106 protein-coding genes and 1 pseudogene (2 of these 107 only partly in view) are annotated in these 114,467 nt (G+C 60.1%); 45 read left to right on the forward strand and 62 right to left on the reverse strand.

Annotated features, from left to right (window positions below; all coding sequences use genetic code 11):
• Together AC07XZ_RS02100 and AC07XZ_RS02105 are read right to left on the reverse strand one after the other, a co-directional pair.
• Positions 1-193, reverse strand: the beginning of a protein-coding gene (locus tag AC07XZ_RS02100) for an MFS transporter (protein ID WP_007954456.1). Its footprint begins 953 nt before the window's first position; the window shows 193 of its 1,146 coding nt (coding positions 1-193); its start codon is at positions 191-193; its stop codon lies beyond the left edge, outside the window.
• Between the two features lie 184 nt (positions 194-377).
• Complete coding sequence (locus tag AC07XZ_RS02105; protein WP_102685870.1) at positions 378-1,871, reverse strand: aldehyde dehydrogenase; 1,494 nt, start codon at positions 1,869-1,871, stop codon at positions 378-380.
• A 235-nt stretch (positions 1,872-2,106) separates the two neighbouring features.
• Between AC07XZ_RS02105 and AC07XZ_RS02110 the strand changes: the two genes are divergently transcribed.
• Both AC07XZ_RS02110 and AC07XZ_RS02115 read left to right on the forward strand, forming a co-directional pair.
• Positions 2,107-2,466 carry a cupin domain-containing protein gene (locus AC07XZ_RS02110; protein WP_085746800.1) on the forward strand — a complete coding sequence of 120 codons (360 nt, stop codon included), beginning with the start codon at positions 2,107-2,109 and terminating at the stop codon, positions 2,464-2,466.
• Positions 2,467-2,550: 84 nt separating this feature from the next.
• On the forward strand, positions 2,551-2,757 hold the full coding sequence (locus tag AC07XZ_RS02115; RefSeq protein WP_085746801.1) for a hypothetical protein: 207 nt from the start codon (positions 2,551-2,553) through the stop codon (positions 2,755-2,757).
• Between the two features lie 152 nt (positions 2,758-2,909).
• Here the strand turns inward: AC07XZ_RS02115 and rpmG are convergent, their stop codons facing one another.
• Together rpmG and rpmB are read right to left on the reverse strand one after the other, a co-directional pair.
• On the reverse strand, positions 2,910-3,065 hold the full coding sequence (rpmG, locus tag AC07XZ_RS02120) for a 50S ribosomal protein L33 (RefSeq protein ID WP_003177274.1): 156 nt from the start codon (positions 3,063-3,065) through the stop codon (positions 2,910-2,912).
• 11 nt (positions 3,066-3,076) lie between these two features.
• Positions 3,077-3,310 (reverse strand): 50S ribosomal protein L28, encoded by a 234-nt coding sequence (gene rpmB, locus AC07XZ_RS02125; RefSeq protein WP_003177273.1) that lies wholly within the window; start codon positions 3,308-3,310, stop codon positions 3,077-3,079.
• Between the two features lie 446 nt (positions 3,311-3,756).
• On the opposite strand from rpmB, the gene AC07XZ_RS02130 reads away from it, so the two are divergent.
• Positions 3,757-5,343: an ABC transporter substrate-binding protein gene (locus AC07XZ_RS02130; protein WP_102685871.1), complete on the forward strand. Its 1,587-nt coding sequence runs from the start codon at positions 3,757-3,759 to the stop codon at positions 5,341-5,343.
• Between the two features lie 132 nt (positions 5,344-5,475).
• Here AC07XZ_RS02130 and radC read toward each other — a convergent pair whose 3' ends face one another.
• The gene (radC, locus tag AC07XZ_RS02135; RefSeq protein WP_085746803.1) at positions 5,476-6,150 is read right to left on the reverse strand and encodes a RadC family protein; all 675 of its coding nucleotides are present in this window, start codon (positions 6,148-6,150) and stop codon (positions 5,476-5,478) included.
• Positions 6,151-6,285: 135 nt separating this feature from the next.
• Here radC and coaBC point away from each other — a divergent pair, with 135 nt between their 5' ends.
• The 4 genes and pseudogenes from coaBC to argB all read left to right on the forward strand — a co-directional run bounded on the left by coaBC (position 6,286) and on the right by argB (position 10,524).
• Complete coding sequence (coaBC, locus tag AC07XZ_RS02140) at positions 6,286-7,494, forward strand: bifunctional phosphopantothenoylcysteine decarboxylase/phosphopantothenate--cysteine ligase CoaBC (RefSeq protein ID WP_085606127.1); 1,209 nt, start codon at positions 6,286-6,288, stop codon at positions 7,492-7,494.
• 5 nt (positions 7,495-7,499) lie between these two features.
• Positions 7,500-7,955, forward strand: coding sequence for a dUTP diphosphatase (gene dut, locus AC07XZ_RS02145; protein ID WP_102685872.1), 456 nt, complete (start codon positions 7,500-7,502; stop codon positions 7,953-7,955).
• 262 nt (positions 7,956-8,217) lie between these two features.
• Positions 8,218-9,594 (forward strand): annotated as a pseudogene (locus AC07XZ_RS02150) (phosphomannomutase/phosphoglucomutase); the annotation flags it as partial.
• 24 nt (positions 9,595-9,618) lie between these two features.
• On the forward strand, positions 9,619-10,524 hold the full coding sequence (gene argB / locus AC07XZ_RS02155; protein WP_007954443.1) for an acetylglutamate kinase: 906 nt from the start codon (positions 9,619-9,621) through the stop codon (positions 10,522-10,524).
• A 69-nt stretch (positions 10,525-10,593) separates the two neighbouring features.
• Here the strand turns inward: argB and pyrE are convergent, their stop codons facing one another.
• Positions 10,594-11,238, reverse strand: coding sequence for an orotate phosphoribosyltransferase (gene pyrE, locus AC07XZ_RS02160; protein ID WP_007954442.1), 645 nt, complete (start codon positions 11,236-11,238; stop codon positions 10,594-10,596).
• Positions 11,239-11,320: 82 nt separating this feature from the next.
• Between pyrE and crc the strand changes: the two genes are divergently transcribed.
• On the forward strand, positions 11,321-12,100 hold the full coding sequence (gene crc, locus AC07XZ_RS02165) for a catabolite repression control protein Crc (RefSeq protein WP_007920349.1): 780 nt from the start codon (positions 11,321-11,323) through the stop codon (positions 12,098-12,100).
• A 63-nt stretch (positions 12,101-12,163) separates the two neighbouring features.
• On the opposite strand, the gene AC07XZ_RS02170 is transcribed toward crc, so the two are convergent.
• Positions 12,164-12,532 carry a DUF4870 domain-containing protein gene (locus AC07XZ_RS02170; RefSeq protein ID WP_007954441.1) on the reverse strand — a complete coding sequence of 123 codons (369 nt, stop codon included), beginning with the start codon at positions 12,530-12,532 and terminating at the stop codon, positions 12,164-12,166.
• 29 nt (positions 12,533-12,561) lie between these two features.
• Positions 12,562-13,284 carry a ribonuclease PH gene (rph, locus tag AC07XZ_RS02175; protein ID WP_003229494.1) on the reverse strand — a complete coding sequence of 241 codons (723 nt, stop codon included), beginning with the start codon at positions 13,282-13,284 and terminating at the stop codon, positions 12,562-12,564.
• 267 nt (positions 13,285-13,551) lie between these two features.
• On the opposite strand from rph, the gene AC07XZ_RS02180 reads away from it, so the two are divergent.
• The 6 genes from AC07XZ_RS02180 (at position 13,552) to AC07XZ_RS02205 (ending at position 18,862) form a co-directional block, all read left to right on the forward strand.
• Complete coding sequence (locus AC07XZ_RS02180) at positions 13,552-14,415, forward strand: YicC/YloC family endoribonuclease (protein WP_007954440.1); 864 nt, start codon at positions 13,552-13,554, stop codon at positions 14,413-14,415.
• Between the two features lie 13 nt (positions 14,416-14,428).
• Positions 14,429-15,049: a guanylate kinase gene (gene gmk / locus AC07XZ_RS02185; RefSeq protein ID WP_003229498.1), complete on the forward strand. Its 621-nt coding sequence runs from the start codon at positions 14,429-14,431 to the stop codon at positions 15,047-15,049.
• Between the two features lie 168 nt (positions 15,050-15,217).
• Positions 15,218-15,481: a DNA-directed RNA polymerase subunit omega gene (gene rpoZ, locus AC07XZ_RS02190; protein WP_003229503.1), complete on the forward strand. Its 264-nt coding sequence runs from the start codon at positions 15,218-15,220 to the stop codon at positions 15,479-15,481.
• 57 nt (positions 15,482-15,538) lie between these two features.
• Positions 15,539-17,644, forward strand: a complete 2,106-nt coding sequence (spoT, locus tag AC07XZ_RS02195; protein ID WP_007954439.1) for a bifunctional GTP diphosphokinase/guanosine-3',5'-bis pyrophosphate 3'-pyrophosphohydrolase — start codon at positions 15,539-15,541, stop codon at positions 17,642-17,644.
• A gap of 24 nt (positions 17,645-17,668) precedes the next feature.
• On the forward strand, positions 17,669-18,049 hold the full coding sequence (locus AC07XZ_RS02200) for a RidA family protein (RefSeq protein ID WP_003229509.1): 381 nt from the start codon (positions 17,669-17,671) through the stop codon (positions 18,047-18,049).
• 72 nt (positions 18,050-18,121) lie between these two features.
• Positions 18,122-18,862 carry a putative periplasmic lipoprotein gene (locus AC07XZ_RS02205; protein ID WP_102685873.1) on the forward strand — a complete coding sequence of 247 codons (741 nt, stop codon included), beginning with the start codon at positions 18,122-18,124 and terminating at the stop codon, positions 18,860-18,862.
• Positions 18,863-18,926: 64 nt separating this feature from the next.
• Here AC07XZ_RS02205 and AC07XZ_RS02210 read toward each other — a convergent pair whose 3' ends face one another.
• Entirely contained in the window at positions 18,927-19,784 is an 858-nt protein-coding gene (locus AC07XZ_RS02210; protein ID WP_102685874.1) for an SDR family oxidoreductase, read from the reverse strand.
• A gap of 188 nt (positions 19,785-19,972) precedes the next feature.
• Here AC07XZ_RS02210 and exbB point away from each other — a divergent pair, with 188 nt between their 5' ends.
• From exbB to AC07XZ_RS02250, 8 genes are all read left to right on the forward strand, one after another.
• Positions 19,973-20,926, forward strand: coding sequence for a tonB-system energizer ExbB (exbB, locus tag AC07XZ_RS02215; RefSeq protein WP_007954433.1), 954 nt, complete (start codon positions 19,973-19,975; stop codon positions 20,924-20,926).
• A 6-nt stretch (positions 20,927-20,932) separates the two neighbouring features.
• On the forward strand, positions 20,933-21,361 hold the full coding sequence (gene exbD / locus AC07XZ_RS02220) for a TonB system transport protein ExbD (protein WP_011336565.1): 429 nt from the start codon (positions 20,933-20,935) through the stop codon (positions 21,359-21,361).
• Positions 21,358-22,104, forward strand: coding sequence for a TonB family protein (locus AC07XZ_RS02225; protein ID WP_102685875.1), 747 nt, complete (start codon positions 21,358-21,360; stop codon positions 22,102-22,104). The genes exbD and AC07XZ_RS02225 overlap by 4 nt, the downstream gene beginning before the upstream one ends.
• 175 nt (positions 22,105-22,279) lie before the next feature.
• Complete coding sequence (locus AC07XZ_RS02230) at positions 22,280-23,209, forward strand: hydrogen peroxide-inducible genes activator (protein ID WP_007954418.1); 930 nt, start codon at positions 22,280-22,282, stop codon at positions 23,207-23,209.
• A 9-nt stretch (positions 23,210-23,218) separates the two neighbouring features.
• Positions 23,219-25,294 carry an ATP-dependent DNA helicase RecG gene (recG, locus tag AC07XZ_RS02235; RefSeq protein ID WP_102685876.1) on the forward strand — a complete coding sequence of 692 codons (2,076 nt, stop codon included), beginning with the start codon at positions 23,219-23,221 and terminating at the stop codon, positions 25,292-25,294.
• A 79-nt stretch (positions 25,295-25,373) separates the two neighbouring features.
• Positions 25,374-26,774, forward strand: coding sequence for an aminoacyl-tRNA deacylase and HDOD domain-containing protein (locus tag AC07XZ_RS02240; protein WP_039765182.1), 1,401 nt, complete (start codon positions 25,374-25,376; stop codon positions 26,772-26,774).
• 137 nt (positions 26,775-26,911) lie between these two features.
• Positions 26,912-27,169 carry a hypothetical protein gene (locus tag AC07XZ_RS02245; protein ID WP_039765180.1) on the forward strand — a complete coding sequence of 86 codons (258 nt, stop codon included), beginning with the start codon at positions 26,912-26,914 and terminating at the stop codon, positions 27,167-27,169.
• Positions 27,166-27,927: a Fic family protein gene (locus AC07XZ_RS02250; RefSeq protein ID WP_102685877.1), complete on the forward strand. Its 762-nt coding sequence runs from the start codon at positions 27,166-27,168 to the stop codon at positions 27,925-27,927. Before AC07XZ_RS02245 ends, AC07XZ_RS02250 begins: the two co-directional genes overlap by 4 nt.
• Positions 27,928-27,963: 36 nt before the next feature.
• Here AC07XZ_RS02250 and AC07XZ_RS02255 read toward each other — a convergent pair whose 3' ends face one another.
• A complete protein-coding gene (locus AC07XZ_RS02255) occupies positions 27,964-28,347 on the reverse strand; it encodes an SCP2 sterol-binding domain-containing protein (protein ID WP_039765176.1) in 384 nt (127 codons plus the stop codon).
• 436 nt (positions 28,348-28,783) lie between these two features.
• Between AC07XZ_RS02255 and AC07XZ_RS02260 the strand changes: the two genes are divergently transcribed.
• On the forward strand, positions 28,784-29,143 hold the full coding sequence (locus AC07XZ_RS02260) for a DUF6124 family protein (protein ID WP_102685878.1): 360 nt from the start codon (positions 28,784-28,786) through the stop codon (positions 29,141-29,143).
• 62 nt (positions 29,144-29,205) lie between these two features.
• Here AC07XZ_RS02260 and AC07XZ_RS02265 read toward each other — a convergent pair whose 3' ends face one another.
• The 35 genes from AC07XZ_RS02265 to tssA all read right to left on the reverse strand — a co-directional run bounded on the left by AC07XZ_RS02265 (position 29,206) and on the right by tssA (position 69,483).
• Positions 29,206-30,294: a hypothetical protein gene (locus tag AC07XZ_RS02265; protein WP_236192134.1), complete on the reverse strand. Its 1,089-nt coding sequence runs from the start codon at positions 30,292-30,294 to the stop codon at positions 29,206-29,208.
• Between the two features lie 28 nt (positions 30,295-30,322).
• On the reverse strand, positions 30,323-31,315 hold the full coding sequence (locus tag AC07XZ_RS02270; protein ID WP_219733710.1) for a hypothetical protein: 993 nt from the start codon (positions 31,313-31,315) through the stop codon (positions 30,323-30,325).
• A 48-nt stretch (positions 31,316-31,363) separates the two neighbouring features.
• A complete protein-coding gene (locus tag AC07XZ_RS02275) occupies positions 31,364-32,119 on the reverse strand; it encodes a lysozyme inhibitor LprI family protein (RefSeq protein ID WP_102685880.1) in 756 nt (251 codons plus the stop codon).
• 2 nt (positions 32,120-32,121) lie between these two features.
• Complete coding sequence (locus AC07XZ_RS02280; RefSeq protein WP_102685881.1) at positions 32,122-32,970, reverse strand: tetratricopeptide repeat protein; 849 nt, start codon at positions 32,968-32,970, stop codon at positions 32,122-32,124.
• Complete coding sequence (locus AC07XZ_RS02285) at positions 32,957-33,502, reverse strand: hypothetical protein (RefSeq protein ID WP_102685882.1); 546 nt, start codon at positions 33,500-33,502, stop codon at positions 32,957-32,959. The genes AC07XZ_RS02280 and AC07XZ_RS02285 overlap by 14 nt, the downstream gene beginning before the upstream one ends.
• 28 nt (positions 33,503-33,530) lie before the next feature.
• A complete protein-coding gene (locus AC07XZ_RS02290) occupies positions 33,531-33,980 on the reverse strand; it encodes a hypothetical protein (protein ID WP_219733709.1) in 450 nt (149 codons plus the stop codon).
• A gap of 55 nt (positions 33,981-34,035) precedes the next feature.
• The gene (locus tag AC07XZ_RS02295) at positions 34,036-34,521 is read right to left on the reverse strand and encodes a hypothetical protein (protein ID WP_085746830.1); all 486 of its coding nucleotides are present in this window, start codon (positions 34,519-34,521) and stop codon (positions 34,036-34,038) included.
• Positions 34,522-34,541: 20 nt separating this feature from the next.
• Complete coding sequence (locus tag AC07XZ_RS02300) at positions 34,542-36,992, reverse strand: PEP-utilizing enzyme (protein WP_102685883.1); 2,451 nt, start codon at positions 36,990-36,992, stop codon at positions 34,542-34,544.
• A 9-nt stretch (positions 36,993-37,001) separates the two neighbouring features.
• Positions 37,002-38,396: a TIGR01777 family oxidoreductase gene (locus AC07XZ_RS02305; protein WP_102685884.1), complete on the reverse strand. Its 1,395-nt coding sequence runs from the start codon at positions 38,394-38,396 to the stop codon at positions 37,002-37,004.
• A 140-nt stretch (positions 38,397-38,536) separates the two neighbouring features.
• Positions 38,537-39,901 carry a lysozyme inhibitor LprI family protein gene (locus AC07XZ_RS02310; RefSeq protein ID WP_102685885.1) on the reverse strand — a complete coding sequence of 455 codons (1,365 nt, stop codon included), beginning with the start codon at positions 39,899-39,901 and terminating at the stop codon, positions 38,537-38,539.
• Between the two features lie 20 nt (positions 39,902-39,921).
• Positions 39,922-40,383: an XAC2610-related protein gene (locus tag AC07XZ_RS02315; RefSeq protein ID WP_102685886.1), complete on the reverse strand. Its 462-nt coding sequence runs from the start codon at positions 40,381-40,383 to the stop codon at positions 39,922-39,924.
• Positions 40,384-40,392: 9 nt separating this feature from the next.
• Complete coding sequence (locus AC07XZ_RS02320) at positions 40,393-41,061, reverse strand: hypothetical protein (protein ID WP_256590493.1); 669 nt, start codon at positions 41,059-41,061, stop codon at positions 40,393-40,395.
• Positions 41,022-41,612 (reverse strand): lysozyme inhibitor LprI family protein, encoded by a 591-nt coding sequence (locus AC07XZ_RS02325; RefSeq protein ID WP_102685887.1) that lies wholly within the window; start codon positions 41,610-41,612, stop codon positions 41,022-41,024. The genes AC07XZ_RS02320 and AC07XZ_RS02325 overlap by 40 nt, the downstream gene beginning before the upstream one ends.
• A complete protein-coding gene (locus tag AC07XZ_RS02330; RefSeq protein ID WP_102685888.1) occupies positions 41,594-44,245 on the reverse strand; it encodes a pesticin C-terminus-like muramidase in 2,652 nt (883 codons plus the stop codon). Before AC07XZ_RS02330 ends, AC07XZ_RS02325 begins: the two co-directional genes overlap by 19 nt.
• 51 nt (positions 44,246-44,296) lie before the next feature.
• Positions 44,297-46,351: a type VI secretion system Vgr family protein gene (locus AC07XZ_RS02335; protein WP_102719538.1), complete on the reverse strand. Its 2,055-nt coding sequence runs from the start codon at positions 46,349-46,351 to the stop codon at positions 44,297-44,299.
• A 28-nt stretch (positions 46,352-46,379) separates the two neighbouring features.
• Entirely contained in the window at positions 46,380-47,381 is a 1,002-nt protein-coding gene (locus AC07XZ_RS02340) for a serine/threonine-protein kinase (RefSeq protein ID WP_102688419.1), read from the reverse strand.
• Positions 47,378-48,106 (reverse strand): PP2C family protein-serine/threonine phosphatase, encoded by a 729-nt coding sequence (locus AC07XZ_RS02345; RefSeq protein ID WP_102688420.1) that lies wholly within the window; start codon positions 48,104-48,106, stop codon positions 47,378-47,380. The genes AC07XZ_RS02340 and AC07XZ_RS02345 overlap by 4 nt, the downstream gene beginning before the upstream one ends.
• On the reverse strand, positions 48,106-51,645 hold the full coding sequence (tssM, locus tag AC07XZ_RS02350; RefSeq protein WP_102688421.1) for a type VI secretion system membrane subunit TssM: 3,540 nt from the start codon (positions 51,643-51,645) through the stop codon (positions 48,106-48,108). The genes AC07XZ_RS02345 and tssM overlap by 1 nt, the downstream gene beginning before the upstream one ends.
• A 13-nt stretch (positions 51,646-51,658) precedes the next feature.
• Entirely contained in the window at positions 51,659-52,534 is an 876-nt protein-coding gene (gene icmH / locus AC07XZ_RS02355) for a type IVB secretion system protein IcmH/DotU (RefSeq protein WP_064600459.1), read from the reverse strand.
• A gap of 5 nt (positions 52,535-52,539) precedes the next feature.
• Complete coding sequence (tssK, locus tag AC07XZ_RS02360) at positions 52,540-53,871, reverse strand: type VI secretion system baseplate subunit TssK (protein WP_039765155.1); 1,332 nt, start codon at positions 53,869-53,871, stop codon at positions 52,540-52,542.
• 2 nt (positions 53,872-53,873) lie between these two features.
• Positions 53,874-54,374 carry a type VI secretion system lipoprotein TssJ gene (gene tssJ, locus AC07XZ_RS02365; RefSeq protein ID WP_011336587.1) on the reverse strand — a complete coding sequence of 167 codons (501 nt, stop codon included), beginning with the start codon at positions 54,372-54,374 and terminating at the stop codon, positions 53,874-53,876.
• 5 nt (positions 54,375-54,379) lie between these two features.
• Positions 54,380-55,573 carry a type VI secretion system-associated FHA domain protein TagH gene (gene tagH / locus AC07XZ_RS02370; RefSeq protein ID WP_085747928.1) on the reverse strand — a complete coding sequence of 398 codons (1,194 nt, stop codon included), beginning with the start codon at positions 55,571-55,573 and terminating at the stop codon, positions 54,380-54,382.
• 18 nt (positions 55,574-55,591) lie between these two features.
• The gene (locus AC07XZ_RS02375) at positions 55,592-55,732 is read right to left on the reverse strand and encodes a hypothetical protein (RefSeq protein WP_003229566.1); all 141 of its coding nucleotides are present in this window, start codon (positions 55,730-55,732) and stop codon (positions 55,592-55,594) included.
• 93 nt (positions 55,733-55,825) lie between these two features.
• Entirely contained in the window at positions 55,826-57,352 is a 1,527-nt protein-coding gene (locus AC07XZ_RS02380; protein WP_102688422.1) for a sigma-54 interaction domain-containing protein, read from the reverse strand.
• A 10-nt stretch (positions 57,353-57,362) separates the two neighbouring features.
• A complete protein-coding gene (gene tssH, locus AC07XZ_RS02385) occupies positions 57,363-60,020 on the reverse strand; it encodes a type VI secretion system ATPase TssH (RefSeq protein WP_102688423.1) in 2,658 nt (885 codons plus the stop codon).
• A gap of 11 nt (positions 60,021-60,031) precedes the next feature.
• Positions 60,032-61,039 (reverse strand): type VI secretion system baseplate subunit TssG, encoded by a 1,008-nt coding sequence (tssG, locus tag AC07XZ_RS02390; protein ID WP_039765146.1) that lies wholly within the window; start codon positions 61,037-61,039, stop codon positions 60,032-60,034.
• Positions 61,003-62,790, reverse strand: a complete 1,788-nt coding sequence (gene tssF, locus AC07XZ_RS02395; RefSeq protein WP_011336593.1) for a type VI secretion system baseplate subunit TssF — start codon at positions 62,788-62,790, stop codon at positions 61,003-61,005. Before tssF ends, tssG begins: the two co-directional genes overlap by 37 nt.
• A 69-nt stretch (positions 62,791-62,859) precedes the next feature.
• On the reverse strand, positions 62,860-63,282 hold the full coding sequence (locus AC07XZ_RS02400) for a hypothetical protein (RefSeq protein WP_102688424.1): 423 nt from the start codon (positions 63,280-63,282) through the stop codon (positions 62,860-62,862).
• Positions 63,283-63,546: 264 nt separating this feature from the next.
• Entirely contained in the window at positions 63,547-63,933 is a 387-nt protein-coding gene (locus tag AC07XZ_RS02405) for a hypothetical protein (protein ID WP_134021359.1), read from the reverse strand.
• Positions 63,930-64,916, reverse strand: coding sequence for a DUF6402 family protein (locus AC07XZ_RS02410; RefSeq protein WP_085747933.1), 987 nt, complete (start codon positions 64,914-64,916; stop codon positions 63,930-63,932). The genes AC07XZ_RS02405 and AC07XZ_RS02410 overlap by 4 nt, the downstream gene beginning before the upstream one ends.
• 11 nt (positions 64,917-64,927) lie before the next feature.
• On the reverse strand, positions 64,928-65,452 hold the full coding sequence (locus tag AC07XZ_RS02415; protein WP_102688425.1) for a PAAR domain-containing protein: 525 nt from the start codon (positions 65,450-65,452) through the stop codon (positions 64,928-64,930).
• 11 nt (positions 65,453-65,463) lie between these two features.
• Entirely contained in the window at positions 65,464-65,871 is a 408-nt protein-coding gene (tssE, locus tag AC07XZ_RS02420; protein ID WP_102688426.1) for a type VI secretion system baseplate subunit TssE, read from the reverse strand.
• 9 nt (positions 65,872-65,880) lie between these two features.
• Positions 65,881-67,356 carry a type VI secretion system contractile sheath large subunit gene (tssC, locus tag AC07XZ_RS02425; RefSeq protein ID WP_011336600.1) on the reverse strand — a complete coding sequence of 492 codons (1,476 nt, stop codon included), beginning with the start codon at positions 67,354-67,356 and terminating at the stop codon, positions 65,881-65,883.
• A 28-nt stretch (positions 67,357-67,384) separates the two neighbouring features.
• Positions 67,385-67,888, reverse strand: coding sequence for a type VI secretion system contractile sheath small subunit (gene tssB / locus AC07XZ_RS02430; RefSeq protein WP_003229587.1), 504 nt, complete (start codon positions 67,886-67,888; stop codon positions 67,385-67,387).
• A 32-nt stretch (positions 67,889-67,920) separates the two neighbouring features.
• Positions 67,921-69,483, reverse strand: coding sequence for a type VI secretion system protein TssA (tssA, locus tag AC07XZ_RS02435; RefSeq protein ID WP_102688427.1), 1,563 nt, complete (start codon positions 69,481-69,483; stop codon positions 67,921-67,923).
• A gap of 715 nt (positions 69,484-70,198) precedes the next feature.
• On the opposite strand from tssA, the gene tssI reads away from it, so the two are divergent.
• From tssI to AC07XZ_RS02460, 5 genes are all read left to right on the forward strand, one after another.
• Entirely contained in the window at positions 70,199-73,540 is a 3,342-nt protein-coding gene (gene tssI, locus AC07XZ_RS02440) for a type VI secretion system tip protein TssI/VgrG (protein ID WP_102688428.1), read from the forward strand.
• Positions 73,541-73,550: 10 nt separating this feature from the next.
• Positions 73,551-74,222, forward strand: coding sequence for a DUF2931 family protein (locus AC07XZ_RS02445; protein WP_236190448.1), 672 nt, complete (start codon positions 73,551-73,553; stop codon positions 74,220-74,222).
• Between the two features lie 82 nt (positions 74,223-74,304).
• Complete coding sequence (locus tag AC07XZ_RS02450; RefSeq protein ID WP_085747937.1) at positions 74,305-74,937, forward strand: CDP-alcohol phosphatidyltransferase family protein; 633 nt, start codon at positions 74,305-74,307, stop codon at positions 74,935-74,937.
• Entirely contained in the window at positions 74,924-75,523 is a 600-nt protein-coding gene (locus AC07XZ_RS02455) for a lysophospholipid acyltransferase family protein (RefSeq protein ID WP_085747938.1), read from the forward strand. The genes AC07XZ_RS02450 and AC07XZ_RS02455 overlap by 14 nt, the downstream gene beginning before the upstream one ends.
• Complete coding sequence (locus tag AC07XZ_RS02460; RefSeq protein WP_102688429.1) at positions 75,520-76,464, forward strand: phosphatidate cytidylyltransferase; 945 nt, start codon at positions 75,520-75,522, stop codon at positions 76,462-76,464. The genes AC07XZ_RS02455 and AC07XZ_RS02460 overlap by 4 nt, the downstream gene beginning before the upstream one ends.
• A 99-nt stretch (positions 76,465-76,563) precedes the next feature.
• Here AC07XZ_RS02460 and AC07XZ_RS02465 read toward each other — a convergent pair whose 3' ends face one another.
• From AC07XZ_RS02465 to AC07XZ_RS02475, 3 genes are all read right to left on the reverse strand, one after another.
• Positions 76,564-76,839 (reverse strand): HU family DNA-binding protein, encoded by a 276-nt coding sequence (locus AC07XZ_RS02465; RefSeq protein ID WP_003213368.1) that lies wholly within the window; start codon positions 76,837-76,839, stop codon positions 76,564-76,566.
• 190 nt (positions 76,840-77,029) lie between these two features.
• On the reverse strand, positions 77,030-78,178 hold the full coding sequence (locus tag AC07XZ_RS02470; protein WP_102688430.1) for an NAD(P)/FAD-dependent oxidoreductase: 1,149 nt from the start codon (positions 78,176-78,178) through the stop codon (positions 77,030-77,032).
• A gap of 21 nt (positions 78,179-78,199) precedes the next feature.
• Positions 78,200-78,367, reverse strand: coding sequence for a rubredoxin (locus AC07XZ_RS02475; RefSeq protein ID WP_007954349.1), 168 nt, complete (start codon positions 78,365-78,367; stop codon positions 78,200-78,202).
• 199 nt (positions 78,368-78,566) lie between these two features.
• On the opposite strand from AC07XZ_RS02475, the gene AC07XZ_RS02480 reads away from it, so the two are divergent.
• Positions 78,567-79,118, forward strand: coding sequence for a chorismate--pyruvate lyase family protein (locus AC07XZ_RS02480; RefSeq protein WP_085747941.1), 552 nt, complete (start codon positions 78,567-78,569; stop codon positions 79,116-79,118).
• The gene (ubiA, locus tag AC07XZ_RS02485; RefSeq protein ID WP_102688431.1) at positions 79,118-80,008 is read left to right on the forward strand and encodes a 4-hydroxybenzoate octaprenyltransferase; all 891 of its coding nucleotides are present in this window, start codon (positions 79,118-79,120) and stop codon (positions 80,006-80,008) included. The genes AC07XZ_RS02480 and ubiA overlap by 1 nt, the downstream gene beginning before the upstream one ends.
• Before the next feature lie 63 nt (positions 80,009-80,071).
• Here ubiA and AC07XZ_RS02490 read toward each other — a convergent pair whose 3' ends face one another.
• On the reverse strand, positions 80,072-80,455 hold the full coding sequence (locus AC07XZ_RS02490; protein WP_007954346.1) for a COG4315 family predicted lipoprotein: 384 nt from the start codon (positions 80,453-80,455) through the stop codon (positions 80,072-80,074).
• 151 nt (positions 80,456-80,606) lie between these two features.
• On the opposite strand from AC07XZ_RS02490, the gene phoB reads away from it, so the two are divergent.
• The 3 genes from phoB to AC07XZ_RS02505 all read left to right on the forward strand — a co-directional run bounded on the left by phoB (position 80,607) and on the right by AC07XZ_RS02505 (position 84,109).
• Entirely contained in the window at positions 80,607-81,296 is a 690-nt protein-coding gene (gene phoB, locus AC07XZ_RS02495; RefSeq protein ID WP_007896474.1) for a phosphate regulon transcriptional regulator PhoB, read from the forward strand.
• Between the two features lie 74 nt (positions 81,297-81,370).
• Positions 81,371-82,657: a phosphate regulon sensor histidine kinase PhoR gene (gene phoR, locus AC07XZ_RS02500; protein ID WP_219733684.1), complete on the forward strand. Its 1,287-nt coding sequence runs from the start codon at positions 81,371-81,373 to the stop codon at positions 82,655-82,657.
• A 111-nt stretch (positions 82,658-82,768) separates the two neighbouring features.
• On the forward strand, positions 82,769-84,109 hold the full coding sequence (locus AC07XZ_RS02505; protein WP_007954342.1) for a hemolysin family protein: 1,341 nt from the start codon (positions 82,769-82,771) through the stop codon (positions 84,107-84,109).
• A gap of 6 nt (positions 84,110-84,115) precedes the next feature.
• Here the strand turns inward: AC07XZ_RS02505 and AC07XZ_RS02510 are convergent, their stop codons facing one another.
• From AC07XZ_RS02510 to AC07XZ_RS02545, 8 genes are all read right to left on the reverse strand, one after another.
• On the reverse strand, positions 84,116-85,012 hold the full coding sequence (locus AC07XZ_RS02510; RefSeq protein WP_085747943.1) for a peptidoglycan DD-metalloendopeptidase family protein: 897 nt from the start codon (positions 85,010-85,012) through the stop codon (positions 84,116-84,118).
• 140 nt (positions 85,013-85,152) lie between these two features.
• Positions 85,153-86,109 (reverse strand): response regulator, encoded by a 957-nt coding sequence (locus AC07XZ_RS02515; protein ID WP_064379783.1) that lies wholly within the window; start codon positions 86,107-86,109, stop codon positions 85,153-85,155.
• Between the two features lie 177 nt (positions 86,110-86,286).
• The gene (phoU, locus tag AC07XZ_RS02520) at positions 86,287-87,048 is read right to left on the reverse strand and encodes a phosphate signaling complex protein PhoU (protein ID WP_007954334.1); all 762 of its coding nucleotides are present in this window, start codon (positions 87,046-87,048) and stop codon (positions 86,287-86,289) included.
• Between the two features lie 124 nt (positions 87,049-87,172).
• Positions 87,173-88,006 (reverse strand): phosphate ABC transporter ATP-binding protein PstB, encoded by an 834-nt coding sequence (pstB, locus tag AC07XZ_RS02525; RefSeq protein WP_065258233.1) that lies wholly within the window; start codon positions 88,004-88,006, stop codon positions 87,173-87,175.
• A gap of 82 nt (positions 88,007-88,088) precedes the next feature.
• Positions 88,089-89,759, reverse strand: coding sequence for a phosphate ABC transporter permease PstA (gene pstA, locus AC07XZ_RS02530; protein ID WP_085747944.1), 1,671 nt, complete (start codon positions 89,757-89,759; stop codon positions 88,089-88,091).
• Positions 89,760-89,775: 16 nt separating this feature from the next.
• Positions 89,776-91,809: an ABC transporter permease subunit gene (locus AC07XZ_RS02535; RefSeq protein WP_170844920.1), complete on the reverse strand. Its 2,034-nt coding sequence runs from the start codon at positions 91,807-91,809 to the stop codon at positions 89,776-89,778.
• Positions 91,810-92,233: 424 nt separating this feature from the next.
• Positions 92,234-93,235 (reverse strand): phosphate ABC transporter substrate-binding protein PstS, encoded by a 1,002-nt coding sequence (locus AC07XZ_RS02540; protein ID WP_007954316.1) that lies wholly within the window; start codon positions 93,233-93,235, stop codon positions 92,234-92,236.
• A gap of 238 nt (positions 93,236-93,473) precedes the next feature.
• Positions 93,474-94,772, reverse strand: a complete 1,299-nt coding sequence (locus AC07XZ_RS02545) for an MFS transporter (protein ID WP_102688434.1) — start codon at positions 94,770-94,772, stop codon at positions 93,474-93,476.
• 378 nt (positions 94,773-95,150) lie between these two features.
• On the opposite strand from AC07XZ_RS02545, the gene AC07XZ_RS02550 reads away from it, so the two are divergent.
• Positions 95,151-95,555: an acyl-CoA thioesterase gene (locus tag AC07XZ_RS02550; protein ID WP_003229628.1), complete on the forward strand. Its 405-nt coding sequence runs from the start codon at positions 95,151-95,153 to the stop codon at positions 95,553-95,555.
• Between the two features lie 57 nt (positions 95,556-95,612).
• Positions 95,613-96,512, forward strand: a complete 900-nt coding sequence (locus AC07XZ_RS02555; RefSeq protein ID WP_102688435.1) for a D-hexose-6-phosphate mutarotase — start codon at positions 95,613-95,615, stop codon at positions 96,510-96,512.
• Between the two features lie 48 nt (positions 96,513-96,560).
• Here AC07XZ_RS02555 and AC07XZ_RS02560 read toward each other — a convergent pair whose 3' ends face one another.
• The 4 genes from AC07XZ_RS02560 to purE form a co-directional block, all read right to left on the reverse strand.
• Entirely contained in the window at positions 96,561-97,097 is a 537-nt protein-coding gene (locus AC07XZ_RS02560) for a DUF3299 domain-containing protein (RefSeq protein ID WP_064379774.1), read from the reverse strand.
• Between the two features lie 103 nt (positions 97,098-97,200).
• A complete protein-coding gene (locus AC07XZ_RS02565) occupies positions 97,201-97,446 on the reverse strand; it encodes a GlsB/YeaQ/YmgE family stress response membrane protein (protein ID WP_003229635.1) in 246 nt (81 codons plus the stop codon).
• 113 nt (positions 97,447-97,559) lie between these two features.
• Complete coding sequence (locus AC07XZ_RS02570; protein WP_085747949.1) at positions 97,560-98,642, reverse strand: 5-(carboxyamino)imidazole ribonucleotide synthase; 1,083 nt, start codon at positions 98,640-98,642, stop codon at positions 97,560-97,562.
• Positions 98,643-98,652: 10 nt separating this feature from the next.
• Positions 98,653-99,144 carry a 5-(carboxyamino)imidazole ribonucleotide mutase gene (gene purE / locus AC07XZ_RS02575; RefSeq protein ID WP_007954291.1) on the reverse strand — a complete coding sequence of 164 codons (492 nt, stop codon included), beginning with the start codon at positions 99,142-99,144 and terminating at the stop codon, positions 98,653-98,655.
• A 494-nt stretch (positions 99,145-99,638) separates the two neighbouring features.
• On the opposite strand from purE, the gene AC07XZ_RS02580 reads away from it, so the two are divergent.
• Genes AC07XZ_RS02580 through AC07XZ_RS02590 form a run of 3 tightly spaced genes read left to right on the forward strand, consistent with a single transcriptional unit; the run spans position 99,639 to position 100,866 of the window.
• Positions 99,639-99,860 (forward strand): hypothetical protein, encoded by a 222-nt coding sequence (locus AC07XZ_RS02580; protein ID WP_102688436.1) that lies wholly within the window; start codon positions 99,639-99,641, stop codon positions 99,858-99,860.
• 45 nt (positions 99,861-99,905) lie between these two features.
• Positions 99,906-100,244, forward strand: a complete 339-nt coding sequence (locus tag AC07XZ_RS02585) for a zinc metalloprotease (protein ID WP_158247738.1) — start codon at positions 99,906-99,908, stop codon at positions 100,242-100,244.
• Positions 100,245-100,278: 34 nt separating this feature from the next.
• Complete coding sequence (locus tag AC07XZ_RS02590; RefSeq protein ID WP_085747951.1) at positions 100,279-100,866, forward strand: zinc metalloprotease; 588 nt, start codon at positions 100,279-100,281, stop codon at positions 100,864-100,866.
• 57 nt (positions 100,867-100,923) lie between these two features.
• On the opposite strand, the gene AC07XZ_RS02595 is transcribed toward AC07XZ_RS02590, so the two are convergent.
• A complete protein-coding gene (locus tag AC07XZ_RS02595; RefSeq protein ID WP_085747952.1) occupies positions 100,924-101,835 on the reverse strand; it encodes a LysR substrate-binding domain-containing protein in 912 nt (303 codons plus the stop codon).
• Between the two features lie 180 nt (positions 101,836-102,015).
• Between AC07XZ_RS02595 and aspA the strand changes: the two genes are divergently transcribed.
• The 7 genes from aspA to AC07XZ_RS02630 all read left to right on the forward strand — a co-directional run.
• The gene (gene aspA / locus AC07XZ_RS02600) at positions 102,016-103,440 is read left to right on the forward strand and encodes an aspartate ammonia-lyase (protein WP_003229645.1); all 1,425 of its coding nucleotides are present in this window, start codon (positions 102,016-102,018) and stop codon (positions 103,438-103,440) included.
• A 442-nt stretch (positions 103,441-103,882) separates the two neighbouring features.
• Complete coding sequence (locus AC07XZ_RS02605; RefSeq protein WP_085747953.1) at positions 103,883-105,328, forward strand: alanine/glycine:cation symporter family protein; 1,446 nt, start codon at positions 103,883-103,885, stop codon at positions 105,326-105,328.
• 99 nt (positions 105,329-105,427) lie between these two features.
• On the forward strand, positions 105,428-106,432 hold the full coding sequence (locus AC07XZ_RS02610) for an asparaginase (RefSeq protein WP_102688437.1): 1,005 nt from the start codon (positions 105,428-105,430) through the stop codon (positions 106,430-106,432).
• A gap of 88 nt (positions 106,433-106,520) precedes the next feature.
• Positions 106,521-107,519: an AraC family transcriptional regulator gene (locus tag AC07XZ_RS02615; protein WP_102688438.1), complete on the forward strand. Its 999-nt coding sequence runs from the start codon at positions 106,521-106,523 to the stop codon at positions 107,517-107,519.
• 132 nt (positions 107,520-107,651) lie between these two features.
• Positions 107,652-108,677, forward strand: coding sequence for a histone deacetylase family protein (locus tag AC07XZ_RS02620; RefSeq protein ID WP_007954279.1), 1,026 nt, complete (start codon positions 107,652-107,654; stop codon positions 108,675-108,677).
• Positions 108,674-109,777 carry a polyamine ABC transporter substrate-binding protein gene (locus tag AC07XZ_RS02625; RefSeq protein ID WP_102688439.1) on the forward strand — a complete coding sequence of 368 codons (1,104 nt, stop codon included), beginning with the start codon at positions 108,674-108,676 and terminating at the stop codon, positions 109,775-109,777. Before AC07XZ_RS02620 ends, AC07XZ_RS02625 begins: the two co-directional genes overlap by 4 nt.
• 117 nt (positions 109,778-109,894) lie before the next feature.
• Positions 109,895-114,467, forward strand: partial view of a dermonecrotic toxin domain-containing protein gene (locus tag AC07XZ_RS02630; RefSeq protein ID WP_102688442.1) — the 5' portion only. The gene runs 41 nt beyond the window's last position; only the first 4,573 of its 4,614 coding nucleotides appear in the window; the start codon lies at positions 109,895-109,897; its stop codon lies beyond the right edge, outside the window.

The raw sequence follows: 114,467 nt of genomic DNA on the forward strand, positions 1-114,467 counted from the left end.
GCGCCGCCAGATGACTGGAAATCTTCGCCCCCAGCAACACGCCAATGGCCGGCATTGCCGCCATCACGCCGATGGCGAACGAGCCGTAGCCCCAGCCCTCCAGGCGCAACGACACCAGCGGCATGCTGACACCGAGGGCCAGGCCAACACTCAAGACAGACGCCAACACGGCGAAATACGTCGCCCAACGCATGGTCCACGCTCCTGTGGATAATTTTTATGTGCACCACAAAACACTGTGGGAGCGAGCTTGCTCGCGATAACGGTTTCACATTCAGCAAATGTGCTGACTGATACACCGCTTTCGCGAGCAAGCTCGCTCCCACAGGGATCTTTGTATCGTTCGGGAGCCCACCTCGGCAGGCTCCCTCAGCGATTTACAGCTTGATCCAGGTCGCCTTCAGCTCGGTGTATTTGTCGAAGGCGTGCAGCGACTTGTCGCGACCGTTGCCCGACTGCTTGAAGCCGCCGAACGGTGCGGTCATGTCGCCGCCGTCGTACTGGTTGACCCACACACTGCCGGCACGCAGGGCCTTGGCGGTGAGGTGCGCCTTGGAAATGTCCTGAGTCCAGACCGCTGCCGCCAGGCCGTAAGGCGTGTCGTTGGCGATGTTGATCGCTTCCTCGGCGGTATCGAACGCAATGACCGACAGCACCGGGCCGAAGATCTCTTCCTGGGCAATCTTCATCGCGTTGCTCACGCCGTCGAAAATCGTCGGCTCGACGTAGGTGCCACCGGTTTCCTGAAGAATGCGCTTGCCGCCGGCCACCAGTTTGGCGCCGTCGGTGTGTCCCGACTCGATGTAGGAAAGCACGGTGTTCATCTGTTGGGTATCGACCAGCGCGCCAACGTTGGTGGCCGGATCCAGCGGGTTGCCAGGCTTCCAGGTTTTCAGCGCCTCGATCACCATCGGCAGGAACTTGTCCTTGATCGAACGCTCGACCAGCAGACGCGAACCGGCGGTGCAGACTTCGCCCTGGTTGAAGGCGATGGCGCTGGCGGCGGATTCGGCGGCGGCTCGCAGATCCGGAGCATCGGCAAACACGATGTTCGGGCTCTTGCCGCCGGCTTCCAGCCAGACGCGCTTCATGTTCGATTCGCCGGAATAGATCATCAGTTGCTTGGCGATCTTGGTCGAACCGGTGAACACCAGAGTGTCGACATCATTGTGCAGAGCGAGCGCCTTGCCGACAGTGTGGCCGTAACCTGGCAGTACGTTCAGCACGCCTTTCGGAATGCCGGCTTCAACGGCTAGTTCGGCAATGCGGATGGCGGTCAGCGGGGATTTTTCCGACGGCTTGAGGATCACCGAGTTGCCGGTCGACAGGGCCGGGCCGAGTTTCCAGCAGGCCATCATCAGCGGGAAGTTCCACGGCACGATAGCGCCAACTACGCCCACTGGCTCACGGGTCACCAGACCCAGTTGATCGTGCGGCGTAGCGGCGACTTCGTCGTAGATCTTGTCGATCGCCTCACCGCTCCAGCTCAGGGCTTGCGCAGCGCCCGGCACGTCGATGTACAGCGAATCGCTGATCGGCTTGCCCATGTCGAGGGTTTCGAGCAGGGCCAGTTCTTCGGCGTGCTGCTTGAGCAGGCCGGCGAAACGGATCATGGTGGCTTTGCGTTTGGTCGGCGCCAGGCGCGACCAGACGCCGGAATTGAACGTGGCGCGGGCGTTTTCCACGGCGCGCTGGGCGTCGGCGGCGTCACAGCTGGCAATCTTGCCCAGCAGACGGCCATCGACCGGACTGATGCACTCGAAGGTCTCGCCGGAGACGGCATCGGTGTACTCGCCATTAAGGTAGGCGCGGCCTTCGATCTTCAGGTCGCGGGCGCGTTGTTCCCAGTCGGCACGAGTCAGGGTGGTCATTCGAGTGTCCTCCTCTTGTTCAATACGAGCGCCGCGATCGTCGCGGTCGTCCTCAGGAATACTGCCCGGCCAGCCTGCTTTTCGGCCCAAGGCATCCGCCACCCTAAACCAGCGACCGGGGTTGTTTCAATATATTTGACATAAGCTCGCCATACAGCCTTGCGGCGTTCAATTTAATCAACATAGACTTTGGCCCTTTCACGCCATCGCGCCGTCATCACGGGAGAAAACAACAATGAACATCCAGAACGTCGTCGACATCAGCCTCACCACAACCGAAGCCGAACGCTATCGCCCGGACCCGGCCAAAGTGCTCAAGGGTGATCCCGAGCAAGCGGTGTTCAATCAGTACGACAGCCCTTGCGGGCAAATGGGTGTCGGCGTGTGGGAAGGTGCGGTAGGTCAGTGGACGGTGAATTACACCGAGCACGAATACTGCGAAATCCTGCAGGGCGTATCGGTGCTGCGTGACAGTGAAGGCAATGCCAAGACCCTGCGTGTCGGCGACCGCTTTGTGATTCCGGCCGGCTTTCGTGGCACCTGGGAAGTGCTGGAGGCTTGCCGCAAGATCTACGTGATCTTCGAAGAAAAATAACTATGTAACGCACGACCGAATGCTGACGGGTTGAAAATCGGGTCGTCCATAAGGACATTCCCGTCACGTATAAGGAAATGCGGCATGACCAAAATAGAAGCTTTCAACAAGATTCACCACTTGATCGGCACCCCGTATGTAGAGACCGTAAAGGCCTATATCAACGAACTGACCGGTTTCACCGCCAACGGGCCAATTCAAGGGCCAGATAACCTCCGGGCCAGGTATAGGACCGTAGACATCTTCATCTGCAACGAGGGCAAGATCCTGTCGTTTCAGATCCACGAATAATTGGCGCCACTGAAAGGCTTACCTTTCGAAGGCCTGCATCGCGAGATGCAGGCCTTTTTTGTCGCGATCCCACCGGCCACCACAATTGCCGGACAACAAAAAAGGCCCGTATCGTGAGATACGGGCCTTTTTCGTAAGTCGGGAAAAATCAATTACTTGATTTTGCCTTCCTTGTAGATCACGTGCTTGCGAACAACCGGATCATATTTCTTGATCTCGATTTTGTCCGGGGTAGTACGCTTGTTCTTGTCGGTAGTGTAGAAGTGACCAGTACCGGCGCTCGAGATCAAACGAATCAATTCACGCATGATTAGCTCCCTTAAACCTTGCCGTCGCGACGCAGCTCGGCCAGCACAACGCTGATGCCACGCTTGTCGATGATACGCATGCCTTTGGCGGAAACGCGCAGGCGTACGAAACGTTTCTCTTCTTCAACCCAGAAGCGGTGATGCTGCAGGTTCGGCAGGAAACGACGACGGGTTTTGTTGTTTGCGTGGGAAATGTTGTTCCCAGTCACCGGACCCTTACCGGTAACTTGACATACTCTAGACATGCCTCAGCCCTCTAAAACCACATGCCCAACCCGGCATGGGTTGGCCGCTTAATCTCTAGTCATTGTGGCGCCAGGCGCCGCGATTCTTTAGAGGTCTTACCGGCTACACCTACAAGCGAAGGAACCGGGCCCCTAGAAAAGAGCGCTGCTTTATACCAGAAAGACCACGGAGCAACAACTTTCCGTGTGGAAAGAATGGCTAAAAAGCCGCTTTTTCCGGCTGAAAGCGCTTTGGGCAAAGGCTGCCGGCAATTTTTACCATTCGTCGAAGAAAACCGATCATACCCGCGATCGGGACTTTTCCCATCGCCTCTTCCGACAAATCCTCAGCCGCGCAGCCCCGAAAATGCAAAAAGGGGATAGTCATTTGCAATCGCGACCACTAGGGTAGACCTTTTCCAGACTGCACTTGCAGATGGGCCTTCGATCTGTAAAGGAAGCCGACCATGCGCCTCGCTGCCCTCCCCCTGCTCTTCGCCCCGCTGTTACTGAGTCCACTGGCCCAGGCCGCCGCCCTGAGCGTCTGCACCGAGGCCAGCCCCGAAGGGTTCGACGTGGTGCAGTACAACTCGCTGACCACCACCAACGCTTCGGCCGACGTGCTGATGAACCGCCTGGTGGACTTCGACACCGCCAGCGGTAAAGTCGTCCCAAGCCTGGCCGACAGCTGGGAAGTCAGCACTGACGGCCTTACCTACGTGTTCAAGCTGCACCCGCAGGTGAAGTTCCACAGCACCGACTACTTCAAGCCGACCCGCGAACTGACTGCCGAAGACGTCAAATTCAGCTTCGACCGCATGCTCGACCCGGCCAACCCGTGGCACAAAGTCGCCCAGAGCGGCTTCCCACACGCCCAGTCGATGCAGCTGCCGAGCCTGATCAAGAAGATCGACGCGCTGGATCCGCTGACCGTTCGTTTCACCCTCGACCACCCGGACTCGACGTTCCTCGCGACCCTGAGCATGGGTTTCGCCTCCATTTATTCTGCTGAATACGCCGACAAGCTGCTGAAGGCCGATGCCACCGACAAGCTCAACAGCCAGCCGGTCGGCACCGGTCCGTTCGTGTTCACCCGGTTCCAGAAAGACGCCTCGATCCGCTACAAGGCCAACCCGGACTACTTCCGTGGCAAGCCTGCGGTGGACCCACTGATTTTCGCCATCACTCCGGACGCCAACGTGCGCCTGCAAAAGCTGCGGCGCAACGAGTGCCAGATTGCCCTGTCGCCAAAACCGCTGGACGTACAGGCCGCGAAGCAGGAGCCGACGCTGAAAGTCGAAAAAACTGACGCGTTCATGACCGCATTCGTTGGCATCAACAGCCAGCATCCGCCGCTGGACAAACCGGAAGTGCGCCAGGCGATCAACCTCGCGTTCGACAAGGCCAACTACCTCAAGGCTGTATTCGAAGACACCGCCGAAGCCGCCAACGGTCCATATCCGCCGAACACCTGGAGCTACGCGAAGAACCTGCCGGGTTACGCCCACGACGTGAACAAGGCCAAGGCCCTGCTGGCCAAGGCCGGATTGAAGGACGGTTTCCAGACCACCATCTGGACCCGCCCGTCCGGCAGCCTGCTGAACCCGAATCCGAGCCTCGGCGCACAACTGCTGCAATCGGATCTGGCGGAAATCGGCATTCAGGCAGAAATCCGCGTGATCGAATGGGGCGAGCTGATTCGTCGCGCCAAGGCTGGCGAACATGACCTGCTGTTCATGGGCTGGGCTGGCGACAACGGCGACCCGGACAACTTCCTGACCCCGCAGTTTTCCTGCGCGGCGGTCAAGTCCGGCACCAACTTCGCCCGCTACTGCAATGCCGATCTGGACAAACTGATCAGCGCCGGCAAGACCACCAGCGAGCAAGGCGTACGCACCAAGCTCTACGAACAGGCACAGGCGCAGATCCAGCAGCAGGCGTTGTGGCTGCCGCTGGCGCATCCTACGGCGTATGCGCTGACGCGTAAGGACGTTCAGGGTTACTCGGTCTCCCCGTTCGGTCGGCAAGACTATTCCAAAGTCACCCTCAAATAACCCGCCACAACACAAAACCTGTTGGAGCTGGCTTGCCAGCGATAGCGGACTGACAGCCAACATTGTGCTGAATGTGCCGCCGTCATCGCTGGCAAGCCAGCTCCCACAGGGTTTTGCATTCTCCCCTCGGATCTACATCCAGCCACACTCCGCCATCGACAACGGCTCGCCATCGCCAACGATGAAGTGATCGAGCACCCGCACATCGATCAACTCCAAAGCCTTCTGCAAGCGTTTGGTCAATAATCGATCAGCCTGACTCGGATCGCTGTTCCCCGACGGATGGTTGTGGCACAGGATCACCGCCGCCGCGTTGTTGGCCAGGGAACGCTTCACCACTTCTCGGGGATGCACGGCGGTATTGTCGATCGAACCGCGAAACAGCGTCTCGAAGGTCAGCACCTGATGTTTGGAGTCGAGAAACAGGCAACCGAACACCTCGTGCGGCTCGTGGCGCAGCATGGCTTTGAGGTAATCACGTACCACCTGTGGATTCTCCAACGCCGTTTTCTGGCGCATGCGCTCGGCCAGATGTCGCCGCCCCATCTCCAACACAGCTTGCAGTTGGGCAAACTTCGCCGGCCCCAGGCCCAATTGCTCGCTGAACGCCCCGAGATCAGCCTCCAGCAATGCACGCAGACTGCCGAACTGACTCAACAAGTGTCGCGCCAGATCCACCGCGCTTTTACCGGATACGCCAGTCCGTAGAAAAATCGCCAGCAATTCGGCATCGGAAAGACTTCCCGAGCCCTGTTCCAACAGCTTCTCCCGCGGCCTTTCCGCCGCCGGCCAATCGCGAATACTCATACACCTTCCTTGTCTGTGGGCGCCGCTGTTCCGTAGCGGTCGCTGTGATATCGTAGCCCATCTTTTTTGCGGGCGAATTCACTCTGGGGAGGGGGTTTCGCCACGTATGTCACCAACGAAATGAAAGGCAGACCTATGCAGCGGCTGTATCGGAAACGCATCGTTCTGGGCGTCGGCGGCGGCATTGCTGCCTACAAGAGCGCCGACCTTGTGCGCCGCCTGATCGACCAGGGCGCCGAAGTTCGCGTGGTCATGACCCGCGGCGGCAGCGAATTCATCACCCCGCTGACCATGCAGGCCCTGTCCGGCCACCCGGTTCACCTGGACTTGCTCGACCCGGCTGCTGAAGCCGCAATGGGCCACATCGAACTGGCCAAATGGGCCGATTTGGTGCTGATCGCCCCGGCGACCGCCGACTTGTTGGCCCGTCTGGCCCAAGGCATTGCCAACGACCTGCTGACCACGCTGGTGCTGGCCACCGATGCCATCGTCGCGGTCGCTCCGGCCATGAACCAGGCCATGTGGCGCGACCCGGCGACTCAGGCCAACCTGCAACTCCTTGAAAGTCGCGGCCTGAAGACCTTCGGCCCGGCCTCCGGCAGCCAGGCCTGCGGCGACGTCGGCATGGGCCGCATGATGGAAGCCACCGACCTGGCCCAGCTCGCGGCGGACTGCTTCCAGCGTCAGGCGTTGACCGGCAAACACGTAGTGATCACCGCCGGCCCGACCCAGGAAAACATCGACCCGGTGCGCTACATCACCAACCACAGCTCCGGCAAAATGGGTTTCGCCCTGGCGGAAGCGGCGGTGGAAGCCGGCGCCCGCGTCACGCTGATCAGCGGCCCGGTGCATTTGCCGACGCCGGATCGCGTCACCCGGATCGACGTGGTCAGCGCCCGCGACATGCTCGCCGCGTGTGAAGCCGCGATCCCTTGCGACATCTTTATCGCCTCGGCGGCGGTTGCGGACTACCGTCCGGAAGTCGTCGCCCCGCAAAAATTGAAGAAAGACCCTACGAGCGGCGACGGCTTCGTCCTGCAAATGGTGCGCAATCCGGACATCCTGGCCACCATCGCGACCCGTCCCGACCGTCCGTTCAGTGTCGGCTTCGCCGCCGAGACCGAACACCTGCTCGACTACGCTGCGCGCAAGCTGAAGGACAAGAATCTCGATCTGATCGTCGCCAACGACGTCGCCAACCCGAGCATCGGTTTCAACAGCGAAGAAAACGCCTGCAGCGTCATCGACCGTGCGCTGCACGCCACGGTTTTCGCCCAGACCAGCAAGAGCAAGATCGCTCGCCAACTGGTCACTTTTATCGCCGAACGTCTGAACCAGGTTTAATTTACATGCACGCTTTGCAAGCCAAGATCCTCGACCCACGCATCGGTACCGAATTCCCGCCGCCGCAATACGCCACACCGGGCTCCGCCGGCCTCGACCTGCGCGCCATGCTGCAAGAGGACATCGTGATCAAGCCGGGTGAAACCGTGCTGATCCCTACCGGTCTGTCGGTCTATATCGGCGATCCGAACCTCGCCGCGTTGATCCTGCCGCGTTCGGGCATGGGCCATAAGCACGGGATCGTGCTGGGCAACCTCGTCGGCCTGATCGACTCCGACTACCAGGGCCCGCTGATGGTGTCCTGCTGGAACCGTGGCCAGACCGAATTCACCATGCCGGTCGGCGAGCGCCTGGCTCAACTGGTACTGGTACCCGTGGTGCAGGCGCACTTCGAAATGGTTGAAGAGTTCGTCGAGACCGAGCGCGGCACGGGTGGTTTCGGCCATTCCGGCACCAAGTGATCGACTAGAAAATCGTCGTGGCGAGGGCCTTTTCCTCGCCACGAATTTCAAATTGTCATCTGCAAGGTTTAGCGCCGAAAATCAAGGCATTGACAGGCCAAAGCCACGCCGCACAAGGCGTCATGGCCCTTTCACACCACGAACTCTCTGTGAAAACCGCCGTCATACCCTTCAGTATGAGCTTGCCGTCGAATGAATCGTCGGTGTGTCCAGCCACTTTCGAGATGGAGCATTTTCGCAGATGAGCACCCCCGCCCAAGTCGCCCCGAAGCTTCCCGACAGCATCTTCCGCGCCTACGACATTCGCGGCACCGTGCCGGAATTCCTAAATGCCGAAACCGCCTACTGGATCGGCCGCGCCATCGGCTCCCAGAGCCTGGCCCAGGGCGAGCCGAACGTGTCCGTCGGTCGTGACGGCCGCCTGTCCGGCCCGGAACTGGTTGCCGAACTGATCCGCGGTATCGCCGAAAGCGGCTGCCACGTCAGCGACGTCGGCCTGGTGCCGACCCCGGCGCTCTACTACGCCGCCAATGTGCTGGCCGGCAAATCCGGCGTGATGCTCACCGGCAGCCACAACCCGTCGAACTACAACGGCTTCAAGATCGTGATCGCCGGCGACACCCTCGCCAACGAACAGATCCAGGCCCTGCACGAGCGCCTCAAAACCGGCAACCTGAGCAGCGGCACGGGCAGCGTGACCCAGGTCGAGATCCTCGACCGCTACAACACCGAAATCGTCCAGGACATCAAACTGGCCCGGCGCCTGAAAGTCGTGGTGGATTGCGGCAACGGCGCGGCCGGCGTGATCGCCCCGCAATTGATCGAAGCGCTGAACTGCGAAGTCATCCCGCTGTTCTGCGAAGTCGACGGCAACTTCCCGAACCATCACCCGGATCCGGGCAAGCCTGAGAACCTCGTCGACCTGATCGCCAAGGTCAAGGAAACCCAAGCTGACATCGGCCTGGCCTTTGACGGTGACGGCGACCGCGTCGGTGTGGTGACCAACACCGGCACCATCGTCTTTCCGGACCGTCTGCTGATGCTGTTCGCCCGTGACGTGGTGGCGCGCAACCCGGACGCGGAAATCATCTTCGACGTCAAATGCACCCGTCGCCTGATCCCGCTGATCAAGGAATATGGCGGTCGGCCGCTAATGTGGAAGACCGGTCACTCGTTGATCAAAAAGAAAATGAAACAGTCCGGCGCACTGCTGGCCGGCGAAATGAGCGGGCACATTTTCTTCAAGGAACGCTGGTTCGGTTTCGACGACGGCATTTACAGCGCCGCACGGCTGCTGGAAATCCTCAGCAAGGAAAAATCTTCGGCCGAGGAGCTGTTCGCGACCTTCCCGAACGATATTTCCACGCCGGAAATCAATATCCATGTGACCGAAGAGAGCAAATTCAGCATCATTGATGCACTGCACGATGCGCAGTGGGGCCCAGGCGCCGACCTGACCACCATTGACGGCGTGCGGGTCGACTACGCCAAAGGCTGGGGCCTGGTGCGCGCGTCCAACACCACACCGGTGCTGGTGCTGCGCTTCGAGGCCGATGACGAGGCGGAACTGCAGCGCATCAAGGCTGTGTTCCATGCCCAACTGAAACGCGTTGCACCTGATCTCCAACTACCGTTCTGATTGCTGATTCACCCGGAGCCCTGAATGACCCTCGAACGCGATGCCGCCGCCAACACTGCCAAGGTCCTGTCCGAAGCGCTGCCTTACATCCGCCGATACGTCGGCAAGACCCTGGTGATCAAATACGGCGGCAACGCGATGGAAAGCGAGGAGCTGAAAACCGGCTTCGCCCGCGACATCGTGCTGATGAAGGCCGTGGGCATCAACCCGGTGGTCGTGCACGGCGGTGGCCCGCAGATCGGTGATCTGCTCAAGCGCCTGTCGATCGAAAGCCATTTCGTCGACGGCATGCGCGTCACCGATGCCGCGACCATGGACGTGGTGGAAATGGTCCTCGGCGGTCAGGTCAACAAAAGCATCGTCAACCTGATCAACCGTCACGGCGGCAGTGCCATCGGCCTGACCGGTAAAGACGCCGGGCTGATTCGCGCGAAGAAGCTCACCGTCACCCGCCAGACCCCCGAGATGACCCAGCCGGAAATCATCGACATCGGCCATGTGGGCGAAGTGGTCGGAATCAACACCGAACTGCTGAACCTGCTGGTCAAAGGCAACTTCATCCCGGTGATCGCACCGATCGGTGTGGGTGAAAACGGCGAGTCGTACAACATCAACGCTGACCTGGTGGCCGGCAAGGTTGCCGAAGCGCTGAAAGCCGAGAAGCTGATGCTGCTGACCAACATCGCCGGCCTGATGGACAAGTCGGGCACCGTACTGACCGGCCTGAGCACCCAGCAGGTCGACGACCTGATCGCCGACGGCACCATCTACGGCGGCATGCTGCCGAAGATCCGCTGCGCGCTGGAAGCGGTACAGGGCGGCGTTGGCAGTTCGCTGATCATCGACGGTCGCGTGCCGAACGCGATCCTGCTGGAAATCTTCACCGACACCGGTGTGGGTACGCTGATCAGCAATCGCAAGCGTCCATAAGCGCTCGCGCAAACAAAAAGACCCCGCTCAGCCTGGCTGAGCGGGGTCTTTTTTTGCCTGAAGCTGCGATCAGACGCCGAACTGGGCGCGGTATGCTTCAACGGCTGGCAGGTGCTGCTTGAGCTGCGGATCGTCAGCCAGGAATTCCAGTACCTGGTTCAGCGACACGATGCTGATGACCGGGATACCGAAATCACGCTCGACTTCCTGAATCGCCGACAGCTCGCCGTTGCCGCGCTCCTGACGGTTGAGGGCGATCAGCACACCGGCGGCCTTGGCGCCGTCCTGGGAAGCAATGATCTGCATCACTTCACGGATCGCGGTGCCGGCGGTGATCACGTCGTCAATGATCAGCACTTCACCGGTCAGCGGTGCGCCGACCAGGCTGCCGCCTTCGCCGTGGGCCTTGGCTTCCTTGCGGTTGAAGCACCATGGCAGATCACGGTTGTGGTGTTCGGCCAGCGCCACGGCAGTGGTTGCCGCCAGCGGGATGCCTTTGTAGGCCGGGCCGAACAGCACGTCGAACGGAATGCCGCTCTCGGCGATGGCTGCGGCGTAGAAACGCCCCAGCTGCGCCAGCGCGGAACCCGAGTTGAACAGGCCGGCATTGAAGAAGTAAGGACTGGTGCGCCCGGACTTCAGGGTGAACTCACCGAAGCGCAAAACGCCGCGATCGATGGCAAAACGAATGAAATCGCGCTGATACGCTTGCATGAAAAAAACCCCAAATACCACGGATTTAGCTAATTAGCTTGACGCCGTGTATCATACACGCACGCGATTTTTGGGGCCATTTATGCGGATCATCAGTGTGAACGTCAATGGTATTCAGGCTGCAGTCGAGCGCGGTTTGCTCAGTTGGCTGCAGGCACAGAATGCCGACGTCATCTGCCTGCAGGACACCCGTGCCTCCGCCTTTGAACTGGACGACCCAGCCTTCCAACTGGATGGCTACTTCCTTTATGCCTGCGATGCTGAAGTCCCTGCCCAAGGCGGCGTGGCTTTGTATTCGCGGTTGCAACCGAAGGCTGTCATCAGCGGTCTCGGTTTCGAGACGGCCGACCGCTACGGGCGCTACCTGCAAGCAGATTTCGACAAAGTCAGTATTGCCACCTTGCTGCTTCCTTCGGGGATGAACGGCGATGAGGACTTGAACCAGAAGTTCAAGCTCATGGACGACTTCGGCAAGTACCTGGACAAACAGCGGCGCAAACGTCGCGAGTACATTTATTGTGGCTCGCTGTACGTCGCGCAGCAGAAGCTCGACATCAAAAACTGGCGCGACAGCCAGCAATCACCGGGCTTCCTGGCGCCGGAACGCGCCTGGATGGACGAGATTGTCGGCAACATGGGCTACGTAGATGCCCTGCGCGAAGTCAGCCGCGAAGGCGACCAGTACAGCTGGTGGCCGGACAACGAACAGGCCGAGATGCTGAATCTGGGCTGGCGCTTCGACTACCAGATCCTGACTCCAGGGCTGCGGCGCTTCGTGCGCAGCGCACGCCTGCCACGTCAGCCACGGTTCTCGCAGCATGCGCCGCTGATCGTCGACTACGACTGGACGCTGACCATCTAAGCGGCCTTTCGCAGACACAAAAAAACCGACATCACTGTCGGTTTTTTTGTGGGCGATCGTTCGTTATTTGATCAACCGCCAGGTGAACGGATAACGGTACGGGAAACCTTCGTTGGCTTTCACCCCGCCGATAATCGTCAACACCAGCGCCGCGATGGCCAGCAGGCCAAACAGCACGAACCCGATGAGCAACAGCATCAGCACGAAGCAGATCATCGAAGCGATCGCCACAGTGATCTGAAAATTCAGCGCTTCCTTGCCCTGGGCGTCGATGAACGGATCGGTCTCGCGCTTCATCTGCCACAGAACCAGCGGCCCGATCAGCGTGCCGAACGGAATCCAGATCCCCAGCAAGGCGGACAAGTGACAAAACATGGCCCATTGGCGAACCTCCTGGCTCGGTTTGGGCAGCAACTCTTGCTCATCACTCATTGCGTCCTCCTTGCGGGTTACGAACCTGCTCAGTCGGCCAGTGCAGCCTTTTGCAGTTCGAAGATTTCGTTCATGCCTTTCTTCGCCAGTTCCAGCATCGCGTTCAGCTCTTCAGGCTGGAACGGGGCGCCTTCGGCAGTGCCCTGCACTTCGATGAAACCACCGGTGCTGGTCATCACCACGTTGAGGTCGGTCTCGGCGGCGGAATCTTCAAGATAGTCCAGATCCAGCACCGGCTCGCCCTGGTACATGCCCACGGAAACGGCGCCGATCATTTGCTTGAGCGGGTCGCCGCCTTTCAGGCCGCCGCGCTTCTTGATCACTTTCAGTGCATCGACCAGCGCAACCATGGCGCCGGTGATCGACGCGGTGCGGGTACCGCCATCGGCCTGGATCACGTCGCAGTCGACGTACAGGGTGACGTCGCCCAGCTTGGACATGTCCAGCGCAGCGCGCAGGGAACGGCCGATCAGGCGCTGGATTTCCAGGGTACGACCACCCTGCTTGCCACGGCTGGCTTCACGCTGGTTACGCTCGCCAGTGGCGCGCGGCAGCATGCCGTATTCGGCGGTCAGCCAACCCTGGCCCTGGCCTTTAAGGAAACGCGGCACGCCGTTTTCGACGCTGACGGTGCAGATGACTTTGGTATCACCGAATTCGACCAGTACGGATCCCTCGGCGTGTTTGGTGTAGTTGCGGGTAATGCGGATCGAGCGGAGCTGATCGGCAGCGCGACCACTTGGACGTTTCATAGGAGATACCTGTACTGGGGACGGAAAACTGCGGAGCATTATAGAGCCGCGCACCGCGCCTGGGCACTCGTTAAAAAATCCGGCCGACGACCGAAGGCCCTGAAACGCGCTTCGCCGACGGCCTGCAGCCCTTTGTCACACCGTGTGTTTGGGCGCATCTGCCGCACTGCGCTACAATCCTGCGCCTTTGCTGCCAGTCGGCTTAAATTCATTGATATCGAGCTGCGGAGCTTCCATTCGCGCCGATCTGTATCGCGAGGTCACCCCATGGTGCACAGCATGACCGCCTTCGCCCGCGTCGAAAAAGCCGGCGTTCAGGGCACCCTGAGCTGGGAACTGCGCTCGGTCAACAGCCGCTACCTGGAACCCCACCTGCGCCTGCCGGAGTCGTTTCGCGACCTCGAAGGCGCCGTCCGCGAAGCCCTGCGCCAGGGCCTGTCGCGCGGCAAACTGGAATGCACCCTGCGTTTCACCGAGGAAAGCACCGGCAAGCCGCTGCAAGTGGATCGCGAGCGCGCCGCGCAACTGGTCGCCGCGGCCGAAACCGTTGCCGGCCTGATCAAGAACCCGGCCGCGCTGAACCCGCTGGAAGTGCTGGCCTGGCCGGGCGTACTGGTCGCCGACGCCACCGACCCGCAGGCGTTGAACGCCGAGGCGCTGGCTCTGTTCAATCAAGGCCTGAAAGACCTCAAGGCCGGCCGCGAACGCGAAGGCGCGGAGCTGGCCCGCCTGATCAACGACCGCCTGACCTCCATCGAGGAAGACGTGGTGACCCTGCGCGAACTGGTTCCGCAGATGCTCGCTACCCAGCGCCAGAAAGTCCTCGACCGTTTCGCCGACATGAAGGCCGAGATGGACCCGCAGCGTCTGGAACAGGAAATGGTCATGCTCGCACAAAAGAGCGACGTGGCCGAAGAACTGGATCGCCTGAGCACCCACATCATCGAAGTTCGCCGGGTGCTCAAGTCCGGCGGTGCCGCCGGCCGGCGCCTGGACTTCCTGATGCAGGAGCTCAACCGCGAAGCCAACACACTGGGCTCCAAGGCCTTCGACCCGCGCAGCACCCAGGCGGCGGTCAACCTCAAGGTGTTGATCGAGCAGATGCGCGAACAAGTGCAGAATATTGAGTAAGGCTACCCCCGACATGACCCACAGCACCGGCACCCTGTACATCATTTCCGCCCCTTCGGGCGCGGGCAAGAGCAGCCTGGTCAAGGCCCTGACCGACGCCAACCCGGAAATCCGCGTCTCGATTTCCCACACCACCCGCGCCATGCGCCCGGGCGAAGTGGACGGCGTGAACTATCACTTCGTAACCCGCGAAGAGTTCGTGAAGATGGGCGAGCACGGCGACTTCCTGGAACGCGCCGAAGTCTTCGGCAACTTCTACGGCACCTCACAAAGCCGCCTGCAGCAGACCCTGGACGAAGGTCACGACCTGATTCTCGAGATCGACTGGCAAGGCGCCGAGCAAGTGCGAAAGCTGATGCCGCAGGCCCGTTCGATCTTCATCCTGCCGCCATCGCTGCAGGCCCTGCACCAACGCCTGACCAACCGTGGCCAGGACAGCGACGAGATCATCGACGGCCGGATGCGTGAAGCGGTCAGCGAGATGAGCCACTACGTCGAGTACGACTACCTGATCATCAATGACGATTTCGCCCACGCGCTGGACGATCTGAAAGCGATTTTCCGCGCCAATCAGCTGCAACAGAAACGCCAACAGGTGCGTTTCGGCAAATTGCTGGCTGAATTGCTGGGCTGAAACAGCACTTCCCAAAACCGCTGCAAGGGCTTTACATTGGCACTTGCAGCGCGTTGAAGAGTCTGGTCAAAAAATCAGCGCTTCCCTAATCGCTGGTGATTTTTTAAACTGTTGAGTCCGCTCGCCCAACCGGGCAGCGCGCATATTGCATTCGCTCCGAGGAATACCATGGCCCGCGTAACCGTTGAAGACTGCCTAGAACACGTGGAAAACCGCTTTGAGCTGGTCATGCTCTCTACCAAGCGTGCCCGTCAACTGGCCACCGGCGGCAAAGAGCCCCTGGTTCAGTGGGAAAACGACAAACCGACCGTAGTTGCGCTGCGTGAAATCGCTGAAGGCCTGATGAGCTACGAGTTCATCGCCGAGCAGGAAATCGTCCACGAAGACCCTGTCTTCGCTGCGTTCGAGGACGAGTCCAACGAGGCCGTCTAAGCCTATGCCTGGTCGACGTAGCACGGCGCGGGATCACAGCCTACGGCAGGAGACATCATGCCGAGCATAGACGCCCTCGCCGATCGCTTATCGACCTACCTCGGCAATGACCAGGTCAACCTGGTCCGCCGAGCGTATTTCTACGCCGAACAAGCCCACGACGGCCAACGCCGCCGCAGCGGCGAGGCGTACGTCACGCATCCTCTTGCCGTGGCCAATATTCTTGCCGACATGCACATGGACCATCAGAGCCTGATGGCCGCGATGCTGCATGACGTGATCGAAGACACCGGTATCGCCAAGGAAGCGCTGCAAGCGCAGTTCGGTGAAACCGTGGCCGAACTGGTCGACGGGGTCAGCAAACTGACCCAGATGAACTTCGAAACCAAGGCTGAAGCCCAGGCGGAAAACTTCCAGAAGATGGCCATGGCCATGGCGCGCGACATTCGCGTGATCCTGGTCAAGCTCGCCGACCGTCTGCACAACATGCGTACGCTGGAAGTGCTGTCCGGCGAAAAACGCCGACGCATCGCTAAGGAAACCCTCGAGATCTACGCACCCATCGCCAACCGGCTGGGCATGCACGCGATCCGCATCGAGTTCGAAGACCTCGGCTTCAAGGCGATGCACCCGATGCGTTCCGCGCGGATCTACCAGGCGGTCAAGCGCGCCCGGGGCAACCGCAAGGAAATCGTCAACAAGATCGAAGAATCCCTCGGCCACTGCCTCGCCATCGACGGCATCCAGGGTGAAGTCAGCGGTCGCCAGAAACACCTCTACGGCATCTACAAGAAAATGCGCGGCAAGCGTCGGGCCTTCAACGAGATCATGGACGTCTATGCGTTCCGGATCATCGTCGACAAGGTCGATACCTGCTACCGCGTGCTGGGTGCCGTACATAATTTGTACAAACCGTTGCCGGGGCGCTTCAAGGATTACATCGCGATCCCCAAGGCCAACGGCTATCAGTCGCTGCACACCACGCTGTTCGGCATGCACGGTGTACCGATCGAGATCCAGATCCGCACCCGTGAAATGGAAGAGATGGCCAACAACGGCATCGCCGCCCATTGGCTGTACAAATCCAGCGGCGACGAGCAGCCGAAAGGCACCCATGCCCGCGCCCGTCAGTGGGTCAAGGGCGTGCTGGAGATGCAGCAACGCGCCGGCAACTCGCTGGAATTCATCGAGAGCGTAAAGATCGACCTGTTCCCGGACGAGGTTTACGTGTTCACGCCCAAAGGCCGGATCATGGAGCTGCCCAAAGGCTCCACGGCGGTCGACTTTGCCTACGCGGTACACACCGACGTCGGCAACAGCTGCATCGCCTGCCGGATCAACCGTCGTCTCGCACCGCTGTCCGAACCGCTGCAAAGCGGCTCCACGGTCGAGATCGTCAGCGCCCCCGGCGCGCGGCCGAACCCGGCGTGGCTCAACTTCGTGGTCACCGGCAAGGCGCGCACACACATCCGCCATGCGCTGAAACTGCAGCGCCGCTCCGAATCCATCAGCCTCGGCGAACGCCTGCTGAACAAGGTGCTCAACGGCTTCGACAGCGCGCTGGAACAGATTCCGGCCGAACGCGTGAAGGCGATGCTCACCGAGTACCGCCTCGAACTGATCGAAGACTTGCTGGAAGACATCGGCCTCGGCAACCGCATGGCCTACGTCGTGGCGCGCCGCCTGCTCGGCGAAGGCGAGCAACTGCCAAGCCCGGAAGGCCCGCTGGCGATTCGCGGCACCGAAGGTTTGGTCCTCAGTTATGCCAAATGCTGCACGCCGATCCCGGGCGACCCGATTGTCGGTCACCTGTCGGCGGGCAAAGGCATGGTCGTGCACCTGGACAACTGCCGCAACATCAGCGAAATCCGCCACAACCCGGAAAAATGCATCCAGCTCTCGTGGGCCAAGGATGTCACCGGCGAATTCAACGTCGAACTGCGCGTCGAGCTGGAACACCAGCGCGGCCTGATCGCCCTGCTGGCCAGCAGCGTCAACGCAGCCGACGGCAATATCGAGAAAATCAGCATGGACGAACGCGATGGCCGCATCAGCGTTGTCCAGTTGGTGGTCAGCGTCCACGACCGTGTGCACCTGGCCCGCGTGATCAAGAAACTGCGCGCCCTGACCGGGGTGATCCGCATCACCCGCATGCGTGCATAACTCAAACATTACAAGGAGTCATACATGACCAAGACTGTTATCACCAGCGACAAGGCCCCGGCCGCCATCGGTACTTACTCTCAGGCGATCAAGGCCGGTAACACCGTTTATATGTCGGGTCAGATTCCCCTCGATCCAAAAACCATGGAACTGGTCGAAGGCTTCGAAGCCCAGACCGTCCAGGTGTTCGAGAACCTGAAAGCCGTGGCCGAAGCCGCCGGCGGCTCGTTCAAGGACATCGTCAAGCTGAACATCTTCCTCACCGACCTGAGCCACTTCGCCAAGGTCAACGAGATCATGGGCAAGTACTTCGACCAGCCGTACCCGGCGCGCGCCGCCATCGGCGTGGCAGCCCTGCCAAAGGGTTCGCAGGTTGAAATGGATGCCATTCTGGTCATCGAGTAATGCGCACGGCGCGGCCCTAGACGCCGCGCCGACTGCTCTGCGGTAAAGAAAAGGTTTTGAAAGGATTCCACCATGCGCAAAGCGCTTGCTCTCTCGCTGCTCGCCATTTTCCTCGGCGGTTGCGCCAGCAACCCTGCCGACCGTGACATCAGCGGTACCTGGATCAATCAGGTCGCCATCGATGCCGCTGCCAAGGGCGGCCCCCTGCGCGAAGCGCTTCAGGCTTACGGCCCGAACCTGGAGTGGGACGTCAACACCAAGGCCGGTCAGGCCCGCTACACCAACGGTTTCGAAAACGTCGAAGGTCGCCTGCTCGGCGAACAGTCCGGTGTCTGGAAAGTCGATTTCTATGGCAGCTCCGCCAGCGAGCTGAAACGTGATGGTGGTCAACTGCAACAAGCCGCCAATGAAAACGAACCGGAACAGGTCTTCGACCGCGCACAGATTCCGGTGCCGGAAGGCGCACCGATCGGCGCCAGCTTCGAACGCGCACTGTATTCCGCTTATCTGGGCGGCAACTGGACGATCACCAGCGGCCAGGGCGAAGGCGCCACCGTGCAATTCCAGGCTGACGGACAAGTCTCCGGCCTGCCGGGCGCCGACCGCTATGCGCTGTGCCTCGCAGGCGATTGCGCATCGATGAGCAGCGGCAACGACAGCATGTGGTTGCAGCAGAACGGTCAGGGCAATAACTGGATCTTTGTGCGCAAGGGCAAAGAGCTGGAAATCCTGCAGGCCGTGAACACCGCGCTGGCGGACGAACAACCGCAGTTCACCCCGGGTGAACGCAAGTGGTTGCTCGAGAAGCAGTGATCGGCGCTTGAGACAAAAAAAGGCGGGAGCAAACATTTGCTCCCGCCTTTTTTACGCCTGAAGATCAGCAGCGCCCCTCAAGAATCGCGGCATACCCCTCGCGATAACTCGGATACTTCGGCACCCAACCCAGCGCCTTCGCCCGGGCATTGCTGCAACGCTTGCTGCCGGTGCGACGCACGCTCTCGTCTTCCGACCATTCGGTGACACCCAGATAATCACGCAGCCACGCCACCACTTCGGCCAGCGGCGCCGGCGCATCGTCCACGCCGATATAGATGTCATCCAGCGTCACGCCCTTGCGAGCCGCGTCCAGCAAGAACGCCATCAACCCCGCCGCGTCATCGGCATGGATGCGATTGCCATACAGCGGTGGATCGACCGCCACCCGATAACCCCGACGCACCTGGGTCAGCAGCCACTCACGGCCGGGGCCGTAAATACCGGTCAGGCGCACGATGCTCGCGGGGATGCCAGAGTTGAGCGCAACCTGCTCGGCCTCCAGCATCAATCGACCGGAATAACCCGCAGCGACAGTTTCGGATTTTTCATCGACCCATTCGCCGTTCTGCTGCCCGTAAACACTGCTGCTGGAAACGAACAGCAGCCGCTCCGGCTCCTGACCGTAATCGTTCAGCCAACCCAGCACATGCTGCAAACCCTGCACATACGCCGAGCGATAACCGGCCTCATCGTGATCAGTGGCCGCCGCGCTATACACCAGGTAATCGATAGCGCCCACCGGCCACGTCTCGGGGCAATCCTCATTGAACAAGTCACCGGCCACACCGATAACGCCGTCCGGCAAACGTGAAATATCACGGCGCAGGCCGTAGACCTGGAAGCCGGCAGCCAGCAATTGCGTGGCCAGACGGCTGCCGACATCACCGCAACCGGCGATCAAAACAGAAGGCGCGGACATCAAAAATCTCCCATCGGAAAGCGACAGACTAGCCTCGACAAGGGACGAGCGGCTAGCAATGAAGAAAAAAAAGCAACTCTATTACTTCTGTTAACAAGAATTACTTGCAATAATGCACGCCACTTTTGTTCTCGGCCTCACGAGGCCTGGAAGAGCATTACCGTTTTTCTATCTCAGGTCCGGCCAGCATGACACGCATTCAAAACTCCGCTTCGCCAACCAACCGACCTCGCGCCTGGAGCGCCGTGGCTGCCCTGCTGCTCAGCCTGATGCTCGCGCCAGTCGCCGCATTCGCTGACGCCCAGGCCCCTGCCGCGCCAGCCGCCACCGAGCAAAGCGCTCCGGCCGCCGCACCTGCCGCGACCGACCCGGTGCAGGCCGTAGAGGCCAGCGCCGCCGACGCGCCGGAAGTCCTCGAAGCCGACAACACTCTGGGCATGGCCCACGACCTGTCGCCATGGGGCATGTACCAGAACGCCGACGTGATCGTTAAAGCCGTGATGATCGGCCTGGCCATCGCCTCGATCATCACCTGGACCATCTGGATCGCCAAGGGTTTCGAGCTGATGGGCGCCAAGCGTCGTCTGCGCGGCGAGATTGCCGCCCTGAAAAAAGCCGCCACGCTCAAAGAGGCCAGCGCCACCGCCGCGAAGGAAGGCACCCTCGCCAACCTGCTGGTACACGACGCGCTGGAAGAAATGCGCCTGTCGACCAACGCCCGCGAGAAAGAAGGCATCAAGGAACGCGTCAGCTTCCGCCTCGAGCGCCTGGTTGCCGCCTGTGGCCGCAACATGAGCAGCGGCACCGGCGTCCTCGCCACCATCGGTTCCACCGCACCGTTCGTCGGTCTGTTCGGTACCGTGTGGGGCATCATGAACAGCTTCATCGGCATCGCCAAAACCCAGACCACCAACCTTGCCGTCGTAGCACCGGGTATCGCTGAAGCGCTGCTGGCTACCGCACTGGGTCTGGTAGCCGCGATTCCTGCCGTGGTCATCTACAACGTCTTCGCCCGCTCCATCGCCGGTTACAAGGCTCAGGTGTCCGATGCGTCAGCTCAGGTGCTGCTGCTGGTCAGCCGCGACCTCGACCACCAGCCTGAGCGCAACAGCTCGCAACCGCACATGGTGAAAGTGGGGTAATCGGCCATGGGCCTGCATTTGAAAGAAGGCGCAGACGACGATCTGGCCGAGAACCACGAAATCAACGTCACGCCGTTCATCGACGTGATGCTGGTGCTGTTGATCATCTTCATGGTGGCCGCGCCGCTGGCCACCGTGGACATCAAGGTTGACCTGCCTGCCTCGACCGCCAAACCGGCGCCGCGGCCGGAGAAACCGGTGTTCCTCAGCGTGAAGGCTGACCAGCGCCTGTTCCTGGGCGATGACGAAGTGAAAGCCGAAACCCTCGGCGCCGCACTCGACGCCAAGACCCAGGGCAAGAAAGACACGACGATCTTCTTCCAGGCCGACAAAGGCGTGGATTACGGCGACCTGATGAGCGTGATGGATAACCTGCGCGCCGCCGGTTACCTGAAGGTCGGTCTGGTCGGACTCGAGAGCGCAGTCAAGAAATGATCACGACGCGCCATAAGCTGACGCGTTACAGCGGTAGCCTGGCCGTGGTGCTGGGTGTTCACGCGCTGGCCATCGCGCTGGCGCTGAACTGGACCGTACGCCCGCCCATCGAATTGCCGCCGCAGGCAATGATGGTCGAGCTGGCACCGGTTCCGGCCCCACCACCGCCCGCACCGCCGAAAGTCGTCACGCCACCGCAGCCACCGGCTCCGGTTGAAGAACTGCCGATCCCGAAACTGGCCGAAGCGCCGAAAGCCGAGATCGCGGTGCAGAAACCGAAACCCAAGCCGAAACCCAAACCGCCGAAGCCGATCGAGAAGAAACTGCCCGATCCGCCGAAGGAGAAACCGTCCGAAGAGAAGCCGGCCGATACCCAGCCGACTCAGGCCCCGACGGAGAAATCCGCCCAGCCTGCACCGGGCCCGTCGCCTGCACAATTGGCCGCCAAGGCCAGCTGGCAAGGCACCCTGCTCGCGCATCTGGCCAAATACAAGAAGTACCCGGCCAGCGCTCAGGCACGGGGCAAGGAAGGCTTGAACCGGTTGCGTTTCGTGGTCGATGGCGAAGGCAACGTGCTGTCGTTCGAACTGGTGGGCCGCTCCGGCAACGCCGATCTGGACCGGGCCACCCTGGAAATGATCCGCCGCGCCCAACCGCTGCCCAAGCCGCCGGCCGACATGCTGACCAATGGCGCGATCGAAATCGTTGCGCCGTTTGTGTACTCGCTGGAACGCCGCCGCTGATCCGCACTCGCGGATCCCGGCCTGATCCAGCCCAAAAGGCACCGAAAGGTGCCTTTTGCTTATCCATCCACGGCAAACCGGCATTGCCCGGTGTCGCATTCATCACTCAGTCTGATAACGTGCGTCTATCGATTGCAGCCGGTATGCTTGGCCCGCATCTTCATGGACGCTTGCTATGACCCTCACAGAATTACGCTACATCGTTACCCTCGCCCAAGAGCAGCATTTCGGCCACGCGGCCGAGCGTTGCCACGTCAGCCAGCCGACCCTGTCGGTGGGCGTGAAAAAGCTTGAAGACGAACTCGGTGTGCTGATTTTCGAGCGCAGCAAAAGCGCCGTGCGCCTGACCCCGGTCGGAGAAGGCATCGTCGCCCAGGCGCAGAAAGTGCTGGAGCAGGCCCAGGGCATCCGCGAACTGGCCCAGGCCGGCAAGAACCAGCTGACCGCCCCGCTGAAAGTCGGCGCGATCTACACCGTCGGCCCGTACCTGTTCCCGCACCTGATTCCGCAACTGCACCGGGTCGCCCCGCAGATGCCGTTGTACATCGAAGAAAACTTCACCCACGTGCTGCGCGACAAACTGCGCAACGGCGAACTGGACGCGATCATCATCGCCCTGCCGTTCAACGAAGCCGACGTGCTGACCCTGCAACTCTACGACGAGCCGTTCTACGTCCTGATGCCTGCCCAGCACCCGTGGACCCAGAAAGAATCCATCGACGCCGCGCTGCTCAACGACAAGAGCCTGCTGCTGCTCGGTGAAGGCCACTGCTTCCGCGATCAGGTGCTGGAAGCCTGCCCGACCCTGACCAAGGGCAACGACGGCGCCAAGCACACCACGGTCGAATCCAGCTCGCTGGAAACCATTCGTCACATGGTCGCGTCCGGTCTGGGCATCTCGATCCTGCCGCTGTCGGCGGTGGATAGCCATCACTACGCTCCGGGCGTGATCGAAGTGCGCCCGCTGTCGGCACCAGTGCCGTTCCGCACCGTGGCCATCGCCTGGCGCGCCAGTTTCCCACGGCCGAAAGCCATCGAGATCCTCGCCGACTCCATTCGCCTGTGCTCGGTCGCCAAGCCTGCCGCGCCGGTCACGGCCGGTTAAGCCAGCGTCATGACGGAGCTGTCGCAGGTTTCGGTCACCGCACTCAAGGGTGTCGGTGAAGCCATGGCCGAGAAACTGGCCAAGGTCGGTCTGGAAAACCTCCAGGACGTGCTGTTCCACCTGCCGCTGCGTTATCAGGATCGCACCCGCGTGGTGCCGATCGGCGCGTTGCGGCCGGGACAGGACGCCGTGGTCGAAGGCACCGTCAGCGGCGCCGACGTGGTGATGGGCCGGCGTCGCAGCCTCGTGGTGCGTTTGCAGGACGGCACCGGCGGCTTGAGCCTGCGCTTCTACCACTTCAGCAACGCGCAGAAAGAAGGTCTCAAGCGCGGCACGCGGATTCGCTGCTACGGCGAAGCCCGCCCCGGTGCGTCGGGGCTGGAGATCTACCACCCGGAATATCGCGCCATCAACGGCGACGAGCCACCGCCGGTGGATGAAACCCTGACCCCGGTCTACCCGCTGACCGAAGGCCTGACCCAGGCGCGTCTGCGCCAGCTGTGCATGCAGACGCTGACCCTGCTCAAGCCGGCCACCCTGCCCGACTGGCTGCCGACCGAACTGGCCCGCGACTATCAACTGGCGCCGCTGGCTGACGCAATCCGCTACCTGCACAACCCGCCTGCCGATGCCGACGTCGATGAACTCGCCCTCGGTCATCACTGGGCCCAGCATCGTCTGGCTTTTGAAGAGCTGCTGACTCACCAGCTATCGCAACAACGCCTGCGCGAAAGCATGCGTTCCCTACGCGCACCGGCGATGCCGAAAGCCACGAAGCTGCCTTCGAAATACCTGGCCAACCTCGGCTTCAACCCGACCGGCGCTCAGCAGCGGGTCGGCAACGAAATCGCCTACGACCTCAGTCAGCACGAGCCGATGCTGCGGCTGATTCAGGGCGACGTTGGCGCGGGTAAAACCGTGGTCGCCGCCCTCGCCACGCTTCAAGCGCTGGAGGCGGGTTATCAGGTCGCGTTGATGGCGCCGACCGAGATCCTTGCCGAGCAGCACTTCATCACCTTCAAGCGCTGGCTCGAACCGCTGGGCATCGATGTGGCGTGGCTGGCCGGCAAGCTCAAGGGCAAGAACCGCGTCGCCGCGCTGGAGCAGATCGCCAGCGGCACGCCGATGGTGGTCGGCACTCACGCGCTGTTCCAGGACGAAGTGCAGTTCAAGAACCTCGCGCTGGTGATCATCGACGAACAACACCGCTTCGGCGTGCAGCAACGTCTGGCGCTGCGGCAGAAAGGCGTCGGCGGGCGCATGTGCCCGCATCAACTGATCATGACCGCCACGCCGATTCCGCGAACACTGGCGATGAGCGCCTACGCCGACCTCGACACCTCGATCCTCGACGAACTGCCGCCCGGCCGAACCCCGGTCAACACCGTGCTGGTCACCGACACGCGTCGCGTCGAAGTCATCGAGCGGGTGCGCAGCGCCTGCGCCGAAGGTCGTCAGGCCTACTGGGTGTGCACGCTGATCGAAGAGTCCGAAGAGCTGACCTGTCAGGCCGCCGAAACCACTTTCGAAGACCTCACCGCCGCCCTCGGCGAACTGAAGGTCGGGCTGATCCATGGCCGCATGAAACCCGCCGAGAAAGCCGCCGTCATGGCCGAATTCAAGGCCGGCAACCTGCAACTGCTGGTCGCCACCACCGTGATCGAAGTCGGCGTCGACGTGCCCAACGCCAGCCTGATGATCATCGAAAACCCCGAGCGCCTGGGCCTTGCGCAACTGCACCAGTTGCGCGGCCGCGTCGGCCGGGGCAGCGCGGTCAGCCATTGCGTGCTGCTCTACCATCCGCCGTTGTCGCAGATCGGCCGCCAGCGCCTGGGCATCATGCGCGAGACCAACGACGGTTTCGTCATCGCCGAAAAAGACCTCGAACTGCGCGGCCCCGGCGAAATGCTCGGCACCCGCCAGACCGGCCTGCTGCAATTCAAGGTCGCCGACCTGATGCGCGACGCCGATCTGCTGCCCGCCGTGCGCGATGCCGCCCAGGCCTTGCTCGAACGCTGGCCTACCCACGTCAGCCCGTTGCTCGACCGCTGGCTGCGACACGGGCAGCAATACGGCCAAGTGTGAGCACCGTCGCAGTTTCTGACAGCTCGTTCCAACCAAGCTGGTTATACTCCTGCAATTGTTTCAAAAACGGATACAGACCATGACCGAAGCTGCTCTCGCCCCCGAATCACCGCACGCTCCGTCTGTTATTCGGCTGCTGCTCAACAAGCTGGGCGTCGCCTACGAAGAAGTGCTCGACCACCACGGCCTCAATGCCTCGCGCAAAGTGCAGGCCGTGTTGCTGGACGACGCGGTCGGTGCGCTGATGGTGCTGTTTCCACAGAGCCAGTTGCTGGATCTCAACCGCCTCGCCGAGCTGACGGGCCGTCGCCTGACCGCCGTGTCCACCGAGCGCCTGGAAAAGATGCTCGGCAAACACAGCCTGAGCCTGCTGCCGGGCCTGCCGGCGCTGACCAGCTCGCCGTGCCTCTACGAAGAAGGCCTGCTGCGCGAGCCGAAGTTGCTGATCAACTCCGGCGAGCCGGGCCTGCTGCTGGAAATCGCCAGCGAAGACTTCAAGACCATGCTGACCAAGGCCAGCGCCGCCAACTTCGGCGAAGCCCTGAGCAGCATCCGCCCGAACCTCGACCGCCCGGACGATGACCGCGAGGAAATCACCCAGGCCGTGCAGGCGTTCACCGCGCGGCGCATCCAGCAGCGTCTGGAAGCTACCATCGAAATTCCGCCGCTGGCCGAAACCGCACAAAAAATCATCAAGCTGCGCGTCGACCCGAACGCCACCATCGACGACATCACCGGCGTGGTCGAAACCGACCCGGCGCTGGCTGCGCAAGTGGTGAGCTGGGCGGCGTCGCCGTACTACGCCTCGCCGGGCAAGATCCGTTCGGTGGAAGACGCGATCGTCCGCGTGCTGGGCTTCGATCTGGTGATCAACCTGGCGCTGGGCCTGGCCCTTGGCAAGACCCTGAGCCTGCCCAAGGATCACCCGCAACACACCACGCCGTACTGGCAGCAGTCGATCTACACCGCTGCCGTCATCGAGGGCCTGACCCGCGCCATGCCGCGCGCCCAGCGTCCGGAATCCGGCCTGACCTACCTCGCCGGCCTCCTGCACAACTTCGGCTACCTGCTGCTGGCCCACGTGTTCCCGCCGCACTTCTCGCTGATCTGCCGCCACCTGGAGGTCAACCCGCACCTGTGCCACAGCTATGTCGAGCAACACCTGCTGGGCATCAGCCGCGAACAGATCGGCTCCTGGCTGATGCGCTACTGGGACATGCCGGACGAACTGGCCACCGCCCTGCGCTTCCAGCACGACCCGAACTACGACGGCGCCTACGCCGAATACCCGAACCTCGTCTGCCTGGCCGTGCGCCTGCTGCGCAGTCGCGGGATCGGCTCCGGGCCGGATGAAGACATTCCGGATGCGCTGCTGGAGCGCGTTGGCCTGACTCGCGATAAGGCCAATGATGTGGTCAGCAAAGTGCTTGAGGCGGAAGTGTTGTTGCGTGAACTGGCTTCGCAGTTCAGCCAGGCTTAAAGCATTCTTCGGAACGTCAACCAGGGCCTGTTTTGATTGCAGATAGGGCCCTGGCTCCACAGATTTCGGCCACTTTGCCAGCAACGACAGCAAACAAGCGCCCTGCTATGATTTGACGGCATTCAGAGGAATTTCCGATGACCCAAACAGATGCTGTCAGCGTTGCAAGCGAAGTGCGCAAGCTTGCCAAAGACAACAAGGTTACAGCCAGTCGTGACGGCATGAGTCGTATGGCCGTGGGTATTACCCGCTTGTCTGGCGATGTCGTCGAGCTGGATGGCATCGAACAGCTGCTCGTCAATCTCAAGAGAAAAGGCGTTCTGAGCAAATCTGAAATCTTGGCGCTCCAAGGGCGCTATCTTCAAGAAAGGCGCGCACAGAAACGTAGCGCATGACTTTTGATCCGTTCGGCGACTTCGACACGGCTGGATATCTTCAAAACTCGCTGCAACTGAAAGATCCCGTTGAAGTAAAAGAGTCAGAGCATCTTTCGTTCGAATTGAGTATCGAAGAGGCGCTTGCCTATCTGGCCAAGAAAAAGCCAATCGATTACCAGACTGTACTCAAGGTTCACGAAATCCTGTTCTCCGGCTTCTATCACTGGGCAGGAAAAGACCGGAACGAGCTTGTCCCCCACCTGGCAGTCTTCAAGGGCTCTCTCGACGACCCTCGCAGCACCGCCTTCGAGCGCCCGGACTCCATCAAAATATCTGTCGACTATGCGCTCAAGCTCGCATCAGACAAAAAACGCTTCAGAGACCATCCCGGTGGAGTGATGGGCCAACTGGCTTTCGCACACCCCTTCCTGGACGGCAATGGCCGCGCGATTCTATTGGTCTTCATGGAACTCTGTTATCGAGCCGGGTTCGCCATCGACTGGTCAAGAACAAACAAAGACGACTACCTGCGGGCCCTCAGCGACGAGATCCGAGAGCCGCGCGAAAGGCATCTCGATAACTACCTCAACCCGTTCGTAATCGATATATGCAGTCGTGACGAATGGCCAGAGACCATCAGTGGCATCCGAGGCCTGGATGGCCTGGACAAGGAAGACATCACTTACGAGAACCTGGACAACCCGCAAGTCCAGCAGATCTACAAGACATACCGGGCCCAGCCCCTGGACGCCGAGCCTCCCGAGCCCGAAAGCTGAAGAGGCAGGCCCGTCCCGACAAGCTGCCTGAAAGCCCTATGACTTCGGCTTGGCCTTCCGCGGCTTCAAATACTTCATCAACCCCTGGAACCACATCACCAGCGCCGGGTTGCCCTTGAGCTGGATCGACTTGTCCTGAATCCCCTGCATGAACGCCAGCTGCTTGTTCTTCGCCTGCATCGTGGCAAACCCGAACGCCGCGTCTTTAAAGGCAATCGCAAACGCCGGCTCCGCCACCACCCCGGACTTGCTGGTAATGCGCTGATCCTTCACCACGAAATGCCGCGCCACTTTCCCGTCCAGAGTCTGTAGCTGAAACACCAGATCCTTGTCACCCAACTGCTGCTGGAACGCAGGATTTGTCCGACTGGCCTTACCCATCAACAGACCCAGCATCCACAGAAGAAAACGAAATTTCATGCGCACAGCCTCAAAAGGGAAATGAACGGCTGGGGGAGTGTAAGGGATTCGGACGGATTCGCCACTATCTAGGATTGATAGAAGACGATGTAGGTCTTTTCCTGCCAGATGACTACCAAGTCACGAATTCCAACCCCCGAACCTGATCGTTCCCACGCACCGCGTGGGAATGCATCCCGTGACGCTCCGCGTCACACCATCCCCCCGTCCTACACCTGAAGAAACACATTCCTGTAGGAGCTGCCGAAGGCTGTGGTTTCTTGTTCCTCTACCTCGCAAATCCTTGGGAAATGTCCTTCAAACTGCGGTGCTGTCCATGAACTAGGCAGGCTGGACCATCGTCGATAGCCTCTGTGTGTCACCGCAAAATCGGTGACCGGATGTGCAAGTCCGAAAACCGGGGCAAATCTTTCCAACTCCAAAAGGATTTACACCGATGATCGACCCAACCCTCACTGACGAAGAAGTTTCCCCCTACGAATTCCCAGACTCAAAGAAACTCCACGAAGCCGCCGAACGCGCCCTCGACCACCATTTCAAACCCACCACCCCACGCCCCAAACGCCTGGGCGGCCTGTTCGCCCTCTGCCCCAACGCCGACGCCGAAGCCCTCATGGCCAACGCCTCCGAAGACCTGCTCTCCATCAGCGCCTTCGCCGCCAACCTGGCCGACGACCTCGACGGCCCCCGCCGCTCGATGGCGCTGGGCCTTAGCAGAATGGCGGACGGCGTTCGATTGATGGTGGAAGGCACGCTCGATCACATTGAGTTTCGGGAGTATCAGGCCAAGCCGTAGCTGAATCGCGAGCGGAAAAAAGGGGACGTTGAGTCCCCTTTCCTGATCTTCGGCAGCAGAGATTAGCGAAAGTCCTCTGCGCTTTTTGGTCGTGTCTCTAACCCGAAATCCGTCAACCGGTGTACGTAAGCATGACCACCGGCATTACAAGACTGTCGGAATACAACTTTGTCCCCCTTGAGCACCTTCAGATAACTCACGAAGGCCTGGTTAACGAGGTAGGTATACGCACCGCTTTTGAACTTGATGATGTTCAGGTTCACGCTGCCTTCCGACGCATCTACAACAAAGAGTTTGCCCTTGGGTGGCGTAGCATTCTTCGGGTAGACCATCTCGATATTCCCCGGCACACCGTAGCGATACTGAACAGAACCGGCCGTGGGCTTGCTGTTTCCCCGCGCACAAACAGAAACCGTCTTGCCGCCCTCCAGCGGGCAGCTGAAGTAAATGTCTTCGTCATCCGAGCACAACGTTCCATCCTGCCCGCCCTTCAACGGCGCCGTCTCCTGCGAAACGCGCTCCGGCGCTTTCGCGATATCAGCACAGTTGGACAGGCAAACCAGCTTCGAAAGATCCGGATCATCGCTTTCAGTGAACAGGTAAGTCGCTGAACCATCGCGGTTGCGGGCGTGATAAACGGGAACACTGACGGCCAGCCCTTTGGCCGACACCGGCACCTTGGTATCTCCGCCCGAGACGACCCAGCCTTCGGCCTCCCCGCATAACGCCTCCAAAGCGACTTCACTGAACGAGTCTTTCGTTGGCACGGCGAACGGCTTGGCATCACCTCGGCAGTCATAGCCATGCCAGTAGGGTCCGGTGTTCATATCAATGTCGATCGAGAAAACATAAGCGCCGTCGAGCACCACCTTGCCGCTGTCGTAGGTGAAAACCAGCCAACGACGCGACTTCGCCTGGGAGTAGTTTTCTTCCTGAAGGATGTAGCGCTCGCCATCTCGATACAGCCAGAAGTCACTCATCGCCCCTGCCGGCTCCGCCGTCTCGGATAGACGCTGCCCGGAATGTGCGTCCACCAGAAAATTGTCCTTCAGCGCCAGCGCGCAGTCGCTGCCAACGTCCCTGCACGACGTGAGTGACGGGAACATCGGCCCCGCCACGGCAGAGGAAGAACACAGCAATAACGCGATCAAACCCAATCTTTTCAACTTGCCACCTGTTTCAAAGCGAGTAATCCATCACTTCTTCCAGCTGCCAGCATGGCCCACGGACAAACCGATACTCGAAGACATAATCGGTATCCGGTTTCTGCAGGATGGCGACGGCGTGATCACCCTGCTCTTCCTTGATGGTCAACGTCAGGCCCTGAGCTTCTCGCTTCGCTACATCCGGGATGATCGGGAACTTGAGCTGATCGCCGCTGAGACTGCTTTTCTGCATCTCGGGCTCGGGATCACCGGCTACGGTCGTGACCATTTTCAGCGGTTGCTGGACGAAGGCTTTCTGCACGTCTGCGCGTTCAGAGAAGTCTGAGAGGAACGTTGAAAAGTTGGGTGAGGGGCAAGCGACACTGGCCTTGTCACCATCAGTTTTGAGTGGCTTCTGACGGTTGCCCTGATCCAGTTTCGAATCCGAAATCATCCTTCCATCCAGATCCGCCAAGTACTTCTTGATGCTCGCCGCATCCTTGTAAGCACACTCGACTTCTACGCCATCTTCCCGATTGATACCGTCAAGGCAGTTCTGTAACTCAGGATCTGGCAGGTCACCCCGAAAGAACTGCAAAGCCAAGTAGTCACCGTCCTTGAAGAGCGGCAATTCCAGCACCGAATAGGAATCTCCTTCGAAATGCTCGTGCAGAACTTTGTGTTTTGTCAGGACAAACATGGACTTCCCCGCTCGCTCAGGGAATTTGCGCTCGAAGAAGAACACCGAGGCAATTTGTTCGCCTTCAACCTTCCACACATAATTCAGCGAAGGTTTCACCGCATTCAAGGGCGCGTAGAAAATCTCGGCATCAGGCACGTGCACGTCCCTGACTTGATCCTTGAGGTTGTTCTTCAAAAAGAACACCGTGATCTTTTGATCACCCAACGAAGCAACCACCGGGGGATGCAGTTCTCCGATGGTTTGTGGGTCGCTTGCCGATGCCGGCTGAGTCGACAAGCCGGCGATGATCCCGAGCACACCAAAACAACTTGAAAGCTTGTTCAATTCCGATCACTTCCCTGCTGATCAATCTTCGAAATTACGCTGATGGTTTCACGATGACTCAGGTGCGCCGCACTTCAGCTCTTTGATTTGCTCGTTCTGAATTGGAATTACACAGGTGAGGCGCTTCTCTGGCTCTTCACGAAGCTCGAACAAGCTGAGCGTCAGGTGTAAACCATCCGCAGTGAATGCATGATCCTCAAACAACGCACTGGCATAACCATCCCAAAACGATTTGCCATTAAAACTGCAAAACCGTTTTGAGGAGAGCACCCGCCAATTGCCCTTGGGCGCGAGGATCTGAACATTGAGGCAGGGGCTGCCAAACGTAGTGACATAACGAGCCACCACATCGCCGTATCGTTGCGAAGCAGAACTGGAAACCTTGGCGACATCGATCACTTCACTCGGATCATCCGGGACGACCGCATCCAGGAAGGCTGCACGCTCTAGACTCATTCTGGCGATGCACTTATTGAGCACCAAGGTATATGCCTGCGATCCGGGTTCGACATCCGTGGCATCGAGGGGGCAAGTGGTATCGCGCAACTTGATCCAGGCCCGCTGCGATTCTTTGGCCATGGCCATGTAAGCCTTTCCTTGTTCAGGCTCAGGCTTCCATCGAGATTCGAATCGCTCCATCAGTTTTTTGTAGCTGGCATTGAGCTTTGCGTCGGCACTCTTGCGGTCGGCTTCCACACACTCGTCGTATTGCCAGCTCACAGTGATGACTTTGCAAGTGTCCTCAGCGAACGCGGCTGAAGCGGACAGCAGGCCTAAGGACAACGCGATAAAGCGCACAAACATGGTCAATTTTTCATTCCCTGAATGACGGATCGCTCAACTGCGCGTTGAGGTATTTTCTGCGCCTTGCCGTCGGCACTCATTGCGTCGCGGTACTGGCTGTAATAGCGCTGCGCTTCGTCTTTGCGATCAAGGCGCCAGAGTGAGTCGGCGATGTTCAACATCAGCACTGTGCGTTTACCGACGGCCTCAACGCCGCGATAGAACTTCAGCGCCAGCTCATCTTTGCCGCCCTCGGCCAGGTAAAAGCCCAAGTCGTTATAGGCCTGAACATTTTGCGCCGGGGGGTGACACGCCATGTAAGACTCTGGACTTAAAAAGACCAGACCCCATTCGATGAACTCTGCGCGGGACTGCGCCAGTTCGTTACTTGAGACATGTTTCAGCAAGTCCTTTGGAGACCTCGTCTCCAAGGCGGGAGTGAGCACTTCGCCGTCGTCGGTAACCCATTGATTGCCCTTCCACTGGCCGACACAAAAAGTGGCCGAACGATCAGCCAGCACGCAACCGGTCTCCATTGAGATAACCGTGCAATGCTGTTGCGACACTAGCTTCTCTTCACCGTTTTCGTCCGACAACATGCCGAAAATCACAGGGTCGAGCAGCAAGGTTTTCTTGTCAGGACTGAGCATATTGGAGTGCCCATCGGCGCCAATATCGGCGCCAAAGAGCGGGAAGGTTTTGCCATTGGCGGCGAACCATGCAGTCGCCGAATCCACACCGGGCATCGTCCATTCTGTAGCCCGAAACGACACCGTGTGCCCGCTGATACCAACTATTGACGGGTCCTCGGCAAACGCGCCCATAGCGCTGCACAGACTGCCGATCATCAATACCCACTTAAGGCTGCCCATAGTCGATCCTTTTCACTGACGGACTTTCCGACTGTAACTGCCTCTTCGTCACGCCATAAGCCTTGATCAGCTCTTCCCAGGAACCCTTCGAACCAAATGAGCGCTGATTGTTATCGAAGCTGTATTGCTCCAATCGCCCCGCTGTCGAGTAATACCCGCGCCATTCAGGACAGGCACCACAACCGCCATAACCGCCTATCGAAACAAGGCTACCCTTGGTGCCTTTCACACAATCCATCGCCACGACAACGTTACTCAGCATCTTTGCTTTCTTACCGTCAGACGTGAGCTGTAAAACCTTGTCGATGTTGCGGCGCAACACTTTGCCGCCAATGTTGATCGTCTGGTCGGAGCAGACCGGGATGAGGTGGGTTTCTGCGTCATCCACCGTCACGGATCGGCACGACGACACCATCACCACTTCAACACCGCCACATTGCATGACATCGCGTTGGGTGTAGGCGTCCTTCGGAGCGGCGAAAGCTGGAAGCGAGAGCAACAGCGAAAGGCTGCTCGCAAGAAAATGGTTCATCCAATCATCCTTAATCAAACAACGGCGATCACAAATCCTTGAACGTCAGCAGCCGGAACTCGTTGTTCACAAACTCGAAGTAGCGGGTTCTGAAGCGGCTTTCCAGCTCATTACCCTGCGCGTCCTCTTCCGTATCGGCCGCAATGCCGGAAACAATGAGCAGACGGCTATCAGGCCGGTTTGACAGACTTAACGCATTGCCGTCGTATGCGTTCGGCAGTCCGCCGACAACCTCCCCCGTGCGCGCATCCAGCACTTCGCCGCAAATGGCACTGCCACCACAACCGACTCGGTACAGGATGTAGTGGCCGGCAAAGTTGACCTTGCCTTTGAGTGCCTGTGCACGATCCATATCCATCATCGGGTTGCTGTGTTCTTGCGGCACCGGTTCATGATTGATGCCGGTAAACACTGGGGTGACGGTGTAATCCTTGAAATCCGGGTCAGCGGCGAAAGCCACGGAGGTGGCAATGGCCAAGAGGCAACCGAGTAGAACTGAGCATCCTTTCACGCTGTAACTCCGTAACTGAAATCTATTCGGACTGACCTTCATAACGCTGTGTCTGTGGGTTGAACTGCCACAGATGTGGCCGGGTCATGGCTACATTTTTTTTGTAGCGAATCTGCCCGCGCTTATCCCTGATGTAGGAATAGATCTCGATGTCTTTGACGTCGCCGCCGTTCTTGGGCGGACCGTCCAGAACCTTGATCCCGGCAAAGTAATCACCACCGGTATGCTTCAAGTAACCACGGCACTGGATCAGGAAGGCGTACGTCATGTCGCCGGCCGAGCCGTGACTTGAATAGGAGAGGAAGATGAAGTCGTCTCGGCCATCGCCGTTGAGATCGCCTTGGTACACCACCTTGCCACGCTCTAGAGAAAATCCGTCATCGTAGAAGCCAGAATGTATGTCTTCGACACTTTCTCCACTGTCTTTCCATTGCGTAAGAAAAGTCTTGGTATCGCTTTTCTCGTTGCAGATATCCGACGCCATCGCTGCCATCGGCAACCAGCTCATGCATAACACCAGCAGTCGTTTCACTTCACACCCTTCGAATTCATCAATTCCAACTCCCCGTCCCGATACAACACTTCGCACCCGATCCACGCCAGATCCACCTGCGGCATCACCGCCGAAGGCTTGCGCAGTTCCCGCAACAACGTCGAACCATGCGACAACCGCCCACCCATCCGCGCAATCACCGCCCGCGCGGCCTGATAGTGCGCGTGACGCCCCGGATCGAGGGTGTCTTCCAGCAAGATGTCTTCGCCAAGAATGCCCCGCACCTGCCCCGGGTAAATCATGAATCCGGTGGCCTGTTCGGCACCTTCGCGGCCGTCCTGCCAGAAGCTGCCGTCGCGCGTGCGGATGTCCGGGTGCGGCGCAAACCAATGTTCGCGATCCGCCAGTGGCATGGCGTGATGCAGGCGGAAGAAGATGCGCATCAGGTTGTCGCGATACCACTCGCGCACTTGCAGGTAGTAACCACGCAGGCCCGGCAGGCCGGTTGAATGAGCGAGGCGAATCAGCCCTGACCATTGCGGGAACGCCTGTAATGGCAACGCGCTCGACGCGGGTCGAGGTGTGGCCGGATCGGTCTCCCACGGCAGTCGATGGGGGCTGTTTTCCAGGTTGTCGTAAGCGGTGGGCGGTCGGCCCAGCCAGTCCCCGCCGCTACTGGCCAGCGTCGTGGCGATGCACAGATTGCCCTGCACCACGAACACATAGAACCGGGTGAACCAGTCGGCCAGTTGCTGACCGTCAGCACCCTGGGCGACGAGGTCGGTCAGCTCCCGGTCGAAGCGCTGCAAGCCGTGCTCAAGGCTCAGCAAATGCCCGCGAGCGATACGTTGCATGCGCAAAAACAACGGCAGCGAACGCAACATCCGCAGCGGTCGCCACGGCAGATGCGGAGTCGCGCCGCCGACTTCGCCGGCATAGTTGCTGGCGCTGATGCCCCAGTCGCCCAAACGTGCGAGAAATAGGTCGTTATTGATGTAGGACGCACCGCCAAACACGGCCGTGAACGGCTCGTTGTCCTGCAACACCCGCGCATCCCAACGGGCCATGATCGCCGGAATGCTCGCGGCGGCCCGGCGCTGGGCGTACTCCACCAGCACGCTGGGTTGCGGCGGCAGAATCTCGGCGATGTTGGCGGCCGTCAGGTGCCGGCGCCAGCCGTAGTCGCTGATCGGCCGGTATTGCAGCAGCCACAGTTGCGTACCGTCCCAGGCCCATTCGACATCGCCCGGCACATAGTGGAACACCCGCAAGACATCCTGGAGAAAGCGCCACAGCACGTCTTCGGTCAACCCATGGGCGGCCGTGAACGTGCCACTGCGCCAGGCATCGCCGAGCCGCGAAAGTGTCGCTCGTTCCGGGCTGATCTGACCATCGGCAAGGGATTCGAGATGGCCTTCAACCCATTCGAGTTCCACCGACAGATGACGCACAAACGCGATGCCCGACACCTGCGGCGTGATGAAGCGCTGCACCACCACTTCCTCGACACCTTCGGCAGTCAGCGCGGCGATGCGCGCCGGCACGTTGGCGGCCGGCTCGCGCAGGTAGGTCGTGCTCAAACCGGCATTCGCCGAGTCGGCCTGATCTTCGCCATAACTGGAGGAACGCACCGCCCAGACCGCCTGTGGTTGGCTGGCGAGAAAGGTCGGTAGTCGCGGATCGTTGCAATCGTTGAGGGTCAGCGCCGCCGGCACCGGTTGCCGGGCCAGTTCCGCCAGACGCAAACGCCCGCCCTTGGTGTGCGCGACAAAGCCGCGTTCGCCCGACTCCAGCCACTGCGCAAACTGCGCGGGCGCGTCGATCCACGGGTAATGACCCCAACCGGGTTTGAGGCTGATGGTCAGGTCTGCGCGCGCAAGAATCGCCGACCATGCCGCCGCTTGTTCGATACCGAGCACCTTGTCCTGATCGCCCCAGACCAACTCGACCGGATCGTTGATCCACTCCAGCAATGGCAGCGCGGTGTCGGCACGGATCAGATCCCAGTGCGGCTCAAACGCACGGCAGCGCGCATAACCGGCGCCCATGCGCTGATACTGCGCGGGCGTCCAGGTCTGGTTGGAGAACTTGCGCGCGAACAGCGTGGGTTTGTTCGACAGCAGCCAATGAATGGACTTGCGGATCGGCAGCGGTGACATCAACGCCGGCAATCGGCGCTGCCACAAAAAGGCGCCCACCGGCGCCAACAGAACACTACGAGAAAAGTGCCCGGGCCGACGTTGCAGCGCGTGCAGCACCAGCAACGCGTTGACCCCGACGGCCATGATCGCGCTGCCCTTTTGCGTCATCGCCAACAAGCTCTGCGCATAAGCCGCCAGATCCTCGCAGGGCGGCTGTGGGTTGGCGCCGAAGCCCGGCAGCTCCAGCGGCACCACGTCGTAACGCTGAAAATGCGGCAGCGCGTCATCCCACCAATCGGCGGCGCTGCCGTTGCCGGCCAGCAGGTACATCAGAGGCTTGTTCATGGGCGATTCTCAGGCCAGATCGCGCAGCGCGGCGTCGAGGGTCGGATAGCGAAACGTGTAACCCGCCTCGCTCAAACGCCGCGGCACCACACGCTGACCGTCGAAAAACAGCTGAGCCATTTCCCCGGCCAACGCACGCACCGGCGCTGCAGGAATGTGGAACCACACCGGACGCTTGAGGACTTTGCCGACGTTCTCGGCGAACGCTGCCTGACTGACGGTTTCAGGCGCGACCATGTTGTAGGTGCCGCGCAAATTTTCATCGTGGAAGGATCGAGCGATCACCTGAATCACATCGTCGCGATGCACCCAGCTCATGATCTGCTGACCGTCGCCCATCCGCCCGCCGAAGCCCAAGCGGAACGGAATCAGCAACGGCAGCAGCGCACCGCCCGGACCAAACACCACGCCGAGGCGCAGCACCACCTGACGCACGCCAAACTGCGTGGCGGGTTGCGCCGAAGCCTCCCAACGCGCACAGAGTTCGGCCATGAAACCGTCACCCTTGCTGGCCTGTTCATCGAGGCTTTCGCTGGCATCACGCGCGCCGTAGAAACCGATGGCCGAGGCCTGAATCCACAACGCCGGTTTATGGCTCGTGTGCTTCAACCAGGTCATCAAGGCTTCGGTGGTATCGACCCGACTGGCGAGCAATTGCGCCTGCCGCTCGGGGCTCCAGCGTGGACCGGCGACCGGTGCGCCGGCGAGGTTGATCACCACGTCGAATGGTTCGTCGCGGTCGAGTTCGCTCAACGACCGCACACAGCGGACGCGACCGTCGAACAGGTTCGCCGCTTTCAACGGATCACGCGCTAACACGCTGACCGTGTGGCCGGCGTCGAGTAACTGATTGACCACGGCTTCACCGATAAACCCGGTGCCACCAGTGATCAGCACGCGCTTGTAGGCGCCGCCTACAAAGGGGTTGGACTTGCTCACGGGCCTTTCTGGCGGGGATTTCCGACGATCATGGCGCAACAACCAGATCAGCGGCGGCAACAGCACCAGCAGCGCAAAACCGTCGAGCCACAGATGCGACCAGACCTGTTTTTGCGCGGAAAACCACATGTCCTGCGGTGCCCATAACAGGACGCCCGCCATCAACCAGCCCCAAATTGCAGGAACTTTAAGACGGTTGCCGAGGTGCACCAACGCGAGCATGTACAGCGAATAACTTTGCAGCGTCGCGCCGAACAGTGCGAGCCACCAGACCTGCAGTTCGTGACCGGCGGCAGGGACCGCATCGGCGCCCCAGAACGCGAGTTCGAGGGTGTGCAAATAGCCGTCGAGTAATCCGGAATGACCGGCCCAGGTCAGCGTGAGACCGGCGAGCACATGCACGATTGCCGCGGCGTACAGCCAAAGCACCATCACGGGGCGAAGAGAGAAAGAGGGGGCTGGCATTCCGTGTCCTGAGCGCGTTCCTTGAGGGCGGGGAGTTTAAAGGAAAATGGGGGTTGTCAGATGCACAAGCGTTAAGCGTTTTAATGCGACGGGTTCAAGATCAGCGCGTGCGAAAGCGCATCAAACATGCCCCACGAACTTCAAATGCAGTGACTGGCTTTGATCGGCTGTGTGCCTTGCGAGCTCAAAAGCTTCAAGTGCTCCTTCGCCCGGGGGTCACCTTTGTCAGCAGCCATTTGGTAGCAAGCCAATGCGCGGGACACATCTTTTGTGCCCAGTCTTCCATCCTCGAATGTAGAAGCCAGATAATTCATCGCTTCGGTCGAATCCATCTTTACCGCCCGAATGATCTGCTCTTCCGCTTGCGCGGGATGAAGGCAAGGGCCGCCATAGTCTGTGGAATTTCCTAAGCAAAAAAACGTGGCATAGGCCAACGCGCCACTCGGTATTTTCGAAGCCGCTTTGAACAGCGCTTCAACCCTCGGGGTTTCCAACTGAGACGCCATTTGCGAAAGGCTAAGGCTTGCCGCCGACAGGCTCGCCTGTGCATCCCCTGACTCTGCGGCACACAAGTAATTTTCCAAGGACGCTTCGATCAACTCCACTGTCAGTCGGTACTGCTCAAGAAACCCTAACCCACCTAACGCTTCAGCACGTTGATAACAGAATTGCTCGGCACGGCTCATTTCTGGGTGATTTGTTGCCACCAGATACTGTTCGCTGACGGACCAATCCTCAATTCCCTCCAGCACCCAACATGCCTGACGAGAGAAATTGAAGATTTTTACATTGCTGTTGCCCGCCCGCTTATCGACCACGTTGACGTGACTGTCATCGACCTCTTCAATCTCGACTCCAGGTGTCTTGCCGGGTGTGATGGCAGCCATCAGCGGGTAGGTGAAGGAAGCTCCGTTGACGCCCGAGGTCAAAGGCTCAAAGGTACTACGGTCCTTGCCGGCAACCGGCTTCAACACAAGCGACTTGACCGTCAACGCAGTGAAACGGCGCTGTGATTCGCTGTTGGCAGAAAACGTTGTCAGGAACGCAGAGAATTCCTCCGAAGGACAAGTGCCGCTGGCCGGCGCCGTCGAAGTGCTCTCGTCGGATGCAAGAGCAGGGACGATCTTGTCCAGATACGCCGAGCGCTCGCGGCTCATTCTCGCGATGCACGAGTTAACGGCGACCACATGCGCCGGCATCCCCGTTTCGATCTCGAATGCCTCCAAAGGGCAGTTCGCATCGCGCAACTTCAACCACGCTCGCTGCGACTCTTTAACCTTCGCAGCGTACTCCGCACCCAACGCCGGATCTGTTCGATAGTCAGACTCAAGCCGCGCCATCAATTGCTTGTAGCTGAGGTTCAACTGCGTATCGGCAGCCTTCTTCGACGCCTCCGAGCAGGGCACCATTTCCAGGCTTGAGGTGACATGGCTGCAGTCATCCTGCGCGTACACCGTTGAAACAGGCAGCAGCACGGCCAGCAGGGTAAAAACAAAACGTTTCACTGTGTTCTTCCTTGAGTCATTCAAGCTTTGTGTTTGGCGAACCGAGTGACGCATTGCTTGGCTATGTTCATTTCCCAATAGGTGCTGAGCAACGCTTTACGCTTTTTGTCGACGCGCAAATTAACGAAACCATCGCCACAGTCCGGCTGTAATTCTTCGAACGTGCCGGTTTTGACTTGGTAAATGAACACCCGGTAGTAGTCGTAAGTGCCCATTCCGTCATCAAGCTGCCAGATCGCGAAATCCTTTACTCCGTCAAAATTGAAATCATCGACCTGCACATGGAGTTCGTTTTCAGCTTGAAAATCGATTGTCCGCGACTCGTTATTCGTTTCGCCTCTAATCGCGATGTTCAGCGTGGAGCCTTCGAGAACCAGTGTTGCTTCGACGTCTTTGGTTGGGCTGAACGTAGTGGTTTCGGCTAACACCGGCATCGTCCACAGCAGGCCGAGCAATGATGCTGCTAGAGTTTTTGATCTCATGTGCGCGCCCTACTCCCACTTGCATCCGGACTCCAAAGAGGAATCGACGCTGGTGTTATTTCCAAAATAGTAAACCTTGCCGTTGGACTTCTTCGTGTACGTCATCGAGACGACCTGCGTTCCTTGAGTCACGAGCTCGTAGGTCCCTGAGACCTTGCCGCTGATGACTTCAGACCAGCTTCTGGTGCTCTGCCAAGGGGCATCGGCGCCGAGCATTTCGTTCTGGGTATCCGTCAACACAATGGAAATTGGCTCACTGGACTTGGCGTACTTTACGAACCCGCCTGACCATTTGCTGGAGACGTCGTAAAAGGTATGGAATTCGAACTTCACCGGACTGGTTTCAGATAGTTCGAAGCAGAGTGATTCGCTGGTGACTGCGCTGTGGGCGGCGAAAGGAAATAACGCCAAAAAACCAAAACATGACCTTTTCATAGTTATGAAAAACCCGTTAACCACAGACGCCCCCTCAAGCAGCCAATATAATGCCGCCACCAACTTACCGACAGATTTATTCAAAAAAGGAACAGATCTATTCAAATAGCATAAATAACCTCCCTTTTCACTCCAACAAATAAATCCGCCCGCCATTTCAGCCAAATTGATAAATCTGAAAATACATCCACACAGGAAAACAGCTAGTAAATTGGAATCTGAAATCGCATCCTCGCCATGCATCGGTCCACATCTTCGCCAAACAGCTTAGAAGTCATAGCACAATTTCCATCTGCGTATTCTTTCCAAGCTGAACCAAAATTTTCGCTTCCACCAACAAACTCAATAGCTTTTGGGTAGTTCATAGATGTAGATTTTTCGTTCACTAACGACACTGCCTTGTAAAAGCCATCGCCTATAACGCCAGTACGAAGATAAATGAGCTCACTCACCCGAAAACTAGTGAACTGCTTTACACATGAAAGCTTTTCGATAGGCGACTCTTCACCTTCGTCACCATCATCTCTGCAATAACTATCTTTTAATTTAATCCATTTCTTCTGCGCAGATATCAGCTCTGCTTTTGTCGACGCATCCAGATCAATTGACAGCGCCTTGTATTGCTCATTAAGCACCTTATCAATTTTTTCAAATGATTTCTGTGAGCAGTTGATAATATCAGGGGCCGCCAAGGTGGCAGAGCTACAACTGACGTCCGCCGATGCACCGCCTATAGATATCCAAACAACTGATAACGCAATCAGTGACTTGCTAATTACTTCCAGCAGTTGCATTTTAATGCCTCCTCAAAAAATACCGCTTCCTTTTCACGTCTTGTCGCCACCCCAGCCGTGCTGGGATCGTTTTCCCACAAGCGCTTCATACTGCGAAGACGTGAAGGTATCAGTTCGGGTTGATCGTTATCAAAATCTTCTTTTATTTGCTTCATCTCTAAGCGCTTCTGAGCTTTAGCCGGGGTATTACCGGTTAACGCGTTGCCTCGGTTCACAACAAGAGAAAGCAATACACCTTGACAATCCGGATGTAGATTGACAGCCTTGGGATATACATCAACAACTTGTTGTGCATATCTCTTCTTCATAATCACGGCCAACTTAAGAGCGTTATCTTTGCTTATAGATATTGAGCTGACATTATGAACATAGTCTCTTGCATCTTGACCTTTTTTGCCTAACGCCCCTTTCAAGCTTTCGATTTCCTGAGGCGTATAAAGGTCTTTAAGCTCCGCATCGACCCTGGCGGCAGTCTGCTGCCCCAAGTCATAGCCATAGCCAATTGTTATGCCGCTATTATTATCAGGAAGCGCATACGGATGTTCTCTATACGCTTCAATTGCCAATAAAAACTCAAACAGCTTTTTGGAAACGACATAAGGACCGACAGTTGTGTCCAGAGTATAAACTTCCGCCTTACACTTTTCAGGACAGCCCGATAAGACCCCCCCCAACAACCCTAGGGGATGGATATGCTGGACGTTAGCATCACCAGTTATTCCGAATTTTCCGACTAGCTTATCCCACCAACCGAGTCGCTCGATTCGAAGTTTCTCTTCCACCCATTGTTTATGCGGATCGGCGTCACTATGCCCCATCAACTCATCTAGGGCGCTCCATTTCTCCCCCTTGTACTGCCACTCACTTTCGTAACGTGTAACCATCTGAGATATCGGCTGCGAGAACCAAGGTTTCTCTAACGCTTCCCTTATCTCCGAAGGCGTAAGTTTATTATCACCATTTTTATCCAGCATCTTGAACAGATGCTGCTTGGCAGGGCCGTCATTGGCAGCTCCCACGTTAGGCGTATAACTTGCCTTCTCCTCCTCAGTCAGGTTTTCTTGAGCATGGAGAGAGGCAGCCAGATGATCCACGTTGCTGACGGTCTCCTCAATAAAACGGAATCCCTCCCACTCAAAGGGCGAATGACGAGACAACGTCACGTCCGGCTCCGAAAACCATCCGCCAATTTCATTGCCATTTTCGTCACCAAGAAGACCATCCAGGCGCCACCAAAGCGTATAACTTGTCGTTCCGCCCATTACGACAGGAACCTTGATTTTTCTGTCCGCCGGCAATGCTTCCAGTACCCCGACCGGGACCATGAAATCGTACCCAACTTTTTTATGGGGATCAGTCACCCTAGGCGGATTACTCGCACTCATGCCTTCAACATGAGTGATTAATAGACTGTCTTTTGGAATTTTAAGCAGAGTTTTCTCGGCTTTTGGCAGACCTGATGCCCTCTGTTTACTTAGCTCAGTAAAAGCCTTGACGTCCTCGCAACTAAAAACCTCCAAGTGCAGAAGATTTCTTGGAGCAGAGTCTGAGTAGCTCTGATATTTGCCGACGTGCCCCACCAAACTCCCTGCTTTTATGAAAACAGGAGTAGCCAACACGTGGACAGCGTCTTTTTCGGCTGGCTCGCTCTTGGTTTCAAGCAGGCCCTCCCAAACGTAGCCAAGAACCTCCGCTGCTGCCAACGGAGGTACAGCGTTTCCTCCCAAAATTTCCAATAGCTTTTGGTATTTACCGCGCGTCCCATCACTGCCAATTTTCACCTGAGTTCCAATCGGCAAAATAGCGGTCGTCGTACTGGATTGGTTAGGAGAAGCGTGTACCGCCAGCCCTTTTTTAGGGGGAGTCATCGGATCTTTTGCTGCAGTGCCCACCTTATAGCTATTTGGTGTGGCCCCTGCAGTCAACTCTCGCTTAAACACCCAGCCGTTCCCAGCGGGGAGGTTGGCATCCGGAGGCGTAACACTAACCACTTTGAGCCAACCGTTTTCTTCTTCAGCAGTTTCGACAACTGTGCCGCGAGGCAAAACAGTCAACACCGTGCTATATCCCGGTTTTCCGCGCCTTTCCTGTCGAACTCTCAAGCCCAGAATTTCATCCTTTGCCGTAGCCATCACCTGCCATGTGCCACCACTCCAAAATGAAGGCCGACCCAATGCAGGAGTTTTTTCATACGTGTCCCAATGCAGGAGGTGCATGTAAAGACTAAAGAAAGTCAGACTAGGCCCCGGAGTTACTGCAGCTGGTGTTCCCCCAGCCGCAGGGGCGGGTGCAGGAGGAACAGGCGTCTCTAAACGATGTTTAACGAGTACAAAACCCGTTGAATACACCGCCCCATTGGTATCAAAAGCTGACTTTGGATAAGTACTATCAATACGATAAGCGACAACTTCCCCGTCCGCGATGCACCTGACTTCCGCCAAATCCTGCACCAAACCAGATGCCTCATCGAAATGTACCCCTCCGTGCCAGAGGCCATTCGCCCCCAACGGGTAGTAACCATCTTTCGCCTTGGCTAACGCCTTATAAAACTGCTGCGGATCCGTAGCTTCTGCAGCTCCCACCTTCAATGGATACGACCATTTTTCTACTTTCTTGCTGGTTGTCTCTGTCATTACCAATTACCTGAATTCTGATCCCTGGTGGCTTGGATTGCCGTCGATGTATTACCCAGAAAAATTGAGCATGCGTTTTGGCTTGCGTTTGACCTGTTCTTCAGGCGCATTCAACAACGCCTGATCCATCAAACTCCCCGCCTTATCCTTATCCGCCGCCCCCGGCAGCACCGGCGGTTTGATCCCGATCCCGGTGCCACTCCCCGCCGACCCGCCAGCATTAATCTTCACCACCGGCCCAACCACCGTCACACCACCACCATCGAGCTTGATGAAACTGCCGCCGCCGAGAATCGTCAGCTCAGTCCCCGCCTCAATGACAATCTTGTCCCCAGCCTTGATGTGAATCTCTTTCCCGGCACTGGTCAGTTGCGCAGTCCCAAGCTTCACATGCTGGCTCTCGCCAATGGTCAGGTGGTCATCCATCCGTGCTTCGATCTTGCGGTCGCTTATGGTGGTGCGGTGTTCTTCGGCCTTCAGCTCGGTGTAGGTGTTCTTCACCACGGTGTCGTGGCGTTCATTGCCGACCCGAATCTTCTGATCGTGCTCAACGTTTTCATCCCAGTCGCGCTGGGCGTGGATGAAGATTTGTTCGGCGCCTTTTTTGTCTTCGATGCGCAGTTCGTTGTAGCCACCGCCGCCCGGGGAGCTGAGGGTTTTGAAGACGCTGCGGGTTTTGTTCGCCGGCAAGGCGTAGGGCACCGGGTTTTCCTTGTGGTACAGGCAGCCGGTGACCAGTGGCTGATCGGGGTCGCCTTCAAGGAAGGTGACGAGGACTTCCATGCCGATGCGCGGGATGGAAATGGCGCCGTAGCGGTCGCCGGCCCAGGAGCTGGAAACGCGCAGCCAGCAGCTGGTTTTGTCGTCGGCCAGGCCTTCGCGGTCCCAGTGGAATTGCACTTTGATGCGGCCGTATTGGTCGCAGTGGATTTCTTCGCCTTTGGGGCCGGTGACCATCGCGGTCTGGCTGCCGAGCACGCGGGGTTTCGGGTGTTCGAGGGCCGGACGGTAGAACACGTCCCACGGGGTGGCGAGGAAGCGGTTGCGGTAGCCCTGGTGGAAGTCGTCCTTGTTGTCGGTGGTGTCGCTGGTCACCGATTCTTCGAGGACTTGCGGCTGTTTGCCTTCGTGGAAAATTTCGGTGAGCAGCCACAGGTCGTTCCACTCGCTGCGCGGGTGGTCGGACATTTCCATGAAGTGGCCGCTGACCAGTCTGGTCTGGTCGCCGCGACCTTCGGCCTGACGGTAGTCGGCGCGGTGGCGTTCGAGGGCGCGCTGGCTGAGGAACTTGCCGCGGGCGCGGTCGATGAAGCGGCCGGGGTAGTCGTAGTCTTCCAGATCCGGTTCGGCGCTCTCGCCATCCGGCTTACTCTCTGGTTTAAAAGCCGCTTCCATTTGCAGGCGCGGTTTTTCGAAGTCGTAGTCGCGGCGGGTGGTGCGGCTGGTGCGGGTTTCCAGGCGCAGCTTGAAGCCTTTGATCACCGGTTCTTCGGCGACCATGCCGCTGCCCTGCACGTAAGCGGTCGGTTGGCCGAGGTTGGGGAACACGGTCTGGTCATCGCCGAACACCAGCAGGTGGCCTTTCTTGCTGTGCTGGAAGTGGTAGTGAATGCCTTCCTCTTCACAAAGACGCTGGACGAAATGCAGATCGGTTTCGTCGTACTGCACGCAGTAGTCGCGATCCGGGCACGGCTGGCTGAGTTGGAAGCTGTAGGCGTTGCCCTTGATGCCGTGCTCGTCGAGGATCAGCGCGATGATTTTCGGCGCCGACATCTGCTGGTAGATGCGCTGGTTGGTGCGGTGATGCAGGTATTGCAGCTGCGGCACCAGCGAAACCTTGTAGCGGGTCAGGCGCTTGCCGGCATCGCCCTGGGCCACGCGGTAGATCTGGCCGTGGATGCCCGAGCCCTGCGGATCGAGGGCAAGGAAGGCCTGTTTGTGCAGGAGTTTTTCCAGGTCCAGATCCGGGTTCTCGCTGACCAGTTCCAGGTCGAAACGGAACGGCTGGCTGATGCCTTCGATGCCGGTGAACGACAGGACTTGCAGGTCGCCCACGTAGTCTTCGACCGTCAGGCTGAAGTGCGTTTCGTTAGCTGGGTTGAACATAAAGTGCTCCCTGTTCGAATGTCATCCGTTACGCCCGCAGTCGCAAACGCTGCAGCCAGGACGAAGTGGCGCCCAAGGCGTCACGCAATTGGTCGGCAGTGATGGTGCGCTCTGCCGCGTCAAAGGCCAGCGCGGTGCGCAGCGCGGGCCAGCAGTGTGTCGGCAGATTTGCCGGGGCTTGCAGTTCGCGATCCAGGTGTTCGTCACGGGCCTGGGTCGAGGGCAAGCGGCGGAACGGGTGTTTGCCGCCCGCCAGTTCATAGATCACGCAGGCCACGCCGTACACGTCCGCGCTGGCCGACAGCGGTTGGCCCTCAAGCAGTTCGGGGGCGGCGTAGCCCGGGGTCCAGGCGTTGAAACGCTCGCGGCTCAGGTGCGGCAGGCCGGGCAGGATGCCCTCCTCGGCCTGCCCGAGACCGAAGTCAAAGAGGCGCACGCCGTCTTCGCTGAGCATGACGTTGCTCGGTTTCATGTCACCGTGCAGCACGCCGCGACGGTGGGCGTAAGCCAGCGCGTCGAGCAGCGGCAGCGCGATGTCGCGCAGTTCTTTCCACGGCAGGCCCAGCGGCCGCTCGCAGAGCAGTTTGTCCAGGGTCAGGCCACGCATGAGTTCCATGGTGATGAAGGCCCGCTGGCAATCGGTGTCCACTTCGAACGTGTGCGGTCGCAGCACGTTGTCGTGGCGCAGGCGTCGGGTCAGGGCGAACTCGCTGTAGAGCAAGGCACTGGCGTCCGGCGACTCGGCAAATTCTTCGCTGAGGATTTTCAGCGCAATGTAAGGATCGGGATCGCCGAACTGTTCGTGCAGCAGATCCCGGGCCCGGTAAACCGCTCCCATGCCACCGGCCCCGAGCAGGCGCTCGAGGTGGTAGCGGCCTGCCAGAACATCCGGCAGTTCGCCGACGCTGGCCTTGGTCGGCGCCAGCGCGGGTTCGGCGTTATGTTGCTTGGCGAAGGCGAAGTAGGTCAGGTTGTTGGCCTGCTCTTCGCTCATCAGCAAGTCGTCGACTGAGGATTCGATTTCAGTCATTGGCGGATCACCACGGCAGTCAGGTTGTCGCGAGCGGCACCCCGCAGGGCGCCGTCGAACAGACGTTCCAGCGCCACATGTGGCGCCGCCAGGCTGAGAGCGTTGCCGAGGGCATCGCTGGTCAGGCCTTGATACAAACCATCGCTGCACAGCAGGAACACATCACCGGGATAGACCTCGAGTTCCAGCACATCCAGCGTCAGTTGTTCCGCCGCGCCCACCGCCCGGGTCAAGGCCTGGGCTGCCGGGTGCGCCGCTGCCTGTTCGACGCTCATCTGCTGCTCGTCGATCAATTGCTGTTGCAGCGAGTGATCCTTCGACAGCTGATACAGACGCTGCCCGCGCCACATATAGCAACGGCTGTCGCCGGCCCAGATGCAGGCCGCGCGATTGCCTTCCACCAGCAGCGCCACGACGGTGCTGCCCATGATGCTGTCGTGACGCCCGGCGGTGACGGTCAACTCCTGCCCCAGGCGCCGGTTCAGCCAGTGCAGGCACTGGCGGATGGCTTTGAGACGTTCGTCGAAGTCTTCGTGCTGCGGCAGTTCAGCCAGGCTGGCGACGATCAACTGGCTGGCGATGTCGCCACCCTGATGACCGCCCATGCCGTCCGCGACCACCCACAGCCCATGCTGCGGGGTGTCGAGGAAGGCATCTTCGTTGCGCGACCGCACCTTGCCCGGGTCGGTTCGCGCCGCGCTGCGCCAGGGACTGGCCACCAGCATCAGAGCTGCACCGGCATACGGAAGGTACGCAGCACGCCCATGTCGAACGGGTTCGGCGTGCGCTGGCTGGTCAGCAGGTAGTTGGCGCGCAGGCCACCCACGTCGGCTTTGAGCACCAGCACGTCGCGACCGGTCAGGTACTCCGTCTGCATCAGGTCGAACAGACGGAACAGCGACCACGGGCCGGAGTTCTTCTCGATGCCGATCGGGCGCCCGGCCATCTTGTCCATGACCAGGCTGGTGCGACCGTCTTCAGCATCGGTCGGCCACTTGAAGGTCATGGGCAGGATCGGACCGTGGCGGTATTCCATGGTCTTGTCACCGAACTTGAACTCGGAACGGCTGACGGCCGGATCGAGGGTGTACGGCTCCAGCTTGAACTGCACGGTCGGCTCGGCCGGGTTGATCGAGAAGAAGCTCTGGCGAATGTTCAGTGCCGCCGCCATCTGGTCGAGGAAGACCTTGGACACCGGCAGGCTGCGACCGTCGATGCTGCGCATCCGGTAGTTGCCCGGATCACCGCTGACGAACGGACGCATGTAGCTGTCGAAGAAGCGGTCGATGGTGCCTTGAGCCCGGAAGAACTCGCGGAAATCGCTGATCGCCACGTCGCTTGTGCTCGACGCGCTGAACGGATAGCGCTTGCTGATGGTTTTGCCATACACGCTGTACAGCTCGTTCTGATAACGGCCGTTCAGGTATTGGTAGGCATCGTTGAGCACCAGGCGCCACGAGTCTTCGGCCAGCACGTTGAACCACACGCTCAGCGGACGCGGCAGACGACCCGACGCATTGCGCAGATTGGTCAGCGCATCACGCTGGCCGCTCATGCGGGTCTTGGCCAGTTCGAACGCGGCTTGCTCCGGTGTGCTGGAACGGGCAAGGCCCGCCAGTTGCAGTTGCAGGTCGTTGAGCGCGGTAAAGGCCGGGGTCAGGTCAGCGGCCGGCCCGTTGTTGTCGTCGAGCAGTTTATGCAGCGGCTCGAAGCGACGTTGCAGGGACTTCTTGGCCGTGTCCGGCAGGTTCTTCGCCACGTTCATGGCCGCAGCCTTGTCCGTCAACGCCGAAGCGAGTTTGCCGACCTTGCCCAGTTTGCCCTTCTGCCCCGCCAGCGCATCGGCAGCGTCACCGGCTTCATCCACCGGTTCAGGAGCTGCCGGGAAGCGGGTGTTCTCACGCACTTCGGTCAGCAGCGCCAGCACCGGCGAGTTGGCCGAGGTCAGGCCCGCCAGTTGCTCTGCGCCTTCACCGGCATCGCTGATCGGCGGCAGCGCCACCTGGCCAACGGCCTCGCTCCAGTAGTTGGCATAGTCGCGGAAGTACAGTTGCTCCAGTTCGACCATCAGGCGACGCAAGTCCATGTCGCTGATGCCGGCGCCTTCGCCCAGCACCCAGTTGTCACGCAGGATGTCGGTCACCAGCGATGCGCCTTGGACCGAGAAATACTGCTGATAGCCGGTCTGGGTGTAGAAGCCCGGAATCACGTATTCAGTGCCAATGAACAGCGAGCCCTGCGGCCCGAGGTGCTGGCTGAAACGGTAATCCGGCAGGTTGCGCGCCTGCTCGCGGAGCATGCGGTAAACCACGGTCGCCAGCGACTCGCTGCGCAGGATCTGACGCGCCTGGGCCACCAGTTGCTCGTTGAGCGGGTAGATAAACGGCTGCTGCAACAGACGCTCGAGGTGCGTGTTCAGACCGTTCTGCACCGCGGTGTTGCCGGTGTAGCGCTGCGACCAGTCCGCCGCGATCCAGTCCTTGAGCCATGCCGCGTCACGACGATCCTTCATGTTCAGCATCAGGTACGCGCGCAGGCTGTTGATCAGCTTTTCGCGGTCCTTCATGTTGGCGCGGATCTGGCCTTCAAGCATCGTTGCAACGCGCGGCAGCAGTTGCTTTTCGAGCTCGTGCTCGTAAGCCTCCTTGACCACCGGATTGACGTCCTGGCCCTGATACAGACCCATCCGTTCGTGGTACGCCGCGTCGCCTTTTTTCGGGAACACCTGGGTGGCAGCGTAGCTGGTGTCGAGGGTTTTCAGTGCGCCCATGGCGTCATCGCGCGGCGACAGTGCCGTGCGTTGCTGCGTCCAGTTCTGCGCCAGATTGCGCAGGTTTTCCAGACGCTCGTAGTTGGCCGAGAAACCACCGGCCCAGAGCATGCCGAACAGGACCAGCGCACCCAGTGCGCCGACGTACAACGCACGCTGGCCCCAGTGGATGCGGCTGCGCTCGCGCTTGTCCAGACCGGCCAGATCGGCCTCGGGGAAAATCACCCGGCTGAGCAAGTGATGGATGAAACGCGAACGACCGCTGCGCAGCGTCGGCAGCACGCCGGCGCTCATGCCCAGACTCGCGCCGATGCCGGCGGTGGTCGAATCCATTTCCTGAGTCAGGTGCGGTGCGCTGGTCAGGTAGAAACCACGCAGTTGCGTCGCACGCTGGTAGCGGTTGCCGGTGAACGCCATGTCGACCAGCAGGCACAGACGCTCGCCGATCTGGCCCATCTGGTGCGGGAAGTCGAGGATGCGGCCACGGCGCTGGGTGTCGCGCTCGGAGTGCATGCGCATGATCACCTGGCTGTTGAGGCGACGCAGCAGCTCTTCGAACTCGTTGCGCAGCACCGTCACGTCGGTGCCGACCTGATCCTTGCGGAAACTGGTGCCCAGCACCTGATCGCTTTCTTCGCGGGTCAGTTGGTCGAAGAACTCGTCAAAGCCCAGCAGCTTGTCGGCCTTGCTCAGCACCAGATACACCGGAACATCGACGTGCAGCTTCTGATAGACGTCTTGCAGACGCGCACGTACCTGGCGGGCCAGGGTTTCGATGTCCTGTTCGCTGCCACCGGTCAGGGTTTCCACCGGAATGGTCACCAGCACGCCGTTCAGCGGACGACCGCGACGACGCTTGCGCAGCAGCTCCAGCAAGGTGGTCCAGGCGCTGCCGTCAACTTCCGCATCCGGCTGGGTCAGATAGCGGCCGGCGGTGTCGATCAACACACCGTGGTCGGCGAAGTACCAGTCGCAATGACGGGTGCCGTGGGTGTCGCGGGTCAGCTTGCGGTCGATCTTGTTGATCGGGAATTCCAGCCCGGAGAAGTCCAGCAGGCTGGTCTTGCCGCTGGCCTGCGGGCCGATCAGCAAGTACCACGGCAAGTCATTGCGCCAGCGCTCGCTGCGGCCGCGGTACAGGCTCGAAGTCTTGAGGGTTTTCAGGGCGTCCTTGAAACGCTCTTTCAACTCTTTCTGCTCTTCGTCGATCAACTCTTCGCGGCGGATACGGTCCTGGCCGTCTTCGGTTTCTTCGACGGCTTTCTTGCGGATACCGGCGCGCCAGCTGACGAAGACCATGGTCAGGCCCCAGATCAGGAACAGCACGCTGATGGTCAGCAGACGCGAAGTCGCGCTTTCCCAGAACTTGTAGTCATCCACTGCCAACAGCGGGCCGACGAACCACACCAGCAGCGCCACGAACAGCACCAGCAGCAGGGTCCAGACCCAGGTCTGGCGCAGGAAGGCGCCGACTTTCTTGAAAAACTTTTTCATCACACGTCCCTGTTTACGGCTGCGACTGCGGCGAGGCCGCGGCCGGATCAAGCGGCTGATATGGTTGCAGAACGGTGTCGCGCTGCTCGCCCAAGACCCAGGCGAAGCCCGAATACATCATCACCAGACAGACGAAGGTGAACAGCACCACCATCCACGCCGGCACGATGCGCACCAGATTGCGGCGCTGATCGTTGAGGCCTTCCCACTGCGGCGACAATTCGCGCGGCACGTCGCCACGCAACTGACGGATCTGCCGGTACAGGGCGTCGCGGATGCCTTCGAGTTCCAGCATGCCGCGCGCCTGCACGCGGTACTTGCCCTCGAAACCGAGGGACAGGCACAGGTACATCAGTTCCAGCATCGGCAGGTGCTTGACCGGGTTTTTCGACAGCCGATCGAGCAGCTGGAAGAACTTCTCGCCACCGAAGGTTTCGTTGTGGAAGCTGCTGAGCAGGCTCATCTGCGACCACTCGCTTTCGTTGCCCCACGGCGTGGTCACGACGGCTTCGTCGACCACGGTGCAGAGCACGTAACGAGCGGCCATCACCTGGCTGCTTTCGGCGCCGTTGTGCAGGGCCCGCACTTCGAACAGCTTGAGCCCGGCGGTCAGGCGCTCGTTGAGCGCGTAGAGGTCTTCGCGGGTTTCACTGTGCTTGAGACGCACCACTTCCGACAGCAGTTCGGAGGACGCCGCCACCAGCGAATTAAGGCTGATGTTGAAGGCTTCCGCCGGGCGCAGGCGCGCGGCGTAGATCATCCGTTCTTCCAGTTGTTCGAAGCGCGGTGGCGCGGCGAAGTCGGTCAGCGGACTCGCCGCAGGGCCATGGCCCTGACGGTCGAGCAGGACGGTTTTGTCGTCCTGGTTGTGTTCCATGTCCTTGATCATGTCGGTCAGTTCCTGATGGCCCAGAATTTCAGTTCAAGCTCGGCGAATTCGCCGGACACGTGGAACGCGAAGCCGCCGGAGCGCTCGAGTTGTGCCAGGTCTTCGGAACTGAGTTCGAGGATGAAATAGGTTTTGTTGGAGTGGAACGCGATCTGCCGCGGGGCCACCGGCAACGGTTTGACCTTGATCCCCGGCAGGTGCAGGTTGACCAGTTGGCGGATGCGCTCCACCGGGCCGACCTTGAGGTGCGCAGGCAAGCGATTGCGCAGCTCTTCGGAGTCGCAGTTGGCACTGGCTGCCAGCACGAACGACGCCGAGCCCAGCAGTTTGTGGTCGTGCAGCGGCGACACGATGATCCCGTACTGACGCGCTTGCAGGATCAGTTCGATGGCGTGCTGTTCCAGCACCATCGACAGTACCTGACGGATCGACTCCATCAGTTTGCGGAAGCTCGCACCCTGGTCAGCGTGGGAGTAACGGCTGTCCAGACGCGGGCGTTTGCTGTCGCTGGAGAAGGTCGCCAGATCGCCGAGCATGGTCAGCAGCGTGCGGTACAACTCTTCCGGGTGAACCTGCTCCAGGCCGAGGTAGTGGCGCAGCAGCAGTTCGGTGCGGTTGATCAGTTGCAGCATCATGAAGTCGCCGATTTCCGCGCCGCCGACCTTGCCGTTCGAGCGAATGCGCTCGGCAATGGTGTCGCCCCGGTGACCGAGCATGCTGATCACTTCTTTCAGGCACGACAGCAGGTAGCTGGAGGCGTGGGCCTGAATGTAGGTCGGCACGAAATCCGGATCGAGGCTGATCACGCCGTCCGGTGTGGTGTCGAGCACGTCGCAGATTTTCAGCTTCACGTAGGCCTGGTCGCTCTGCTGCTCGCCGAGCAACAGCTTGAAATCCGGACGGCCGCAGCTGACCTGGCTGGCGGAATCATCGCCGGCGTTGGAGTCGGCGACTTCGGCGTCATACGCGGTGTACCGCGCAAGAACGTCGGACTGCTCCGGGCGACGGGCCTCGATGTGGTTACCGGTGACCAATGGCAGCGCCAGGTAGATCGGCGTGTTGCCGGTGTTCGGCGGCACGTCCAGCGCCAGCGGTTCGGTGTTGCCGCCGAGTTCGAACAGGCTGCCGTCCGGCAGGATCCCCGAGGCTTCACTGATTACCAGTTTGCCCATGTTGAGGAACTGCAGGTCGATCTCCAGATTCAGGAACCCCCAGGTGTAGCCGCCCAGCAACCGGGTGCGGGTCTTCATCTGGTGATCGTAGTAGCGGTCGTTGTGCTGGAAGTGCTGCGGACGCAGCAGCATGCCTTCCTGCCAGATGACTTTATGGGTATTCATGATCAGTCATCCGCCTTGGCGAGCACTTCGTTGGTCTTGCGGATACCGGCCTGATCCAGGGTCAGATCGGCTTCGGTGACTTCCAGCGGCGTGATCGGGAACGTGTGGCGCCATTTGGTTTCCGGCAGGTCGCGGTATGCGGCGAGGATGCCGATGAAGCGGCTGCCCTCCTCCACGCTGAGTTTCAGCTCCACGGTTTCACCCGGGCGCAGTTCGAGTTCTTCGCTGGCCACCAGATCCGGGTTGAGGGATTCCTTGGCGCGCTCGTAGAGGCTGAAGAAATCGGCGTTCTCGAACGTCACCGGGTGCTTGAGTTCGAACAGGCGCACCACGATCGGCGACGGACGACCGTTGAGGTCCGGGTTCAACTGATCGCTGCCGGTCAGCTTCAGGTTGATCTTGGTCACTTTCGAATACGGCGACAGCGACGAGCAACCGGCGAGCAGCACCAACAGGGTGAGCGCGGTCAGCGTCTTGAAAAAAGCGGTCGAGCGGCGAGACATGCGCATCATCCTTGGTGGTCGGTGTGGAGGGTGGAGATCAGGCGGATCTGTTCTTCGTAGGCCTGGGCGAAGTCGCGGGCCAGCAGGCGCTCGCTCCAGTCGTCGTCCTGACGCAGCGCATGGTGGTAGCGGTTGAACGCTCTCCAGCGGCCGCCGGCGGTGGCGAGCAACGGCTTGTTGTCACGCTCGAAACGCAGGGTCAACTGCTCCGGCGAGAAGTGCTCCAGAGTGCCGCGCACCGCCGCGCGGCTGGCGGTCAGCAGCGCCACCTGATGCGCCTGCAAATCGCGGAACGCCCGGGAGATCGCCTGCTCGGCCGGCAAATGGCCCGGCTTGTGCGGTTGCAACAGGATGTCCAGCGCTTCGCTCGGATCGACGGCGAATTTCAGCGGATTCTTGTTGGTGCCTTGCACGGTGGTCTGGGCCAGACGCAGCTCGTTCTTCAGCTCGGAACGGGTGCGCAGGCTCTGTTGCAGACCGCCGATGCTCTGGCGCAGCAGACGTGCGGCATTGACCGCCAGTGCTTCGCGCTCGTCATGGCTCAGGCCTTTCAGATCGACACCGAGGGCCGCGCCGAATTTATCCCAGAAGGTTTCGCTCTGACGCTCGACCGCTTTCGGTGCCGGCGCAGGCTCAGGCTTGGGCTCGACGATCAGCTCCGGCACCATCAGGCTTTCCATGTCGATGCGCGCGTAGTCGGCGCGCTGACGGGAGTCTTCAGGATCGGTAACCGGCGCGAGCATCTCCTCGAATTCCGAGTACACGCGCTCTTGCTGCTCCAGCGACTTCAGCGGGTCGAGGTCGAGGAACGCGTCGTCCGGGATGATGGTGCCGGCGGCGCGTGGCTGGCCGACTTCACCGTCGAACGTCGCCGGGTCGCGCACCAGGCGCGCGCGAATCTCGAAGTCGCCCAGCACGTAGGTGCTGCCGTGCTCGATGCGCACCGGCTCGCCCTTGTGCAGGCGTGCGCCGCTGTCGCCGTCCTGAACACCGTTGCTGCTGGTGTCGGTCAGGAAAAACGTGCCCTCGCGATAGCTGACAATCGCGTGGTGATTGGACAAGTGACGCTTGCGGTCAGGGATGATCCAGTCGCAGTCCTCGCCCCGCCCGATCACGCCACCGGCCTGTTTGAAGGTCCGCTGGCACAGCTCGGTGGGCACGAACTGCTTGGTGTTCAGCATTTCGAAAACCAATTCCATGTTTGATGCTCCTTGCGGTCACTTGCCGCGATTGACCGCCTGCGGATCACCCAACGGGCGGTAATCGTTATCGTTGAATTTGTAATTGCCGCTGCAACCGCCGAGGCCGCATAGAACGACGAGGGTCAGCAGGACAGCGTGCCAGTGACGAACAGACATCAGAGGGTCTCCAGGTGTAGACAAAGCACAAAGCGCCGACCCTTGCGGGCGGCGCTGAAAAAGGTTTTCGAGGTGAATCCGACGGACTTTCGCCTACCCATCGAAATCACCCAGATTGATGTTCAAGCGACCGAGCCGGTACAGCAGCGTGCGTCGCGGCAAGCCCAGTTCCCGGGCGGCGAGCGTCTGGTTGCCGTCGTTCTTGCGCAGGCAATCGAGCAGCAGATTGCGTTCGACCGCTTCCAGTCGTTCGCGCAAATTGAGGCCGCAGTGGTCTTCCGACGCCGGCGCCGATTCCAGGCGCAGCGAGAAATGCTCGGCCAGCAACTCGCCGCCCTCGCACAACAACACTGCGCGTTCGACCAGGCCTTTGAGTTCGCGCACGTTGCCGGGAAAGGTGTAGCCGGACAGGTGTTCAAGCGCCGCGTCCGACCAGCGCACCGGATCACGTTGCAGGAAGGTGCAGGCCTTGTCGGCGAAGTGTTTGGCCAGGTCGAGGATGTCGCCTTCGCGCTGACGCAGGGCCGGCAACTCGATCGGAAATTGCGCGAGACGGTAGTACAGGTCTTCGCGGAATTTGCCTTCGCTGACCAGCACCGACAGATCGCGGTGCGTCGCGGCGATGATGCGCACGTCGATCTTGTGGGTGTCGTTGGAGCCCAGCGGACGGATCTCGCCTTCCTGCAACACGCGCAGCAATTTGGCTTGCAGCGACAGCGGCATGTCACCGATTTCATCGAGCAACAGGGTGCCGCCATTAGCCGCATCGAACAGCCCGGCGCGGTCGCGATCAGCCCCGGTGAACGCGCCTTTGCGATAGCCGAACAGCTCGCTCTCCAGCAAGTTTTCCGGGAACGCCGCGCAGTTCTGCACGATGAACGCCTGGGACCGGCGCGGGCCGCAATCGTGGATCGCCCGCGCGACCACTTCCTTGCCGGTGCCGGTCTCGCCACGCAACAGCACGGTGTATGGGCTGTGCAGGACTTTGCTGATCAGCGAATAGGTCTGACGCATCGCCGCGCTCTTGCCGATCAGGCCATAGCCACTGGCACTCGGCAGGCTGCGCACGACCGGCGCGGTCGCATCCACTGGCTGGCGCAGACGCTGCAGCAGATGCAGCTGGCCAAGCACGAACGAGCCGAGCTGGCCGAGAGAATCGGCGAAGCCTTGCAGGTTGATATGTCGACGGCTGGCGCACAGCAACAGGCCTTCGACAGCCTTCTGCTGATTGACCAGCGGCACGCACAACAGCGACTGCCACGGCGTGGACGATGCCGGCAGAAAGCTGGTTTCGTGCAGGCTGCCGCCCAGGTCATCGAAGCTCACCACGCGGTTCTGGCACAGGGCGAACTGCAACAATTGCTCGCCGTTGTAATCCGCTGGCAGGCTCGCCGCGCTGCGCGGTTGCAGCACGCCGTCGAGGCATTCGGCGTTCATCCCCAGCGACGTGTGCGTGGCGTCCAGCAAGTACAGCTGCGTCAGTTCGCAACCGCTCAGCCCCGCCAGACCGCGCACGAAGTCACCCAGCAGCGCAGCACCGTCCGCCGCGCGCGACAGGCTGGCGAACTGCGCCAGCAAGGCTTCGGCATAGAGCAGTGGCTGCGGCACTTGAGTGAACATCACACTCACCTCAGGCGAACTCGCAGGTCACGCTGGCTTCGCCGTCGAGCGTCGCATGCACGCGCTTCAGGCTTTCACCGGTGGCCATGGCGTCGAGCAAACGGTCGGCCACCAGCGGCAGCACGTGCTGGTCGAGCAAATGGTCGATCAGGCGCGCACCGCTTTCGCTTTGGGTGCAGCGCTCGGACAGGTGATCGACGAGGTTCTGGCACCAGGTGAAATCCAGCTGGCGACGGTTCAGACGCTCGCCCAGACGACCGAGCTTGATCTCGATCAGCTCGCGCAGCACCGGGCCGCCAACCGGGTAGTACGGCACCACTTTCATCCGCGCCAGCAGCGCTGGCTTGAAGTGTTTGCTGAGCACCGGGCGAATGGTTTCTTCCAGCACTTCGGCGGTCGGACGCGCACCGTCTTCGCAGAGGTCGCTGATCTTGTCGCTGCCCAGGTTCGAGGTCATCAGGATCAACGTATTGCGGAAGTCGATCTCGCGCCCTTCGCCGTCGTTGGCCACGCCTTTGTCGAAGATTTGGTAGAACAGATTGAGCACGTCCGGATCGGCCTTCTCGACTTCATCGAGCAGCACCACCGAGTACGGCTTCTGGCGCACGGCTTCGGTGAGCATGCCGCCCTCGCCGTAACCGACGTAGCCTGGCGGTGCACCGATCAGGCGGGAAACGGTGTGTTTCTCCTGGAACTCGGACATGTTGATGGTGGTGATGAAACGGTCGCCGCCGTACAGCAGGTCGGCGAGTGCCAGTGCGGTTTCGGTCTTGCCGACGCCGCTCGGGCCGACCAGCAGGAACACGCCGACCGGTGCGTCAGGCTTGTTCAGGCCGGCAGCGGTGGCGCGCATCGAGCGATCCAGGGCGTGCACGGCTTGTTCCTGACCCCGAATGCGGGTGCGCAGGTCGGTGGCGAAGCTGGCGACCTTGGCGTTGTGCTCGCGGGCCAGTTGCGCCAGCGGCACGCCGGTCCAGGCGCTGATCACTTCGGCCACCAGACGCGGGCAGACTTCGAAGCTGACCAGACGCTCCTTGACCTGAGCGGCGGTCAGGGCGCTGTGGGTTTCGTTGAGTTGCGCTTCCAGCGCTTCGACGCTTTGGCCTTCTTCAACCTCGGCAGCAACGGTTTCGATCACCGTGCCTTCGGCGTCTTCTTCAACAGTCACTGTCGGCTGGACCGCAGCGGCTTCACGGGCCTTGGCCAGTTGCTGACGCAGTTCCAGCAGGCGCTCGGCCAGTTGTTTCTGCTCGGTCCACTGGGTTTCCAGTGCGACCATTTCGGCTTCGGCTTCGTCCAGACGCGCTTCCAGTGCCTCCAGCGCTTCGTGGTCGATCAGCAGACCGGCTTCGGCATCGCGGCGCAGGGCCTGACGCTGACGGCCACCTTCAGCCAGTTCGCCACGCAGGCGCTCCAGGCTTTCCGGGGCGGCAGCGAGGCTGATGCGAACACGGGCGCAGGCGGTGTCGAGCACGTCGACAGCCTTGTCCGGCAGTTGGCGTCCGGCGAGGTAACGGGCGGACAGTTCCGCTGCAGAAACCACCGCGTCATCGCGCAGGTAGATGCCGTGGCTCTTCTCGTAGACCTGCGCCAGGCCACGCAGGATGGTCACCGCTTCGCTCACGGTCGGTTCGTGCAGTTGAACCGGCTGGAAACGACGGGCCAGCGCCGGGTCTTTCTCGAAGTATTTCTTGTACTCGGCCCAGGTAGTCGCGGCGATGGTGCGCAGTTCGCCGCGCGCCAGTGCCGGTTTCAGCAGGTTGGCCGCGTCGGAACCGCCGGCATTGCCGCCCGCGCCGATCAGGGTGTGGGCTTCGTCGATGAACAGGATGATCGGCTTCGGCGAGGCTTTGACCTCGTCGATCACGCCTTTCAGACGACGTTCGAATTCACCTTTGACGCTGGCGCCGGCCTGCAACAGGCCCATGTCCAGCGACAGCAGCTCGACGCCCTTGAGCACCTGCGGCACTTCACCGGCAGCGATGCGCGAGGCCAGGCCTTCGACGATGGCGGTTTTACCGACACCGGCTTCACCGACCACGATCGGGTTGTTCTTGCGGCGACGGGCGAGGATGTCGACCATCTGGCGGATCGCGCCATCGCGGCACAGCACCGGGTCGAGTTTGCCGTCGCGGGCCTGTTGGGTCAGGTTGTGGGTGAAGCGCTCCAGCAGCGATTCGCCCGGGGCGGCCGGCTTACCGTTGGCCGCTGCCTGAGGCTGTTGCGACAGGGCAAATTCCTTCAGGCGATCGATGTTCAGTTTGGCCAGCAACGGCTGGTAGCGGCTGCCGGCGTAGCGCATCGGGTTGCGCAGCAGCGCGAGGATCAGCGCCGCGTCTTCGACCGAGGTCTGGCCCAGTTCAAGGTTGGCCACCAGCAGCGCGTCCTGCAGCCACTGCACCAGTTCCGGGGCGAACACCGGGTTGCGCGAAGCGCTGTGCTCGACCCGCGATTGCAGGGCGGCGCTCAGCTCGCCGGCATCAACATCGGCATCCTGCAGCGCGCGGGAGAGCAGACCGTTCGGGCGCTCCAGCAGGCCGAGCAGCAAGTCTTCGACCAGAATCTTGCTGCCGCCACGGGCCACGCAGCGCTCGGCCGAACGCTCCAGATCGCGACGGGTTTCGGCGTCCAGCGCCTGGATGAGTTGTTGCAGGTCTACGTTGATCATGGCTCACGTCCTTAATGAATTTTGCTGCCCAGGGTCACCACGCCGTCTGCTTTCTCGCAGCCCAGCCAACTGGTCCACCCCAGGCGACAGTCGTTCTTCTCGCCAATGCGCAGTTCGCGGATTTCTTCCGGACGCAGCACCAGGCGAATGTCGTAATCGAGCGGGTCACGCAAGGTGAACCGCACCAGCGCGCAGAGCGGCTGGTAACCGAAACCGATGGGCAGGAACTCGTGGAAGCGTTCCCAGTCGAGTTCGGTGATGTGAATGCGGAATTTGCCGCTGCGATCGCGCACGCGTTCGCCCAGCACCAGGTCTTCACCCAGCACGCTGTTGGCGAAGCCGAGGCGGTTGCGCTGTTCTTCGAGGATTTCCACGCGGCGCTCGATGCATTGCTCGATGACCAGGTCTTCGTGCTTGAAGTAGTAACGCAGCACCGCTTCGATCAACGCCGCCGAGTGCGCCCGCAAGCTGAGCAGGCCGAGGTACGGCAACAGGCGTTTCCAGTTCAGTTCCTTGGCCTTGCGGATCTCGTCGCCGCCGAGGCCGATCAGGGCGAACAGCTGCGACGAGAACGGGTCGACCGCACCGCTCTGGAAGCTCGCGCGATAGCGGTACTTGCGCCAGATCGGCAGCATCAGCCGTTGCAGGCGATGGTGGAACAAGTCGAGGAAATTGCGCGTCGGGTTGCCGTCTTCGCTGTCGCCCAAAGCTTGCTCGCCGTAGAACGCCGGCAGCGGCGAGCCGGAACCGACCAGGCCGATCAGGTTGAACCGCAGGCGCGCGCGCATCTGCCCGTGCTCTTCGAAAAACTCCACGCGATCGACGTCGCTGCGCGGAAATCCGAGGCTCGGGTTGGCCTGGAATTCCAGCTGGTCGTACAAATCGTCTTCGCTCAGGTACGGGTGCGCATCGCGCAGCCGGTCGATCACCAGCAGCACGGCCTGAAACAGCGAGTACTCGCGTATTACCTTCGTCAGCCCGCTTAAAGCAGGGGCTGCAGGCCCATACGTGGTGTCCATTGGTACACCTCTCCCTGTGTGCTTTTTACCCGCAGCTCGTGGAATGAATTGAGACTGGCGTAAAGCGCGAAAAACTCGTTGAGAACCGAGGCGAAGACGAACAGATCGCCTTCGCCGATATACCCTTCCGGGTCGATGGTCAGTTCGGTGCGCAAACCGCGTACCGGCAGACCACGGTGCAAGCGGTCCACGTGGTGATGCTTGATGTGCTTGAGACCGCCGAGCAGGCGTTTGCTGACCTTCTCCGCGTGCTGGTCGTAGTAGCGCGGCAGGTCGTAGGTTTCGAGAATCACCTTCAGTGCATTGACGTCGGCCAGCGACAGATAGTTAAGCGACATGTTGCTGATCAGCTTCCACAGGAAGTCACGGTTCAGCGGCGGCGCGAAACTGGAAGTGGCCGGGGTGATGTTGCGGAAACTCAGGAACTCCGGGGTCTCTTCGCAGGCCATGCAGATCTGCCCGAGCTTGAGTTTGCGCGGCAGGTTCTGATTGGTGCAGACCAGCTCGATCGACAGGGTTTCATGGGCTTCGGTGTGGCGGATGCCGAAGCTCAGGTAGGTGTCGAGGCCGTCGTGCAGCAGCGACGAGCGCTGGCGGATGCTGTAATGCGGACGGCTGTTGGGCACGTCGAAACTTGGATCGTGCTCGAAGGATTCGAACGGCACGTACTCCTGATAACCGAGGCCGCCGGGCTTCCAGCCAGTCACGGTCTCCACCGAGAACACGCCGCAGTTTTCCAGATCGTATTCGGCCGGCAGCAGCAGGTATTCGTCCTGTTTGCCGTCGAGGCGGATCGGCAGTGCGTCGTGCTTGAACAGGTTGACGATCGGCGTGCAGAACAGCTTCACGTTATCCAGGGTCGGACGCATGCGCATGATGCCGCTCTTGCGGATGTCGAAGCGCAATTCCAGGCCGCGCATCTGCTTAAGCGTGTCTTCCGGCAGCGCCTTGAGAATGTCGAGGCCGTGGACATCAACGAACAGGAACTTGTCCTGGAAGGCGAAGTATTCCTGCAGATAGCGATAGCCGCGGAAGGTGTTCAGCGGATACGGGATCAACGCTTCTTCTTCGGCAAAGCCCACCGGTTTGACCCGGTCGCCCGGAATCTTGAACGCCATCGGCTTGCCGCTCACGCCATCGATCGGCTTGCCGGCGCCGTCGAGCGGGATCAGTTCGATGCCATCGAGGTTGCGCAGCAGGCTCAGGTAGAGCATCTGGCTGATGTAGCGCTCGCCGGCAAAGTGCAGGCGCAGCTTGCTCAGTTCCAGCTCGCCGAGGTGGCCGTCGGCACTCATCTCCAGGCGCAGGCTGAGCAGCGAACCGTCGCCCTTCACCGAGTAGTTCAGCGCGGCCAGATCCAGCGCCATGACTTCGGTCGGGTAGCAGGTGCGGAAGCGGCAACGCACGTCTTCGATCGGCACGCTCTCGATCGGCGTGTCACGCTCGACCTTCAGCGCCGGCCCGGAACGCTTGAGCGGGTCGAACTGCAGAATGCTGAACGCCGGCAGCGGCCGCATGTAGTTCGGCCACAACAACTGCATCAGGGAATGGCTGAGCTCCGGCAACTCGTCATCGAGCTTCTGGCGCAGCCGCCCGGTCAGAAACGCAAAGCCTTCCAGCAACCGCTCCACATCCGGATCCCGCCCGGCCTGCCCCAGGAACGGCGCCAACGCCGGACTACGCTCGGCGAAACGGCGACCCAGCTGGCGCAGTGCGGTGAGTTCGCTTTGGTAGTAGTGGTTAAAGGACACGGGTTACCTGCCTGGTAGTGGAACTCATGGAATAACTGTCCTGTGGATTACGCTCGATACCTGACCTGATCATTGGATGGCACTCTCAGGCTGGTTCGGCTGGATGCGTCCAGCGATGTTTCTTAATACCCAGCGCAACTCGATGACTTGAGAAGCGAGGATTGCCAGCAAGGTGACGCAACCTTGAGCGACGCCATAAAACAAGGCTCTCAATGGGTTGTCGGGGAGCATCCAAAGCAGGATGAAGCCCACCATAAGGCTCAGAATCACCAGTTTGGCAACGAGGCTTGGAATCAGCGCAGCAATAAAATTGACACCGAGAAAAATGTAAAACATCGCGTAGCTGGCAATACCGATCGCGACCCCACGCGTGGTGAACCCGCCGTTCAGATGCTTGTAGGCATGTACTACTGCATTATTCAAAAACACGTAGGCCACACATCCGAAGGCATGGACAAACAGGCACATGGCGATACGGTAGTAGTTGCTCATGCTGGTCTCAGATTTCCGTACCACGATCCAAGGCCATGGATAGCTACAACAGCAGCCAAAACCGAGAGCGTTAGTGCGCGGTGAAGGCGTGAATTTCGAGCCGCCCGATGTGAGGCAGTCAGGAGCAATACAAAGCTCAACAAGGCCAGGCAGCCAAACAGATCACTGTCAGCAACACTGGCCAGATACCCCTGCAAACTCATTGCGTGCATGAATAACGCTCTCCAACTTTCTCAGGTAGCGAGGCCGCCTTTAAATCAGGCATCAACGACACTCTGAAACTATCCAACTTTCCCAGCCTTCAGAGCCTGGATAAACAATCATCTCTCCGCGAAACTCGGGTGCAATGCCGGGACTCCCCTCATCCCGCCAGAGATACCATTCTGATGTTTTTAGTAGATCGTTATTTTTTGTATAAACGCGATAAAAATACGGGCTGCTAAAGTACTTAAACGCACGACCAGCCACTACACCCAAAAAATTGTAATTCGGTGAATACGTTGCGATATAGCAGCTTCCTGAGTCATTCCAGTCAATGAAAAGAGGCTCCGCGGCCTTTGAGCTAAGCACCTTCAAGCCCAAAAGAACCAAAACTGGCACAAGCACGCACAACGAAAAAAGTAAAAAGCTCTTTCTAAGGGACGCTTTCATGGCATTGCCTTAGCTGATCGTTGCGAAAACTCTGCAAAATCTGCAGAGGTAAAACGATGATGAATAGATACAGGAATTTTCTTGACCGTAGAGTACACAAACAAATCACCACCCTTGCCAAGCTTGCTGCGGTAATTATTGTAACTATCGTTGGTCACTTTGAAGTAAACCTTCCCCTCAGATTCATATGTTTCTGGCGAAGTTAAATATGCAAAAATGCTCGGCCTGACAACGCCGTCGTGATTCCAATACCCAAGCAGTTGGTCGCTGCCATCTTCATTCAGAAACTCATATGTATCACGTACATAACAACCAATTTCTTCAATCGTTAATGTAGCAGCCATTTTTTTCGTCTTGGGTGTAGTGCTGAATTTTGTAACTGCAAATTTAATAACAAATCCACCCAATGTGCCGTACACATCATCCAATGGGTTATTCTTCTTTTCCGAAGTGGTAATCCCGATAGATCGAAAATTATATTGCGTAGCAGACTCCAGCATTCTTGCACTCAGGGCACTGTAGTCATGAGCACCCCTAGCAAGGTCCTGGTTAGCCTCATCAAGAACTCCAAGCGTTCTCATGCAAGTCATAAATTGCAAAAGCCCCGGTGCTAATTGCGTCAGTCCCTTTTGACGGCCAATAAGCTCATTGTATTGACTGGGGCTTGCGGCCTTCGCAATAAGCTCTTTGATGGTTTCACCTGTGTGGGGCGAGGAGGAGGTAAGCCATTCAAAATCCAAATCATCAAACAGTTTTTCTTGGGTGATCTTGTCAACGGCAAGACGTCCCCGCTTCTCACTTGAGGACATCACGAAAGGCGCACCGTCGAACCAACGCTGCATGATTCGAGCGCTTTCCTTCCAGCCCATTTTTCTCATCACACCTGGAATATCTGTGATCTGGAAATGATCGACGGCCGCTTCCGCTGGCTTCTTGTCAGAGGAAGGGGTGAGTTGAGCTGTTACAGGAGTGGGTGCCGGCATGTGATAGTCCCTTAAGCAATCACGAGCGAAGTCTGTTCTTCGACGATAAGCGTGACACTTTCAGCGAGGTGGGAAGCAATAGGTCTCGTTCGACCTTGTGCATCAGTAACGCCCCTGACCTCTTTACCGGAGGCTGTACGCAAGGTGTACGGCCGGTCAGCAACCGGTGCGCCGGTTCTAGGATTACGAACCACAAAGTGCTGACTAAACGGCCACTGAATCTCCACCGGCAACGGCGGCACAAACGGCGCCGGCGAATGCGAATTGCCGATAATCACCGTCCCGGATCCAGCCGTGACTTTATTGCCATGAGATCCAACCGAACCGACCGTGGCGGCCGGTTTGCCATTGATCAGAACCGTCGTCGCCAGATCGCCGACCAACGCACCACCACACGCCGAGGCATCGCCCTGGCGAGCGGCCGGGAGGCCGTCGAAGAACACGTCGCCGGAACCGGCGGCAATCGGGTTGGTGCCGTGGCCGGGGAGCGGGCAAGCGGTGGGGTCGGATACGCGTGCTGCGGGTTTGCCAGACATCGGGGTTCTCCTTAGGTGACCTTCACTTGACCGCTGCCATCCAGGCGCGCGGCGAAACTGACCTGACGCTTGAAACCCTCGACTTCCAGCAGGCCTTCGATGCTGAAGGCCAGGCGAAGCTGGTCGTGGTCACGCGGCAGGGAAATGACACGCACGTTGCTCAGGCGCGGCTCGTAGGCTTCGATGAAGCTTTCGATGGCCAGGCGGGCCTGACTCAGGGAGTCGTGCAGGCTCAGGCGCATGTCATTGAGATCGGGCAACCCGTAGTCGGACAGCGTTTGCACGCTGCCGGCCCGGGTGCTGAGCATTTTGGCCAGATGGGCAGCCACCGACGCCATGGCCGAAGCCTCAAGGCTTTTGCCCTTGCGTAGTTCCGCGTCGCCGTTGAGGCGCTCGAAAAGGCTGCCGTATCCGTCCATGAGTCGCTCTTACTCTTTGTCCAGCTTGCCAACCAGCGACAGGGTGAAATCGGCACCCATGTACTTGAAGTGCGGACGCACGTTCAGGCTGACGCGGTACCAGCCCGGCTCGCCTTCAACGTCGCTGACGATCACTTGCGCAGCGCGTAGCGGACGACGGCCACGTACTTCGGCGCTCGGGTTTTCCTGGTCGGCCACGTACTGGCGGATCCACTTGTTCAGTTCCAGCTCGAGATCGGTACGCTCTTTCCACGAACCGAGTTGCTCGCGCTGCAGCACTTTCAGGTAGTGAGCCAGGCGGTTGACGATCATCATGTACGGCAGTTGGGTGCCGAGCTTGTAGTTCAGCTCTGCCGCCTTGCCTTCTGCGCTGATGCCGAAGAACTTCGGCTTCTGCACCGAGCTTGCGGAGAAGAACGCCGCGTTGTCGGAGCCTTTACGCATGGTCAGGGAGATGAAGCCTTCCTCGGCCAGTTCGTATTCACGACGGTCGGAAACCAGAACTTCGGTAGGAATCTTGGTTTCGATTTCGCCCATGCTTTCGAAGTGGTGCAGAGGCAGGTCTTCAACCGCGCCGCCGCTCTGTGGGCCGATGATGTTCGGGCACCAGCGGAATTTGGCGAAGCTGTCGGTCAGCTTGGTGCCGAACGCGTAAGCGGTGTTGCCCCACAGGTAGTGCTCGTGGCTGTTGGCAACGTTTTCCTTGTACACGAACGATTTGACCGGGTTCTCTTCCGGGTCGTACGGGTTACGCAGCAGGAAACGCGGCACGGTCAGACCAACGTAGCGGGAGTCTTCCGAGGTACGGAAGCTCTGCCATTTGGCGAATTGCGGGCCTTCGAAGTGATCTTTCAGATCCTTCAGGTCCGGCAGACCGGTGAAGCTTTCCAGGCCGAAGAATTTCGGGCCGGCAGCGGCGATAAACGGCGCGTGGGACATGCAGGCTACGCTGGACACGTACTGCATCAGCTTCACGTCCGGCGAGCTTGGGGACATGTAGTAGTTGGCAATGATCGCGCCAACCGGCTGACCACCGAACTGGCCGTATTCAGCGGTGTAGATGTGCTTGTACAGGCCCGACTGCATGACTTCCGGCGAGTCTTCGAAATCGTCCAGCAGGTCTTCTTTGGAGACGTTGAGGATTTCGATCTTGATGTTTTCGCGGAAGTTGGTGCGGTCGACCAGCAGTTGCAGGCCACGCCACGACGATTCCAGGGCCTGGAAGTCCGGGTGGTGCAGGATTTCGTCCATCTGACGGCTGAGCTTGGCATCGATCTCGGCGATCATGCGGTCAACCATGGCTTTCTTGACCGGCTCACCGTTGTTCTGCGGCTTGAGCAGCTCTTCGATGAACGCCGACACACCGCGCTTGGCGATGTCGTAGGCTTCGTCGTCCGGCGTCAGGCGGGTTTCGGCGATGATGCTGTCGAGAATGCTGTACTCGCCGTTTTCTGCGGCGTTCTGTTGTGCTGCGCTAGTGCTCATTGTGTTGGCTTCCTTGGCTGCTGGAGTCTCAAGCGTCCGGAGCTGCGGCGTTCAGGCCCAGCTCACCGAGTACGCGACCGCGGGATTCATCGTCGGCGAGCACGCCTTCGATGGCTTTACGGAACGCAGGTGCGTTACCCAGCGGGCCTTTGAGGGCCACCAGCGCGTCGCGCAGTTCCATCAGTTTTTTCAGCTCAGGCACTTGCTCGACCAGGCTGGCCGGGTTGAAGTCCTTCATGGAGTTGACGCGCAGTTGCACAGCCAGCTCGTCGGCCTCGCCATCTTCCTGCAGACGGTTCGGCACGCTCAGCGTCAGACCCAGCTCTTGCTTGGCCAGCACTTCGTCGAAGGTCATCTTGTCGATGCTGATCGGCTTGCGATCCTCGATCTTGCGATCGTCCTTGCGGTGGGTGTAGTCACCGATTGCCAGCAGCTTCAGCGGCAGTTCAATCTCTTCCTGAGCACCGCCGGTGGCGGGTTTGAAGGTGACGTTGATGCGTTCCTTGGGGGCTACCGAGCCTTCTTTGGCCATGGCTTTTCTCCTTGCGGTTGTGGCCCTGGGGCCTATTCGAGTACCACTTCGAGGTCGAGGTGGCACAGCCTGCGATAAATCTCTTCCTTGCGTTCACGTACGGCATGGTTCTGCGGTAACAACTCGCAGCAACTGTGCAGCAGGTGCAGCACTTCCAATGCAAGATCGGGCTCCCAGGCGTGCAGGCCTGAGTCCTGTAATGTCTGATCGAGGGTTTCGAGCTGGTTCTTGGCGAGTTCGTATTTCTTGGCCAGGAAGCACAGCCGCGCGAGGGCGAACTGCCAGAAGAAGCGTTCGCGCCCGCCGTGCGCCGATTGCAGACCCTGCTTGAGGATCTGCACGGCAGGCTTGAGGCCTTCCTTGCGCAGGATCGGCTGGACTTCCTCCAAGGCCTTTTCCCAGGCTGGCTGGGTTTCGACGTTCTCGGTCTCGACCTTGCGCGGCGCGCTGGCGCTTTGCAGGTGCGGCATGACGTTGCCGGCGATCCACGCCCGGGTGGACGGATCGGCGAACGGCGCGCCGTCATGGAAACGCAGCTCGATGATGCCGGGCAGGCGCTGAATCAAAAGCGCGAAGTGGATTTCCACTTCGCGCATGGCCAGCTCGGCGTTGAGGTTCTGGAGACATTCCCAGACCATCCTCTGGCCATCGAACCAGAACGGCGCCTTCGCCAGGCTCGCCTCCAGTTCCACCAGCAGGTCGGCATATTTGCCCTGATCGAAGCGGTCCTGATACTGCTTGAGCTTGTCGACCGGCAACCCGCGCAGCACGGTAATCTGCTCGGCGTTGCGCTCGGGCACCGCATCGATCGTCATCCACAGCAAGGTGCGGTTGAGGCGCAGCGCGCGCAGGTCGGTGGCTTTCTGCTTGAGCCACCAGGCGCACAGCGGGCGGGCGCTTTCCTGCTGGGCGCGCAGGGCTTTGTGGGCTTCTTTTTCGTTGTCAATCGGCGCACCGGGAGCCAGTAACTGGCTGGCGGCCTGCTTGACCTGCGCCACCGCCGCACCCACCACGCCGGGTGCCGGCTGATTGTCAGCGGCACGCTGGATCATGGTTTTCAGGCGGCGAGAAAGCGGCAGCAGCAGCGGCGCATCATCGCCCAGGTGCTCGGTGCAGGCGGCGTCGAGACCGGACAGATGCTCGGACAACTGCCGGAACATCGGCAGCTGTTCCTTGATCGCGATGTTCTCGGTGATCACCTGCTCAAGACGCGGCACCAGCCAGCCGATGGCGGCGGCCCGGGTGCGGGGTTTGAGCGGGTGAATCTCGGCCCAGTGGTTTTCCGACAAATGGTGCAGAAAACCGAGGCCGGCCAGCAGGCCGGGGAAGGATTCACGCTGGTACAGCGACCAGGTCAGCCAGGCGCCGACACGCAAATCCTTGGATTGGGTACGCAGGAGGTTTTCGCTGTTTTCGCGAATTTTCAGCCAGTCGATCTGCCCGCTTTCGTGCATCGACGAGGCTTTGGCCAGCTCGCTTTCCAGGGCCTCGAATTCGCTCGAGAAACGAACGTCTTCGCCCGCAAAATTCTCTTTGGAAACAGAGACTTTAGCGAGTTCGAGGTAATGGGCGGAAAGTTTGCTTGAGTAGGACATCCATGGCCTTTATTAGGATTACGGTCGTGCGCCTATTGGAGTTGCAGCGGCGCGGGACAGTATCGAAGAGCAGTCGGAAGACTCATCCAATTGAGTGTTTGCTCTTTCAAGTGCGCGCATCGTAATCACTATGATGGCCACTAGCAAGCATCCGATTAAACAACAAGACGAACTGTTCATTGGGCGCTGTAGGAGATCGCCCTATATGTGACAGGGGATTCCCTGATGTCCCTTTATATTTCACTTTTAAGCCTATCCCTTCCGAAAGCATTGGGCCAGAGCGGCCGGCGCGCGGCATCGAGAACATCTGCACGCTCGTTCCACAAGTAAGCGGCGAAAGCATGACAAACCCCGAAAAAATTTGAAGTAGGACGCTTCCGAAAATACACCGCCATTTATTAACAAATGACTGGCGACAACAGACAACATTAAAAGTGCCATCAATTTGATGGCATTTATATGTTTAATAGTCCTGGATCCTTGCCTGCATAAGACTATTACGCAGGATTCCAATCATTCGCCGTCAGTTTCTCACAGCCATTTCCCACAATTTCCACGTTGTTTTACAACCCGGAAAGCTCCGACTTAAACAAGCGATCCTTCTTACATAAATCTGTTTAACGCCTTGTTAGCGTGCCGGCCAATGTTCGCGTGCGCTGACCAGGGAGGGTTTCGACATCACGCCGTCTTCCCCTCTCTGCTTAAGGACAAGCGTATGTCTGGAGCTGTCAGTTCTGCGCGCTTTACGCTGCAGATTCCCGCTGTTCGCAACGACTTCAAGGTGCTGGCCTTCGAAGGCACCGAGACCATCAGCACCCTTTATGCCATCCACGTCGAACTGGTCAGTGAAGACCCCGACTTCGATATGGAAGGCCTGCTCAGTCAGCCTGCCTTCCTGCAGTTCGGCCTGAACGGTGAAGGCATTCATGGACGCATCGACGATGTGTTGGCGGGTGAATCCGACAAACGCCTGACCCGTTATCGCCTGATACTGGTGCCGAGCCTCCACTATTTGCAGTTCAGTCACGATCAACGGATTTACCAGGGGCAGACTGTCCCGCAGATCATCACGCAAACACTCAAGCGACACGGCATCCTCGCCGATGCGTTCACCTTCCATGTCCAGCCCCTAGCAGCACGGGATTACTGCACCCAATACGACGAAAGCGATTTCGAGTTCATTCAGCGCTTGTGTGCCGAGGACGGAATCGCCTGGCATCACCAGCACTCCGCGCAAGGCCATTTGCTGGTGTTCACCGATGACTCGGTGTTCCTCCCGACATTGCGCGCCACACCCTATCGCCGGGATAGCGGGATGGTCCCGGAATATCCAGTAGTCAGCAGGTTTTCCTTGCGCGCCGCCACCCGGACAAGCCGGGTCACGCGACGCGACTATGACCTGAGGCGACCGACGCTTTTAATCGAAAGCCGCTTCAGCGCCGAATTCACCCCGACGCTTGAGGACTACCAATACCCGTTGCCGCTGGCCAACGAAAAGCGTGGCAAGCAACTGGCCCGTCAGGCCCTGGAGCGCCATCGCGCAGACTATGAAATGGCAGAGGGTCAAAGCAACCAACCTACCTTGCGCTGCGGCCATCTGCTTGAACTGACCGAACACCCTCGCCAGAAATGCAACGATCTGTGGCTGCTGCTCGGGATCAGCCACACCGGGCGGCAGCCGCAAGTGCTCGAAGAGTCGGTTAGCAGCGAAACTCAATCGGCGGACGGTTTTACCCAAGGCTATCGCAACACCTTCCACGCCATTCCGGCCGAGGTAGTTTTCCGTCCGCCGCTTCCCGCACGCAGGCTACCACTGGTCAGCCAGACCGCCCGGGTGACCGGCCCCAAAGGCGAAGAGATCTACTGCGATGAGTTCGGTCGCGTAAAAGTCGAATTCCACTGGGACCGGACCGAATTAAACAGTGAGCGCAGCAGTTGCTGGGTGCGGGTCTCGTCGAGCTGGGCCGGGAACGGTTTCGGTGTCGTCACCCTCCCCCGCATCGGGACGGAAGTGGTGGTGACCTTCGTGGAAGGTGATCCCGACAAGCCGCTGATTACCGGCTGCGTGATCAACAAGGTCACGCCCGCGCCTTACAAACTGCCCGAGCACAAGACCCGAACCGTGCTGCGCAGTCGCAGCTCGCCTGACACCGGCGGCTACAGCGAATTTACGATTGAAGACCGCGCCGGACTGGAACTGGTCTACCTGCGTGCCCAGCGCGACATGGAGCGGCAGGTTCTCCATGACAGCCGGCTGGCGGTCGGGCGCGATCGTTGGGAAAGCATCCAGGGCAGCAGCCAGACGACGGCCGGGAAAATCATTACCGTCGAGGCGGGCCAGCAGGTGCAGATCAAGGCCGGCGCCAGCGTGGTGCTGGATGCCGGCGCCAGCATCACGCTGAAGGCGGGCGGTCACCACATCGTGATCGACAGCGGCGGGATCTTCAGCAGTACCGAGATGGTGGCGGGAGGAAAGACGTCCGCCAGCGGAGCCGCTGATCATCCAGAAGCCGCAATGGCGGGTACCTTGGCCGCAGGACCAGCAACTGCTTCCACTCAAGCAGCGGAGGAAGGAGAACTCGAAGAAGAGGAGGAAGAGGTCGAACTGGAAGACGAGTTACCTGCTGGCATCACCTTGCGGATCGGCGTGTTTTTCGATGGGACGGGGAACAATCTGTTCAACAGCGAACAGGTGAAGGGCTGCTATGCGCGGGATGTGAATCTTGAGGAGGAAGCCGAGGACATTCGACAGTTCTGCCAGATGCATGGGTATGACGGACAGGGCAATGTGCCGGATAACAGTTATGGGAATGATGCGAGCAATGTGGCGAGGCTGTATGAGTTATATCGCGATGACCAAGGGCGGCAACTGGCGAAAGAGGAAACCATCGCGTACATACCGGTCTATCTTGAGGGCATAGGTACGAGTGCCGATAAGGACGACTCGGTTTTTTCGCAAATGACTGGCACGGGTGCACAAGGTGTACTGGCGAGAGTCAAGCAAAGCCCGACCAGCATCATTCCTGGGATTCGCCTTTTTGAGTCGGCGAACCCGACCCTGAAGGTGGAATCCGTTCAGTTCGACATCTTCGGCTTCAGCCGCGGCGCCGCTGCTGCGAGACACTTCGCCAATGAAGTGATGAAAGGCGAGCAAAGCCCGCTGGCGCAATTACTTCCCGCGGACTCGTCACTGTTCCTTGAGAGCTTCTCCTGGCGGGCCAACATCGATGTCAGCATTAACTTCATCGGCATCTTCGACACCGCTGCCGCCATAGGCAGCATGGCTGACGGCGATTTCAGCGTCCATGACGCCAACAACCCCGGCGTCAATCTGTATCTGGCGCCGGACATTGCAAAGAAAGTTGTGCACCTGGTTGCCCGGGACGAACGCCGCCACAACTTTTCGCTCAACAGCGCCGGAAACGCCGACATTGTGTTGCCGGGCGTCCACTCCGACTTGGGCGGCGGGTACTTACCGAATCTTGTCGAACGGGTACTGCTGAGCAAGCCGCGCTGCAGTCGCGACGTGGACTTTAATACCCCTTCGTCGTCGACCAACGCTTATCGGTTGGCCGAGCAAGAACTCGGCAGGCTTCAGGACCAACTGCATTTCTATGGGCTGACGCTTCAAGTCAAAACCTGGGCGGTGGAAACGGCCAGCAACGTCAAGGGCGATCGGCGCAAATCAAAAAATGTCTACGCAGCGGTCTACAGCGAACGAGTTGTGCGCAATGACCTGTCCCTGATTTACCTGCGAATCATGCGGGAGCTGGCGAACCGGCACGGGGTAGAGTTCGAAACGATTAACCAAGAATCTCAGAGTTACGCGCTACCGGGAGAGCTCAAGGGTATCGCCCGAAAATTGATGATGTTTGCGCTGGGTGAATCCCGCAGTCTCGATTTGAGCCTGAACGAGCATGCGCTACTCGCTCAACGCTACATTCATCTGTCATCCAACTGGAATGCTGCGAAGGGACTCAACGAAACCGGGCTGAGCATCCTGTTTATCAACCGCCCCGCCGATCAGTCTGTTCGTGTGGTGCACCCTAATGCGTGAGAACTCGTACATGCTCAAGATTGGCTTTGCATTGATATTCATTGTGTTGCTGGGCGGCTGCACTTCCGGTGGTACAAGATTGCTGCCTTATGACGGCTGGATGCTCAGGTTTTTCACACCCGACTACATGGAGGCCTGGATCGAAAATGCCGACGTCGTGGACGTCAACAAACGCGTATTTCTGGACACAGCCGGTGGAGTTCCAGCATTTGCCTATCCGCGACCGTACAGTAAAGGCGTACCCGCCACTTTCCGTGGGCAGGCACCAGGATGGCCGGAACATCCGGTAGGCAAAGGTCGACGTGTCACGGGGGCCGCGCTGCCCTATCTGGTCTTCGTCCGCTGGTATTCCATGGCCGAACCACAGACTTACAAAGCCTTCATAAAAATTCCGGACTCAGTTCGCCAGATCATGCTCAAGGGCGAGAGGGTTTTCTGTCGGGCAGACGGCAAGTGGATCACGGATTACCGAAATATGATGGTCATCGGCCTCGCGCCAGGCGGCATCGCCAAGGTCTGGCTGGGCGGCCAGTGTCTTTTGTCGACCGAAGTCATGCGGGTCCAGGGCAAGATCGATCCCAAAGGTCCCTACGGTGGCAAGACCAACGGAAGACACAGGCAGCTCTATGAAGAATCCAAGGCCTACATCGAAAAATACGGCATCCCCTACGACTCCTGGTGACCACTCGATTGTCGGGCACCGTCTACCGCCAGCGACCACAATACAACTCACTGCAATTCCTCACTGATACGGACATTGGCAAATGGATGAAAACAGACGGCCCATCAAGACCCGCTCGGCGGGCTGGGCGAGACGCTTCACGGATGAACTGGTCAAGCGGGACATTTCCCCCAACCAGATCTCCGTCATCAGCATGCTCTTCGCGCTGTTCGGCGCGGTGACGCTGTACATCGATAACGGCGTGGCCGGTTCGATCCTGTGTATCGTCGGCATTCAACTGCGGCTGCTGTGCAATCTGTTCGACGGTATGGTGGCGATCAAAGGCGGCAAGCAGTCGGCCATTGGCAGCCTGTACAACGAGTTTCCGGATCGGGTGGCGGACAGCCTGCTGATCGTCGGCTTGGGTTTTGCCATCGGCCAGTCCGATCTTGGCTGGTTCGCAGCATTGGCCGCTGCGCTGACAGCGTATGTTCGTGTGTTCGGCGGCGCTCTAGGGCTCACGCAGAGCTTCATGGGGCCGATGGCAAAGCAGCACCGGATGGCGGTGATGACCGTGGCGCTGCTGTTGAACGTGTTCGAAACCCTTTACTACGCGACCCACTACGCTTTGCTGATCGCGCTGGTGATCATCGCCCTTGGCTCCGTCGCGACCTGCGTGACGCGCACCCTGGCCATCGCCAGACAACTGAAGGGGAAGGCCCATGTGGATCAGTAATGCGCTGATTTCGGTGCTGCGCTTCTTGATCGGCGTGACCGCCCGCTGGGAAAGCCCGCCGGACCTCACGCGCCAGCGCATCTACTACGCCAACCACACCAGCCACATGGACACCCTGGCGATCATCGCCGCACTGCCGCCGGAAGCCCGGTTGAACGTGAAACCGGTGGCGGCCGCCGACTACTGGGGCAAGAACCGCTTTCTGTCATACATCTCGCAGAAAGGCCTGAATGCGGTGTTGATCGAGCGCAATCCTGCGCCGGGTACCAACGTGCTCGAGCCGATCTTCGATGTGGTGCGGGCCGGTCATTCGATCATCATTTTTCCTGAAGGGACGCGCTCCACTCAGCCGCTGCCGGGGGAGTTCAAGTCCGGGATCTTCCGCCTTGCCGAAACCTTTCCGGACGTCGATCTGGTGCCGATCTACCTGGAAAACCTGCATCGCTCGATGCCCAAGGGCAAACATGTGCCGCTGCCGATCATCTGTACGATCCGCATCGGCGACCCGCTGCAACGAATCGCCGGCGAGGAGAAACAGGCGTTTCTGGAACGGGCGCGTGACGCCATCGTGAGGTTGTCGAAATGAGTCTGGAAACCAAGTTCCTGTGGTTCTTCGCGGCAATCGCCGGGTTGCTGGCGGTGGCTTCGCTGATTGGCGGCGTACTGGCACGGCGGGCGAAGAGCGAAAGCTCGATCGCGACCATCGAAAACCTCATCCAGCGCGTGAATGCCTGGTGGGGGATGGTCATTATTTTCTTTGTGTCCTGGCTGCTCGGCCCCAACGCGACGGTGGTGCTGTTCGGCTTCATTTCGCTGTTTGCGCTGCGCGAGTTCATAACACTCACGCCGACCGCACGCGGTGACCATAACGCGCTGTTTTCGGCGTTTTTCATCCTGATCCCGCTGCAATATCTGCTGATCGGCACCCATTGGTATTCGATGTTCACCCTGCTGGTGCCGGTGTATGCATTCCTGCTGCTGCCGGCGATTGCCGTGTTGAGCCAGGACACCGAAGGCTTTCTGGAGCGCACGGCGAAGATTCAGTGGGGCGTGATGATCTGCATCTACTGCATCAGCCATGCGCCGGCGCTGCTGTTGCTGGACCTGAAGGGTTTCCAGGGTCAGAACGCCCTGCTGCTGTTCTACCTGGTATTCGTGGTGCAGATGAGCGATGTGCTGCAGTACGTGCTCGGCAAGCTGTTCGGCAAACGCAAGGTCGCACCGCTGGTGAGCCCGTCGAAAACCGTCGAAGGGCTGGTCGGTGGCGGCCTGTCGGCCACGCTCATCGGTGGCTGCATGTTCTGGATGACACCGTTCAGCTTCTGGCAGTCGCTGCTGATGTCGCTGGTCATCGTGGTGATGGGTTTCCTTGGCGGGCTGGTCATGTCGGCGATCAAACGCAGCCTGAGCGCGAAGGACTGGGGCACGATGATCAAGGGCCACGGCGGGATGCTCGACCGCATGGACTCGATCTGTTTCGCCGCGCCGATCTTCTTTCACCTGACCCGGTACTTCTTCTCGGCCTGATCCGGCCCCAATCATCGAGCACAAAAAATGGGCATCCGACCGCAATCGGTATGCCCATTTTTCATGCAGCGCGCCCGGCTGACCGGGCGTTTACCGCGATTATGGATTGACGCTGTCTTTCAACGATTTGCCTGGCTTGAACGCAACGGTGTTGCTGGCCTTGATCTTCACCGGTTCACCGGTTTGCGGGTTTTTGCCGGTGCGGGCACCGCGGTGGCGTTGCAGGAAGGTGCCGAAGCCCACCAGCGTGACGCTGTCCTTGCGGTGCAGGGCGCCGGTGATTTCTTCGAGAACGGCGTTGAGAACGCGGTTGGCCTGCTCTTTGGTCAGATCCGCTTTTTCAGCGATTGCAGCGGCGAGTTCTGGTTTACGCATTAGTGAAGCCCCTTTGACGGTTTTTTGTTGTTATGTCCGTGCTGTTCTCGTTGGAACAGCGCCCAAGGCGCCGCAGGCTCTACTCTGCGGCAGACGGGAGTGAGGATGGCACGCGGTTAAGGGCGGCGCCAGTCTCCCCGCGACGTTTGTGGGGGCAAAAGCGGGGTGATTCCGACAGAACGACCGGTATTTACGCCAGCAAGGCCGGAAGCTGTTTGTTCAGTGCGAGTTTTTCCATCACCGCCGCGCCGGTCAGGGCGTAACCGAGCAATTGCCCTTCTGCATCGTGGCACAGCACCTTGACGTCGGCGCCCTGCCCTTCGACCGTCCAGATGCCCTCGCGGCCCCGGGGCGGCGGGGAAACCACCAGTGGGCAGACCGGGGTTTTCACGGTGATCGGCATCGGTCCGTAGTTCACCACGGTCGGGTTGCCGGCCAGGGTTTGTGCCAGCGCTCGCGCACAACTCATGAGGGGCATGACGTACAGAAGATTCAGCCCGTCGACCTCGGCGCAGTCGCCCAGGGCGTAAATGTTGGCGTGCGAGGTTTGCAGGTGACGGTCGACAACCACGCCGCGATTGGTCTGGATGCCGGCTGCCGCTGCCAGATCGATCCGCGGGCGCAGGCCGATGGCCGAGACCACCACATCGCACGGGACAACCTGGCCATCGGACAGGTGCGCTTCCAGCCCATCAGCGACTTTTTGCAGACGGGTCAGCACCGGGCCGAGGTGGAAACGTGCACCGAGGCTTTCCAGCCCGGCCTGCACCGCAGTCGCCGCCGCGGGATGCAGCAGGGTCGGCATCACCTGTTCGCACGGTGCAACCAGTTGCACCTCGTAGCCACCGAGAATCAGGTCATTGGCGAACTCGCAGCCGATCAGCCCGGCGCCGAGCAGCAACACCCGACGCTTGCCGGCCGCTGCTGCGCGAAAGCGTGCGTAGTCTTCGAGATCGTTGATCGGGAACACCAGGTCCCCGCCATCGCCTTCGATCGGCACGCGTACGGTTTCGGCGCCCCAGGCGAGGATCAGGTCACGATAGCTCACTGCTTCCTCGCCGATCCACAAACGCTTGTGGCCGGGATCGATGCCGCTGATGCGGGTGTGGGTGCGGATTTCGGCCTTCAACTGCTCGGCCATGGCACCCGGTTCGGCCATGCTCAGGCCGTCGGCGTCCTTGTTCTTGCCGAAGCCGGTGGACAGCATCGGCTTGGAGTAGGAGCGACCGTCATCGGCGGTAATCAGCAGCAACGGGGTTTCGCCATCGAGTTTGCGAAACTCGCGGGCCAGGTTGTAACCCGCAAGCCCGGTGCCAACGATTACGACAGGTGCGCTCATGCCCTACTCCTCAGTGTTTTCTCAGTTGATTTCGATCATTTCGAAGTCCATCTTGCCGACGCCGCAGTCCGGGCACAGCCAGTCTTCCGGCACGTCCTGCCACAGGGTGCCCGGCGCAATGCCGTCATCCGGCCAGCCGTCGGCTTCGTTGTAGATCAGGCCGCAGACCACACATTGCCACTTTTTCATTCAGGTACTTCCTCAGGGTTCAGGCTTTAGCCGGCGCGGACGGTCGATGGTGCAGCGCTGCCGTCCGGCTCAGGGCGTTTTGTACTGATCGTGCCGGGCAGATGCAAGCCTGTTCGGCGCAGCGGCGACCCGGATCAATCAAACTCGCGGTGCAGCATGGTAAGCTCGCCGCCTCATTTGCTGCCAATAATGACTCATTGTGCAACACACAAACGCTCCGCTGTGGCGCCCGCAAAGCGAACTGACACCCCTCCCCGACACATCCACGCTCGACTGGCTGTTCGACGAAGGCTCCCTGACCCGCCGGCTGACGCGCCTGTCCGATGACGGCTTCAGCGTGACGCCGCTGTTCGAAGGCTGGCAGACCCTGCGCGACGACGAATGCGCCGCGCTGGATCTGGCCGAAGGCAGCGAGGGCTGGGTGCGCGAGGTGTATCTGCGCGGGCATGGCCAGGCCTGGGTGTTCGCCCGCAGCGTGGCGTCGCGCAGTGCCTTGCAGGGCGACGGCTTGCACATGGATGAACTGGGCAGCCGCTCGCTGGGCGAACTGCTGTTCTGCGATCACGCCTTCCAGCGCCGCGCCATCGAAGTCTGCCATTACCCGGAACACTGGTTGCCCGAAGGTTCCCGGGCTGCCGGCCTGTGGGGACGGCGTTCGCGTTTCGACCGTGGCGCATTGAGCGTACTGGTGGCGGAGATTTTCCTGCCTACGATGTGGGAAGCCGTCCGCGCCCGTCCGGAGAACTGCTGATGTACCAAAGCCTGCTCAAATCCCTGAATCGCTTGAACCCGCGCGCCTGGGACTTCATCCAGCTGACCCGGATGGACAAGCCGATCGGCATTTACCTGCTGCTGTGGCCAACGCTCTGGGCCCTGTGGATTGCCGGTAAAGGCTCGCCATCGCTGGCCAATATCGTGATTTTCGTCCTCGGCGTGGTGCTGACCCGTGCCGGCGGCTGCGTGATCAACGACTGGGCCGACCGCAAGGTCGACGGCCACGTCAAACGCACTGCGCAGCGACCTATTGCTGCCGGCAAGATCAGCTCGAAAGAGGCGCTGGTGTTTTTCGCGCTGCTGATGGGCATGAGTTTCCTGCTGGTGCTGTGCACCAACGCGGCGACGATCTGGCTGTCGCTCGGCGGTCTGGCGCTGGCGTTCACCTATCCGTTCATGAAGCGCTACACCTACTATCCGCAAGTGGTATTGGGCGCGGCGTTCTCTTGGGGGATGCCGATGGCGTTCACCGCCGAAACCGGTGAGTTGCCGGCAACGGCCTGGCTGCTGTGGATCGCCAACCTGTTGTGGACTGTGGGTTACGACACTTATTACGCGATGACCGACCGCGACGATGACCTGAAGATCGGCGTGAAATCCACGGCGATCCTGTTCGGCGATGCCGACCGGGTGATCATCCTGACCTTGCAGGTACTGTCGCTGGGCTGTCTGCTGCTGGCGGGGTCGAAATTCGAGCTGGGGATCTGGTTCCACCTCGGCCTGCTGGTGGCGGCCGGGTGCTATGCCTGGGAATTCTGGTACACCCGCGACCGGGACCGGATGCGCTGCTTCAAGGCGTTTTTGCACAACCACTGGGCCGGGCTGGCGATTTTTGTCGGGATCGTGCTGGATTACGCGTTGCGCTGATCTCAAGGAATCGCGGCCCGAGGCTATGCCTGCGGCCCGCGATCCTGCTTCACTGCCGGTGACTTACTTGTGCTCGTGAACCACGTGCCACACGTCCTTCATCTTGTCGCCGGTCATATCGCCCGGCTTGGCATCTTTCACGAAGGTGTACAGCGGCTTGCCGTCGTAGGCGTACTGCATCATGCCGTCATCACGTTTGATGACCGTCCATTTACCTTCAGCCTTGGCATCTGCCGGCGCCATCAACGGCGGCCAGTTCTTGGCGCAATCGCCGTTGCACATCGACTTGCCGCCACTGTCCTTGTCGAACGTGTAAAGCGTCATGCCCTTGTGGTCGACCATCATTCCGTCTTTCATCATGGCCGGCTCGGCCGCCATCGCCAGTCCAGGCAGAGTCAGGGCGGCAGCCATCAGCAAAGCCTTAAAGGAAGCAGTCATTTGAGTCATGGAAACCTTCTCTTGTGGTTGTCAGGATTCGGACTTAGAGCTTAGTTCAGGATTCGCACAATCGCCGCCGGACTAAAATACTGTCACACGACTGCAATAATTCCGTTATCTAATGCGGCGCAAGACAGTTAAATGACAAGAGGATTAAGGCATGGTTGGCAGGAGCATTCTGATCGTCGACGACGAAGCGCCCATTCGCGAAATGATCGCCGTTGCGTTGGAAATGGCCGGCTATGACTGCCTCGAGGCAGAGAACTCGCAGCAGGCCCACGCCATCATCGTCGACCGCAAACCGGACCTGATCCTGCTCGACTGGATGCTGCCCGGCACCTCCGGCATCGAGCTGGCCCGCCGCCTCAAGCGTGACGAGCTGACCGGGGACATCCCGATCATCATGCTCACTGCCAAGGGCGAAGAGGACAACAAGATCCAGGGCCTGGAAGTCGGCGCCGACGACTACATCACCAAACCGTTTTCCCCACGCGAACTGGTGGCACGCCTCAAGGCTGTGCTGCGTCGCGCCGGCCCGACCGATGGCGAAGCGCCGATCGAAGTCGGCGGCCTGCTGCTCGACCCGATCAGCCACCGCGTGACCATCGACGGCAAACCTGCCGAGATGGGCCCGACCGAATACCGTCTGCTGCAATTCTTCATGACCCACCAGGAGCGCGCCTACACCCGTGGCCAGTTGCTGGACCAGGTCTGGGGCGGCAACGTCTATGTTGAAGAGCGCACCGTCGACGTGCACATCCGGCGCCTGCGCAAGGCCCTCGGCGACGCCTACGAAAATCTGGTACAAACCGTGCGCGGCACCGGCTACCGGTTCTCCACCAAAGCCTGAGCCGAGCGCCAGCCCCGTAGACAAGGACCGCATTTTCCGTGAACCAAAACTGGCATGGCACCCTGATTCGCCACATGCTGTTGCTGGTCACCGGCTGCCTGGTGATCGGCCTGATCACCGGCTACTACGGCTGGAGTCTGGCGGCGGGCCTGGGCCTGTACCTGGCCTGGACGCTCAAGCAACTGCTGCGTCTGCACGAATGGCTGCGCCTGCACCAACCCGATGAAGCACCGCCCGACGGCTATGGCCTGTGGGGCGAGGTGTTCGACAGCATCTACCACCTGCAACGCCGCGACCAACGGGTACGCGGACGCCTGCAAGCGGTGATCGACCGCGTTCAGGAGTCCACCGCCGCGCTGAAAGACGCGGTGATCATGCTCGACAGCGACGGCAACCTGGAATGGTGGAACCGCGCCTCCGAAACCCTGCTCGGCCTCAAGACGCCACAGGACAGCGGCCAACCGGTAACCAACCTGGTCCGTCATCCGCGCTTCAAGGAATACTTCGAGCAGGAAAGCTACGCCGAACCGCTGGAAATCCCCTCGCCGACCAACGATCGCGTACGCATCCAGCTGTACCTCACGCGCTACGGCAACAACGAACACCTGATGCTGGTGCGCGACGTCACGCGTATCCATCAGCTGGAACAGATGCGCAAAGACTTCATCGCCAACGTCTCCCATGAGCTGCGCACCCCGCTGACGGTGATCTGCGGCTACCTGGAAACCCTGCTCGACAACGTCGAGGAAGTGAACCCGCGCTGGAGCCGTGCCCTGCAGCAGATGCAGCAACAGGGCGGACGCATGCAGACCCTGCTCAACGACTTGCTGTTGCTGGCCAAGCTGGAAGCCACCGATTACCCGTCGGACAACCAGCCGGTGCACATCGACACACTGTTGCAGTCGATCAAGAGCGACGCGCAGCAGTTGTCCGGCTCAAAGAATCAGCTCATCACCCTGGAAGCCGACACCAGCATTCTGCTCAAGGGCAGCGAGGCGGAACTGCGCAGTGCGTTTTCCAACCTGGTGTTCAACGCCGTCAAATACACCCCTGCCGAGGGCAACATCCGCATCCGCTGGTGGGGCGACGATCAAGGCGCGCACCTCAGCGTGCAGGATTCCGGGATCGGCATCGACAGCAAACACCTGCCGCGCCTGACCGAACGTTTCTACCGCGTCGACTCCAGCCGCAACTCCAACACCGGCGGCACGGGCCTGGGTCTGGCCATCGTCAAACACGTACTGCTGCGCCATCGCGCACGTATGGAGATCAGCAGCGTGCCCGGTCATGGCAGCACCTTCACCTGCCATTTCGCCCCGGCCCAGGTCGCCCAGGCACGGGTCATCAGCGCCGCTGAGTAATGCCGGACTAGGCAATCGCCAGGTCAGCCGCTACATTGGCTGACTTGCGCCTGCCTTTCAGGTGCGGATTTTTCTTTCTTTCGAATCACACGGAACCCGCAAAACTCCATCATGGACCCTTCCCCTGGCTTGTCCCTCGCAACCATATTCGCCGATTTCGGCATGATTCTTTTCGCTCTGATCCTGGTTTTGCTCAACGGCTTCTTCGTTGCGGCGGAATTCGCCATGGTCAAACTGCGCTCGACCCGGGTCGAAGCCATCGCTGAGCAGCACGGCTGGCGCGGGCACATCCTGCGCACGGTACACAGTCAGCTCGATGCGTACCTCTCGGCGTGCCAGCTCGGTATCACCCTCGCCTCCCTGGGCCTGGGCTGGGTCGGCGAGCCGGCGTTCGCGCATATTCTCGAACCGCTGCTGAGCGCGGTTGGCGTGCAATCGGCCGAAGTCGTCAAAGGCATCTCGTTCTTCACTGCGTTCTTCATCATTTCGTACCTGCACATCGTGGTCGGCGAGCTCGCACCCAAATCCTGGGCGATCCGCAAACCCGAGCTGCTGTCGCTGTGGACGGCGGTGCCGCTGTACCTGTTCTACTGGGCCATGTACCCGGCGATCTACCTGCTCAACGCCAGCGCCAACACCATCCTGCGCATCGCAGGTCAAGGTGAACCCGGTCCGCATCACGAGCACCATTACAGCCGTGAAGAACTGAAACTGATCCTGCACTCCAGCCGTGGTCAGGACCCGAGCGACCAGGGCATGCGCGTGCTGGCCTCGGCGGTGGAAATGGGCGAGCTGGAAGTAGTCGACTGGGCCAACTCCCGGGAAGACCTGATCACCCTCGAATTCAACGCCCCGCTGAAAGAGATCCTGGCGATGTTCCGTCGCCACAAGTTCAGCCGTTATCCGGTGTACGACAGCGAGCGCAAAGAATTCGTCGGCCTGCTGCATATCAAAGACCTGCTGCTGGAACTGGCGGCGCTGGATCACATTCCCGAGTCGTTCAACCTCGCCGAACTGACCCGCCCGCTGGAGCGCGTTTCCCGGCACATGCCGCTGTCGCAGCTGCTGGAGCAGTTCCGCAAGGGCGGCTCGCACTTCGCTGTGGTTGAAGAAGCCGACGGCAACATCATCGGCTACCTGACCATGGAAGACGTGCTGGAAGTGCTGGTCGGCGATATCCAGGACGAACACCGCAAGGCCGAGCGCGGCATCCTCGCCTACCAGCCGGGCAAACTGTTGGTACGAGGCGATACGCCGTTGTTCAAGGTCGAGCGCCTGCTAGGGATCGACCTCGATCACATCGAAGCCGAAACCCTCGCCGGGCTGATCTACGAAACCCTGAAACGGGTGCCGGAAGAGGAAGAAGTGCTTGAAGTCGAAGGCCTGCGGATCATCATCAAGAAGATGAAAGGTCCGAAGATCATTCTGGCCAAGGTGCTGATGCTCGACTGACGGGGTTTACTGCTTGCCCAACGCAAAGTTGGGCAACGCCCCCAGCGGCTGGTTGAACTGATACGGAATCGACACCAGCCCCATCCCGGTATTGCGCTGCACCACAAAGTGCAGGTGCGGGCCGCTGCTGTTGCCGGTGTTGCCGGACAGCGCCAGCGGACTGCCCACCGTCACCCGCTGCCCCTCACGCACACTCACCGACCCTTGCTTGAGATGCAGGTACACGCCCATCGTGCCGTCGTCGTGCAGGATCCGCACGAAATTGCCGGACGGATCGGTGCCGCGCCCGTTCTGGGAATTTTCGGTCTTCACCACCACACCGGCGCGCGCCGCAATGATCGGCGTGCCGACCGGCATGGCGATGTCCATCGCGTATTTGTTCTTCGGCCCGAAGTGGCTGTAATCGCCATTGGCGCCCTGGCTGAGACGGAACGGACCGCCTCGCCACGGAAACGGATAGCGATAGCCCTGAGCCGCGCCAGCAGGGTCACCGAGGGAATACTGGAACATCGGCGTATACACCAGCGGCTTGCCACCGGACACCGCCGTCAGCAACGCCAGCCGCGTATTGCTGCGCGCCGGCAGTACCCGGCGGATCGTTTGCGCCGGTGCGCCACGCACGTTGCTCATCCCGGTAAACGCCAGTGCAACCTCGACTGGCGCGTACAGGTCGTTGCGCACGAACACCACGTCCGCGCCCTTCTGCTTCTTGATGTCGAGATAGACCTGGCGCTCGAGGCGCTCGACCATCCGGTCCTGAAACACGAACACCTGGGAGCCTTTGCTCGGACGGTCGCTGTACGAAACCACTCCGTTGGCATCGGTGGATTTGTAGATCGTCATGGCCACAGTCGAGGTGGAGGCCATGAACAGACCACAGAAAAACAGCAGGCGCAGGGGCATGGGCAAAAGTTCTGTCGAGTAAGGCCTGGGAATGAGCCTAGCAGCTGAAGCAGACCAGGCTAGTCGACAGATGTTTCAAAATGGCGTGAATGATCGTCCCCACGCTTTGCGTGGGAACGATCAATGTCAGGCGACGAAGATTATGCGCCCGGAACGAAGTGCTTCTGCGCCGTACCGCGAGCAATCAGGCGGGAGATGTAGTCGAGCTTCTGCGCGTCCTGGTCGACGAAGCGGAAGGTCAGTTGCAGCCAGTCGCTGTCGGGTTTCGGCTCGTGTGCGACGACGGCGTGCAGGTAGCCGTTGAGGCGGGCGATTTCGGCGTTGTCGCCCTGCTCCAGATCGAGCACGGCGCTATCGAGGATCTGCGGCAGGGTGTCGGTGCGTTTCACCACCAGCAGCGCTTCCTTGATGCTCAGGGCCTTGATCACGCATTGCTGGGTGCCGCTTGGCAGGCGCAGTTGACCCTGACCGCGACCGCCGGCCGGAGCGCTGGAGGCTGCCGGGGCTTTCACGGGCGGGCTGTTGAGCAGGCCACGCTGTGGCGCGGCGGCAGGTGCCGGGGCCGCAGCGGCAGGCTTGGCAAACGGATTCACTGCCGCAGCCGTCGGTGCGGAACCAACCACGGCAGCCTTGCCGCCGGTCAACGCGCTCAGAGAGTCGTTGCCGAACGCCGAGTTCATCTTGGTCGGGGCGCTGTTCATCAGGGTGTCGAGCTTGCCGACCTTGTTCAGGGCCTGCTTGACCTTGGTCAGCAGTTGCTCGTTGGTGAACGGCTTGCTGACGTAACCGGTAACACCGGCCTGGATCGCCTGCACGACGTTTTCCTTGTCGCCCCGGCTGGTGACCATGATGAATGGCATGGTCTTGAGGTTGTCCTGCTCACGGCACCAGGTCAGCAGTTCGAGGCCGGACATTTCCGGCATTTCCCAGTCGCACAGCACCAGGTCGAACGCTTCCTTGGCCAGCATGGCCTGGGCCTTCTTGCCGTTGATGGCGTCCTCGGTGCGGATCCCCGGGAAGTAATTACGCAGGCACTTTTTCACCAGGTCACGAATGAACGATGCATCGTCCACGACCAACACACTGATCTTGCTCATCCAACACCCCTATTAAAATCCCGGCAAGCATAACGCTGGCTGATGGCACATTGCCAAAACTCTTCAGTCACGCCGGGACTTTTCGTTCGCGGGTGCTGCTTTTTAATTCGGTTCTGCCCATGAAAAGCAGAAACAAAAACGCCCGGCCAAAGGGCCGGGCGCTTTTCTCAGGCAATCTTACTTATCGTCAGCATCGCCCGGAACATTAGCGGTTTCGCCACTTGTCCCTTCAACTTCTTCCTTCATGCGCTTGAGGCCCATGTGGCGCACATCGGTGCCGCGCACCAGGTAAATCACAAGCTCCGAGATGTTGCGCGCGTGGTCGCCGATCCGCTCCAGCGAACGCAGCACCCAGATAATGCTCAAGACCCGCGAGATAGAGCGCGGGTCTTCCATCATGTAGGTCGCCAGCTCGCGCAGGGCGGTCTTGTATTCGCGGTCGATGATCTTGTCGTACTGCGCCACCGACAACGCCAGATCGGCGTCGAAGCGGGCAAACGCGTCCAGCGCATCACGCACCATGTTGCGCACCTGGTCGCCGATGTGACGCACTTCGACGTAACCGCGCGGCGCTTCGCCTTCTTCGCACAACTGGATCGCACGACGGGCGATCTTGGTCGCTTCGTCACCGATGCGCTCAAGGTCGATCACCGACTTGGAGATGCTGATGATCAGACGCAGGTCGGAGGCCGCCGGCTGACGACGGGCCAGAATGCGCAGGCATTCTTCGTCGATGTTGCGTTCCATCTGGTTGATCTGGTCGTCGATCTCGCGCACTTGCTGGGCCAAGCCCGAGTCGGCCTCGATCAGCGCGGTGACCGCGTCGTTGACCTGCTTCTCGACCAGCCCGCCCATGGCCAGCAGGTGGCTGCGCACTTCTTCCAGTTCGGCGTTGAACTGCGCGGAAATGTGATGAGTGAGGCCTTCTTTGGAAATCATGCGTTCGCTCCGAAAAAGCGTTTAACCAAGAGCTGCAAGCTACGAGCTGCAAGCTGTTATGTGGTGTTCCCTGCCGCATCGCTTCTAACTTGCCGCTTGAAGCTTGCCGCTTGCAGCTGTACGGCTAGCCGTATCGCCCTGTGATGTAGTCTTCGGTCTGCTTCTTGGCCGGATTGGTGAACAGGGTATCGGTGTCGCCGAATTCCACCAGTTTGCCCATGTACATGAACGCCGTGTAGTCGGACACCCGCGCCGCCTGCTGCATGTTGTGGGTCACGATGACGATGGTGAACTTGGATTTGAGTTCGTAGATCAGCTCTTCGACTTTCAGGGTCGAGATCGGGTCGAGGGCCGAGCACGGTTCGTCGAGCAGCAGCACTTCCGGTTCCACGGCGATGGTACGGGCGATCACCAGACGCTGTTGCTGACCACCGGACAGTCCGAGGGCCGAGTCATGCAGACGGTCTTTGACTTCGTCCCAAAGTGCCGCGCCTTTCAGTGCCCACTCGACGGCTTCGTCGAGGATGCGTTTCTTGTTGATGCCCTGGATGCGCAGGCCGTAGACCACGTTCTCGTAGATGGTCTTCGGGAACGGGTTAGGCTTCTGGAACACCATGCCGACCCGGCGACGCAGCTCGGCCACGTCTTCGCCCTTGCGGTAGATATTGTTGCCGTACAGGTTGATCGCGCCTTCGACGCGGCAGCCGTCCACCAGGTCGTTCATGCGGTTGAAAGTGCGCAGCAGCGTGGACTTGCCGCAGCCGGACGGGCCGATGAAGGCGGTCACGCGCTGTTTCGGGATGTTCATGCTGACGTCGTACAGCGCCTGTTTCTCGCCGTAGAACAGGCTCAGGCCCGGCACTTCGATAGCTACAGTTTCCTGCTCGAGGTTCAGGCTCTGCTTGTCGCGGCCCAGGGCAGACATGTTGATGCCGTGGGTATGTGTTTCGTGCTGCATGGGAGATCCCCTGTGCTAACAAATTCGGTTCGGTTGGCTGCCGGTATACAGGCCGGCAGCCCTTCAATTCTTGTGACGGCGATCAGCTGTCCAGCGCCTTGTACTTCTCGCGCAGGTGGTTACGGATGTACACCGCCGACAGGTTCAGGGTGGCGATCACCAGTACCAGCAACAGCGCAGTGGCGTATACCAGCGGCCGCGCGGCCTCGACGTTCGGGCTCTGGAAGCCGACGTCGTAGATGTGGAAGCCCAGGTGCATGATCTTCTGATCCAGGTGCAGGTACGGGTAGTTGCCGTCCACCGGCAGCGACGGCGCCAGTTTCACCACACCCACCAGCATCAGCGGCGCCACTTCACCGGCGGCGCGAGCCACGGCGAGGATCATGCCGGTCATCATGGCCGGGCTGGCCATCGGCAGAACGATCTTCCACAGGGTTTCAGCCTTGGTCGCGCCCAGAGCCAGCGAGCCCTCACGCACGGTGCGAGGAATCCGCGCCAGACCTTCTTCGGTGGCCACGATCACCACCGGCACCGCCAGCAGCGCCAGAGTCAACGAAGCCCAGAGCAGACCCGGCGTACCGAAGGTCGGTGCCGGCAGCGCTTCAGGGAAGAACAGACGGTCGAGCGAACCACCCAGCACGTAGACGAAGAAGCCCAGACCGAACACGCCGTAAACAATCGCCGGAACACCCGCCAGGTTGTTCACCGCGATCCGGATCACCCGGGTCAGGGTGTTCTGCTTGGCGTATTCACGCAGGTACACCGCCGCCAGCACGCCGAACGGGGTCACGATCATCGCCATGATCAGAGTCATCATCACGGTGCCGAAGATCGCCGGGAAAATCCCGCCTTCGGTGTTCGCTTCACGCGGGTCGTCGGACAGGAATTCCCAGACCTTGCTGAAGTAGAAACCGATCTTGGTGAACGTACCCATCGCGTTCGGCTGGTAGGCGTGAACCACTTTGCCCAGGCCGATTTCGATTTCCTTGCCGTTCGCATCGCGAGCAGTCAAGGCGTCACGGTTGAACTGCGCGTGCAGGTCGGCCAGACGGGCTTCGATGTCCTGATAGCGGGCGTTCAGCTCGGCGCGTTCGGATTCCATGTCCGCTTGCGCGGTGGCGTCGAGCTTGCCTTCCAGCTCCAGCTTGCGACCGTGCAGACGGATGCGCTCGAGGCCGGCGTTGATCGCGCCGATATCGACTTTTTCCAGAGTCTTGAGCTGGGCGGCAAGTTTGTTCACGCGATCGATCCGCGCTTGCAGTTCAGGCCAGGCGGCTTCGCCTTCGGCGATCACCTTGCCGTCCTGTTTGACGTTGACCAGGTAGCCGTAGAAGTTGCCCCACTCACGACGCTCCAGCGCCATCAGTTCCACCGGCGTGGTCTGGTTGGTCAGCCACTCGCCGACGATCCAGGTGAAGTCGTTGCCGTTCAGGTCACGGTTGCCGACCTTGATCAGCTCGCGAGTCATGAATTCCGGACCTTCGTCCGGCACCGGCAGGCCGGCGCTCTTCAGACGGGCGCGCGGCACTTCTTCTTTCTGCACCACCTCGCCCACGACCAGATGCTGGCCCTGGCCCGGTACGTCATAGCTGGCGTGGATCAGATCCGCCGGCCAGAAGTGACCCAGACCGCGCACGGCGATCACCGCCAGCAGGCCAATGGTCATGATGACCGCGATGGACACCGCGCCGCCGCTGATCCAGACGCCGGGGGCGCCGCTCTTGAACCATCCTTTCAGGGAGTTCTGTTTCACAGACTTCTACCTTTGCTTAAAGCGACGAGTATTTCTTGCGCAGACGCTGACGAATCAGTTCCGCGAGGGTGTTCATGACGAAGGTGAACAACAGCAGCACCAGCGCCGAGAGGAACAGCACGCGGTAGTGGCTGCCGCCGACTTCCGACTCCGGCATTTCCACCGCGACGTTGGCGGCCAGGGTGCGCAGGCCTTCGAACAGATTCATTTCCATGACCGGAGTGTTGCCGGTGGCCATCAGCACGATCATGGTTTCGCCGACCGCACGGCCCATGCCGATCATCAGCGCCGAGAAGATGCCCGGGCTGGCGGTCAGGATCACTACACGAGTCATGGTCTGCCACGGCGTGGCACCGAGGGCCAGCGAGCCCAGGGTCAGGCCGCGCGGCACGCTGAACACGGCGTCTTCGGCGATCGAGTAGATGTTCGGAATCACCGCAAAGCCCATGGCCAGACCGACCACCAGGGCGTTGCGCTGGTCGTAGGTGATGCCCAGGTCGTGGGAGATCCACATGCGCATGTCACCGCCGAAGAACCAGTTCTCCATGAACGGGCTCATGTACAGCGACAGCCAGCCCACAAACAGAATCACCGGGATCAGCAGCGCACTTTCCCAACCGTCCGGGACTTTCAGGCGGATCGACTCAGGCAGGCGGCTGAAGGTGAAACCGGCGATCAGGATGCCGATCGGCAGCAGCATCAGCAGGCTGAAGATGCCCGGCAGATGCCCTTCCACATACGGTGCGAGGAACAGGCCGGCGAAGAAGCCGAGGATCACCGTCGGCATCGCTTCCATCAGCTCGATCACCGGTTTGACCTTGCGGCGCATGCCCGGGGCCATGAAGTACGCGGTGTAGATCGCCGCGGCGACGGCCAGCGGTGCAGCCAGCAGCATCGCGTAGAACGCGGCTTTCAGGGTGCCGAAGGTCAGTGGCGACAGGCTCAGTTTCGGTTCGAAATCGGTGTTGGCCGCAGTCGATTGCCAGACGTATTTAGGCTCGTCGTAGTTCTCGTACCAGACCTTGCTCCACAGCGCGCTCCACGAAACTTCCGGGTGCGGGTTGTCGAGCAGCAGCGGTTGCAGCTTGCCGCCGGCTTCGACGATCACGCGGTTGGCGCGCGGCGACAGGCCGAACAGGCCCTGGCCTTCGACCACTTGATCGACCAGCAAGGTGCGGTGCGCGGTGCTGTGGAACACGCCGAGCTTGCCGCTGGCATCCAGGGCCAGGAAGCCCTTGCGACGTTCTTCGGCGGAAATTTCAACGATCGGCGTGGTGCCCATCTGGAAGGTGCGGATCTGCTTCAGGCGCAGCTCGCCGTCGGTGTCGCGGGCCATGAACCACTGGGCCAGGCCACCCTTGGAGTCACCGACGATCAGCGAGATACCACCGACCAGTTGCGTGGTCGCAGTGACTTCAGCGTCAGCGTTTTCCAGCAGTTTGTAGCGACCGTTGAGGCTCTTGTCGCGCAGGCTGAACACGTCGGCCTGCGCACGCCCGTTGACCACGTACAGCCACTGCTGGCGCGGGTCGACGAAGATGTTTTTCACAGGTTCAGTCATCTGCGGCAGATCGATACGCTTCTGCTCGTTGGTGACTTCGCCGGTCATCATGTTTTCTTCGCTGGTCAGCGACAGCACATTGAGTTGCGAACCGGTGGAGCCGACCAGCATCAGGGTCGAATCGGTGGCATTGAGGCTGACATGCTCCAGCGCACCGCCGCTTTCGTTGAGTGCGATCGGTGTCTCGCCGTACGGGTACTCGATGGCCGGAGTGATGGTCTTCTTGCCATCCGGGTAGCTGACTTTATAAGTGTGACGGAACACCAGCGCCTGACCGTTGGACAGGCCCACGGCCACCAGCGGATGGCCCGGCTGGTCTTCGCCGATGGAGGTCACACTGGCGCCTGCCGGCAAGGGCAGATCGACGCGCTTCAATTCAGCGCCACTGTCGATGTCGAAGAACAGCGCCTGGCCCTTGTCGGAAACGCGCATGGCCACCTGATTTTGCTCTTCGAGCGAAATCATCAGCGGCTTGCCGGCGTCCTGCATCCAGGCCGGGGTGATTGCATCTTTCGCAGTCAGGTCAGCACCTTTGAACAGCGGCGCGACCACGTAGGCGAGGAAGAAGAAGATCAGGGTGATGGCTGCCAGCACCGCCAGACCGCCGACGAGGACGTACCAGCGAGTGAAGCGATCCTTGAGCGCGCGAATGCGGCGCTTGCGTTGCAACTCAGGCGTATTGAAGTCAATGCGCTTGGGAGGGTTCGTAGTCATTTTGGAATTGGCCAGATCATTCATGCGCACACCCTAGCGATCCTGTATGACAGAAAGATGACAATGCAGTGACGCACCAAATCCGCCGCCAGCAGGGCACTGGCAGTGGATAGAAGAATTCGGGGAGTGTGGGGGCCGGGCCGCTTGCGGGCCGGGCCCCACACGTGAGTCAGGCGGGGTTCACCCCTGACTCAGTTTGTTACTTTTTTGCGACTTCAGCGCCGCCTTCCTGCAGACCCAGGTCAGCCAGTGCTTTTGCAGCGACCTTGGCTGGCAGCGGGATGTAGCCGTCTTTCACGACCACTTCCTGGCCCTGTTTCGACAGAACCAGTTTCACGAACTCGGCTTCCAGCGGGGCCAGAGGCTTGTTCGGGGCTTTGTTGACGTACACGTACAGGAAACGCGACAGCGGGTACTTGCCGTTCAGGGCGTTTTCTTCGGTGTCTTCGATGAAGTCAGTGCTGCCCTTCTTCGACAGAGCAACGGTTTTCACGCTGGCGGTCTTGTAGCCGATGCCCGAGTAACCGATGCCGTTCAGCGAGGAGCTGATCGACTGCACGACCGAAGCCGAGCCTGGTTGTTCGTTGACGTTAGGCTTGTAGTCGCCTTTGCACAGGGCTTCTTCTTTGAAGTAGCCGTAGGTGCCGGATACCGAGTTGCGACCGAACAGTTGAACCGGCTTGTTGGCCAGGTCGCCGGTCACGCCCAGGTCACCCCAGGTTTTCACGTCGGTCTTGGCGCCGCACAGACGGGTGGACGAGAAGATCGCGTCAACCTGTTCCATGGTCAGGTGCTGGATCGGGTTGTCCTTGTGAACGAAAACAGCCAGGGCGTCCACGGCAACCGGGATAGCGGTTGGCTTGTAGCCGTATTTCTGTTCGAAGGCAGCCAGTTCGGTGTCCTTCATCTTGCGGCTCATCGGGCCCAGGTTGGAGGTGCCTTCAGTCAGCGCAGGTGGCGCGGTGGCGGAGCCAGCGGCCTGAATCTGGATGTTTACGTTCGGGTATTCTTTTTTGTAGTTCTCAGCCCAGAGGGTCATGAGGTTGGCCAGGGTATCGGAACCGACGCTGGACAGGTTGCCCGACACACCAGTGGTCTTGGTGTAGCTCGGGATAGCAGGGTCAACAGCGGCAACCGCGTTGGCAGTCGCAACGCCAGCAGCGACAAAAGTCATTGCCGCCATCAAACGCTTCAGTTTCATGCCTTACTCCTAGCAGATAGGGTGTGTTAAGTCGGGGCCAAGTATCAGCAGGCCGTGTGAACACTCTATGGCTGAAATATGACAATTGGATGAAAGGCCAGCATGTCGTGACAGATCGTTCCCACGCTCTGCGTGGGAACGCCGCCATGGACGCTCCGCGTCCGCTTCAAGACGTGACGCGGAGCGTCACAGGATGCATTCCCACGCGGGAGCGTGGGAACGATCAGTGTGAGGTGGCTTAGCGACCTTTGCTCCACAACCACGCGCCGACCAGGATCCCCATCCCGCACAGCACCGCCACATAGTAGGCAGGCCCCATCGCGCTTTCTTTCAGCAGCAGGCTGACCACCATCGGCGTCAGGCCACCGAAGATCGCGTAAGCGACGTTATAAGAGAAGGACAGACCGCTGAAGCGCACCACCGGCGGGAACGCTTTCACCATGACATAAGGCACCGCGCCGATGGTGCCGACCAGAAAACCGGTCAGCGCATACAGCGGGAACAGCCAGTTCGGATGATCGGCGAGGCTGTGATAGAAGGTCCAGGAACTGGCCAGCAAACCCAGGCAACCGAACACGAACACCCGACCGGCACCGAAGCGATCGGCCAGCGCACCGGAAATGATGCAGCCCAGGCTCAGGAACACGATCGCCAGGCTGTTGGATTGCAGCGCGGTGGTCGGCGAGAAGTGATAGACCGTTTGCAACACGGTCGGCGTCATCAGGATCACCACAACGATACCGGCGGACAGCAGCCAGGTCAGCAGCATCGACACCGCGATTGCACCGCGATGGTCACGCAGTACGGCGCGCAACGGCACCTCTTCGGCCAGCGCCTTGCGCTGTTGCAGTTCGGCGAACACCGGAGTTTCGTGGAGCCAGCGGCGCAGGTAGACCGAGAACAGACCGAAAACGCCACCCAGCAGGAACGGGATTCGCCAGGCGTAATCCGAAACTTCCGTTGGCGTATAAATGCTGTTGATCGCGGTGGCGACCAGCGAACCGAGGAGGATGCCCGCCGTCAGGCCGCTGGTCAGGGTGCCGCAGGCGTAGCCGATGTGCTTGCCGGGTACGTGTTCGGAAACGAAGACCCACGCCCCCGGCACTTCGCCGCCAATCGCCGCGCCCTGAATGACGCGCATCAACAGCAGCAGAATCGGCGCCCACATGCCGATCTGGGCGTAGGTCGGCAGCAGGCCCATGATCAGGGTCGGCACGGCCATCATGAAAATGCTCAGGGTGAACATCTTCTTGCGCCCCAGCAGGTCGCCGAAGTGCGCCATCACGATCCCGCCCAGCGGCCGCGCGAGGTAGCCGGCGGCGAAGATGCCGAAGGTCTGCATCAGGCGCAGCCACTCGGGCATGTCGGCCGGGAAGAACAATTTGCCGACCACGGTGGCGAAGAACACGAAGATGATGAAATCGTAGAACTCCAGCGCGCCCCCCAGGGCCGAAAGCGACAGAGTCTTGTAGTCATTGCGGGTCAACGGTCGTGCGGGTTGGTCGGGCTGCGCGAGGCTCGAGGGCGCTGTGGTCATGGCAAGGTCTTCTCTTATAGTCGGATCTGCCGCCACAACAACGCTGGCTGTGGCTCGGGCAGGTTCGGCACCATAGCAAATTGTTCGAAAAAGCACATAGAGGCGCGTATTTGCCGGTCGAAATCAGAACCGGACGGTCGTCGCGGAGTCTACCGACCGATATACTCGCAACCTTGCTCCGGTTTGTAAGGGGTTGCTGTGCGAAAACGTCGTTGGCCCGACCCTTGCTCGGGATTAGCCGGTTTCGCAGAGTTTCTCCTTAGGCGCCTGATGGAAAACGTGACGAACGTAGTATGTTCGGTGCTGAATCGTTTTTCCCGAAGACGGCTACCACCAGCAATACCCAACGAAGAGTCACGGGTCAGAGGCACCCCCGGCATGATAGAGCTCGAACAAGAAGATCCGATCCCGCAAGGCGACCTGGCCCTGCAAATCACCGCGCTTCCCCGCGAAACCAACGGCTTCGGCGATATTTTCGGCGGCTGGCTGGTGGCGCAGATGGACCTGGCCGGCACTGCCATGGCCAGTCGTGTTGCCGGCGGCCGTGTTGCGACCGTCGCCATCGATCGCATGGCGTTTCTGGTGCCGGTGGCTGTCGGCGCGCAATTGTCCTTTTATACCCAGACCCTGGAAATCGGCCGCAGCTCGATCCAGATGATGGTCGAGGTGTGGAGCGACGATCCGCTGTCCAGCGAGTGGCGTAAAGTGACCGAAGCGGTGTTTGTGTTCGTCGCCATCGATGGCAGCGGTCGCACCCGTTCGGTTCCGCCACGCGCACGTTAAACCTCGCGGCCGTTTCACGGTCGATAGTCGTCCAAGTTGCTGATCGAGAGTTGTCCCATGAACACGCCCAACGTTGAAGCCGTGAAACTGGATGAACTGAACTGCTGGCGCATCCGCCACGGTCAGGCCGAAGTGCTGGTGGCCCAGCAAGGCGCGCACATCCTCAGTTATCAGGTGGACGGCCAGCCGCCGATCATCTGGCTGAACGACAAGGCCATGTTCAAGACCGGCCAGAGCATCCGCGCCGGCGTGCCGGTGTGCTGGCCGTGGTTCGGCAAGTTCGAACGCAACCCGCAGAGCGTGCAGGTGATGCGCGTCAGCGAAGAACCGGCCGCCGCCCACGGGTTTGTCCGGACGATGGATTGGGAGCTGGGCGGTATTGAAACCGAAGGTGAAAGCCTGAAGGTGGAGTTCAAGCTGCCCTACCCTGAAGGCGGTTTTCCGGGCTGGCCGCATCAGGTCGATCTGACCCTGACCCTGCGCCTCGACGATCAACTGCACATCAGCCTGACCAGCCACAACCGTGGTACAGACAGCGTCAGCATCAGCCAGGCATTGCACAGCTATTTCGCCGTCAGCGATGTGCGCAACGTTCGCGTCGAAGGTGTGGATGGCCTCGATTACATCGAGACTCTGGATGACTGGAAAACCCACACCCAGCAAGGCGACCTGCGTTTTGCCGGGGAAACCGACCGTATCTACCTCGACGTTCCGCCGCAACTGAGCATTATCGATCCGGCCTGGGAACGGCGCATCGTGCTGACCGCTACCGGTTCACGCACGGCGGTGATCTGGAACCCGTGGATCGACCGCGCCGCCGCGCTCAGCGACATGGATAACGACGGCTGGCAGCGCATGCTGTGCATCGAGACGGCGAACGTGATGAGTGATGTGATGACTCTGGCGCCGGATGCCGGTCACACAATGGGTGTCAGTATTGGCAGCGAGCCACTCTGAAAACAAAAATCGCAGCCCTGAGGCTGCGATTTTTTTTGCCGTTCTGAATTACAGATCCGATTCCTGCACCACCCGCACCTTGTCCGCCTCCAGCGCATACGCCGCATCGGCCAGGTCATTGCTGACCTTCTCGATCTTCAGCGTGCCGGTCACCCACAGCGGCGTATAGATGTCATCCAGTTTCAAGCCTTTTGGATAACGCACCAGCACCAGTTGATTCGGTGGCGGTGGTGGTACGTGGATGCACGCGCCCGGGTACGGCACGAGGAAGAACAGCGTGCTGCGGCCCTTGGCGTCGGATTCCAGCGGCACCGGATAACCGCCGATGCGGATGTGCTTGTCGTTCATCGACGCCACGGTCTTGGTCGAATACATCACCGCCGGCAAACCTTTGGCCTGCTTCATCCCGCCTTTCTGGGTGAAGGTGCCGGTGGCTTCCGGGGAGTTGTGGTCGATTTCAGGCATGGCCTCGAGGGCTTTCTGGTCCGACTTGGGCATCAGTTCCAGCCAGTCGGTTTCCGGCAGTTCGCCGGCGTGGGCCAGACCGCTGCCCAGCAAAAGGAGAGTCAACAGAAGACGGCGCATGAAGGTGCTCGGTAAAGGATGCTCGAAAAGGGAGGGGACGCTGAATCGCCGAGCATTTTAGCCCTCCCCGCCGGATTGGCGGAGAGGACTTTGTCGCTTTGAATCAGTTCTTTTTGATCAGGCCGTAGATCACCAGCAGCACGATCGCGCCAACCAGCGCGCCGATGAAGCCGGCGCCCTGACCCGCCTGATAGATGCCCAGGGCCTGGCCGCCGTAAGTGGCTGCCAGCGAACCGCCGATACCGAGCAGGATGGTCATGATCCAGCCCATGCTGTCATCGCCCGGTTTCAGGAACCGCGCCAGCAAGCCGACGATGAGGCCGATAAAGATGGTTCCGATAATTCCCATGGCATTTCCCTCTGAATGGTAGATATGCGATGAAGCCTAGCCAGACTTTCGCATCCTGCCATCAGAGAACGGCGGCCCCGCAATGGTTCCGCCGCTGCCGGATGAAACTGTCGTTACTCGGCGATCAGCGCTTCGACCTTGAGGATTTGCTGCTCGAGGGTCGCCTTGTCCTTGCAGCGCAGGTTGGCGTGACCGACCTTGCGCCCGGCCTTGAAGGCCTTGCCGTAGTGATGCAGGTGGCAATCGTCGATGGCGATAACCTTCTCGACCGGCGGAACAACGCCGATGAAGTTGAGCATCGCGCTCTCGCCGACCTTGGCGGTCGAACCCAGCGGCAGACCGGCAACGGCCCGCAGGTGGTTTTCGAACTGGCTGCACTCGGCGCCTTCGGTGGTCCAGTGCCCGGAGTTGTGCACGCGCGGGGCAATTTCGTTGGCCTTGAGGCCACCGTCGACTTCAAAGAACTCGAACGCCATCACGCCGACGTAGTTCAGCTGCTTGAGGACGCGGCTGGAGTAGTCTTCAGCCAGGGCCTGCAGCGGGTGATCGGAACTGGCGACCGACAGCTTGAGAATGCCGCTGTCATGGGTGTTGTGCACCAGTGGATAGAACTTCGTCTCGCCATCGCGGGCGCGCACGGCGATCAGCGACACTTCGCCGGTGAATGGCACGAAGCCTTCCAGCAGGCAAGGCACGCTGCCCAGTTCGGCGAAGGTACCGACCACGTCTTCCGGCTTGCGCAGGACTTTCTGACCCTTGCCGTCGTAACCCAGGGTGCGGGTTTTCAGCACAGCAGGCAGGCCGATCGAAGCGACGGCGGCGTCCAGGTCGGCTTGCGACTGGATGTCGGCGAACGCCGGGGTCGGAATCCCCAGGTCCTTGAACATGCTCTTTTCGAACCAGCGGTCGCGAGCGATGCGCAGGGCTTCGGCACTCGGGTAGACCGGCACGAATTGCGAAAGGAACGCCACGGTTTCCGCCGGGACGCTTTCGAACTCGAAGGTCACCAGATCGACTTCATCGGCCAACTGGCGCAGGTGATCCTGATCGCCGTAATCGGCCCGCAGGTGTTCGCCCAACGCAGCGGCGCAAGCGTCCGGCGCAGGGTCGAGGAAAGCGAAGTTCATGCCCAGCGGGGTGCCCGCCAGGGCCAACATGCGACCCAACTGGCCGCCACCGATTACACCGATCTTCATCTCAACAACCTCAGGCAATACGTGGGTCTGGATTGTCCAGGACGCTGTCTGTCTGCTCGGCACGGAAGGTTTTCAGTACCGCGTGGAATTGTGGATGCTTGGCGCCCAGGATGCTCGCCGACAGCAGGGCTGCGTTGATCGCACCGGCCTTGCCGATGGCCAGGGTGGCAACCGGAATACCGGCCGGCATCTGCACGATCGACAGCAGCGAATCGACGCCCGAGAGCATCGCCGACTGGACCGGAACGCCCAGCACCGGCAGGTGGGTCTTGGCCGCACACATGCCTGGCAGGTGGGCTGCGCCACCGGCACCGGCGATGATCACCTCGATGCCGCGGCCTTCAGCCTCTTCGGCGTACTGGAACAGCAGATCCGGGGTGCGGTGGGCGGAAACCACCTTGACCTCGTAAGGGATGCCGAGCTTTTCCAGCATATCGGCGGTGTGGCTAAGGGTGGACCAATCGGACTTGGAGCCCATGATCACGCCAACCAGTGCACTCATCGTCGCGCCTCTTCTCTCTGGGCGCCCGCAGGCGCGTCAAAAACAACAAGCCACGCAGGATGCGTGGCTTGTTGTAGGAAAAATGGCCGGACGAACCGGCCGAAGGCCGCGCAGTATACCGCAAAGAAAGCAATAAACAGCCCCCGTGGCGACCATCTGTCATCTGCACCGAACCACTCATTTTACTGACTCGAAAATCAAGAACAGCGCCTCTGCCGTTCAAACGAAATACATAGCGATCAAGTTATATCGGGAACGCACTTAACTCACTGCGGCATCCATGTAATAAAATTCAAAACACTCCTGAGCGTCATAACTCATCGCGCATGGTATATAAACAATCACCCACAACTTACTGACGCAGCCAATCACCACAACCGGCAATATCAATATCAACCAGAAATACCCACTACCGTTATACCTCTTGCAATACATCGCAAGCTGGGCGCATTGCTAAAAACCCGCAACAACTCAAACATTAAAAGGATTTAAACATGCTAAAGGAACCAATAGCACTACAAGTTTTCATCCACGAAGACCTGTCGGACTACACTAAGGAAGATCTATACAAAAGGCACTTCTCCTGGCTTGCAGCGGAGATTGAGTACATTACCGGCCGCAAAATGCTGATTCGCCTGATCGAACCATCAGAAGCAAGGGACCTGAGCAGTCATCCGTATCAAAACTTGAACGAACGTGCCTCGCTGAGCGCTTAGAAAACCAAGGTCGACAAGTATCGAAACACTAATCTTGACCTGCGCTTGATCAAGTTTCTGTTACTGACGCGCAACTCTATAAACAGCCGTACACGGGGAATTGCCGAACTCCCAGGTTACGTGGGTATCGCCTCGACAGAAAAAGTCAGCACGGCCGCTCACGAAGTAGGGCACATGTTCGGTGCAACACATGAAGACGCCGAAATTCTCTACAACGGATGGTGGAGCGAAACGGTCATGTCGAGTGATGAGTTCTCTCCACTGCGAAGCAACGCCGACCGTTTCAGTGATAAAAATCGAGAAAACATTCGTAAGTACCTGAGCACAAAAGTTGTAACAGGCCCAGTGCAATCGACCCTGCGTCCCGAGGAAGACTGGGACTGAGGCAAGGCATGCCGAACTTAAAAAGGAATTACGGATGACCATTGTTAACAAGAAACGAGACATCAATATCTTCGCCGTCGTTCACGACGATATTCCGGCGACGACAACCACGAGTATTTACGCCGAGCACTTCCAGCCTTTTGTGAAAGAGCTGGAAAGCTTTATCGATCGAAAATTCAATGTTGTCTTTGGCAGGGGCGCACCCTACAGCCAGTTCAACTACAAAGGTGATGACCCGCTACGGACCTTGAAAAGTTGGGAAATACTGGGCCGCCAATACCTGGAGCTGGCCAAGGCCGAAGGCTTCGAGACTGGCCCGCTGGATCAGGTCGTTCTGCTGACTAAAGAAAACCTGAATGAGAGGACTGGGGGGGCTGCACTGCTATGGCCTCCACTCAATACCGGAAACTTTGCAATCTCTTCTCTCGGCAGCCGGATCACTGTGGGTCATGAAGTCGGTCACTTGCTGGGCGCCCGACATGAAGATTCGGAAATTCAATACAACGGCTGGTGGTGTGAAACGTACATGACCCCACAACCCCATCCACTCAGATCCATTTGTTACAGTTTCAGCCAGAAAAACCGGGAAAACATACAAAACCATTTGGCCAGCAAAGGCTGACCGTTCGCCTGGAGACTCGGCAGAGGCGAAAACAAAGTTCGCCTCTGCTTCCATCACTCAGCTATTGCCACTCGCCGCGCCGCCCTCCAACTTGCGCCACAACAACCGCACATTGGCCTTGCGCACCAGCGCGCATCTGTACAGACGAATCTCCAGCGGCACATGCCACTGCGCGCCGCCGCAGACCACCAGTTCGCCCCGCGCCAGCTCGGCCCGCACGCTCAGCTGCGGTACCCAGGCAATGCCGAGGCCTTCCAGCGCCATGCTTTTCAGGCTGTCGGCCATGGCGGTTTCATAGATCGTGGTGAAGCGCAGCTGACGCTGACGCAGCAAGCCGTTCACGGAGCGTCCGAGAAACGCCCCGGCGCTGTACGCCAGTAACGGCACACTGCCCTCGCCTTCCAGATCGAACAGCGGCTTGCCATTGGCATCTGCCGCACATACCGGAAGCATTTCGGTCTGGCCCAGGTGCAGCGACGGGAAGATCTCCGGGTCCATCTGCATCGCCGCGTCCGGGTCGTAGAACGCCAGCATCAGATCGCAGCCACCTTCACGCAGCGCGTGCACCGCGTCGCCAACGTTGGTCGCCACCAGCCGGGTAGCGATGTTCAGGCCTTCGTTGCGCAATTGCGCGATCCAGCGCGGAAAGAAACCGAGCGCCAGCGAGTGCGCCGCCGCGACCTGGATCACTTCGCCCTGCCCGCCTTCCAGATGATGAAGATGGCGCAGCACTTCACCGAGCTGTTCGACCACGGTGCGCGCGGTCACCAGGAACAGTTGCCCCGCCGCCGTCAGCTCGATTGGCGTGCGCGAGCGGTTGACCAGCGTCAGGCCCAGCGCCGCTTCCAGGCTGCGGATCCGCCGACTGAAAGCCGGCTGGGTCACGAAGCGCCGTTCGGCCGCCTGCGAGAAGCTGCGGGTGGCAGCCAGAGCACTGAAGTCCTCGAGCCATTTGCTTTCCAGATTCATCACGTCCTCCCGGACACGCACCAAAACAGGTCACACGTCTGCCGCGCACGCGGCGTCACACGGGCATTATGCCGAATGTGCATAGGGCAGTGTTTAACAGCATTGGCCCAAAAATTCCCACAAGCCTAGCATTCGCAGCGTTCCGGCACAGACCGGGTCCATATCGAGATGATTTCTATCATGTCCTCCGCTGCATCATTCCGCACAGAAAACGACCTGCTTGGCGCCCTCGAAGTCCCTGCTCAAGCGTATTACGGCATCCAGACCCTGCGAGCGGTGAATAACTTCCGCCTCTCGGGCGTTCCGATTTCGCACTACCCGAAGCTGGTTGTCGGTCTGGCGATGGTCAAACAGGCCGCCGCTGACGCCAACCGTGAGCTGGGTCACCTGAGCGAAGCCAAGCACGCTGCCATCAGCGAAGCCTGTGCACGTCTGATCCGCGGCGATTTCCACGAAGAGTTCGTGGTCGACATGATTCAAGGTGGCGCCGGTACCTCCACCAACATGAACGCCAACGAAGTGATCGCCAACATTGCTCTTGAAGCGATGGGTCACCAGAAAGGCGAGTACCAGTACCTGCACCCGAACGACGACGTGAACATGGCGCAGTCGACCAACGACGCCTACCCGACCGCGATCCGTCTGGGTCTGCTGCTGGGTCACGACGCGCTGCTGGCCAGCCTCGACAGCCTGATTCAGGCTTTCGCAGCCAAGGGTGAAGAATTCAACCACGTCCTGAAGATGGGTCGTACCCAACTGCAAGACGCCGTACCAATGACCCTGGGTCAAGAGTTCCGCGCTTTCGCTACCACCATGGGCGAAGACCTGGCCCGTCTGAAGACGCTGGCTCCGGAACTGCTGACCGAAGTGAACCTGGGCGGCACCGCGATCGGTACCGGCATCAACGCTGACCCGCGTTACCAGGCCCTGGCCGTACAGCGTCTGGCGCTGATCAGCGGTCAACCGCTGGTTCCAGCCGCCGACCTGATCGAAGCCACTTCCGACATGGGCGCCTTCGTGCTGTTCTCCGGCATGCTCAAGCGCACCGCGGTCAAGCTGTCGAAGATCTGCAACGACCTGCGCCTGCTGTCCAGCGGCCCGCGCACCGGCATCAACGAAATCAACCTGCCGGCGCGTCAGCCAGGCAGCTCGATCATGCCAGGCAAGGTCAACCCGGTGATCCCGGAAGCCGTGAATCAGGTGGCATTCCAGGTCATCGGTAACGATCTGGCGCTGACCATGGCAGCCGAAGGCGGCCAACTGCAACTGAACGTGATGGAGCCGCTGATCGCCTTCAAGATCCTCGACTCGATCCGCCTGCTGCAACGCGCCATGGACATGCTGCGCGAGCACTGCATCGTCGGCATCACCGCCAACGAAGCGCGCTGCCGTGAACTGGTCGAACACTCGATCGGTCTGGTCACCGCACTGAACCCGTACATCGGCTACAAAAACGCCACCCGCATCGCCCGTATCGCCCTTGAAAGCGGCCGCGGCGTGCTGGAACTGGTGCGCGAAGAAGGTCTGCTCGACGAAGCCATGCTCGCCGACATCCTGCGCCCGGAAAACATGATTGCTCCGCGTCTGGTGCCTCTGAAGGCCTGATCCGACGCGTTACTTGTAGCACCGCTCACCAGGTCGAGGGACTAGACACCTCTCACCTTTTGAGGGCTTGGGGAGCATTCCCCGAGCCCTTTTTTTTAACTGTTTGAACCTGAGAACCGTATGTATGGAAGCTGGCTGCAAACCGGCTCCCAGACAAGCCCGACGCCGGTAACGTCGGGTGTTTCAAAGCTTCGTTTCGTCGCTTGCACCACAACCGTGCAGACGGGCGCCGCACTGATCGGTATAGTGCCGCCCCTCTTCGCGTGAGCGGTCGTCGGTAACGAGGCCATAACCCATGCGAAACCCGAACTAATAACAAACCCGCGATATGGATCCGGGACGAAACCCTCGCCTCGCCCGTTGTGCCGCACGCACACCGGTGTAACGCGATGTTTCCGACCATCCAGCATTTGCTTACACAATAAACAGCGAGGAAAAATCCATGCTCGAAGTCATCAACGACTTCCTCTCAGGGAAAGTACTGATCGTGCTCATTGTCGGGCTCGGTAGCTACTTCACGATTCGCTCGCGTTTCGTTCAATTGCGCCACTTCTTCCACATGTTCGCGGTGTTCCGCGACAGCCTCAAAGGCAGCGCCGGGCAACTCAGCTCGTTCCAGGCCCTGATGCTCAGCCTCGCCGGCCGCGTCGGTGCAGGCAACATCGCCGGTGTCGGCATCGCCGTGACTCTCGGTGGTCCGGGTGCGGTGTTCTGGATGTGGGTGACCGCTCTGGTCGGCATGTCCAGCAGCTTCTTCGAATGTACGCTGGCCCAGGTCTACAAGCGCGCCGATGGCGATGGCCTGTACCGTGGCGGTCCGGCTTACTACATCCAGCACGGCCTGAAACTCAAAGGCATGGCGGTGGTGTTCTCGATTCTGCTGCTGGTCACTTACGGATTCGCCTTCATCGGCCTGCAGTCCTACACCGTGACCCACTCGCTGCAAAACGCCTTTGCCTTTGATCCGCAACACACCGGTATCGTCCTGGCAGTGCTGCTGGCCATTACCTTCATCGGTGGCATCAAGCGCATCGCTTCGGTGTCCGACCTGCTGGTACCGATCAAGACCCTGGCCTACATCGGCGTGACCCTGTACGTGATCGGCACCCAGATCGAACACGTGCCAGCCATGCTGGAAACCATCTTCAAGAGCGCCTTCGGTCTCGACCCGGCCTTCGGCGGCCTGCTCGGCAGCGCCATCGTGATGGGCGTGAAACGTGGCGTGTTCGCCAACGAAGCGGGCCTGGGCAGTGCGCCGAACGTCGCCGCCGTGGCCGCCGTGAAGCACCCGGGCGCTCAAGGCGTGGTTCAGGCGTTCAGCGTGTTCCTCGACACCTTCGTGATCTGCACCTGCACCGCGCTGCTGATCCTGCTGTCGGGCTTCTACACCCCGGGCTTCGAAGGTGACGGCATCGTCCTGACCCAGAACTCGCTGGCCGCCGTGGTGGGTGACTGGGGCCGCATGTTCGTCAGCGTCGCGCTGTCGCTGTTCGTCTTCACTTGCATCCTCTACAACTACTACCTGGGCGAAAACAGCCTGCAGTTCCTCACCCGCAACCGCGCTGCGCTGATGACGTTCCGCGGCCTGGTGCTGGCGCTGGTGGTCTGGGGTTCGATGCAGGATCTGTCGACCGTGTTCGCCTTCGCCGACATCACCATGACCTGCCTGGCCTTCGTCAACCTGGTGGCCCTGGCCATGCTGTTCAAGGTCGGCATGCGCGTGATGCGCGACTACGATGCGCAGCGTCGCGCCGGCGTCGACCAGCCGGTGTTCGACTCCAGCAAGTTCAGCGACCTGGATCTGGACCTGAAGGCCTGGCCTGCCAATCCGTCGGCCGACACCCAGGCCGACGCTCAGCCGCAAGGCATCCCTGCAGCGCAACGCTGATCGGGTAAAAACCGGGCGCAGGTCTTGCGCCCGGCGTGACACAGGCGGCGGTCGGCGTCATGCTCGACCGCATGCTGTCTTCGTTCAGGAGAACTCCCCATGAATTCCTCGACCTACCCTGCCGCCCAGCACGTCATGGTGCTGTACACCGGCGGCACCATCGGCATGCAGGCCAGCGCCAATGGCCTGGCCCCGGCGTCCGGTTTCGAAGCGCGGATGCGCGACTACCTGCACAGCCAGCCTGAGCTGGTCGTACCGCAGTGGCGCTTTCGCGAGATGTCGCCGCTGATCGACAGCGCCAACATGACCCCGGCCTACTGGCAGCAACTGCGTGAAGCCGTCGTCGATGCCGTCGATGTGCAAGGTTGCGACAGCGTGCTGATCCTGCACGGCACCGACACCCTGGCCTACAGCGCCGCCGCCATGAGCTTCCAGTTGCTCGGCCTGCATGCCCGCGTGTGCTTCACCGGTTCGATGCTGCCGGCCGGCGTCACCGACAGCGACGCCTGGGAAAACCTCAGCGGTGCGCTGGTCGCCCTCGGCCAAGGCCTGGCGCCGGGTGTACACCTTTATTTCCACGGCGAACTGCTGGCGCCGACCCGTTGCGCGAAAGTGCGCAGCTTCGGCCGTCATCCGTTCAAACGCCTGGAGCGTCAGGGCGGCGGCTTGAAGGCCACGTCCCTGCCGGCAGCGCTGAACTACAACCAGCCCAAGCAACTGGCCAAGGTGGCGGTATTGCCGCTGTTCCCGGGCATCGGCGCCGAGATCATCGACGGCCTGCTCGACAGCGGCATTCAGGGTCTGGTGCTGGAGTGCTACGGCAGCGGCACCGGGCCGAGCGACAATCCGGAGTTCCTCGCCAGCCTTGGCCGGGCGCGGGACAACGGTGTCGTGGTGGTTGCGGTCACGCAGTGCCATGAAGGCGGTGTTGAGCTGGATGTCTACGAAGCGGGCAGCCGCTTGCGTGGCGTTGGCGTGCTGTCCGGTGGCGGCATGACCCGCGAAGCAGCGTTCGGCAAGTTGAACGGATTGCTTGGCGCGGGTCTTGAGACAGCTGAAGTGCGGCGACTGGTCGAACTCGACTTGTGCGGCGAGCTCATCTGATCGCAACAAGCTGTGGGAGCACCTCTGCTCCCACAGCCCGGCATGCAACTTGCTGCCGTTTCCAGCATCCCAAGGCTGGAAGTTCGCGATGCTCCACTCCCACCTCACCACCCTCAACGCCGTCTCCCTGGTGCTCAACACCTTCAGGGATCAGGGCCTGTCCAGCGAAGCGCTGCTGGCCGGCAGCGGCATCAGCGCGGCGGATCTGAGCCGGGCCGACACCCGCATCACCACCAATCAGGAGATGCAGGTCTGCGCCAACGCGGTCGCGCTCAAACACGACATCGGTCTGGAGCTGGGCCGGCGCATGCATGTTTCCTGCTACGGCATCCTCGGTTACGCGCTGCTGACCTGTGCCACCTTCGGTGACGCTTTGCGCCTGGCGATCCGTTATCCGGCGCTGCTGGGAACACTTTTCGAGCTGAGCCTGGAAGATGACGGCGAGCGCGTCTGGTTTGTCGCCGCCGATTATCGCGAGAGCCCGGCGATGGCGGTGTTCAACGCGGAGTTCTGCCTGGTGTCGCTGAAAGTCATCTGCGACGACCTGCTCGGCCATCCGTTGCCATTGCTGGCTGCCCGCTTCGAACACACCGCACCGGATTACCGCGACAGCTACGCCGAACACTTCAAGGCGCCGCTGCACTTCGGCGCCAAGGACAACGCCTTCGCCTTCGACCGGCGCTGGCTCGACCAGCCGCTGCCGCTGGCCGACATCATCACTCACCAGGCCATGGCCGAGCGTTGCCGCAAACAGAACACCGAGTTCACCGGCCGCCAGGCGTGGCTGGGGCGGATCCGCCAGTTGCTCAGTGCGCAACTCAATGCCGCACCGGGGCTGGAAGGTCTGGCGCAACAGATGAACTGCTCGCCACGCACCTTGCGCCGGCATCTGAAGGACATGGGCTGCAGTTATCAGGAGCTGCTCGACGAGCTGCGTTTCGAGCGGGCCAAGCAGATGCTTTGCGAGGATCAGTTGCCGATCTACCGCATCGCCGAAAACCTCGGCTTCAGCGAGACCGCAAGCTTCCGCCATGCCTTCGTGCGCTGGAGCGGTGTGGCACCGAGTCAGTTCCGGCCACACGGTTAAACCGTCGAGGGGCGATATCAGGTCAGTATTTTTGGCCACATCGATCCCCTTTTGGCCTTTCTGGCCGTTCTCCGATTCGCCCCGCGCCGTAACACTGGAGCCAACCGAATCAGCCCCTGCGGAGAACAACAAATGCTGACGATCTACTCTGACGATCACCACCTGCACCATGGCCGCTGCGAATTGATCGACGGGCAACTCAAACCTTGCTTCGAGATGCCGTCGCGCGCCGACCACGTGCTGCAACGGGTGAAAAATCAAAACCTCGGCCCGGTCGAGGCGCCGAAGGATTTCGGCCTCGGGCCGATCGAGCGCATTCACAGCCGCGACTACCTCGACTTCTTCAAAGGCGCCTGGGCGCGCTGGACCGAATTCAACACCGACGGTGACTTGCTGCCCTACACCTGGCCGGCGCGCACCTTGCGTCAGGTCAAACCGACCAGCCTGCACGGCCAGCTCGGCTATTACAGCTTCGACGGCGGCGCACCGATCACCGCCGGCACCTGGCAAGCGGCGTACAGCGCGGCGCAAGTGGCACTGACCGCACAAGCGGAAATCCAGCGTGGCGCCCGTGGTGCCTTCGCCCTGTGCCGTCCACCGGGACACCACGCTGCCGGTGATTTGATGGGCGGTTATTGCTACCTCAACAATGCCGCCATCGCCGCGCAAGCGTTCCTCGATCAGGGCCACAAGAAGGTCGCAATCCTCGACGTCGACTACCACCACGGCAACGGCACCCAATCGATTTTCTACGAGCGCAGCGACGTGCTGTTCACTTCGATCCACGGCCATCCGGAAGCGGAATTCCCGTTCTTCCTCGGCTACGAAGACGAACGCGGCGAAGGCGCCGGCGAAGGCTTCAACTTCAACTATCCGCTGCCGGCCGGTTCCGGTTGGGATGTCTGGAGCGCGGCGCTGGATCAGGCCTGCCAGGAGATCGACAACTACGGCGCCGACATCATCGTCGTGTCGCTGGGCGTCGACACCTTCAAGGACGATCCGATCTCGCAGTTCAAGCTCGACAGTCCGGATTACCTGGCGATGGGCAAACGCATCGCGGCCCTCGGCAAACCGACCCTGTTCGTCATGGAAGGTGGCTACGCGGTGGAAGAAATCGGCATCAACGCGGTGAACGTGCTTGAAGGTTTCGAACAATGAGCAGACTCAAGCACTTCATCGCGCCGGCGTTGTGCGCGGCGCTGCTGAGCAGCGGCGGCGCTCATGCGGAAGAACGTACCCTGCGCGTCTACAACTGGTTCGACTACATCACTCCCAAGGCACTGGAAGATTTCAAGGCGCAGAACAGCCAGACCAAACTGGTCTACGACATCTTCGACACCAACGAAGCGCTGGAGGCCAAGCTGCTGACCGGCAACTCCGGTTATGACGTGGTAGTGCCGTCCAACGTGTTCCTCGCCAAGCAGATCGAGGCCGGGGTGTTCCAGCCGCTGGATCGCAGCCAGTTGCCGAACTGGAACCACCTCGACCCGAAACTGATGAAGCTGATCGAAGCCAACGATCCGGGCAACAAGTTCGCCGTGCCGTACATGTACGGCACCATCCTGATCGGCTTCAACCCGGCCAAGGTCAAGGCCGCGCTGGGTGACAACGCGCCGGTGGACAGCTGGGACCTGATCTTCAAGGAAGAGAACATCAGCAAGCTCAAGCAGTGCGGCGTGGCCCTGCTCGACTCGCCATCGGAGATTCTGCCGCTGGCCCTGCAACACCTCGGCCTGGATCCCAACAGCAAGAACCCGGCGGACTACGCCAAGGCTGAAGCGCTGTTGATGAAGATTCGCCCGTACGTGACCTACTTCCATTCGTCCAAGTACATGGCCGACATCGCCAACGGCGACATCTGCGTTGCCGTCGGCTATTCGGGCAGCTTCTCGCAAGCGGCCAACCGCGCCAAGGAAGCGAAGAATGGCGTGGTGGTGGACATGCGTCTGCCGAAAGAAGGCGCGCCGATCTGGTTCGACATGCTTGCCATCCCGAAAGGTGCGAAGAATCCGCAGGATGCCTACACCTTCATCAACTACCTGCTGCAACCGCAGGTGATTGCGCCGGTCAGCGATTTTGTCGGTTATCCGAACCCGAACAAGGACGCCACCGAACTTGTCGACCCGGCGATTCGTAACAACCCGAATCTGTACCCGACCGATGCGGCGATGAACACGCTCTACACCCTGCAACCGTTGCCGCGTGATGCGGAACGGGCGCGCACCCGGGCCTGGACCAAGATCAAGTCCGGCACCTGAAGCGCTGCGACCCAACCAGACCCGCAGCCGCGGGTCTTTTTTTGCCTGCAAGATCTATGTACCGCATCGCAGCGCGGCCAGGATTTTAGTGTCCGATTTTTCCCCGTGGACATGAGCATGACTGAACCTGCCGCCGCCCCAGACGTTTCCCCTCCTTTGCTGAAACAGAGCCGGCTGGTCGAACTGACCGGCCAGGGCTACTCGCTGCATCAAGTCGCCTCGACGTTGTTGCGCGAAGGACTGAACAAAAGCTATCCCGACCAACACATCGATCCGGATCACTGCATGCTCGCGACACCTCTGCGCGAGGCCGACACCTCAGAGAACACCGCCAGGGTCTTCGCCTTCGAGTCGCTGACCCATGCCTTCATCCAGCACTGCCTGCACAAGACCACAGCCGATTACATCGAAGGCGAGCACTTCCTGACCCGAACACCCAACGCAGTTCCTCCCACTCTTCTGCCGGTGAGCATGGACGACATCACTGCGCTGGTGAACGACCTCGCACCTTTTCTGTTCCTCGAATATCAGCAGCGTCAGCTCGATTACTGGAACGAGTCCGCCAATGGCCAGCCACGCTGGCAAGAGCTGTCCGATCAGTTGTGCTCGGCGGCAAATGTGCAGTCGGCCAGCGGCTGGGACGCCGACGAATGCGCATTCGCACGATTTGTCGCGCAGCATCCGGACCGGAGTGAGCGCTCGACCGCAGCCAACGATTTCGTCGGACTGAAAGCCTGCCTGATGGACATCGAACTGGTCGACGGTGAGGACAGCACACACCTGCTTGTCGCCGGCGCTCTCGTGCTGACCGCCACCGTCAAAAAACGAAACCGGATCCTGATGTACACCGTTGCCGATGGCTATGAATCATTCGACTCGCTGACCGCGCTGGGAGAAACATTGCCGCAGCGACTCGATCCCCGGCTGTCCGATCGCTCCTTGAAATGGCGCCTGATCGAGCCCGAAGGAAACATCTTCGATGCCGTCGCCCAGGCGCAGATCAGCAACCAGCTCGGCGCGATCGAGGCACTGGATCCCGCCAGCCGGTCGATCAGTGCCCACGCCGGTTCCGGCCGCCAGCGCCGCAGTCGATTCAGCCCACTTGAGCGGGCTCGGCTCGACCAGCTGGAAGAGGCCATTCCCGACTGGTTGCTCGATGGGTCGGCGCATGACCTGCAGGACTACAGTCGCTACGTTGCCGAGCTCGGCACGTTGCGCAACGAAGCCGGGAATGGCGCGTTCAGGGAAGACGACATTCCCCTGATCAAACCCTACGCCGAACGCCGGATGCGTGAAGCGATCATTGCCGACGAAAGCGCTGAAGGCGCCGCCGACCTGCCTCTGGAACAGCTGCGAATCACGGTGACGAACAGCCTCGAAACCGGCGGCTTCACGCTGCCCAATCCATTTGATCAGGTACACGAAACCCTGGGTGAATTTGCCCTGCAAAACGCCACGCCCTACCAGGCCACGATCGCCTTCGACGATGGCCGAGCCGTACCTGGCTGGTTGACGGTGGATTTTCTGACCGCCGTCGCGGAAAAGGTCGACATCGGTGGTCACTATCCGCAACTGATCAAACGCGCGCTGATCGATGACCCGATCCGTTCGACCGCGCACCGGACTCGCTATCTGCGCCAGCTGCCGACGCTTCTGCCGATGCTCGCGCTGGAGTGCAAACTCAGACGCCAGGGTGCAATCGATGAGCGTGGCTATACCTATGTCTGCCAGTTGATGGATGCCATCAACCGCAAACTGCCGGCGGCCGAACATCCGGTGACCATCCGGCCTCTGGCGTTCGTCCCACGCCGCCGCTTGAGCCGGCGTTCGGATGTGGTCGCCAACATGTTCATCATTTGTCCGCGAGATCACGCACACGGTCCCTGTCTTTTGTACCGACCGCTGCTGGACACCCCATTGATGCAGTTCGCTTCGTTGCAGAACCTGATGTATGCGCTGTATCAGGCGGGCGAACTGCGCAATTCGGTACTCGCCTGGATGGGCAGCGCGGCCCTGAGTTTCGAGTACTCGCAATACGCCTTCCCGGTGGGTCTGCCCTCGCCGTGGATCGTCACTCAACTGGCCACGGAACCGTTCATGCATCTGGACCTGACCGGCCCGATCGAACTGGAAAATGCGCCGCTCGACGGCGACATCCTCGCTGCGCTGTACGCGGCGAACAGTCAGGCACTGGTCGAGCTTGCGAACCGTCAGTCACAGTCCAACCGTGAGCGTCGCTGGGCACTTCTGGCGGACAGCGGCTGGGCCATTTTCAGCGTCGCCGCAAATTTCATGAGCGGCGCAGCCGGCACCGCTGTCTGGGTCTGGCAGACCATCACGCAGATCCAGCAGGCGATTGATGCCCATGAACGCGACGACAATCTGGTGGCCTGGCAATCCACCGCCGATGTTCTGCTCACCCTCGGCATCATCATGACTCAGCACGCCGTGGTACGACGCAACCGCTCCTGGTCGCCGCGCCGGAGTAAATCGTACGAGTTCGAGCAAGGGACGCCGGAGAGCGTGGCGTCCGCGAGAACGCCGCAACCTGCGCCAGCGGTCGCGCCATCCGTCGTCCTCGATCCGCTGGTTGTCACCGGCGAAGTCCCTGCCGATCATTTCACTCAACTCGAACAGGGGACGCTGTTGCGACCTGGCACCAGCGCACGCTTCATCGCGATGCTCGACCGTTTCAGCATCGCCGCACCTGACTTGAGCGGCAAACGAGCCTCGTCGGTCACTCACCTCTACACCCTCGACGGCAAGACGTGCGTCCAGGTCGGCATGCGCTGGTTTGAAGTGATCGCCCGGCCAGGCGAGCCGGTTCACATCGTTGACCCGGCCGACCCACAGCGTATCGGCATGGCCCTGAAATACGACGAGACGGCCGGACAATGGCACTGGGACCCGAAACTGCGCTTGCGCGGCGGCATGCCGAGAAGCCGGATCGAGGCATTCCGTCGATCCAAAAAACAGATCATGGATGCAGCGTGGACTGAGCTGGAACAATTTGAAGCAGGCGAAACCGAAGCGAAAACACTGCTGCTGCGAGCACTGGTCGCCCTTCCACGGGATATCAGCGAAGCCGGATTCGAGCACTCCGCGTCCATTTATCTGGACCGCGCCACGAAGCTGGGCAATGACTACACCAAGGCCCTGGACCAACTCGAGATCTGGCGCGAGGCAGGGGGCGGCGGCTCGGTACACCAGGCCAGACTGATGAGCCTTACTCTGGGTCAGCACCGCTGTTTTGGCTCGTGGCTGCGAGTGAAGATGCGGACTTATGCCAAGACCACGCAAATATTCGTTGACAGCGCAATCAACCAGACAGCGATACCGCGAAACAAGCAGATCGAAATAGCCACCGTCGCCACCGCGATGAGCGACGAAATGATTGCCACCCTGCAGACCCTGGATCGTTCGCTGCACGTCTTGAACAGCCACTCGGCCAAGGCCAGAGAAGTGGCCACACGACTGGAATTGCTGCTGCCGGATTTCAGCCCGCTCGATCTCAAGGCCAATGAAATCGGCATGTCCTACGAACGCTGTGTCGTGGAACAGCCGGGGGCCGCCATGAATGCCGCCCGTGCTGCCATCGGGATCATCACGGCCACGGCTGCCGACGCCGGTCACGAATTGATCCTGCTGAACAAGACAGCGGTCACCGCTGACGGACAGCCGGCGCGTATCGAGCGCCTGTCGCAATGGAACGACCTCTTCGCCAGCCTTGGTGAACGCGTCGAACGGCTGCCAGCCGACCATCCCGGCCAGTACGTCCAGGCCCGACTCGACAGGGTTCGCGAGCTGATCGGCGAGTTCCACCTGCTGGCTCGCAATCGACTGACCACGGAACTGCCTGAACCTGAGGAACGACCGGCACCCGTCAAGTCCAGACCCCAGCCCTCCACATCACAGTCCAAAGTGAAGGTCTCCAAGAGCCGCCCCCGCCCAGAGGTGGACGAGCAGGCTTCCACTGCCTCGGGCAGCGACTCCAGCGCAGAGGTCGCGTTCGTCAAACTGTCCACTCGACGGCCTGACCCGAAGGTGCCCAAGGATGACGAGGACCTTCTTTCATCGGCCATCCAGCTTGAAGCGGACATCGACCGGTTCAACAGCAAGACCCGCGAGGATGCCAAGCGACCAGGGCGCATTCCCGCCGACATCCGCGACATGTTCGAACAGCAAGTCGCGCGGCTCAAGCAAGCGGCCAATGACGTCGACAGCGCCATTACCCGAAGAAAAAACGCCAGGAAGGATCCCTGGCCCGTGGCCTCCCTCATCCCGAACCTGCGCGCGGGTGCCATCCGCACACAGGCCGAAGGCATTGCGGTCTATGCGGCCATGCTTAAACACCGCAAACCTAGGGAAACCTATTTCCACTGGTTGAACGACAACGGGCAGGTCAAGGTCAGCAAAGACCCTCGCGGGCGCATTCGTACCCGTTATCGCGGGGACTACTTTCAGGAGTACCGGATTCTCGACAGGAACAACGCTGACAAGCCGCTGTGGGTGGCGCACTTCCACTACGACCAGCTCGGGGATGCGGATGAGCTGTACACCACCGCCCACCTGAAACCGGCCGATGCCTATCTGCAGACGCTCGATGACAAAACCCGGCAGGCACTCAACACCTTCGATGCCGTCGACAACGCACTACGGCGTATCGTCGATCCGCAAGTGCGCGACCTGT

The sequence above is a fragment of the Pseudomonas sp. GW458-11-26-14-LB4 genome (genome assembly GCF_059423925.1).

Excerpts from the sequence above, each read along its gene's own strand:
- tssE (WP_102688426.1), bottom strand. The coding sequence starts at position 65,871 with ATGGACGGATACGGCAGCCTTTTCGAGCGCCTCAACGGCGACGCGGAA.
- AC07XZ_RS02335 (WP_102719538.1), bottom strand. The coding sequence starts at position 46,351 with ATGTTCAACCCAGCTAACGAAACGCACTTCAGCCTGACGGTCGAAGAC.
- tssJ (WP_011336587.1), bottom strand. The coding sequence starts at position 54,374 with ATGTCTCGCCGCTCGACCGCTTTTTTCAAGACGCTGACCGCGCTCACC.
- ubiA (WP_102688431.1), top strand. The coding sequence starts at position 79,118 with ATGTACCAAAGCCTGCTCAAATCCCTGAATCGCTTGAACCCGCGCGCC.
- gmk (WP_003229498.1), top strand. The coding sequence starts at position 14,429 with ATGACCCACAGCACCGGCACCCTGTACATCATTTCCGCCCCTTCGGGC.
- AC07XZ_RS02545 (WP_102688434.1), bottom strand. The coding sequence starts at position 94,772 with ATGACCACAGCGCCCTCGAGCCTCGCGCAGCCCGACCAACCCGCACGA.
- exbB (WP_007954433.1), top strand. The coding sequence starts at position 19,973 with ATGACACGCATTCAAAACTCCGCTTCGCCAACCAACCGACCTCGCGCC.
- spoT (WP_007954439.1), top strand. The coding sequence starts at position 15,539 with ATGCCGAGCATAGACGCCCTCGCCGATCGCTTATCGACCTACCTCGGC.
- AC07XZ_RS02245 (WP_039765180.1), top strand. The coding sequence starts at position 26,912 with ATGACCCAAACAGATGCTGTCAGCGTTGCAAGCGAAGTGCGCAAGCTT.
- tssH (WP_102688423.1), bottom strand. The coding sequence starts at position 60,020 with ATGATCAACGTAGACCTGCAACAACTCATCCAGGCGCTGGACGCCGAA.
- AC07XZ_RS02380 (WP_102688422.1), bottom strand. The coding sequence starts at position 57,352 with ATGTTCACTCAAGTGCCGCAGCCACTGCTCTATGCCGAAGCCTTGCTG.
- AC07XZ_RS02210 (WP_102685874.1), bottom strand. The coding sequence starts at position 19,784 with ATGTCCGCGCCTTCTGTTTTGATCGCCGGTTGCGGTGATGTCGGCAGC.
- AC07XZ_RS02590 (WP_085747951.1), top strand. The coding sequence starts at position 100,279 with ATGACCATTGTTAACAAGAAACGAGACATCAATATCTTCGCCGTCGTT.
- AC07XZ_RS02560 (WP_064379774.1), bottom strand. The coding sequence starts at position 97,097 with ATGCGCCGTCTTCTGTTGACTCTCCTTTTGCTGGGCAGCGGTCTGGCC.
- AC07XZ_RS02405 (WP_134021359.1), bottom strand. The coding sequence starts at position 63,933 with ATGAAAGCGTCCCTTAGAAAGAGCTTTTTACTTTTTTCGTTGTGCGTG.
- AC07XZ_RS02240 (WP_039765182.1), top strand. The coding sequence starts at position 25,374 with ATGACCGAAGCTGCTCTCGCCCCCGAATCACCGCACGCTCCGTCTGTT.
- AC07XZ_RS02340 (WP_102688419.1), bottom strand. The coding sequence starts at position 47,381 with ATGACTGAAATCGAATCCTCAGTCGACGACTTGCTGATGAGCGAAGAG.
- AC07XZ_RS02400 (WP_102688424.1), bottom strand. The coding sequence starts at position 63,282 with ATGAGCAACTACTACCGTATCGCCATGTGCCTGTTTGTCCATGCCTTC.
- AC07XZ_RS02555 (WP_102688435.1), top strand. The coding sequence starts at position 95,613 with ATGAACACGCCCAACGTTGAAGCCGTGAAACTGGATGAACTGAACTGC.
- AC07XZ_RS02550 (WP_003229628.1), top strand. The coding sequence starts at position 95,151 with ATGATAGAGCTCGAACAAGAAGATCCGATCCCGCAAGGCGACCTGGCC.
- tssG (WP_039765146.1), bottom strand. The coding sequence starts at position 61,039 with ATGGACACCACGTATGGGCCTGCAGCCCCTGCTTTAAGCGGGCTGACG.
- tagH (WP_085747928.1), bottom strand. The coding sequence starts at position 55,573 with ATGGAATTGGTTTTCGAAATGCTGAACACCAAGCAGTTCGTGCCCACC.
- phoB (WP_007896474.1), top strand. The coding sequence starts at position 80,607 with ATGGTTGGCAGGAGCATTCTGATCGTCGACGACGAAGCGCCCATTCGC.
- AC07XZ_RS02115 (WP_085746801.1), top strand. The coding sequence starts at position 2,551 with ATGACCAAAATAGAAGCTTTCAACAAGATTCACCACTTGATCGGCACC.
- pyrE (WP_007954442.1), bottom strand. The coding sequence starts at position 11,238 with ATGCAAGCGTATCAGCGCGATTTCATTCGTTTTGCCATCGATCGCGGC.
- AC07XZ_RS02580 (WP_102688436.1), top strand. The coding sequence starts at position 99,639 with ATGCTAAAGGAACCAATAGCACTACAAGTTTTCATCCACGAAGACCTG.
- AC07XZ_RS02610 (WP_102688437.1), top strand. The coding sequence starts at position 105,428 with ATGAATTCCTCGACCTACCCTGCCGCCCAGCACGTCATGGTGCTGTAC.
- AC07XZ_RS02320 (WP_256590493.1), bottom strand. The coding sequence starts at position 41,061 with ATGCATGGCGAGGATGCGATTTCAGATTCCAATTTACTAGCTGTTTTC.
- AC07XZ_RS02460 (WP_102688429.1), top strand. The coding sequence starts at position 75,520 with ATGAGTCTGGAAACCAAGTTCCTGTGGTTCTTCGCGGCAATCGCCGGG.
- AC07XZ_RS02410 (WP_085747933.1), bottom strand. The coding sequence starts at position 64,916 with ATGCCGGCACCCACTCCTGTAACAGCTCAACTCACCCCTTCCTCTGAC.
- coaBC (WP_085606127.1), top strand. The coding sequence starts at position 6,286 with ATGCAGCGGCTGTATCGGAAACGCATCGTTCTGGGCGTCGGCGGCGGC.
- pstB (WP_065258233.1), bottom strand. The coding sequence starts at position 88,006 with ATGCAGCACGAAACACATACCCACGGCATCAACATGTCTGCCCTGGGC.
- tssI (WP_102688428.1), top strand. The coding sequence starts at position 70,199 with ATGTCTGGAGCTGTCAGTTCTGCGCGCTTTACGCTGCAGATTCCCGCT.
- dut (WP_102685872.1), top strand. The coding sequence starts at position 7,500 with ATGCACGCTTTGCAAGCCAAGATCCTCGACCCACGCATCGGTACCGAA.
- AC07XZ_RS02570 (WP_085747949.1), bottom strand. The coding sequence starts at position 98,642 with ATGAAGATCGGTGTAATCGGTGGCGGCCAGTTGGGTCGCATGTTGGCC.
- AC07XZ_RS02180 (WP_007954440.1), top strand. The coding sequence starts at position 13,552 with ATGGTGCACAGCATGACCGCCTTCGCCCGCGTCGAAAAAGCCGGCGTT.
- AC07XZ_RS02535 (WP_170844920.1), bottom strand. The coding sequence starts at position 91,809 with ATGCAGGACGCCGGCAAGCCGCTGATGATTTCGCTCGAAGAGCAAAAT.
- AC07XZ_RS02595 (WP_085747952.1), bottom strand. The coding sequence starts at position 101,835 with ATGAATCTGGAAAGCAAATGGCTCGAGGACTTCAGTGCTCTGGCTGCC.
- rpoZ (WP_003229503.1), top strand. The coding sequence starts at position 15,218 with ATGGCCCGCGTAACCGTTGAAGACTGCCTAGAACACGTGGAAAACCGC.
- AC07XZ_RS02540 (WP_007954316.1), bottom strand. The coding sequence starts at position 93,235 with ATGAAACTGAAGCGTTTGATGGCGGCAATGACTTTTGTCGCTGCTGGC.
- AC07XZ_RS02450 (WP_085747937.1), top strand. The coding sequence starts at position 74,305 with ATGGATGAAAACAGACGGCCCATCAAGACCCGCTCGGCGGGCTGGGCG.
- rpmG (WP_003177274.1), bottom strand. The coding sequence starts at position 3,065 with ATGCGTGAATTGATTCGTTTGATCTCGAGCGCCGGTACTGGTCACTTC.
- AC07XZ_RS02490 (WP_007954346.1), bottom strand. The coding sequence starts at position 80,455 with ATGACTCAAATGACTGCTTCCTTTAAGGCTTTGCTGATGGCTGCCGCC.
- AC07XZ_RS02375 (WP_003229566.1), bottom strand. The coding sequence starts at position 55,732 with ATGTCTGTTCGTCACTGGCACGCTGTCCTGCTGACCCTCGTCGTTCTA.
- AC07XZ_RS02170 (WP_007954441.1), bottom strand. The coding sequence starts at position 12,532 with ATGAGTGATGAGCAAGAGTTGCTGCCCAAACCGAGCCAGGAGGTTCGC.
- rph (WP_003229494.1), bottom strand. The coding sequence starts at position 13,284 with ATGAAACGTCCAAGTGGTCGCGCTGCCGATCAGCTCCGCTCGATCCGC.
- exbD (WP_011336565.1), top strand. The coding sequence starts at position 20,933 with ATGGGCCTGCATTTGAAAGAAGGCGCAGACGACGATCTGGCCGAGAAC.
- crc (WP_007920349.1), top strand. The coding sequence starts at position 11,321 with ATGCGGATCATCAGTGTGAACGTCAATGGTATTCAGGCTGCAGTCGAG.
- argB (WP_007954443.1), top strand. The coding sequence starts at position 9,619 with ATGACCCTCGAACGCGATGCCGCCGCCAACACTGCCAAGGTCCTGTCC.
- AC07XZ_RS02325 (WP_102685887.1), bottom strand. The coding sequence starts at position 41,612 with ATGCAACTGCTGGAAGTAATTAGCAAGTCACTGATTGCGTTATCAGTT.
- AC07XZ_RS02255 (WP_039765176.1), bottom strand. The coding sequence starts at position 28,347 with ATGAAATTTCGTTTTCTTCTGTGGATGCTGGGTCTGTTGATGGGTAAG.
- tssM (WP_102688421.1), bottom strand. The coding sequence starts at position 51,645 with ATGAAAAAGTTTTTCAAGAAAGTCGGCGCCTTCCTGCGCCAGACCTGG.
- phoR (WP_219733684.1), top strand. The coding sequence starts at position 81,371 with ATGCTGTTGCTGGTCACCGGCTGCCTGGTGATCGGCCTGATCACCGGC.
- rpmB (WP_003177273.1), bottom strand. The coding sequence starts at position 3,310 with ATGTCTAGAGTATGTCAAGTTACCGGTAAGGGTCCGGTGACTGGGAAC.
- recG (WP_102685876.1), top strand. The coding sequence starts at position 23,219 with ATGACGGAGCTGTCGCAGGTTTCGGTCACCGCACTCAAGGGTGTCGGT.
- AC07XZ_RS02280 (WP_102685881.1), bottom strand. The coding sequence starts at position 32,970 with ATGGGCAGCCTTAAGTGGGTATTGATGATCGGCAGTCTGTGCAGCGCT.
- AC07XZ_RS02565 (WP_003229635.1), bottom strand. The coding sequence starts at position 97,446 with ATGGGAATTATCGGAACCATCTTTATCGGCCTCATCGTCGGCTTGCTG.
- AC07XZ_RS02605 (WP_085747953.1), top strand. The coding sequence starts at position 103,883 with ATGCTCGAAGTCATCAACGACTTCCTCTCAGGGAAAGTACTGATCGTG.
- AC07XZ_RS02225 (WP_102685875.1), top strand. The coding sequence starts at position 21,358 with ATGATCACGACGCGCCATAAGCTGACGCGTTACAGCGGTAGCCTGGCC.
- AC07XZ_RS02105 (WP_102685870.1), bottom strand. The coding sequence starts at position 1,871 with ATGACCACCCTGACTCGTGCCGACTGGGAACAACGCGCCCGCGACCTG.
- AC07XZ_RS02620 (WP_007954279.1), top strand. The coding sequence starts at position 107,652 with ATGCTGACGATCTACTCTGACGATCACCACCTGCACCATGGCCGCTGC.
- tssC (WP_011336600.1), bottom strand. The coding sequence starts at position 67,356 with ATGAGCACTAGCGCAGCACAACAGAACGCCGCAGAAAACGGCGAGTAC.
- AC07XZ_RS02285 (WP_102685882.1), bottom strand. The coding sequence starts at position 33,502 with ATGAACCATTTTCTTGCGAGCAGCCTTTCGCTGTTGCTCTCGCTTCCA.
- icmH (WP_064600459.1), bottom strand. The coding sequence starts at position 52,534 with ATGATCAAGGACATGGAACACAACCAGGACGACAAAACCGTCCTGCTC.
- AC07XZ_RS02260 (WP_102685878.1), top strand. The coding sequence starts at position 28,784 with ATGATCGACCCAACCCTCACTGACGAAGAAGTTTCCCCCTACGAATTC.
- AC07XZ_RS02615 (WP_102688438.1), top strand. The coding sequence starts at position 106,521 with ATGCTCCACTCCCACCTCACCACCCTCAACGCCGTCTCCCTGGTGCTC.
- phoU (WP_007954334.1), bottom strand. The coding sequence starts at position 87,048 with ATGATTTCCAAAGAAGGCCTCACTCATCACATTTCCGCGCAGTTCAAC.
- AC07XZ_RS02515 (WP_064379783.1), bottom strand. The coding sequence starts at position 86,109 with ATGAGCAAGATCAGTGTGTTGGTCGTGGACGATGCATCGTTCATTCGT.
- AC07XZ_RS02315 (WP_102685886.1), bottom strand. The coding sequence starts at position 40,383 with ATGAGATCAAAAACTCTAGCAGCATCATTGCTCGGCCTGCTGTGGACG.
- purE (WP_007954291.1), bottom strand. The coding sequence starts at position 99,144 with ATGAGTGCACTGGTTGGCGTGATCATGGGCTCCAAGTCCGATTGGTCC.
- tssB (WP_003229587.1), bottom strand. The coding sequence starts at position 67,888 with ATGGCCAAAGAAGGCTCGGTAGCCCCCAAGGAACGCATCAACGTCACC.
- AC07XZ_RS02455 (WP_085747938.1), top strand. The coding sequence starts at position 74,924 with ATGTGGATCAGTAATGCGCTGATTTCGGTGCTGCGCTTCTTGATCGGC.
- AC07XZ_RS02130 (WP_102685871.1), top strand. The coding sequence starts at position 3,757 with ATGCGCCTCGCTGCCCTCCCCCTGCTCTTCGCCCCGCTGTTACTGAGT.
- AC07XZ_RS02465 (WP_003213368.1), bottom strand. The coding sequence starts at position 76,839 with ATGCGTAAACCAGAACTCGCCGCTGCAATCGCTGAAAAAGCGGATCTG.
- AC07XZ_RS02250 (WP_102685877.1), top strand. The coding sequence starts at position 27,166 with ATGACTTTTGATCCGTTCGGCGACTTCGACACGGCTGGATATCTTCAA.
- AC07XZ_RS02445 (WP_236190448.1), top strand. The coding sequence starts at position 73,551 with ATGCTCAAGATTGGCTTTGCATTGATATTCATTGTGTTGCTGGGCGGC.
- AC07XZ_RS02110 (WP_085746800.1), top strand. The coding sequence starts at position 2,107 with ATGAACATCCAGAACGTCGTCGACATCAGCCTCACCACAACCGAAGCC.
- AC07XZ_RS02625 (WP_102688439.1), top strand. The coding sequence starts at position 108,674 with ATGAGCAGACTCAAGCACTTCATCGCGCCGGCGTTGTGCGCGGCGCTG.
- AC07XZ_RS02230 (WP_007954418.1), top strand. The coding sequence starts at position 22,280 with ATGACCCTCACAGAATTACGCTACATCGTTACCCTCGCCCAAGAGCAG.
- AC07XZ_RS02275 (WP_102685880.1), bottom strand. The coding sequence starts at position 32,119 with ATGTTTGTGCGCTTTATCGCGTTGTCCTTAGGCCTGCTGTCCGCTTCA.
- AC07XZ_RS02295 (WP_085746830.1), bottom strand. The coding sequence starts at position 34,521 with ATGAGCTGGTTGCCGATGGCAGCGATGGCGTCGGATATCTGCAACGAG.
- AC07XZ_RS02475 (WP_007954349.1), bottom strand. The coding sequence starts at position 78,367 with ATGAAAAAGTGGCAATGTGTGGTCTGCGGCCTGATCTACAACGAAGCC.
- AC07XZ_RS02415 (WP_102688425.1), bottom strand. The coding sequence starts at position 65,452 with ATGTCTGGCAAACCCGCAGCACGCGTATCCGACCCCACCGCTTGCCCG.
- AC07XZ_RS02200 (WP_003229509.1), top strand. The coding sequence starts at position 17,669 with ATGACCAAGACTGTTATCACCAGCGACAAGGCCCCGGCCGCCATCGGT.
- tssA (WP_102688427.1), bottom strand. The coding sequence starts at position 69,483 with ATGTCCTACTCAAGCAAACTTTCCGCCCATTACCTCGAACTCGCTAAA.
- AC07XZ_RS02300 (WP_102685883.1), bottom strand. The coding sequence starts at position 36,992 with ATGAACAAGCCTCTGATGTACCTGCTGGCCGGCAACGGCAGCGCCGCC.
- AC07XZ_RS02330 (WP_102685888.1), bottom strand. The coding sequence starts at position 44,245 with ATGACAGAGACAACCAGCAAGAAAGTAGAAAAATGGTCGTATCCATTG.
- aspA (WP_003229645.1), top strand. The coding sequence starts at position 102,016 with ATGTCCTCCGCTGCATCATTCCGCACAGAAAACGACCTGCTTGGCGCC.
- AC07XZ_RS02205 (WP_102685873.1), top strand. The coding sequence starts at position 18,122 with ATGCGCAAAGCGCTTGCTCTCTCGCTGCTCGCCATTTTCCTCGGCGGT.
- AC07XZ_RS02345 (WP_102688420.1), bottom strand. The coding sequence starts at position 48,106 with ATGCTGGTGGCCAGTCCCTGGCGCAGCGCGGCGCGAACCGACCCGGGC.
- AC07XZ_RS02470 (WP_102688430.1), bottom strand. The coding sequence starts at position 78,178 with ATGAGCGCACCTGTCGTAATCGTTGGCACCGGGCTTGCGGGTTACAAC.
- radC (WP_085746803.1), bottom strand. The coding sequence starts at position 6,150 with ATGAGTATTCGCGATTGGCCGGCGGCGGAAAGGCCGCGGGAGAAGCTG.
- AC07XZ_RS02505 (WP_007954342.1), top strand. The coding sequence starts at position 82,769 with ATGGACCCTTCCCCTGGCTTGTCCCTCGCAACCATATTCGCCGATTTC.
- AC07XZ_RS02510 (WP_085747943.1), bottom strand. The coding sequence starts at position 85,012 with ATGCCCCTGCGCCTGCTGTTTTTCTGTGGTCTGTTCATGGCCTCCACC.
- AC07XZ_RS02305 (WP_102685884.1), bottom strand. The coding sequence starts at position 38,396 with ATGCCAGCCCCCTCTTTCTCTCTTCGCCCCGTGATGGTGCTTTGGCTG.
- tssK (WP_039765155.1), bottom strand. The coding sequence starts at position 53,871 with ATGAATACCCATAAAGTCATCTGGCAGGAAGGCATGCTGCTGCGTCCG.